Source organism: Salinicoccus jeotgali (assembly GCF_039538805.1).
Taxonomy (GTDB): domain Bacteria; phylum Bacillota; class Bacilli; order Staphylococcales; family Salinicoccaceae; genus Salinicoccus; species Salinicoccus jeotgali.
On the sequence record NZ_BAABCK010000002.1, the window covers coordinates 1 to 97,509 of the forward strand.

At 47.2% G+C, this 97,509-nt stretch carries 104 protein-coding genes, 1 tRNA gene and 1 pseudogene; 69 read left to right on the forward strand and 37 right to left on the reverse strand.

Annotated elements, in window-relative coordinates; translation table 11 throughout:
• Positions 1–442 precede the first annotated feature (442 nt).
• The 9 genes from ABD734_RS00100 to ABD734_RS00140 form a co-directional block, all read right to left on the reverse strand.
• On the reverse strand, positions 443–1,621 hold the full coding sequence (locus tag ABD734_RS00100) for a putative glycoside hydrolase (protein WP_344700584.1): 1,179 nt from the start codon (positions 1,619–1,621) through the stop codon (positions 443–445).
• Positions 1,611–2,480, reverse strand: a complete 870-nt coding sequence (locus ABD734_RS00105) for a polysaccharide deacetylase family protein (protein WP_344700585.1) — start codon at positions 2,478–2,480, stop codon at positions 1,611–1,613. The genes ABD734_RS00100 and ABD734_RS00105 overlap by 11 nt, the downstream gene beginning before the upstream one ends.
• Positions 2,481–3,110, reverse strand: coding sequence for a YkyA family protein (locus ABD734_RS00110; protein ID WP_344700586.1), 630 nt, complete (start codon positions 3,108–3,110; stop codon positions 2,481–2,483).
• A 203-nt stretch (positions 3,111–3,313) separates the two neighbouring features.
• Positions 3,314–3,946: a superoxide dismutase family protein gene (locus tag ABD734_RS00115; RefSeq protein ID WP_344700587.1), complete on the reverse strand. Its 633-nt coding sequence runs from the start codon at positions 3,944–3,946 to the stop codon at positions 3,314–3,316.
• A 156-nt stretch (positions 3,947–4,102) separates the two neighbouring features.
• The gene (locus ABD734_RS00120) at positions 4,103–5,302 is read right to left on the reverse strand and encodes a P-loop NTPase family protein (RefSeq protein WP_344700588.1); all 1,200 of its coding nucleotides are present in this window, start codon (positions 5,300–5,302) and stop codon (positions 4,103–4,105) included.
• A complete protein-coding gene (locus tag ABD734_RS00125; protein WP_344700589.1) occupies positions 5,299–6,501 on the reverse strand; it encodes a DUF58 domain-containing protein in 1,203 nt (400 codons plus the stop codon). Before ABD734_RS00125 ends, ABD734_RS00120 begins: the two co-directional genes overlap by 4 nt.
• On the reverse strand, positions 6,491–7,450 hold the full coding sequence (locus tag ABD734_RS00130) for an AAA family ATPase (RefSeq protein WP_344700590.1): 960 nt from the start codon (positions 7,448–7,450) through the stop codon (positions 6,491–6,493). The genes ABD734_RS00125 and ABD734_RS00130 overlap by 11 nt, the downstream gene beginning before the upstream one ends.
• A gap of 149 nt (positions 7,451–7,599) precedes the next feature.
• Positions 7,600–8,376, reverse strand: a complete 777-nt coding sequence (locus ABD734_RS00135; protein WP_344700591.1) for a cytochrome c oxidase assembly protein — start codon at positions 8,374–8,376, stop codon at positions 7,600–7,602.
• Positions 8,377–8,378: 2 nt separating this feature from the next.
• The gene (locus ABD734_RS00140; RefSeq protein ID WP_344700592.1) at positions 8,379–8,840 is read right to left on the reverse strand and encodes a DUF2243 domain-containing protein; all 462 of its coding nucleotides are present in this window, start codon (positions 8,838–8,840) and stop codon (positions 8,379–8,381) included.
• A 180-nt stretch (positions 8,841–9,020) separates the two neighbouring features.
• Here ABD734_RS00140 and ABD734_RS00145 point away from each other — a divergent pair, with 180 nt between their 5' ends.
• From ABD734_RS00145 to ABD734_RS00160, 4 genes are all read left to right on the forward strand, one after another.
• Positions 9,021–9,620, forward strand: a complete 600-nt coding sequence (locus tag ABD734_RS00145) for a pyroglutamyl-peptidase I (RefSeq protein WP_344700593.1) — start codon at positions 9,021–9,023, stop codon at positions 9,618–9,620.
• Between the two features lie 18 nt (positions 9,621–9,638).
• On the forward strand, positions 9,639–10,364 hold the full coding sequence (nagB, locus tag ABD734_RS00150; protein WP_344700594.1) for a glucosamine-6-phosphate deaminase: 726 nt from the start codon (positions 9,639–9,641) through the stop codon (positions 10,362–10,364).
• The gene (locus ABD734_RS00155; RefSeq protein ID WP_344700595.1) at positions 10,361–11,029 is read left to right on the forward strand and encodes a peptide-methionine (S)-S-oxide reductase MsrA; all 669 of its coding nucleotides are present in this window, start codon (positions 10,361–10,363) and stop codon (positions 11,027–11,029) included. Before nagB ends, ABD734_RS00155 begins: the two co-directional genes overlap by 4 nt.
• A 190-nt stretch (positions 11,030–11,219) precedes the next feature.
• Positions 11,220–12,767, forward strand: a complete 1,548-nt coding sequence (locus ABD734_RS00160) for a glutamate synthase-related protein (protein ID WP_344700596.1) — start codon at positions 11,220–11,222, stop codon at positions 12,765–12,767.
• Between the two features lie 54 nt (positions 12,768–12,821).
• On the opposite strand, the gene ABD734_RS00165 is transcribed toward ABD734_RS00160, so the two are convergent.
• Together ABD734_RS00165 and ABD734_RS00170 are read right to left on the reverse strand one after the other, a co-directional pair.
• Positions 12,822–14,054 (reverse strand): ABC transporter permease, encoded by a 1,233-nt coding sequence (locus tag ABD734_RS00165; protein WP_344700597.1) that lies wholly within the window; start codon positions 14,052–14,054, stop codon positions 12,822–12,824.
• A complete protein-coding gene (locus tag ABD734_RS00170; RefSeq protein WP_344700598.1) occupies positions 14,051–14,947 on the reverse strand; it encodes an ABC transporter ATP-binding protein in 897 nt (298 codons plus the stop codon). The genes ABD734_RS00165 and ABD734_RS00170 overlap by 4 nt, the downstream gene beginning before the upstream one ends.
• Positions 14,948–15,052: 105 nt before the next feature.
• Here ABD734_RS00170 and ABD734_RS00175 point away from each other — a divergent pair, with 105 nt between their 5' ends.
• The 6 genes from ABD734_RS00175 to ABD734_RS00200 all read left to right on the forward strand — a co-directional run bounded on the left by ABD734_RS00175 (position 15,053) and on the right by ABD734_RS00200 (position 20,566).
• A complete protein-coding gene (locus tag ABD734_RS00175; RefSeq protein ID WP_344700599.1) occupies positions 15,053–16,792 on the forward strand; it encodes an ABC transporter ATP-binding protein in 1,740 nt (579 codons plus the stop codon).
• Positions 16,793–16,810: 18 nt separating this feature from the next.
• Positions 16,811–17,359 (forward strand): VanZ family protein, encoded by a 549-nt coding sequence (locus ABD734_RS00180; RefSeq protein WP_344700600.1) that lies wholly within the window; start codon positions 16,811–16,813, stop codon positions 17,357–17,359.
• A gap of 25 nt (positions 17,360–17,384) precedes the next feature.
• The gene (locus tag ABD734_RS00185) at positions 17,385–17,786 is read left to right on the forward strand and encodes a PH domain-containing protein (RefSeq protein WP_344700601.1); all 402 of its coding nucleotides are present in this window, start codon (positions 17,385–17,387) and stop codon (positions 17,784–17,786) included.
• 95 nt (positions 17,787–17,881) lie between these two features.
• Positions 17,882–18,802, forward strand: a complete 921-nt coding sequence (locus ABD734_RS00190) for an ABC transporter substrate-binding protein (protein WP_344700602.1) — start codon at positions 17,882–17,884, stop codon at positions 18,800–18,802.
• Between the two features lie 28 nt (positions 18,803–18,830).
• Positions 18,831–19,697: a peptidoglycan DD-metalloendopeptidase family protein gene (locus ABD734_RS00195; RefSeq protein ID WP_344700603.1), complete on the forward strand. Its 867-nt coding sequence runs from the start codon at positions 18,831–18,833 to the stop codon at positions 19,695–19,697.
• Entirely contained in the window at positions 19,694–20,566 is an 873-nt protein-coding gene (locus tag ABD734_RS00200; RefSeq protein ID WP_344700604.1) for a DNA-3-methyladenine glycosylase family protein, read from the forward strand. Before ABD734_RS00195 ends, ABD734_RS00200 begins: the two co-directional genes overlap by 4 nt.
• Positions 20,567–20,597: 31 nt before the next feature.
• Here the strand turns inward: ABD734_RS00200 and ABD734_RS00205 are convergent, their stop codons facing one another.
• Positions 20,598–20,771 (reverse strand): hypothetical protein, encoded by a 174-nt coding sequence (locus ABD734_RS00205; RefSeq protein WP_344700605.1) that lies wholly within the window; start codon positions 20,769–20,771, stop codon positions 20,598–20,600.
• 97 nt (positions 20,772–20,868) lie between these two features.
• On the opposite strand from ABD734_RS00205, the gene ABD734_RS00210 reads away from it, so the two are divergent.
• Positions 20,869–21,174, forward strand: a complete 306-nt coding sequence (locus ABD734_RS00210) for a thiamine-binding protein (RefSeq protein WP_344700606.1) — start codon at positions 20,869–20,871, stop codon at positions 21,172–21,174.
• A 78-nt stretch (positions 21,175–21,252) separates the two neighbouring features.
• Here ABD734_RS00210 and ABD734_RS00215 read toward each other — a convergent pair whose 3' ends face one another.
• Both ABD734_RS00215 and exaC read right to left on the reverse strand, forming a co-directional pair.
• Positions 21,253–21,603, reverse strand: coding sequence for a DUF779 domain-containing protein (locus tag ABD734_RS00215; protein ID WP_344700607.1), 351 nt, complete (start codon positions 21,601–21,603; stop codon positions 21,253–21,255).
• The gene (gene exaC / locus ABD734_RS00220; RefSeq protein ID WP_344700608.1) at positions 21,604–23,124 is read right to left on the reverse strand and encodes an acetaldehyde dehydrogenase ExaC; all 1,521 of its coding nucleotides are present in this window, start codon (positions 23,122–23,124) and stop codon (positions 21,604–21,606) included.
• A 270-nt stretch (positions 23,125–23,394) separates the two neighbouring features.
• Between exaC and ABD734_RS00225 the strand changes: the two genes are divergently transcribed.
• Positions 23,395–25,011 carry a BCCT family transporter gene (locus ABD734_RS00225; protein ID WP_344700609.1) on the forward strand — a complete coding sequence of 539 codons (1,617 nt, stop codon included), beginning with the start codon at positions 23,395–23,397 and terminating at the stop codon, positions 25,009–25,011.
• Between the two features lie 149 nt (positions 25,012–25,160).
• Here ABD734_RS00225 and nagA read toward each other — a convergent pair whose 3' ends face one another.
• A complete protein-coding gene (gene nagA / locus ABD734_RS00230) occupies positions 25,161–26,297 on the reverse strand; it encodes an N-acetylglucosamine-6-phosphate deacetylase (protein WP_344700610.1) in 1,137 nt (378 codons plus the stop codon).
• Between the two features lie 147 nt (positions 26,298–26,444).
• Here nagA and nagE point away from each other — a divergent pair, with 147 nt between their 5' ends.
• The gene (gene nagE, locus ABD734_RS00235) at positions 26,445–27,926 is read left to right on the forward strand and encodes an N-acetylglucosamine-specific PTS transporter subunit IIBC (protein WP_344700611.1); all 1,482 of its coding nucleotides are present in this window, start codon (positions 26,445–26,447) and stop codon (positions 27,924–27,926) included.
• Between the two features lie 91 nt (positions 27,927–28,017).
• Positions 28,018–29,130, forward strand: coding sequence for an iron-containing alcohol dehydrogenase (locus ABD734_RS00240; protein WP_344700612.1), 1,113 nt, complete (start codon positions 28,018–28,020; stop codon positions 29,128–29,130).
• A gap of 33 nt (positions 29,131–29,163) precedes the next feature.
• Here the strand turns inward: ABD734_RS00240 and ABD734_RS00245 are convergent, their stop codons facing one another.
• Positions 29,164–30,045 (reverse strand): helix-turn-helix domain-containing protein, encoded by an 882-nt coding sequence (locus ABD734_RS00245; RefSeq protein ID WP_344700613.1) that lies wholly within the window; start codon positions 30,043–30,045, stop codon positions 29,164–29,166.
• Positions 30,046–30,152: 107 nt separating this feature from the next.
• On the opposite strand from ABD734_RS00245, the gene ABD734_RS00250 reads away from it, so the two are divergent.
• The 3 genes from ABD734_RS00250 (at position 30,153) to ABD734_RS00260 (ending at position 32,116) form a co-directional block, all read left to right on the forward strand.
• Entirely contained in the window at positions 30,153–30,332 is a 180-nt protein-coding gene (locus ABD734_RS00250) for a hypothetical protein (protein ID WP_344700614.1), read from the forward strand.
• A 222-nt stretch (positions 30,333–30,554) separates the two neighbouring features.
• Positions 30,555–30,956: a (deoxy)nucleoside triphosphate pyrophosphohydrolase gene (locus ABD734_RS00255; protein ID WP_344700615.1), complete on the forward strand. Its 402-nt coding sequence runs from the start codon at positions 30,555–30,557 to the stop codon at positions 30,954–30,956.
• Positions 30,957–31,051: 95 nt separating this feature from the next.
• Positions 31,052–32,116 (forward strand): NAD/NADP-dependent octopine/nopaline dehydrogenase family protein, encoded by a 1,065-nt coding sequence (locus ABD734_RS00260; protein WP_344700616.1) that lies wholly within the window; start codon positions 31,052–31,054, stop codon positions 32,114–32,116.
• A gap of 32 nt (positions 32,117–32,148) precedes the next feature.
• On the opposite strand, the pseudogene ABD734_RS00265 reads toward ABD734_RS00260, so the two are convergent.
• Positions 32,149–32,566: pseudogene (locus ABD734_RS00265) on the reverse strand (DUF2188 domain-containing protein).
• 68 nt (positions 32,567–32,634) lie between these two features.
• Between ABD734_RS00265 and ABD734_RS00270 the strand changes: the two are divergent.
• Complete coding sequence (locus ABD734_RS00270; protein WP_344700617.1) at positions 32,635–33,033, forward strand: secondary thiamine-phosphate synthase enzyme YjbQ; 399 nt, start codon at positions 32,635–32,637, stop codon at positions 33,031–33,033.
• A gap of 130 nt (positions 33,034–33,163) precedes the next feature.
• Positions 33,164–33,340 (forward strand): hypothetical protein, encoded by a 177-nt coding sequence (locus ABD734_RS00275; RefSeq protein WP_344700618.1) that lies wholly within the window; start codon positions 33,164–33,166, stop codon positions 33,338–33,340.
• A 42-nt stretch (positions 33,341–33,382) separates the two neighbouring features.
• On the opposite strand, the gene ABD734_RS00280 is transcribed toward ABD734_RS00275, so the two are convergent.
• Positions 33,383–34,303: a metal ABC transporter solute-binding protein, Zn/Mn family gene (locus ABD734_RS00280; RefSeq protein WP_344700619.1), complete on the reverse strand. Its 921-nt coding sequence runs from the start codon at positions 34,301–34,303 to the stop codon at positions 33,383–33,385.
• Positions 34,304–34,645: 342 nt separating this feature from the next.
• On the opposite strand from ABD734_RS00280, the gene rpmG reads away from it, so the two are divergent.
• Together rpmG and ABD734_RS00290 are read left to right on the forward strand one after the other, a co-directional pair.
• A complete protein-coding gene (rpmG, locus tag ABD734_RS00285) occupies positions 34,646–34,795 on the forward strand; it encodes a 50S ribosomal protein L33 (RefSeq protein WP_344700620.1) in 150 nt (49 codons plus the stop codon).
• A 115-nt stretch (positions 34,796–34,910) separates the two neighbouring features.
• Complete coding sequence (locus ABD734_RS00290; protein ID WP_344700621.1) at positions 34,911–35,783, forward strand: bifunctional 5,10-methylenetetrahydrofolate dehydrogenase/5,10-methenyltetrahydrofolate cyclohydrolase; 873 nt, start codon at positions 34,911–34,913, stop codon at positions 35,781–35,783.
• Positions 35,784–35,807: 24 nt separating this feature from the next.
• On the opposite strand, the gene ABD734_RS00295 is transcribed toward ABD734_RS00290, so the two are convergent.
• Positions 35,808–36,194, reverse strand: a complete 387-nt coding sequence (locus tag ABD734_RS00295; RefSeq protein WP_344700622.1) for a YolD-like family protein — start codon at positions 36,192–36,194, stop codon at positions 35,808–35,810.
• 139 nt (positions 36,195–36,333) lie between these two features.
• On the opposite strand from ABD734_RS00295, the gene ABD734_RS00300 reads away from it, so the two are divergent.
• Together ABD734_RS00300 and ABD734_RS00305 are read left to right on the forward strand one after the other, a co-directional pair.
• Positions 36,334–37,353, forward strand: a complete 1,020-nt coding sequence (locus ABD734_RS00300) for a lactonase family protein (RefSeq protein ID WP_344700623.1) — start codon at positions 36,334–36,336, stop codon at positions 37,351–37,353.
• A complete protein-coding gene (locus tag ABD734_RS00305) occupies positions 37,354–37,641 on the forward strand; it encodes an alpha-amylase (protein WP_344700624.1) in 288 nt (95 codons plus the stop codon). It abuts the gene before it with no gap.
• A gap of 131 nt (positions 37,642–37,772) precedes the next feature.
• On the opposite strand, the gene ABD734_RS00310 is transcribed toward ABD734_RS00305, so the two are convergent.
• The 4 genes from ABD734_RS00310 to ABD734_RS00325 form a co-directional block, all read right to left on the reverse strand.
• Positions 37,773–38,033, reverse strand: a complete 261-nt coding sequence (locus ABD734_RS00310) for a GNAT family N-acetyltransferase (protein ID WP_344700625.1) — start codon at positions 38,031–38,033, stop codon at positions 37,773–37,775.
• Positions 38,034–38,045: 12 nt separating this feature from the next.
• Entirely contained in the window at positions 38,046–38,969 is a 924-nt protein-coding gene (locus tag ABD734_RS00315; RefSeq protein ID WP_344700626.1) for a manganese-dependent inorganic pyrophosphatase, read from the reverse strand.
• Positions 38,970–39,032: 63 nt separating this feature from the next.
• Positions 39,033–39,584, reverse strand: a complete 552-nt coding sequence (locus ABD734_RS00320) for a cysteine hydrolase family protein (RefSeq protein WP_344700627.1) — start codon at positions 39,582–39,584, stop codon at positions 39,033–39,035.
• Positions 39,585–39,624: 40 nt separating this feature from the next.
• A complete protein-coding gene (locus ABD734_RS00325; protein WP_344700628.1) occupies positions 39,625–40,935 on the reverse strand; it encodes an MFS transporter in 1,311 nt (436 codons plus the stop codon).
• Between ABD734_RS00325 and ABD734_RS00330 the strand changes: the two genes are divergently transcribed.
• The 10 genes from ABD734_RS00330 (at position 40,900) to ABD734_RS00375 (ending at position 52,415) form a co-directional block, all read left to right on the forward strand.
• The gene (locus tag ABD734_RS00330) at positions 40,900–42,348 is read left to right on the forward strand and encodes a nicotinate phosphoribosyltransferase (RefSeq protein WP_344700629.1); all 1,449 of its coding nucleotides are present in this window, start codon (positions 40,900–40,902) and stop codon (positions 42,346–42,348) included. The two genes, ABD734_RS00325 and ABD734_RS00330, sit on opposite strands and share 36 nt — an antisense overlap.
• A gap of 7 nt (positions 42,349–42,355) precedes the next feature.
• On the forward strand, positions 42,356–43,198 hold the full coding sequence (gene nadE, locus ABD734_RS00335) for an ammonia-dependent NAD(+) synthetase (protein ID WP_344700686.1): 843 nt from the start codon (positions 42,356–42,358) through the stop codon (positions 43,196–43,198).
• 26 nt (positions 43,199–43,224) lie between these two features.
• The gene (locus ABD734_RS00340; RefSeq protein WP_425568258.1) at positions 43,225–43,869 is read left to right on the forward strand and encodes a DUF2179 domain-containing protein; all 645 of its coding nucleotides are present in this window, start codon (positions 43,225–43,227) and stop codon (positions 43,867–43,869) included.
• Entirely contained in the window at positions 43,847–44,032 is a 186-nt protein-coding gene (locus tag ABD734_RS00345) for an NETI motif-containing protein (protein ID WP_425568259.1), read from the forward strand. Before ABD734_RS00340 ends, ABD734_RS00345 begins: the two co-directional genes overlap by 23 nt.
• Positions 44,033–44,153: 121 nt before the next feature.
• On the forward strand, positions 44,154–45,449 hold the full coding sequence (purB, locus tag ABD734_RS00350; RefSeq protein ID WP_344700631.1) for an adenylosuccinate lyase: 1,296 nt from the start codon (positions 44,154–44,156) through the stop codon (positions 45,447–45,449).
• Positions 45,450–45,511: 62 nt separating this feature from the next.
• Complete coding sequence (locus tag ABD734_RS00355) at positions 45,512–46,198, forward strand: M15 family metallopeptidase (protein ID WP_344700632.1); 687 nt, start codon at positions 45,512–45,514, stop codon at positions 46,196–46,198.
• 120 nt (positions 46,199–46,318) lie between these two features.
• Positions 46,319–46,993 carry a heptaprenylglyceryl phosphate synthase gene (pcrB, locus tag ABD734_RS00360; protein WP_344700633.1) on the forward strand — a complete coding sequence of 225 codons (675 nt, stop codon included), beginning with the start codon at positions 46,319–46,321 and terminating at the stop codon, positions 46,991–46,993.
• A 9-nt stretch (positions 46,994–47,002) separates the two neighbouring features.
• Positions 47,003–49,171 (forward strand): DNA helicase PcrA, encoded by a 2,169-nt coding sequence (gene pcrA, locus ABD734_RS00365; protein WP_464761462.1) that lies wholly within the window; start codon positions 47,003–47,005, stop codon positions 49,169–49,171.
• An 8-nt stretch (positions 49,172–49,179) separates the two neighbouring features.
• Entirely contained in the window at positions 49,180–51,219 is a 2,040-nt protein-coding gene (gene ligA, locus ABD734_RS00370; RefSeq protein WP_344700635.1) for an NAD-dependent DNA ligase LigA, read from the forward strand.
• On the forward strand, positions 51,216–52,415 hold the full coding sequence (locus ABD734_RS00375; protein WP_344700636.1) for a CamS family sex pheromone protein: 1,200 nt from the start codon (positions 51,216–51,218) through the stop codon (positions 52,413–52,415). Before ligA ends, ABD734_RS00375 begins: the two co-directional genes overlap by 4 nt.
• A gap of 51 nt (positions 52,416–52,466) precedes the next feature.
• Here the strand turns inward: ABD734_RS00375 and putP are convergent, their stop codons facing one another.
• Entirely contained in the window at positions 52,467–54,026 is a 1,560-nt protein-coding gene (gene putP / locus ABD734_RS00380; protein WP_344700637.1) for a sodium/proline symporter PutP, read from the reverse strand.
• Between the two features lie 296 nt (positions 54,027–54,322).
• Between putP and gatC the strand changes: the two genes are divergently transcribed.
• From gatC to ABD734_RS00415, 7 genes are all read left to right on the forward strand, one after another.
• Positions 54,323–54,613, forward strand: coding sequence for an Asp-tRNA(Asn)/Glu-tRNA(Gln) amidotransferase subunit GatC (gene gatC, locus ABD734_RS00385; RefSeq protein WP_344700638.1), 291 nt, complete (start codon positions 54,323–54,325; stop codon positions 54,611–54,613).
• 11 nt (positions 54,614–54,624) lie between these two features.
• Positions 54,625–56,097 carry an Asp-tRNA(Asn)/Glu-tRNA(Gln) amidotransferase subunit GatA gene (gene gatA / locus ABD734_RS00390; protein ID WP_344700639.1) on the forward strand — a complete coding sequence of 491 codons (1,473 nt, stop codon included), beginning with the start codon at positions 54,625–54,627 and terminating at the stop codon, positions 56,095–56,097.
• The gene (gene gatB, locus ABD734_RS00395) at positions 56,097–57,527 is read left to right on the forward strand and encodes an Asp-tRNA(Asn)/Glu-tRNA(Gln) amidotransferase subunit GatB (protein WP_344700640.1); all 1,431 of its coding nucleotides are present in this window, start codon (positions 56,097–56,099) and stop codon (positions 57,525–57,527) included. Before gatA ends, gatB begins: the two co-directional genes overlap by 1 nt.
• Positions 57,528–57,721: 194 nt before the next feature.
• Positions 57,722–58,225, forward strand: a complete 504-nt coding sequence (locus tag ABD734_RS00400; protein WP_344700641.1) for a GrpB family protein — start codon at positions 57,722–57,724, stop codon at positions 58,223–58,225.
• Positions 58,218–58,385, forward strand: a complete 168-nt coding sequence (locus ABD734_RS00405; protein WP_344700642.1) for a hypothetical protein — start codon at positions 58,218–58,220, stop codon at positions 58,383–58,385. Before ABD734_RS00400 ends, ABD734_RS00405 begins: the two co-directional genes overlap by 8 nt.
• Positions 58,382–59,299 (forward strand): diacylglycerol kinase, encoded by a 918-nt coding sequence (locus ABD734_RS00410; RefSeq protein ID WP_344700643.1) that lies wholly within the window; start codon positions 58,382–58,384, stop codon positions 59,297–59,299. Before ABD734_RS00405 ends, ABD734_RS00410 begins: the two co-directional genes overlap by 4 nt.
• A gap of 97 nt (positions 59,300–59,396) precedes the next feature.
• Positions 59,397–60,089, forward strand: a complete 693-nt coding sequence (locus ABD734_RS00415; protein ID WP_344700644.1) for a hypothetical protein — start codon at positions 59,397–59,399, stop codon at positions 60,087–60,089.
• On the opposite strand, the gene ABD734_RS00420 is transcribed toward ABD734_RS00415, so the two are convergent.
• Positions 60,053–60,847 carry a glucose 1-dehydrogenase gene (locus ABD734_RS00420; RefSeq protein WP_344700645.1) on the reverse strand — a complete coding sequence of 265 codons (795 nt, stop codon included), beginning with the start codon at positions 60,845–60,847 and terminating at the stop codon, positions 60,053–60,055. The two genes, ABD734_RS00415 and ABD734_RS00420, sit on opposite strands and share 37 nt — an antisense overlap.
• Positions 60,848–60,972: 125 nt before the next feature.
• On the opposite strand from ABD734_RS00420, the gene ABD734_RS00425 reads away from it, so the two are divergent.
• The 5 genes from ABD734_RS00425 to cysK all read left to right on the forward strand — a co-directional run bounded on the left by ABD734_RS00425 (position 60,973) and on the right by cysK (position 67,178).
• Positions 60,973–62,784 (forward strand): 5'-nucleotidase C-terminal domain-containing protein, encoded by a 1,812-nt coding sequence (locus ABD734_RS00425; RefSeq protein ID WP_344700646.1) that lies wholly within the window; start codon positions 60,973–60,975, stop codon positions 62,782–62,784.
• Positions 62,762–64,117, forward strand: a complete 1,356-nt coding sequence (gene rlmD, locus ABD734_RS00430; protein ID WP_344700647.1) for a 23S rRNA (uracil(1939)-C(5))-methyltransferase RlmD — start codon at positions 62,762–62,764, stop codon at positions 64,115–64,117. Before ABD734_RS00425 ends, rlmD (ABD734_RS00430) begins: the two co-directional genes overlap by 23 nt.
• A gap of 79 nt (positions 64,118–64,196) precedes the next feature.
• A complete protein-coding gene (locus ABD734_RS00435) occupies positions 64,197–65,042 on the forward strand; it encodes an MBL fold metallo-hydrolase (RefSeq protein ID WP_344700648.1) in 846 nt (281 codons plus the stop codon).
• 47 nt (positions 65,043–65,089) lie between these two features.
• Positions 65,090–66,073, forward strand: coding sequence for a tRNA dihydrouridine synthase (locus tag ABD734_RS00440; RefSeq protein ID WP_344700649.1), 984 nt, complete (start codon positions 65,090–65,092; stop codon positions 66,071–66,073).
• A gap of 187 nt (positions 66,074–66,260) precedes the next feature.
• Positions 66,261–67,178, forward strand: coding sequence for a cysteine synthase A (gene cysK / locus ABD734_RS00445; RefSeq protein WP_344700650.1), 918 nt, complete (start codon positions 66,261–66,263; stop codon positions 67,176–67,178).
• A gap of 62 nt (positions 67,179–67,240) precedes the next feature.
• Here cysK and ABD734_RS00450 read toward each other — a convergent pair whose 3' ends face one another.
• The gene (locus tag ABD734_RS00450) at positions 67,241–68,140 is read right to left on the reverse strand and encodes a protein-ADP-ribose hydrolase (protein WP_344700651.1); all 900 of its coding nucleotides are present in this window, start codon (positions 68,138–68,140) and stop codon (positions 67,241–67,243) included.
• Positions 68,141–68,291: 151 nt separating this feature from the next.
• On the opposite strand from ABD734_RS00450, the gene ABD734_RS00455 reads away from it, so the two are divergent.
• From ABD734_RS00455 to ABD734_RS00465, 3 genes are all read left to right on the forward strand, one after another.
• On the forward strand, positions 68,292–68,711 hold the full coding sequence (locus tag ABD734_RS00455; RefSeq protein ID WP_344700652.1) for a hypothetical protein: 420 nt from the start codon (positions 68,292–68,294) through the stop codon (positions 68,709–68,711).
• A 108-nt stretch (positions 68,712–68,819) separates the two neighbouring features.
• On the forward strand, positions 68,820–70,205 hold the full coding sequence (gene rlmD, locus ABD734_RS00460) for a 23S rRNA (uracil(1939)-C(5))-methyltransferase RlmD (RefSeq protein ID WP_344700653.1): 1,386 nt from the start codon (positions 68,820–68,822) through the stop codon (positions 70,203–70,205).
• Positions 70,206–70,250: 45 nt separating this feature from the next.
• Positions 70,251–70,778: a hypothetical protein gene (locus ABD734_RS00465; protein WP_344700654.1), complete on the forward strand. Its 528-nt coding sequence runs from the start codon at positions 70,251–70,253 to the stop codon at positions 70,776–70,778.
• 81 nt (positions 70,779–70,859) lie between these two features.
• On the opposite strand, the gene ABD734_RS00470 is transcribed toward ABD734_RS00465, so the two are convergent.
• Positions 70,860–70,931, reverse strand: a tRNA-Val gene (locus ABD734_RS00470).
• Positions 70,932–71,075: 144 nt separating this feature from the next.
• Between ABD734_RS00470 and ABD734_RS00475 the strand changes: the two genes are divergently transcribed.
• The 3 genes from ABD734_RS00475 to ABD734_RS00485 all read left to right on the forward strand — a co-directional run bounded on the left by ABD734_RS00475 (position 71,076) and on the right by ABD734_RS00485 (position 73,053).
• Positions 71,076–72,080: a thermonuclease family protein gene (locus ABD734_RS00475; RefSeq protein ID WP_344700655.1), complete on the forward strand. Its 1,005-nt coding sequence runs from the start codon at positions 71,076–71,078 to the stop codon at positions 72,078–72,080.
• Between the two features lie 76 nt (positions 72,081–72,156).
• Positions 72,157–72,582, forward strand: a complete 426-nt coding sequence (locus ABD734_RS00480; RefSeq protein ID WP_344700656.1) for an Ohr family peroxiredoxin — start codon at positions 72,157–72,159, stop codon at positions 72,580–72,582.
• Positions 72,583–72,735: 153 nt separating this feature from the next.
• On the forward strand, positions 72,736–73,053 hold the full coding sequence (locus ABD734_RS00485; protein ID WP_344700657.1) for a hypothetical protein: 318 nt from the start codon (positions 72,736–72,738) through the stop codon (positions 73,051–73,053).
• A gap of 89 nt (positions 73,054–73,142) precedes the next feature.
• On the opposite strand, the gene ABD734_RS00490 is transcribed toward ABD734_RS00485, so the two are convergent.
• Entirely contained in the window at positions 73,143–74,519 is a 1,377-nt protein-coding gene (locus ABD734_RS00490; RefSeq protein ID WP_344700658.1) for a hypothetical protein, read from the reverse strand.
• Positions 74,520–74,582: 63 nt separating this feature from the next.
• On the reverse strand, positions 74,583–75,623 hold the full coding sequence (locus tag ABD734_RS00495; RefSeq protein ID WP_344700659.1) for an NAD(P)/FAD-dependent oxidoreductase: 1,041 nt from the start codon (positions 75,621–75,623) through the stop codon (positions 74,583–74,585).
• An 87-nt stretch (positions 75,624–75,710) separates the two neighbouring features.
• Between ABD734_RS00495 and ABD734_RS00500 the strand changes: the two genes are divergently transcribed.
• Positions 75,711–76,283, forward strand: a complete 573-nt coding sequence (locus ABD734_RS00500; protein ID WP_344700660.1) for a DUF3267 domain-containing protein — start codon at positions 75,711–75,713, stop codon at positions 76,281–76,283.
• A gap of 57 nt (positions 76,284–76,340) precedes the next feature.
• Entirely contained in the window at positions 76,341–77,408 is a 1,068-nt protein-coding gene (gene dinB / locus ABD734_RS00505) for a DNA polymerase IV (RefSeq protein WP_344700661.1), read from the forward strand.
• Here the strand turns inward: dinB and ABD734_RS00510 are convergent.
• Positions 77,405–78,490, reverse strand: coding sequence for an FUSC family protein (locus tag ABD734_RS00510; RefSeq protein ID WP_425568261.1), 1,086 nt, complete (start codon positions 78,488–78,490; stop codon positions 77,405–77,407). The two genes, dinB and ABD734_RS00510, sit on opposite strands and share 4 nt — an antisense overlap.
• Here ABD734_RS00510 and map point away from each other — a divergent pair.
• A complete protein-coding gene (gene map, locus ABD734_RS00515) occupies positions 78,458–79,213 on the forward strand; it encodes a type I methionyl aminopeptidase (protein ID WP_344700663.1) in 756 nt (251 codons plus the stop codon). The two genes, ABD734_RS00510 and map, sit on opposite strands and share 33 nt — an antisense overlap.
• A 69-nt stretch (positions 79,214–79,282) precedes the next feature.
• On the opposite strand, the gene ABD734_RS00520 is transcribed toward map, so the two are convergent.
• The 3 genes from ABD734_RS00520 to ABD734_RS00530 are packed head-to-tail and all read right to left on the reverse strand — an operon-like array spanning position 79,283 to position 81,248.
• Positions 79,283–79,843: a beta-class carbonic anhydrase gene (locus ABD734_RS00520; protein WP_344700664.1), complete on the reverse strand. Its 561-nt coding sequence runs from the start codon at positions 79,841–79,843 to the stop codon at positions 79,283–79,285.
• A complete protein-coding gene (locus ABD734_RS00525) occupies positions 79,827–80,870 on the reverse strand; it encodes a YihY/virulence factor BrkB family protein (protein WP_344700665.1) in 1,044 nt (347 codons plus the stop codon). Before ABD734_RS00525 ends, ABD734_RS00520 begins: the two co-directional genes overlap by 17 nt.
• A 57-nt stretch (positions 80,871–80,927) precedes the next feature.
• Positions 80,928–81,248: a YtxH domain-containing protein gene (locus ABD734_RS00530; protein WP_344700666.1), complete on the reverse strand. Its 321-nt coding sequence runs from the start codon at positions 81,246–81,248 to the stop codon at positions 80,928–80,930.
• Positions 81,249–81,401: 153 nt separating this feature from the next.
• On the opposite strand from ABD734_RS00530, the gene ABD734_RS00535 reads away from it, so the two are divergent.
• The 8 genes from ABD734_RS00535 to ABD734_RS00570 all read left to right on the forward strand — a co-directional run bounded on the left by ABD734_RS00535 (position 81,402) and on the right by ABD734_RS00570 (position 87,038).
• Positions 81,402–81,599 carry a DUF1128 family protein gene (locus tag ABD734_RS00535; RefSeq protein WP_344700667.1) on the forward strand — a complete coding sequence of 66 codons (198 nt, stop codon included), beginning with the start codon at positions 81,402–81,404 and terminating at the stop codon, positions 81,597–81,599.
• A 13-nt stretch (positions 81,600–81,612) separates the two neighbouring features.
• Entirely contained in the window at positions 81,613–82,845 is a 1,233-nt protein-coding gene (locus ABD734_RS00540; protein ID WP_344700668.1) for an aminopeptidase, read from the forward strand.
• A gap of 71 nt (positions 82,846–82,916) precedes the next feature.
• Entirely contained in the window at positions 82,917–83,072 is a 156-nt protein-coding gene (locus ABD734_RS00545; RefSeq protein ID WP_344700669.1) for a hypothetical protein, read from the forward strand.
• Positions 83,073–83,170: 98 nt separating this feature from the next.
• Complete coding sequence (locus ABD734_RS00550) at positions 83,171–83,680, forward strand: acyl-CoA thioesterase (RefSeq protein WP_344700670.1); 510 nt, start codon at positions 83,171–83,173, stop codon at positions 83,678–83,680.
• Positions 83,681–83,690: 10 nt separating this feature from the next.
• The gene (locus tag ABD734_RS00555) at positions 83,691–84,485 is read left to right on the forward strand and encodes a RecX family transcriptional regulator (protein ID WP_344700671.1); all 795 of its coding nucleotides are present in this window, start codon (positions 83,691–83,693) and stop codon (positions 84,483–84,485) included.
• On the forward strand, positions 84,454–84,774 hold the full coding sequence (locus ABD734_RS00560) for a YfhH family protein (RefSeq protein ID WP_380572190.1): 321 nt from the start codon (positions 84,454–84,456) through the stop codon (positions 84,772–84,774). The genes ABD734_RS00555 and ABD734_RS00560 overlap by 32 nt, the downstream gene beginning before the upstream one ends.
• Before the next feature lie 4 nt (positions 84,775–84,778).
• Complete coding sequence (locus ABD734_RS00565) at positions 84,779–86,269, forward strand: hypothetical protein (protein WP_344700673.1); 1,491 nt, start codon at positions 84,779–84,781, stop codon at positions 86,267–86,269.
• Positions 86,270–86,279: 10 nt separating this feature from the next.
• A complete protein-coding gene (locus tag ABD734_RS00570; protein ID WP_344700674.1) occupies positions 86,280–87,038 on the forward strand; it encodes a hypothetical protein in 759 nt (252 codons plus the stop codon).
• 24 nt (positions 87,039–87,062) lie between these two features.
• Here ABD734_RS00570 and ABD734_RS00575 read toward each other — a convergent pair whose 3' ends face one another.
• The gene (locus tag ABD734_RS00575; protein ID WP_344700675.1) at positions 87,063–88,040 is read right to left on the reverse strand and encodes a metal-dependent hydrolase; all 978 of its coding nucleotides are present in this window, start codon (positions 88,038–88,040) and stop codon (positions 87,063–87,065) included.
• 49 nt (positions 88,041–88,089) lie between these two features.
• Here ABD734_RS00575 and mutY point away from each other — a divergent pair, with 49 nt between their 5' ends.
• From mutY to ABD734_RS00595, 4 genes are all read left to right on the forward strand, one after another.
• On the forward strand, positions 88,090–89,118 hold the full coding sequence (gene mutY, locus ABD734_RS00580; protein WP_344700676.1) for an A/G-specific adenine glycosylase: 1,029 nt from the start codon (positions 88,090–88,092) through the stop codon (positions 89,116–89,118).
• A gap of 62 nt (positions 89,119–89,180) precedes the next feature.
• Positions 89,181–89,726 (forward strand): nucleoside tri-diphosphate phosphatase, encoded by a 546-nt coding sequence (gene ntdP, locus ABD734_RS00585; protein WP_344700677.1) that lies wholly within the window; start codon positions 89,181–89,183, stop codon positions 89,724–89,726.
• 56 nt (positions 89,727–89,782) lie between these two features.
• A complete protein-coding gene (locus ABD734_RS00590; RefSeq protein WP_344700678.1) occupies positions 89,783–91,519 on the forward strand; it encodes an ABC transporter ATP-binding protein in 1,737 nt (578 codons plus the stop codon).
• Between the two features lie 15 nt (positions 91,520–91,534).
• Positions 91,535–92,146 (forward strand): DNA-3-methyladenine glycosylase, encoded by a 612-nt coding sequence (locus tag ABD734_RS00595; RefSeq protein WP_344700679.1) that lies wholly within the window; start codon positions 91,535–91,537, stop codon positions 92,144–92,146.
• 31 nt (positions 92,147–92,177) lie between these two features.
• On the opposite strand, the gene ABD734_RS00600 is transcribed toward ABD734_RS00595, so the two are convergent.
• Both ABD734_RS00600 and ABD734_RS00605 read right to left on the reverse strand, forming a co-directional pair.
• Positions 92,178–93,290 (reverse strand): FUSC family protein, encoded by a 1,113-nt coding sequence (locus ABD734_RS00600; RefSeq protein WP_344700680.1) that lies wholly within the window; start codon positions 93,288–93,290, stop codon positions 92,178–92,180.
• Positions 93,291–93,301: 11 nt separating this feature from the next.
• Complete coding sequence (locus ABD734_RS00605; protein WP_344700681.1) at positions 93,302–94,594, reverse strand: glutamate-1-semialdehyde 2,1-aminomutase; 1,293 nt, start codon at positions 94,592–94,594, stop codon at positions 93,302–93,304.
• A gap of 139 nt (positions 94,595–94,733) precedes the next feature.
• Here ABD734_RS00605 and bcp point away from each other — a divergent pair, with 139 nt between their 5' ends.
• From bcp to perR, 3 genes are all read left to right on the forward strand, one after another.
• Positions 94,734–95,183: a thioredoxin-dependent thiol peroxidase gene (bcp, locus tag ABD734_RS00610; protein ID WP_344700682.1), complete on the forward strand. Its 450-nt coding sequence runs from the start codon at positions 94,734–94,736 to the stop codon at positions 95,181–95,183.
• Positions 95,184–96,128 (forward strand): D-2-hydroxyacid dehydrogenase, encoded by a 945-nt coding sequence (locus tag ABD734_RS00615; RefSeq protein WP_344700683.1) that lies wholly within the window; start codon positions 95,184–95,186, stop codon positions 96,126–96,128.
• Between the two features lie 81 nt (positions 96,129–96,209).
• On the forward strand, positions 96,210–96,650 hold the full coding sequence (gene perR, locus ABD734_RS00620) for a peroxide-responsive transcriptional repressor PerR (RefSeq protein ID WP_344700684.1): 441 nt from the start codon (positions 96,210–96,212) through the stop codon (positions 96,648–96,650).
• Positions 96,651–96,675: 25 nt separating this feature from the next.
• Here the strand turns inward: perR and ABD734_RS00625 are convergent, their stop codons facing one another.
• Complete coding sequence (locus ABD734_RS00625; RefSeq protein WP_344700685.1) at positions 96,676–97,083, reverse strand: DUF2614 family zinc ribbon-containing protein; 408 nt, start codon at positions 97,081–97,083, stop codon at positions 96,676–96,678.
• Between the last annotated feature and the right edge of the window lie 426 nt (positions 97,084–97,509).

Here is a 97,509-nt window from a genome sequence, read left to right on the forward strand (position 1 = left end):
AACGACCGTTAATTGGACGATTTTATGTATGCATGAGATCGTCCTTTATTCATATAAATTGAGTCCAAAAACCAGTGTACTAATCATTGTCTATATTAATTGAAAATACATGAGTTTTTAGAAGAAGATGAAACCTAGAAGGTCTGTTTAGTGAATTGGAAATAGTCAGGTGTTAGCGCAACTTTTCGGAAAAGGTCAGTGGACACAGATATAACAGAACCGAATTGGATATTGGATGAATTAGAAACACTTCTGGGTGCCTAAGAATCTCTTTCGAAGACTAATGAAGTAATCGATGCCCCACAAGCACATAAAAAACAACTTCTGTATCGGGAGGACTTAAATAATAATGAAGGTTGACGATATAAAAATATCTCTCTGATCTAAAAAGACTGGAGAGATATTTTTATTCTTTAACATCTATTCGGACTGAACTCGATCATCATTCAGGGGTGTAATCCACGCCTCTTGTATAGTTATTGGTTGCATCCCACAGGAGGAATTCATCGACACCGTTGTCATGGAGTGCCTGGATCTGGGCTTCCAATTCATCGACGCCATAATTCAGATAGTTGCCGGCACCCAAGTAGGAGGCAGTGAAATCCTGGATCCATGGTCTGGAGAGTGGTGGGGAATCAAGGGAATCCAAGACCTCATTTTCGACTTCCATATAGGAGTCGATGACGCCGTATGGTTCAAGGTCAGGTGTCTGGAAGCCAAAATCTCCCGGGCCCCAGTGGCTGGGATAGATCATGGATGAGATGACATCGACATTATTGGATATCTTCGAAAAGTTCTGTCCGATTCCAGGTGCTTCCGGTACTGTAGCAGCATAGCCGAAAATGTCGACTGAAACATCAACATTGTAGGGTTTAAGCTTTTCGCGGGCATATTCGACGAAGTCGGTGACGGCATTGACGCGCTGCTGGACATCATCATCATTCCCGTCATCGTATTCTGCTGCATCGTAGTTTAAGGAGTCGGCACGGTGTTCAAACCCTTCCGGGAAACGAACATAGTCGAACTGGATGTCTTTGAAACCGAGCTTGGCAGCTTGGATCGCAATATCCACATTATAATCCCACACTTCTTTCAGGAATGGGTTGACGAAACTCTCGCCGCGCCCATTTTTCCAGACGGTGCCATCATCGTGGGTGAATGATAGATCTGGGCGGGCCTTGGCCAGGTTGGAATCCTTGAATGCGACGATGCGTGCAATGGGGTAGATGGATTCGGAGTCCATCGTCTCCATCAACTGATCCGGATCGACGTAATTCTGCATATTTTCCTGGGCCATTTCACTTGCGCCTTCCAGCGGCATCATGATGTTTCCGGCGTCTTCCTTGACATCGACGACCATTGCATTCAAGTCTGTATCGTTGAGGAGCGATACAAGATTCGACATGCGTTCACCTCCGGCGGAATAGCCTGTGACGAAAATACCTTTAACGCCGTCTTCTGGGTAGGGAATATCGACGCCGCTATCGTATGAAAATTTATCAGGTATGGTTTCCGGCATTTTAAGCAGAGGCCCTTCATTCAGGTTCAAGCCTTCCGCTTTAGCCGTAATTGGCATCATCAGACCAAGGATCAAACATAAAAGCATCACTTTACTCTTCATCTGCGTCTTCCTCCCTTGCACTTTGGATATTAGCCGGATCGATCAATTCGTATTCTTTCGCCCTTAATCCGGAGATGATTTCTGAAAGGGCATCCTTTGTCCACGTTCGGTCATGCATCAACAGGTTGGCCCCGTCATCGAGCAGTTCGGTATTGACCATGATATCAGCGAGGGCATCTGCGTCCTGGTACTCGGCTTCCCAGTCATAACCGTATGTCCAGTTCATCAATGTCATATCTTCATCTTCAGTCACCTGGATCGAAGCATCGGTGTTGACGCCAAACGGTGCTCTGAAGAAGCGTGGGCGTTCTCCGGTGATCTCTTCGACCATATCGTTGACCGGGATGATTTCATCAACCGTTGCTTGTGGGTCCAGATTGCTTAAGTTCGCGTGTGTCATCGTATGGTTACCGATTTCGAACCCCATATCATAAATCTTTTGGAGCGTATCTTTGCCTTCCTCCGTATTGAGGTACATGCCATTGACGAAGAATATGGCCGGCGCGTCATGTTTCTTCAATGTTTCGGCCATCTCGAGTGCGTGCTGATCCGGCGCGTCATCTATAGTCAATAGCGCCACACGGGATGCGTCATCATCGAGCGGCAAGATGCGGTAGGAAGCCGGGTCCACATAATAGGCCTGCTTTGCCGTGGATGACGCATCAGCCTGCTCTTCACTCTCTTCTTCGTTGGCATCTTCTGAAGCATTAGACGATGAAGTTGCCTCCTCTTTAGATTCGCTCATCTCCTCTGTATCTTTTGCCTCAGATTGTGCATCATCATTTGAAGTGTCTTCATTGCCGCAGCCGACGAGAAAAACAAGCAGTAAAGTTATGAATGTATATTTTACATGTTCCAATCAATTCTCCCCGCTTTCTTCGAAAGTGGCCAGAGCGGCCTGATGCGCATCTTCCAGATTGATAAGTGCCTCGTCGAGCGCAGAATATTCCTTTTGTACAGGGTCGTAAGCCTCATTGATGTCCTCGATTCCATTTTCCAGTGCCTTGAAGTCTGCATCTTCCGATGCTAATGTCTCGAAGACGGATTTTTGAGTGTCCAGTGCACCTTGATAATTTTCAGTGAAAGATTCCAGGTGGGAACGGAGGGTACCATATGCCTCCTGGACTGTCTTATAATCATCATGGAGTTCCGAATCCTCGGATGGTAATTCAATCGATTCCAGGTTTTCTTGCTTGGAGATGAATGTTTCGGTGTTGTCTTCAAGCGCCTGTAGCTTATCGGAACGTTTGCTGCGGTTGTCCGCGAGCGCTGAATCCTCAGCCTTGAATGGATCCTCTTCAAGGCTATCAGTAAATACGGATTGCATTTTTGCGTCGAGATCATTCAATGACTGAAGGTTTTCGGTGATTTCAGCCTTCACTTCATCAGTCTGCTCGATCGTCGTCTTCAACTGGTCTTCCGGGCTGCTGCAGCCAGCCAGAAGAAAAAACAACAGTGCCCCTGTTGTATAGCGTATGTAACGTGTCATAAGGCAGCTCCTTTCTATTATTATCTCTCAGGATAACACTCTATATTCATTTTTCATATATTACCTATATATATTCCTAGAAAATTTTTTGAAGAAGTAGGGGGAAGGGGGTGATTCAACTGTTCAATAGAAAAACCCCTTCAGCCTAACGCTGAAGGGGATGGCGACATATGGTACCATTGCGTGCTTATTTGAGCTGTGGGCTATTTAGGCTCGGCGATTACACCACATGCGATACGATCTCCTGCATCACCAGAAGGCTGCGTTGAATAATCATCCGCCTTTTCATGGATGACAAGGGCAGTACCGTCTTTAGTCATCACGGTATTAGCTGCCTCTTCATCCAGGCTGATCTGATCTGTCGTAAACTCTGTTTCTTCCAAGTTTCCATTGGAGTCGGTCTTTACGTTATCGAAATCGCCTGCGTGGGGGCCGTCCGGATCTTCTTTACCGTGATTGGCGTCATTAGGGTTGTAATGGCCACTGGCTGATTTGAAATCGGGTGCTTCACATACGCCTTTTTCATGGACGTGGAACCCATGTTCTCCTTCTCCGTCTGCCACTCCGTCACCGGTCAGTGTGACCGTGACACCAGCTTCGGCAGGTGTCAATGTTGCTTCAGCAACTTCCTCACCGTCAGCATCCTTTAGGGGAACGGTCATCTCTTCGCCATTTGAACTGGCGCTCTCTTCGGTGCTTTCTTCAGTACTTTCTGTTGTCGCCTCATCAGTCTCCTGACTGGTGTCATCTGAACTGCCTTCCTCATTTCCGCTGCACGCGCTGATCACCAACAGCAGTCCTGCAATAAGTAGTAGTATCGGCCAGCGCTTCATCATGATACATGCTCCTTTCGATAGTGTTTTTAGACGTTGAAATTGAAGCTCTAAACCAACTGGCGGGGGAACAATGATGATGCATTTTGCATATTACACGTTCACCTTAACATAGTTGGTTGGGTGACATCTATCGAAAGCCTTATGATTTCAGAATGATCAATCAACTTTGCGGCCCTTCACATGGCTGTTTATGGCTTTTTTCATGACTCGTATATTATCTTTATATGCCATATAGTCCTTATGGGTTGCATCCTGGCTCCTGTAGCGCGTTTCCATATAGGTGTCGAGCCGATCCTGGTCGATGAGCGTGTAGAGCTCTAGGCGATCGATCCATTCTTCTATCGTTTCATTGCGGTATCGTCCCATGCCCTTTGAAGCCAACCATTTCTCGAAATTGAAGTATACCTTTCTGACGCGGTCATCCGGTGCTTTCACCTTTTTATGTTCCGGCAATGAAGAATGTGAAACCGATGCATTGGCGGAAGTGTGTGCAGATGACTCCTCAGCAGTAGGCTGTTCCCTTTTCCTGTAGTAGATATAGAGCCCGACAATGATGGCCACCGCAAGTAGAATCATCATAATTGTGTCGAATGGCACATGGTTGAATGTGGTGCCCTGCTCAAGCTGTTCCTGTACCGATTCTCCTTCTTCAGCAGATTGTTCTTCAGACTCCATCTTCGGCATTTCCAATTCGACATCTTCAAGTGCGTTAAAGAGGGGGCGGAGGAGGAATATCATACCGTTTAAAAGCAGTACCACCAAATATTTCATGGCGAAGGCTGCATAATTGTAGATGAGGCTGAAGATACCTCCGAGCACTATAAATGTGCCTGCTGCCATAAGGAGTATCGAGATGTTCCTTGTGGCGGCATACCCATTGCCGATAAGGTGGACCATCAGCCTGCCGATGAAGAAGAACAGCAGCAGACCAAGGAATATGCCATGGAAGAGCTGGGTGTGGGCGATTGCTTCTGAGGTACCGATAAGGTTTGTGCCGATCAGCAGAAGGAAGGTCGTGATGAGTGCAGCAGGCGACGGTGTCCCTTTAGAATCATCGTGTAGATATTCGAGCCGGAGTATCGGGATGTAGGCGGTGAGGAGTGCGGCCAACCAGTTGAAACCAAATAGGAATGCGGCCGCAAGCAACACAGGCAACATGAAATACAGGCGGTTCATATCCACTCGCCCGACAATAAGGAAGCTTACGATTAAAGCGGCTGCGACTAAAGCCACAAACGGCAGCACAAGGGGCGCCTTGTTGTTGTGGACATTGATCAGCACTATAACGAACAGCAGCGGGAACATATCGGTGAAGTAGGTGTGGGCGAGTCCAAGATTATATTTCATCCGGCTCATACCGACACCCCCCTGACGCCGTGGGCTTCAAAAGGGGCGACGCCGTGGGTATCCAATTGGAATATGTGTGCGCCCTTTGCTCTGAACATCGATAATTCAGCCTCGATGGCTGCATCTGCCTTTCCTGTAAAAATGACATGGGCAGGAATCTCTTCATGCAGGCGCACATGCTTCAAAAACCGCTCGAAAGGCACGGTATAGGTGACTGTATTGATGCGTGATAGCGCTTCTAGAGTTCTTTTATAGTGGCGGGCGCCGCTGCCCTCTTCAAGACTGAAGAAAGAGCGGTTGTCGAAAGTGACCATGTTCGAGATGATCTTATAGGGGATGCCGTTTTCGGCAGCCTGACTGGTGATGAACGCAATCTTCTCGAAGATGGTTTCAATGTTCTCGGGCGGCATATATGAGACATCGGATTGCAGATTGATCAGAATCATCCAAGTGACTTTCGTCGTCTTTTCATAGCGCTTCGTCTGCAGCCCTCCTGTTCGGGCAGACGCTTTCCAATGGATATCCCGCATACTGTCCTGCGGCAAGTATTCCCGCGTCCCCGTCGTCAGCATTGGGTCATTGAACAGCGCGTTTTTTTGCTGGAAACTGCCCTGGATGGGCGGGGTCGCCATCTGGTCGTTGTGGGTGGCATATCGATCCGGATAGACGATGATTTCATGATTTACGGTGCCGCTCTGCTTGAGTTCGAAGGTGCTGAAGCCAAAGATCCTGGGGATCTCCATTCTGGCGCCTATAATCTTACTGACGCCTCTGGCATGCCCGACAAACGGGATTTCAATGACGGTTGAACTTCTCGGCATCACCGTGAAGCGGACTGAAGTCATGGTATGATGCCGGGTACCGTTATTGTGTTCTTCATCGAACCGGATATTGTCGCGGGCTGTAATGCTTAGCTGGCCGTCAAGTATCGGAAGCATCCCCTCTTGCACAATCTTGATGCGCATTTTTCCCCCTTGACTTTTATACATGCGCATTTCTTTATCGATTATTTCAACTTTGAGCTTTTTTGGCATGTGCGTTTCATATAGATGATTCAGCAATGCAAATGAGATGAAGAGGCCGAGTGAGGCGATGAGCATGGCGTTCAAGTTGATGGTATAAAATACGTTCAGCAGGAACAGGATGATGGCGGCTCCAATAAAAAAACTCATTGCCCGGGAATCCTTGAAATCTGCTTTAAACTTCATTTCTTACCACTCCATATTCGACCGGGACTTCCAGGGTGGCGATAACCTCCTGCGCGATGATTGCCGGGGTGGTGAGAGTGCTGCCTTCGATGTTCAAAACGAGACGATGGCTGATGACGAACGGTGCTATATACTTGATGTCCTCAGGGATGACATAATCTCGTCCCCTTACGAGTGCAACCCCTTTGGCGGCTTGGACCAACGCAAGTGTGCCGCGCGGTGAGACGCCGATTTCGACATGCTCATGTTCCCGTGTCATATGTATCAAGTCAAGAATGTAATCCTGTATAGTATCATTCACTTCAACTTCCGATAATTCATCCTGCAGCGCGACGATTTCATCTTTTGTAAATATGGGTGTAACGGCATCCAACGGATGGGTGTGGCCATGGAGACCGAGCATCATCTTCTCTTCTTCCCGGGAGGGGTAGCCGAGGTCTATCTTCATCAGGAAACGGTCGAGCTGGGCTTCAGGCAGATCGAAGTTCCCTTGGCTGGATTCAATCGGGTTTTGGGTGGCCAGGACGATGAATGGCTCCTCGATATTGATGCGCTCGCCGTCGATTGTGACTTGTTTTTCGCCCATTACTTCAAGTAGGGCGGACTGGGTCCTTGGTGTTGCCCGGTTGATTTCATCAGCGAGCAGTATGTTGGTGTCGACCGGTCCGATGCGCAATTCGAATTCCTGCGTTTTCGGATTATAGATGTTAAGTCCTGTAATGTCGGACGGCAGTATATCGGGTGTGAACTGTATGCGCTTGAATGTGCCGCCGACCGCTTGGGCCACTGTCTTCGACAACATGGTCTTACCTGTTCCGGGCACGCTCTCGAATAGGATGTGCCCTCTCTGCAGCAGACTTACAAATATGAGTTCCGCTACTTTTTCCTGTCCGACCATCACTTTACCGACTTCATTCTTAAATGCATCAAGCTTTTCCTTTATATTCATAATATTCCCCCTTGTCTCATTACTGTCATTTTAAAGGTTGCCTTCAAAATATACAATATTTTGAAATTAATTATGATAGGGAATGTTTTAAACCTTAAAAGTCAGTAATAGGAGGTGGCTCCTTGAGGTGGGTGATTCTTTTTAAAGTTTTATCGTACTGCCGGTTTCGGTGACCGTGACTGATACCGCTGGCTGCACAGTATGATGATCAGGGCCAGGTCTATGACATCACCGCCGTAATACATCAGCATGGCACCGGTCTCACCCTCAGCTTGTGGCACGCCTTCAGGTGGTGCGGCATAGATCAGTTTTGACAGTATTTTATGGAAGCCAAGCGCAATGATGAGCACGGCTGCCCGGTATATGAAACTGTAGCGGCGTGTGGTGATGTCGATGTAGACTATCGACATCGTGAATAGGTAGCCGGCAAGGAAGACATGCAGATGAATCAGTGCAAACAGCCAGGCGGATGTATGCATTGCTGTAAACAACCCGGTCTTGTAGATGAGGAAGAGGCCGCCGATATTAAGTAACGAAGCCACTGCAGGATTACTGATGAAGTGCACATACTTGGAGTTTAAGATTCTGCTCAACCTGCGTGCATGCCGGACATCGAGTGCACGCATCAGCAGAGTCATCGGCTTGGCCATCAGCATAAGGAGCGGGGCGAGCATGCCAAGCAGAAGGTGCCCGAGCATATGGACGGTGAAGTCGCTATGGGAAAGCTGGGCAAGGGGACCCACCAGTGCCGCTGCTGCAGCCAAAACACCCAGTGCCCAGAAGACGGGGCGATGTAAGGGCCATCTGCGGTGTGTTTTATTGGCACGATGCATCAGCGCCGGGTAAATGATGAGTGCCCCCAACATCAAGCAAGCCGCTGCGGCTTCAAACACGAGGAACGACGACATATTATCCATGGCATGCATACTTAATTAGACCTCCCACCGCGTTTTTCTGTATAAAGCAGCAGGAGACCGATAGTCAGCAGAATGACGCCGAAAATGTTCCAGGCAAGATCATACGGCAGGATGTCGACATTATAGCGGACTTGATGAATCTGCAGAAGCTTATGGTTGATGATGCCATCGAACAGCTGGAAACCAGCGAGCCCGATGAAGACGGGGCTCGCCCATCGCCTGAGGGAGATGGCTTGTTTGCGTTTTAGATCCGCGAACATGAATAGCCCTGCGACCAGCGCAAAAAGTCCGAATGCGTTGAGTAATCCATCCGACATGATTCCAATGAATGGGGTATCCCAATCATAGAAATGATGCCATTGCAGCAACTGGTGAAAAATGATTTCATCGACAAGCGCCATCAGACCGATGCCAAATAACAGGCCGGACCATGCAGTTTGGCCCTTGAAACTGGATTGCTTTTTGTAGTTCATTATCCGTCCTCCGTTATCTGAAAAGAGTTTCAATTAAAATACCCGCATTCTTCATGAGATAACCTTGGAGTAAACAATAAAAGATAAGCTGTGTCATGTAGGGGGATACTTATTTTGTAGGCGTTTACTTTCATCTTTGGTATAGTAGAAGCGAAAAAGGAAATTGAAAGGATGGTATGAATGCAGACACTGCTCCTTACCGGTTTTGAACCATTTTTGAAATTCAAGGAAAATCCAACAGGCTCAGCCGTCGAATATTTTGATGGGAAGGAGATCGGAGGGTTCCATATAGTGGGACGTGTCTATCCGGTGGAATTTAAAACGCTTAGTGCGAAGGCTGCAGAAGATATCGAAGAATATGCACCGGATGCGATAATTAACCTCGGGCTTGCCGGCGGGCGGCATACCATCGACATTGAACGCATCGCCGTCAACTGCATGGATGGCCGTCCGGACAACACGGGATTCGAGCCTGACGGAGAGAAGATAGAGGAGAGTGGTCCTGACGGTCTTTTTTCAACATTGCCGATCAAGAAGCTTGAATCAGCCCTGAAATCCGCCATGGTATCGGCACGCATTTCAAACTCAGCAGGCACCTATCTGTGCAATATGCTCATGTATACGACGCTTTATATATTGAAGCGCCAGCAAAAGGACGTCAAAGCAGGTTTCATCCATGTGCCGGCCCACCATGAGATTGGCAGTGAGCTCAACATACCAAGCTGGTCACAGCAGGATATCAACGATGCGGTTGAACATATCATTAAAAATATTAAATGAAAATCAGGAGGATCAACAATGAAACTGGAACGCGTAGAAAATTATAATGAGATGAGTCAAAAAACAGCAGAGGCTATATATGATAAGATCGTCAATTCCGATCGTGTGGTGCTGGGCCTGGCGACTGGCTCCACTCCAGAAAAGATGTATGAAATTTTAGCAGAGATGCTGAACGAGAATAGTGTAGACCTATCCCATGTCTATACCGTCAATCTCGATGAATATGTCGGTCTGGCAAGTGACCATCCACAAAGCTATCACCATTATATGAAGAACATCTTCTTTGACCATGTCTCGATTCCACCGGAAAATACATTCATCCCGGATGGCGCAGCAACAGATCTTGATGCGGAAGTGAAGCGCTACGACCGTATGCTCGAAGAAATTGGCGGGGTCGATCTTCAGCTGCTCGGCATTGGACGCAATGGGCATATCGCATTCAATGAGCCTGGCACTGCGTTCGATTCCAGAACCCATGTGGTCGACCTGGCAGAAACGACAATCAAGGACAACGCCCGCTTCTTCAATACGATTGAAGAGGTGCCGACGCGTGCCATCAGTATGGGGCTCGATACCATTATGGATGCAAAATCAATTCTGCTGATCGCGTCTGGAGAAGGTAAAGCGGCAGCGATCGATGGCATGATCAATGGAGAGGAATCCGAGGATATGCCTGCAACCGTGCTGCAGCGCCATGATGATGTCACTGTGCTGGCAGATGAAGCGGCCATTGGTAAATTGTGACGCCACTTACATTGCATGAACTTGAAAGTGGGTGGTCCGGATCCGGATCCGATACTGTAACCCTTGGCATGGGATGCTTCTGGGGGCCGGATGCCCGGTTCGGGGCGCTTCACGGTGTGTTGAGGACGCGTACAGGATATGCCGGCGGCACAACGCCGAATCCAACCTACCGTAATATGGGTGACCATACAGAAATGGTTGAAGTGGATTATGATCCAAACATCATTTCCTATGCAGACATTCTGCGCCACTTCTGGCGCAACCATAAAAGTGATCTCCCCGCCTACAAAGGACGGCAATATATTTCCCTGTTATGTGTCCGGGGAGATGGCCAGGCAGCTTCTGCTAGGGAAGTAAAAGATGAAATGGAAGCGGCAACCGGTGCGTCCATCAAAACGGAAATCATTCAGTTCACGAATTTCACTCCTGCCGAAACACGGCATCAGAAATATTACTTGAAGCGTCATCCAGGAGCATTGTCGCAGATTGATTTTTTGATTGAGGATGAATCCGAACTGATGGATTCCACATTCGCAACGAGGTTGAATGGACTGGTTGGCGGGCATGTCGGACGGGTGGAGCTCCTCGCCGAAATCAGCCGTTGGCCCCTTCCGCTCCATGCACGAAATGAGCTGAAATCAATATTGTCCGGCCTTAGATGGTAAGTGGCTGGCGACTTATGTGCATCACTGCTTTATCGAACCCTTCATCATGATTTCATGGTGAAAGGGTTTTTTGTACATATCCACTTAAGAGAGCTTTACAGACATCTATCCACTGAGGGTGAGCCACACTATAAATCATATTGAATTCTAAGTATTATAATGGAAGAATATAGAGTAGGGGGGGATAACCATGAACACATTACTTATTATAATCGTTCTGTTACTGGCCATCGTCTTTTTTACGCCGCTGGTGATTTTTGGCTATTTGTATTTTGTGGATAAGCGTCAGACCCAACACTCCATACTCAGGAATTATCCGGTGCTCGGGAAAATGCGGTACATACTTGAGATGATAGGACCAGAGATGCGTCAATATTTCTATAACAACGACAGTGAAGACAGGCCATTCAACCGGAATGAGTTCGTCTTCGTCAATAAAGCGGCAAAATATAAAGACAGGATGATAGGATTCGGCTCAGATAGGGATTTCGAGAAACCTGGCCTATATCTTGTCAATAAGATGTTTCCGCTGCAGCATAGTGAACTTAAGATCGATCAGAGCAGAAAAGTGGAGACGAAATTATATCAGATCACCCAAGAAGGACTGATCAGCCGTGATGAACATCGCCATGACGAGAAGATTGATCCGTATCTATTGAGTGATGAGGATGCCATCGTGATCGGCCGTAACACAGTTGCGGAACCATTTCGGGTCAAAGGACTCATTGGACAGTCCGCAATGAGTTTTGGGTCGCTCGGCAGTCATGCCATAACAGCACTGTCGAAAGGGCTCGGCATGGCCGGCGGTACATGGATGAACACCGGTGAAGGCAGCGTGTCGCCCTACCATGAAAAAGGGGATGTCGATCTGATCATGCAGATCAGTTCAGGGCTTTTTGGGGTCCGCACCAAAAACGGAGAGTTTTCCTGGGAAGAGTTCAGGAATAAAGCGGGCAAGGAGAAGGTGAAGGCATTCGAACTGAAGCTTGCGCAAGGTGCGAAGCCCCGGGGAGGCCACGTAGCGGCGAATAAGGTCACTGAAGAAATAGCAGAAATCCGCAACCTTCATCCTTGGCAAACCGTTGACAGCCCCAACCGTTTCGAAAACATCAGAAACACTGGTGAACTACTCGATTTTCTGAGCGAGATGCGGGAAGTCGGTGGAAAACCAGTAGGTATAAAACTGAGTGTCGGTAATGAAGCGGAAGTGGAAGACATGGTGAAGGTCATGAAGGAAAAAGATATCATCCCTGACTTTATAACCATCGACGGCGGTAATGGTGGTTCAGGAGCAACGTATTATGAACTGGCTGCTTCTGTGGGTTTGCCGACATTTGCAGCCTTGCCCTATATGGACCAGCTGCTTGAAAAATATGGCCTCCGGGAGCGCACGCTGATCATTGCCTCCGGTCAACTTGTGACGCCGGATAAGGTTGCGATGGCCCTTGCCATGGGTGCCGACCTGGTGAATATCGCACGTGGCTTCATGATGAGTACAGGGTGCATCAGAACGCATAAATGTCATACGAATACATGCCCGGTCGGAGTAGCGACCACCGATCCGAAATTAGAGCAGGCGCTCGATATCGAAGAGAAGAAGTACCGTGTATGTAATTACCTGATTTCACTGAGGGAAGGGTTATTTGATCTGGCAGCGATAGCCGGTATTGATTCGCCAACAAAATTCACTAAAGAACACCTCATCTATAAGGACCAATTTAAGGTGCACGGTAGGTGAACAGTGTGCCTCGCTTAAAACATATGAAAAGACAGCTCAAAATTGAGCTGTCTTTTATTCTTTCCGTATGCGTTTCAAGTTCTTGAATATCCCGCCGGAAGTCGACAGGACACTGTTGCGGTAGATGCTTGCAGCCAGTATGATTGCGAGCGCAATCGAAACAATCAGGATAACGACGCCGATGAGCAGTGTCATCTGACTTGTCTCAGCATTCATTGCACGGAGCGGCATGACAAATGGCGTGAACAGTGGGAAGAAACTCGAAACTTTGACGAGCATGTTGTCCGCTTCACCCCAGATGTTGAAGATGGCGATATAGAAGCCACCGAGGGCAAGCATCGTCACCGGCAGCAGCGCCTGCTGCAAGTCTTCCATGCGGCTGATGAATGAACCAAGCATCGCAGAGAGTGATAGATAGAGCACAAGGCCAAGCACAAGATAGATGCCGGAATATACAATCAGCGTCACCGTCTGCTCATTCGCTTCCAATCCAAGGTCACCTATGATGTTGCCGAAGTCGAAAATCCAGACTGCAGCAACGATGGCCAAGAGGAATATGAACAGTTGGGTCAGGCTGACCAGAATCATTGCGCTGATCTTCGCCAAAAGATGGGTGACCGGTGGTACGCTTGATACAATCATCTCGATGACGCGCGAAGTCTTCTCCATCGCAACCTCAGTGCCGATCTGACTGGCATAGTTGATGATGATGAAAAACATGACGATTACTGTGACGTAGAAGACTACAGCGTTCAATGGATTGATGTCGGGCACGTCGTCTGATGCTGGGCTTCCTTCATCCGCTGAACCGCTTTCTGAAGCGATATCATAACTGATGTCAGGGGTTGCGTTCAGACGCTCTGCTTCTTCCTCGGACAAGTTGAGTGCCATGATGGTATTGCTGCGCTGAACCTGACCGAGTGCGGTTTCGATTTTATTGACCTGTTCGGATGGAATTTCATTATCACTGTGGAGGGTGACCGCTAAAGGTGCTGTATCTTCGATTGAAAGGTGCACTTCCGCACTACCCACATCGCCTTCATAAGGTTCCACAGGTATACCTGAATCGAGCGCGTCCATCGTGCCTTTGAATTGGCTATAGATTGCTTCATCACCTTCTACTTTGACGGCCGTTACTTCTTCAGATGAATCGAAGAAGTCGATTATCTTATCGAAGTTCGCCCCGATGAAGATCACAAGCACTATGATCAACGTGCTGATGATGAAGGATTTTGCACGTATTTTGGAGGAATAGGTCTGCAGGAAAGTCGCCAGAAATTTACTCATATCCCATAACCCACCTTTGAAATGAAAATGTCGTTGATCGATGGTTCGTTGACCTGAAAACGCTTGAAGTAGCCAAGTTTGACGATTTCATTGAAAATCGGCTCCGCATAGCTCTCATCTTCAATCTTCAATATGTATCTGTTGCGTATCTGTTTCATGTCGATGACTCCAGACATGTCCTTTAGGAAAGAGATGTCATGTTCACCTTCGATGATGATTTCCTTTTGGCCGAAGTCTTTGCGTATTTCGTCGATCCTGCCGCTGACGACCTGACGCCCCTTGTTCAGGATGCACATGGATTCACACAGCTCTTCAACATGTTCCATGCGGTGTGTGCTGAAGATGATGGTGGCACCGCGGCTGTTGAGTTCTTTGACTGCATTCTTCAATATTTCAACGTTGACTGGATCGAGGCCGCTGAAAGGTTCATCGAGTATGATGAGTTTCGGGTCATGGATAATCGAGGCGATGAGCTGGATTTTCTGCTGGTTGCCTTTTGACAGCTTTTCAATGCGCTTCGTCCGGTTCTCCGGCACTTCGAAGCGTTCAAGCCATTCATCGAGCCGTTTATCGACATCCTGCTTCGACATCCCCTTGAGCTGTCCAAGGTAGCGGATCTGTTCATCCACCTTCAATTTTGGATGCAGGCCACGTTCCTCAGGCAGGTAGCCGATCTGATTGGTTACATTGTAGTCGATCTTTTCACCGTTGTAGGTGATATGCCCTTCACTTGGCTGGAGCAGGCCGAGGATCATGCGGAAAGTAGTTGTTTTACCGGCCCCGTTCCCCCCTAAAAATCCATACATGCTGCCTGTCGGTACATTGAGATCGATATGATCGACTGCTGGTTCCCCATTGAAGTTTTTGGATAACCCTGAAAGTTCCAAAGTCATTGACGTTCCCCCTTTGTATGATATAAAAATAGTTTATCATAGAGCAAAATGATTTAGTAATATATACTGTAACAGTTGGAAACAATTTGGAAGGATGATTAAAGGATGGCAAAGAAAAATCAGGAAGACCGGGCCACATTCCGTGATTTCACGGCACTCCTCAGGCAGACGGATCTGAACAGGCGGCTTTTCATCATTGGCATGGTGCTGACTTTGTTCGGCACAATCGGGTCGCTGATCGTGCCTCTATTGACGCAGCAATTCATCGATGGCTACAGTCCAGAGATGATTTCAGGGATGCTGATCGGCATAATCATCGGTGTCTTCCTCATAAGTGCCGTACTCGACGGAGTGTCCTACTACATATTGGCGCATATCGGCCAGACGATCATCATGGGACTCAGGGAACGTGTGTGGCATAAGTTCCTTAAACTGCCGATCCCGTATTTCGACCGGACGAAGAGCGGTGAGTCAGTCAGCAGAGTCGTCAACGACACTGCAATCATAAAAGACTTGATCACCCGCCATTTCCCCCAGCTGATCAGCGGCATCATTTCAATCATCGGGGCAGTGGTCATCCTTTTCATACTGGATTGGCGCATGTCGCTCATAATGTTCATCGCAGTCCCGATATCCATCGTGATCATACTGCCCCTTGGCCGGCGGATGGGCCGCATATCACGGGCACTTCAGGATGAGACGGCATCGTTTACAGGTCTGATCCAGGAGACTTTGGGTGAGATGCGCCTTGTGAAGGCATTCAACGGGGAGCGCTATGAACGTGAAAAAGGAAAGGCGGGCATCGGCAGATTATTCGAATTTGGCATGAAGGAAGCGAAGATAAACGCTTTCTTGTCGCCGATCATGAGCACTGTCATGATGTTCGTCATCATCCTGATCATCGCTTACGGCGGATTGAGGGTATCGGAGGGGACACTTTCGATCGGTACGCTTGTTGCGTTCCTGCTGTACTTGTTCCAGATCATCATGCCGATGACGATGTTCGCCATGTTCTTCACCGAATACAATAAGGCGCTTGGGGCGACGGACCGCATCATCACGATACTTGGCATGGAAGAAGAGAAAAATGAATCCGCCGGCGAGACGCCTGAATTCGGAACGCTGACATTTGACAATGTCGGATTTGGATATGACGCGTCGACGCCGGTGCTTGTAGATGTCAGCCTGAAGGCTGAACCCAACCAGAAGGTCGCATTTGTGGGGCCGAGCGGCAGCGGCAAATCGACCATATTTTCACTGATCGAGCGGTATTATGATATCGATAGCGGCAGCATCAGTATAGATGGGGTGGATATCCGCAATATCCCGCTCCCTGTACTGAGGCGCAATATCGGCTACGTGGCACAGGAAAGTGCGATCATATCCGGAACAATCCGGGACAATATCACCTATGGCCTTGAGGCAGCGGAGTATACTGAGGAAGAAGTCGCACTTGCGGTAAGCCGTTCCTACTCGGATGAGTTCATCGACCAGCTTGAAGACGGACTCGATACCGAGGTCGGGGAACGGGGCATCCGCCTCTCAGGTGGTCAGCGTCAGCGCATCGGCATCGCGCGGGCATTTTTGAAGGATCCTGAATTATTGATGCTGGATGAGGCGACAGCCAGCCTGGATTCCCGTTCCGAGAAATATGTGCAGGAAGCACTTGATGACTTGATGGCAGGACGGACTGTGCTGGTCATTGCACACAGGTTGTCGACCGTCGTCAATTCGGATCGGATCTTTTTCCTCGAAGCAGGCCGCATCACCGGCAGCGGTACCCATCAGGAATTGATGGCATCGCATGATATGTATAAAACATTTACAGAACAACAATTTGGATGAAGAGGCAGGGGGTAATATATGTCAAAGCTGTTTGAAGCGTTCCAATCAATCATTCCGATATTTATACTGCTCTCGTTCCTGATCATCTTCATGACGCTCTCCATCAATAGAAGAACTGGACGCAAACTTGATACTCTAAACAAGAAAGTGCACTACTTGATCTTCATCGGTCTGATGTTGTCGATAATCGGTACCCTGCTGTTGACCCTGCTGCCAAGTTCGAATCCTGAAAAGGTCACTCAGCTGGTACCGTTCTACAGTATTCTGGATACATTCGAATATGCAGCTGACTATGCGATCATCAACTCGATCGGCATGAACATCCTGTTATTCGTGCCGTTTGGCTTCTTTCTGTTTTTGATTATCCGCCAGGAGATCATCACTGTATTCTTTGCCTTCTTGTTCTCAGCCGCTATAGAATTTCTGCAGTATGCATTACCGATCGGTCGCATCTCCAACGTGGATGATGTCATATTGAATACATTGGGCGGCATCATAGGAATGTTGGCCGGGGTCATTGTCTTAAAATTCGGAATAGTTTATAATAGAGTCAGGAAGGGTAAATGATTATAAACAATCTGGGGGTATGTTTATGCATAACAGATTAAAAGATCTCGATGATATGACACTTTACGAAGATGAAGTCGTCGGCCCGGAACTGATCGGTACTGTAGAATACGAGAAGGACGGTCACCACTCCTTCCACGGCGGCATCATACCTACGACGCACAGGCTGTTCATCAAACTGAAGCGGACAGAGGAAATTGAGACCCACGCTGTCGAGTACAAGGATATCACCGGCATCACGACCGAAAATCTGCTGCTGGTCGGCAACATCATCCATATATGGATTGGCAACGAGATCGTCATCAGCATGAAAAGTGTATCAGACGGTAAGCTGGATAAATTTCTCGACTTCATCTACAGATATAGGGCGAAAAGGCTGAAACTGGATGAAGAAATTTCCGTGAGTCATGAAGAAAACGCAGTGTGACAGGCAGAAGGGCTTATCCCTTATGCCTGTCCTTTTTGGTTTCCCCTGTAAAATCCATTCATGTATAATGAAAGGGATCAGAGGAAGGATGGAAGATGCATAAGATGAAAATCAGACTATTGCTCATCGTTACGATGCTCTTGGTCTCGGCATGCAGCGGCTTCAGGGAGACGGGCGTCTCAGAAGATGGAGCGACGAGACAGATCGTGACCGAACACACGGAAGAGATTGAAGTACCAGCAAATCCAGAGCGCGTCGTGCTGCTGCGCGGTGTAGATGTCGGCAACGCGGAACTGTTGGATGCCGATGTTGCAGGTGTGGGTGACGTGGTTGCAGATACGTGGCTTGCTGAAGAGAAGATAGATCCTGAAATCACTCTGTTGGAACACGGTGATATCGAAGGAATCAAAGCCGTGGAACCGGACCTGATCATCACCTATGCGCCCGACGCGTACATAGAAGACTACCAATCGATTGCCCCAACAGTGCAGATCAGCTACAGCACTTCAATCTTCAGTCCCTTCAGGGAGCGCCTTTATCTGACGCAATTGTATAACCTCGGCGTCATCCTGGATAAACAGGAAAAAGCACAAAACATCGGTGATGGGTGGCTTGAAGAGATGACACGCATCCAGCGGAGCGCAGGCGATATGGCAAACGGTAAAAAGGCGATCGTCCTGACTAAAGAGGCGGAAGGGTATATCATCCGTGGCGAGTTTTCCGCCTTCGGTACTGAAGCGGTGTACGACGTGCTCGATTTCAGCATGGACGAAGCACTTAAAGAGGCATTGGAGGAGGGACCGTTGCCGATCGAATTGGACGCGATTGGGGCATATGATACCGACTATCTATTCGTCAACGTCAAAGATAAGGATGACGAAATGCGCGCAGACATCGCAGAACAGGCGGGCATCAGCGAAGCACAAGTCATCATGCAGGATTACGACAGCTACAGGCTTAACGATCTTTCCTCAGTCAAGCATCAGGCTGAAGAGATCATCAACAAAGTCAAATGAGCACTGCAGTATTGAAAGGAGATGCATCATGTCAAACCTATCACCCGAAGCATTTGGCGGTCATTTTTCAGAAGGTAATTTTGAAGCCATATACAGCCAGACCGCGGCAACATTCCAAAATCAGATGGATCTGGACACTTTCGTCGCTGCAGCCAATGATTTCCAGGATGGCAGGCAATTCACACTGAACCTACAAAACTCCCTTGAAGCCGGCATACACAGATATCAATGGCTGGATGAAGCAAAAGAGCGCATGATTACAGTCGCTTTTGACGAGGATGAAACAATCATCGGCATCCAATTCGATGTGTACGAGAAATATGAGACAGACCGCGAACTGTCGATCAATGCCTATCATCTGCCGTTCGAAGCGGAGTGGTTCGTGCTATGGGGTGGGAATGATCTGTTCCTGAACTATCATTATCCGTATGCCCACCAACGCTATGCCTACGATTTCATCAGAAAAAAAGATGGGCAATCCCACAGCGATGATGAAGGGAAGAACGAGGCATACCACGCATTCGGTTCAGCAGTGACAGCGCCGCGCAGTGGCACGGTGATACATGTGACTGATGGCGTAGCAGACAATCTGCCCGGTCGCCCAGATATGTCGAAGCCTGAGGGAAACTATATCATCCTATCCCACGAGTATGACGAATACACCATGCTTGCTCACCTCAGAAAACACTCCATCACAGTAAAAGAAGGCGACCATGTAGAAGTCGGTGAGCCCCTTGCCCAATGCGGCAACAGCGGGGCTTCGGATACCCCGCATCTCCATTTCCATGTGATGGATCATGCTGATCCTGATAGGGCAAATGCCATTAGAATCCAATTCGCTGATGGTCAGGAACCAAGGCAGGGAGATACGGTGAAAGGACGGGTCAGACGATGAGGATAGAAGCGAATGGACCATTCAACTATGCGATGACCTATGATTTCATGGCCAAGCAGGATGATTGCCTCTATGAAGCGCATGAAGGCAAGTTGAGGCGAGCAGTCCATATTGATAAAAAAGCAGTGCTGTTTGAGGTCACGGAGCAGAGCAGGGATGCGGTCTCCGTCGTTATACTCTACAATGAAGGCGTCAAGGAAGAACATATCAGGGAGTATGTAGTTGACTGGCTCGATCTTGATTACGACTTGGAGGCATTTTATCGATTTGCAGAAGCAGATCCGCGATTGTCACAGATTATAGAGGCACGTACAGGCTATCGCATGACCTGTAAACCGGACATCATGGAAGCACTCATGTGGGCAGTTCTTGGCCAGCAGATCAACATGGCATTTGCATATATACTAAAGCGTCGGATAGTGGAACATTTTGGGCATCATGTCGAATATGAGGGACAGAAGTATTGGCTGATGCCGACTTCGGAGGAATTGTCGTCGCTTGATCCGGAGACGTTACGTGGCATGCAGGTCTCCTATAGGAAGGCCGAGTACCTGGGATTATGCGCGGCAGGGGTTAAGAATGGGGAGCTGTCAAAAGGGAAGCTCCTTGATATGGGTGATTATGATACAGTATTGAAATATATGACCAGCTTCAAAGGGATCGGGCCGTGGAGCGCCAACACTGTTCTGATGCGTACCCTTAAGTACAGGAACGCTGTGCCGATTGGGGATGCAGGATTACGCAACGCAATTAGACTGACCGATGGATTAGAAGAGCGGCCCGATAAAGCGTATATCGCATCGGTCATTGAAGACTGGGGCGATTATGGTGCCTATGCGACGCTCTACATGTGGCATATACTATTCTAGACAAAATCCCGCCATAAAAAGGCGGGATTTTTCAGGATTCATTGCGCAGTACAAGCACAAGCGAAACCAGACCAGCTATTATCAGGCCGATCAACATAAAGCCATGCATTGATGGATCGATGATACCATCGAGGAACACATAGATGGCAAATAGGGCGATGATAGTCAAAGTGAAGTTCAACCATTTGAATGTGTTTTTGCTCATATGAAAGCTCCTTCGATATAAACGCGGGTTTCTTTGAAACCCTTTTTTATAATGGTATCATAAAATCGGAACTAAATATTGAAAAGGAGGTGACAGGATGAATTATATCATGAGCATACAGTTGCTTCCCCATCATCCAAATACAAGCGATGCATTCTCTCATGTTAAGGGTGCAATCGAGTTGATCGAAAATAGTGAGTTGACGCATTTCATCGGGCCGATGGAAACGACAGTTGAAGGTGACATCGATGAACTGCTGAAACTGGTCAAGAAACTTAATGGCCATCTGGCTCAAGAAGGCTGCGATACAGTCGTATCAAACATTAAATTGGTCCAGTCGGAAGAGAAGATTGAAATCAAGAACGTTCTTTCCGATTACTATGAATTTGATGATGAAGAGTAATATTCGATGATAAAGAAGGACGAAGGCTTATAAGCCTTCGTCCTTCTTTATTGGATCGACAGATTTGCTTCGTGTCGATCAGGATGATTCTGTACTGTCAATTGGTTCACTCCGGATGTGGAAGCGCACACCGCGCGGTCCTTCGACGCTGAACATGCCGCCGATGCCTTCTACGACATCAAGCGTTAGACTGGTATGTTTCCAATACTCATACTGCCTACGATGCATATAAAAAGGAACGCCTTCTATCTCACCGAGCTTGACATCCGCATCACCAATGATCATGGTGCCTTCCTTCAAGCACATGGGACTGGAACCGTCACAGCATCCACCGGATTGGTGAAATATGAGATCTCCGTGCTCTTTCTTCAGATCCCTGATCAGTTCTTTTGCCGCTTCGGTGGCATCTATTGCTTTTAGTTCAGGCATTTAGAAAAATCCTTTTGGTGATTCATCGTAGCTGACGAGCAGATTTTTCGTCTGCTGATAATGACTGAGCATCATAAGGTGGTTTTCGCGGCCGATACCGCTCATCTTATATCCACCGAATGCAGCATGCGCAGGATAATCATGGTACGTATTCACCCATACGCGTCCCGCCTGGATACCGCGACCGAATCTGTAGGCCTTGTTTTGTGAGCGTGTCCATACACCTGCACCTAGGCCGTAGAGCGTGTCGTTCGCGATTTCGAGTGCTTCAGCATCATCTTTATAAGTCGTTACGGCGAGCACGGGACCGAATATTTCTTCTTGGAAAATGCGCATCTTATTATTGCCTTTGAATATGGTAGGTTCGAAATAATAACCGCCAGCGATATCCCCGTCAACTTCTTTGATGTTGCCACCGGTCAATAGTTCTGCCCCTTCTTTCCTACCAATATCGAGGTAGGAACTGATTTTTTCTTTCTGCTCCTTGGAAGTCTGTGCACCCATCATCGTATTCTCGTCAAGCGGGTTGCCGACCTTTATCTGTTCAACACGGCTGATGACCCGTTCCATGAAGGCATCGTATATATCTTCGTGGACGATTGCGCGAGAAGGACAAGTACAGACTTCACCCTGATTCAGGGCGAACATGACGAGGCCTTCAATCGCCTTGTCCAGGAAGTCATCATCTTCATCCATAAGGTCTTTGGCGAATATGTTAGGTGATTTACCACCGAGTTCCAGTGTAACCGGAATGATGTTCTGACTGGCATTCTGCATGATGATACGGCCAGTTGTTGTCTCTCCTGTAAACGCAAGCTTGTTGACCTTATCGTGTGTCGCAAGTGCCTGGCCAGCTTCTGAACCAAAGCCGTTAACTACGTTGATGACACCTTTTGGTACGATATCACTGATCAGTTCCATCAGATGAAGAATGGTGGAAGGCGTCTGTTCTGCCGGCTTCAGCACGACACAGTTACCAGCGGCAAGGGCCGGTGCAAGTTTCCAGGATGCCATCAGAAGCGGGAAGTTCCACGGGATGATCTGACCGACCACGCCAAGTGGCTCATGGAAATGATAGGCTACCGTATCGTTGTCGATTTGCGATATGCCGCCTTCTTGTGCGCGTATTGCGCCTGCAAAATATCTGAAATGATCGACCACGAGGGGCAGGTCGGCATTCAATGTTTCACGCACAGCCTTACCATTCTCGAATGTTTCAAGTACCGCCAGTTCCTCCAGGTTCTGTTCCACGCGGTCTGCTATCCGGAGCAGGACATTGCTCCGTTCCGTAGGTGAGGTCAATCCCCATTCTGCATGTGCTTTATGTGCAGCTTCTACAGCTTTATCTATATCTTCTTTCGTCGAGCGGGGTACTTTGGATACCTTCTCACCGATGACCGGTGATTCATTTTCGAAATAATCCCCTTTTACAGGCGGTACCCATTCACCGCCGATGAAGTTTTCATACTGCGTATTGATCTTGTATTGAGCATCTTTTTTATGTGGAAAATCGAATGCCATTGCCATACCTCCTAGTTTGTTATACTGCTATTATATTTTAATATTCAGTATATTGCAATCGCTTACATTTTTAAAAAGTATTGTGATTATTTATATCTGGATTATAATGGGAATGACAGAAAAAGGTGTGGCACTGCCTACAGCAGTGCCATTCAACGCTATGGTGAAGTCCATGCAAGCGCTTGCTTCTCTCTGTACTTATGTTACTATAAGAAAGTTGGCGGAAAGTACTTATAAAGAGTAATTCAAAAAATTACACGAGGTGAGGAAATGAAAAAAATTCGATTGATGGATTGGCCAACGTTTATAGCTTCAATCATTATTCTCTTATCTGTCATAATTCCGCTCATCGCTTTTCCAAAAGCGAGTGAAGCGATCATCCTGCAGCTTAACGATTTAGTGACTGGCGGGTTGGGTGCAGTTTACCTTGGAATTGGAGTCGCGGCACTTCTGTTCGTGCTTTACATAGCATTCGGCAAGTACGGACAGGTTACACTTGGCGAAGCTGATGAAAAACCTGAATTTGGAACATTCAGCTGGGCGGCTATGCTTTTCTCAGCAGGTATCGGCTCCAGCATCCTCTATTGGGGTGCGATTGAATGGGTATACTATTACCAGGCTCCACCGTTTCATATCGCCCCGGAAAGTGAAGAAGCGATCAACTATGCAGCTGCATATGGCATCTTCCACTGGGGACCGATTGCTTGGGCAATCTATGTGCTGCCAGCGCTCCCGATTGCCTATAGTCTCTATGTTAAAAAGAATCCCATACTTAAAATAAGTCTTACTTGTGAGCCAATTCTTGGGAAGTATACAACAAGATGGCCCGGTAAACTGATTGATGTGCTCTTCATATTCGGTCTGCTCGGCGGGGCAGGGACGACATTGGGTCTTGGTACGCCGATGATTGCAGCCGGCGTAGAATCCTTATTTGGTATAGACGGCGGTGGGCTGGTGCTGAGACTCAGCATACTTATCATCGCAACTATAATCTTTGCGATCAGTTCCTATTCCGGTCTGAAAAGAGGAATCAGGGTACTGAGTGACATGAACTTATGGTTGACGTTTATCCTGCTTGCTTTCATTTTCGTCGTCGGACCGACAATCTTCATCATGGAAACAACCGTTTCAAGTATCGGTCTGATGATGAAAGACTTCTTCCGGATGGCAACTTGGCTTGAACCATTTGGTGGCCTAAAAGGCATAGAAAAGACCGATTTCCCTCAAAGCTGGACGGTATTCTATTGGGCATGGTGGCTAGTCTATGGGCCATTCATTGGACTCTTCATCGCAAGGATCTCCAAAGGCCGTCGATTGAAGGAAGTTGTGCTCGGTACAATCCTTTACGGAACACTTGGGTGTGTACTATTCTTCGGAATACTCGGGAACTTCGGGCTATGGCTTGAGATTTCCGGTACATTCTCGGTGACGGATGTCCTGAACAACCAAAGTGGGGAAGCGGCGATCATGGCAATCATCGGCCAACTGCCTTTTGGCAAGTTGATGACTTTGATCTTCATCATCACGGCGCTTCTCTACTTGGCGACGACATTCGACTCAGGCTCTTACATTCTTGCATCATCCACCCAGACCAAGGTTGATGGTGAACCGTATAGATGGAACCGCCTGTTCTGGGCATTTGCGTTATCCTTCCTGCCATTCACATTATTGCTGATAGGTGGGGACGACTCATTGAGCTTGCTGCAGACCGCATCCATCGTTGCAGGTGCGCCACTCATCATAATCTTCATCATGCTGATGGTCTCCTTCCTCAAGACGTTGGGCGAAGATCGCATCAAGCTGGAAGCAAGACAGAGCGCACATAAAGAAAAAGAGAGAAAAACATTGTCCATCACATACGCAAAACGCGACAATTGGTGGGAATAGGAAAAAGCTCCGGAAATTTCCGGAGCTTTTTTGTGTGGAGAAGTGTAGGTTGAGATGAACATCTCGTCTAACTCCCGTTGGTTTGGGCGATGAATGCGAATTGGGTGCCTAACTCCCGTTGGTTTTGGCGACGAACGCGAATTGAGGCTCTAATAGTATATTTCGCCGTCTATAATGGTGTGCTTCAGATTTGACGCGTCATCGTAGATCACCAGATCGGCGTCGGCGCCTTCTCTTATGACGCCTTTTGATTTAGTCAAGCCGAGTTCAACAGCCGGATTATAGGCGGTCATCTTAACGATATCCTGCCATGTGCATCCGGTGACTTCCCTCATATTCCTGATGGCCTGTTTCATCGTTAATACGCTGCCGGCGAGCGTTCCATCGGCGAGGCGCGCTTCACTATTTTTGACATGGACGTTTTGGCCGCCGAGGTCATATTCCCCGTCCGGCAATCCTTGGGCACGCATGGCATCTGTAATTATGACGAGTCTGTCTGGTGTGATGATGTCATAGGTCAGTTTCATCATTTCTTTCCTGCAGTGGATGCCATCTGCAATCAGTTCTGTAAAAGCATTCCCCATATAGGCGAAGCCGACGGTGCCGGGTTCCCTGTGATGAAGGCCGCGCATACCATTATACAGATGGGTGATGTGGCTGAGGCCTTTTGTTTCAGCATCTTTCAATGTGTCGAACAAACCGTCTGTATGACCGGCTGAAGGGATGATCGACAAATCCTTCAGTGTCTCTATGAAGTCGCCGGGATCCTCTTCAGGAGCGTATGTCATCAGGCGGATCTGATTCCCTGAGAGGGACTGGAGCCGACGTGCCAACGCGTGGTCAGGTTGCATGATGTGGGCTGGATCTTGTGCGCCCGGGTGGGCTTTTGAGATGAACGGCCCTTCCAGGTGGATGCCGAGCATTTTTGCCCCTCCCGCGTACGTGTAGCCGGACAGGTTCTCAAGAGCCCGTTCAATGTCTTTGATCGGGGAGGTCATGGTAGTAGCCAGGAATGATGTGGAACCTGTACTCGGGAGATGGGCTGAAATTTTCTCTAAGTAAGTTTCGTCCGCATCCATCGCATCCACGCCATCGGCACCATGTATATGCATCTCGATGCCACCGGGCAGGACATTGTCTCCTTGCGCATCAAAAACTGTTTCTACATCCGGGCAAGTCTCCATCGGACCGAACGATTTTATTTTATCATTTTCGATAAGCAGCCAATGATCACCGTACGTGTCTTCATGAGTGATGAGGCGTGCATTTTTTATAAGGCGCTGCATTGTATCATCCTTTCAAAAGATATTTTATAATACTATTATAATGTATTGAAAATAAATTTCTATATATCAACTGCTCGGCATGTGCTATATTTAAGATAAACCGAGTTACAGTCATTATATCTTATTTTATTAAAGGGGGATTTAGCTATGTTGCGTTATATTCAAAATATGGGTCGTGCATTCATGCTACCGGTTGCAGTACTGCCGGCAGCGGCATTGCTCCTAGGTCTGGGGTATGCAATCGACCCTGATGGATGGGGTGGCGGCAACGCAATCGCCGGCATGCTGATCAATGCAGGTGGCGCCATTCTCGACCACTTGGCAATCCTGTTTGCAGTAGGGCTTGCCTTTGGCATGTCGAAAGATAAAAATGGGGCGGCGGCACTTGTCGGTCTCGTATCTTTCCTTGTCGTGACCAACTTGCTGAAGGCAGATTCGATTGCCTTATTGCGCGGTATTGAACTGGAAGAAGTGGGGGCCGCTTTCGGAGTCATTGAAAACAACGTATTTTTAGGTATCATTACAGGCTTGATCAGTGCGGCTCTATACAACCGCTTCAGCGGCACGAAACTGCCTGACTATCTTGCATTCTTCAGTGGGCGCCGTGCGGTGCCGATCATTGCTGTATTCGTCATGATAGTGCTCAGTGGTGTGCTGTACTATGTATGGCCACTGCTCTATAATGGTCTCTTCTCATTCGGAGAATGGATCAGTGGACTGGGTGCCGTCGGCGCCGGCCTCTACGGTTTCTTCAACAGATTGCTGATTCCGACCGGCCTGCACCACGCATTGAACTCGGTGTTCTGGTTCGATACAGTCGGCATCAACGATATCGGCAACTTCTGGGATAATGAAGGTGAGCGGGGCATCACAGGCCGTTACCAGGCCGGCTACTTCCCGATCATGATGTTCGGGCTACCAGGTGCTGCACTTGCGATGTACCATACGGCTAAGACACAGTTCAAAAAAGCCGCTGGCTCCATTTTGCTTGCGTCTGCATTGACGGCATTCCTTACAGGCGTAACGGAACCGCTTGAATTTTCCTTCATGTTCCTGGCGCCGTTGCTATATGTCGTGCATGCAGCTCTTACAGGGCTGTCCCTGTTCATTGCAGCATCGTTTGAATGGACAGCAGGATTTGGTTTTAGTGCCGGGTTGATCGACTTTGTGCTCAGCACCCAAGTACCTATCGCCAACCAGCCTTACATGCTGATCCTGCAGGGACTCGTATTCTTTGTCCTGTACTATGTCATCTTCAGGGTGATCATCAAAGCGCTCGATCTTAAGACACCAGGCCGCGATGATTCGGTATTGGCGGCAGAAGCGCCGACTGGAGAAGGAGTGGAAGGAGTTGAGGGAGTAGATGAGAAGTCATCCTCCTTCGACGATAAGTACTCTAAAAAAGCAGACCAGATCCTCATCGGACTCGGCGGCAAAGAGAACATCGATACAATTGACTACTGTACGACGCGTCTGCGCATCAATGTTATGGATGAAGCTAAAATAGATGATGCAGTCATCAAATCAGCAGGTGCCCATGGCGTCATCAGACCGGGACGCAACAACGTCCATGTCGTCGTCGGTACGGAAGTCGAACATGTTGCAGAAGAAATGAAGCGTCTCGTATAGAATGCAGGACACCATATGGTGTCCTGTTTTTCGTTTTTTCAGTCTATTGAGGTACAATGGAAGCAGTCAGATAACATAAAGGAGGATATTCATGTTCACTTTCAAACATCCGGTTGACATCCGTTTCGGCGAAGGCATCATCTCACAGCTTGGTGAAATCATCTCGGATCTCGAGTACAGCAGGCTCGTTGTGGTGGCGACGCGTTCCCAAGTGAAGAATGGGTTAGCGGAGTTCATCGAGACCGAACTCGGTGAGAAAATAAAAACGGTCATTTCCGATATTGAGGCCAATCCGACCATTGAAAATGTTTCGGAGATTGCAGCAGCACTCCATGCGCATGATGCCCATGCTGTCATCGCCGTCGGCGGCGGTTCAGCAATGGATGCCTCGAAAGCTGCAGCAGCTGCATATATGCAAGGTGTGGAACCTGAGTCCATCATCGAACATACCGATTTCACACGGGCATTACCAGTCATCGCAATCCCTTCGACAAGCGGTTCAGCCTCTGAAGTCACAGCTTCAAGCATCATCAGTGATAAGTCACAAGGACTGAAGGTACCGCTTATCGGACCTGGACTTTATCCGAAAGTCGCGCTGGTCGATCCGGAACTGACGTTGACGTGCCCGCCGAAGGTGACGGCAATTTCAGGGATTGATGTCATCTGTCATGCGCTGGATTGCCTTGGATCCACCAAACATAACCCGGTCTCCGACACTTTGGCGATACGTGCAGCGAATCTGGCATTTAAAAATCTGCTTGCAGCCTATAGCGAGCCTTCGGACAGGGAGGCGCGGACCAACATGTCCCTTGCGAGCATGATGGCAGGGATGGCATTCAGCCAGACGGGGACTTCCGGGTCCCATGCCATGAGCTACTACTTGACCTCCCACTACGACGTTCCCCACGGAGAAGCATGTGCCTTTTCCCTGGATGAATGGTTCAAAGTCAACGCTCAAGCCAACCCACAGCTTCACGACCATGCAAAGGACATCGGTTTTGAGGATGCAGAAGACCTCGCACGTGCCTTCAATGGACTGAAGCAGAATCTGGGGCTTGGCATGACACTCTCGGACCTTGGCATCGATCATGCGGATATCCCTGTAATTGCTGACGAAAGTATGCGGCAGGCGAATATGAAGAATAATATTGCGCAGCTCTCGCGGGGTGAAATCATCGAAATGCTTGAACAAAAGCAGGCATAGCTTTTTGATGTATATAAAGAAGCACTGGAATGATCATTCCAGTGCTTCTATTGCGTTCTTTGCGATTTCGATGTGTTCAGCCATCTTATTCTGCAGATTTTCAAGGAAGAAAGCAGCTTCTGCCTTCGCCAGATAATGCCGTGCAGATTTTGGCTCGTTTAATGCCACATGGATGAGTGTCATCAGATGGTTTGCCTTGCCTTGATAGTAGAGTGAATTGTTTTCTTCTATCCGGATCAGCAGTTTATAGCAGATGTCGACTGCTTCTGCGTAGAAGAAATTGTTGTAGAGGCTGATGGCATAGCCGTAGTAGAGCTGAATGATCATATAGCGGTCCATTTCATTCATATGCCTTGATTCGAGGATGCGGTTGCGGTGCTTATGGTAGAGCATAAGGGCATCTTCGGAGCGATCCGTGATGATGTACAGATCACCGAGCGTATTGATGATTTCAAGCTCCAACATATTGGTGGCCTTCGTTTCATCGATCAAGGTCGTGAGAATGTGCTCGGACTCTTCAAGACGCCCTTCATTCCTCAGCATGATTGCTGTATATGTACGGAAGAGACGCTTGTAATTGCGGTATTGAAGGTCGAATTCCGACCTTATATTGATCGTTTCTTGTGCATCTTCAAGCGTCACCTTGAGCAGATCGGCATGTCTGAAATAGACATATTCGCGCATCATATCAAGATAGTGGTCGATTAGGGCGTATTCAGAAGCTTCATCGATGAAAAGATCCTGCATGCTTATGCCAAGGCGCCGGCACAATCTGTGGAGTATGGGAGCGGAGAGTGCTGCGTCCCCCCGTTCAAAACGGTAGATCGTAGTCTTGCCGCATATGCCTTCGGCTGCTTCCAGATGAGTGAGCCCTTTCTGCTGACGCATTTCCTTAAAGCGGGTGTAGTATTCCATGTCGAGCCCCTTCCTGATGAATTGTTCACAGTTTTCCCGGATGTGGATATTGATTGAATATTTGCAATCATCCATAATGTAGTTATAAACAGATAGGTGGTGAGGGCATGAAAAAGATACTCAGTGCTTTAATATTGAGCACTATGCTATTAGGCTCAACAGCAGTGGTCGATGAACCAACGGCGGAAGCGAGCGTCGTCAAGCACGACCGTGAAGTGATCAGTACTTTGGGAAGAGGATCTGGTTACCTTCCTGATGGACGGCCAGCCCCTATCGATGTTTATTAGGTACTCCCAGTAAGTTCATTTTTCCTTACCCTTAATTGGATACTTCTGCCCTCAAATGCACCCGACCTCTTAACCTTTTCAGGGCAGAAGGTCTTTTTTTGTTTTTGCCCTGTGTATATGGTGATGATAGGCATAAGAATACCATAAACCTTTCTATAAATCTTGATTCCCCATGCGATGGATCTGTTATAATGATCGCAGAACATATCTTGGAGGATACAGATGAAAAAATATATCAGGGTAGTCGGTGCAGTAATAGTCAATGACAAGGATGAGATATTGTGCGCACAGCGTCCAGAAAGTAAGAACCTGGCGTTGAAGTGGGAGTTCCCAGGAGGCAAAATCGAAGAGGGCGAAACACCCAGTGCGGCATTAAAGCGTGAACTGATGGAAGAGATGCAGTGTGATATCCTCGTTCGGGATAAAATTGTGACGACGGTACATGAATATGATTTCGGCGTTGTGGAATTGACTACATATTATGCAGAGCAGCTCTCGGGCGATATCCGACTTCTTGAACACATTGATATGAAATGGCTGCCGAGGACGGCAATCGACTCACTCGATTGGGCACCTGCCGATATACCAGCTATAGAAAAAATAAAGAATGATCAGCCGAAATGACGCCTGGATACACATCCGGGCTTTTTTTGGTGGCTAAATGATGGAATATTCAGTATAATATGAACTATAATTTTCTAAGGAGTGTTTCATCTGCAATGAAAGTTTCCATAATCGGTGCAGGAAATGGTGGCATCGTAGCCGCGGCTGACTTGACATCACGTGGGCATGCGGTCACCCTGTACCATTCACCATCGGCCATAAAAGATCCGCACACCGACATTACAGAAGGCAAAGTACATTTTAAGGGGGAACCAATCAGGATCAATACATTCACAAGGGACCCGAAGCAAGCGGTGGCAGGCGCCGAGGTCATCATGACTTGTCTGCCGACCCATATACTCTCACGTATGTTTGAAGAAATCATGCCATACCTTGAAGATGGCCAGATGATTTTCGTCAACGGTGCAAGCGCAATGAGCAGCATGAAGTTATCCAGACAGCTTGCGCGAGCATTTCCGGGGGTGTCTGTCATGATAGGGGAATCGATGTCATTGACCTATGCTGCGCGGTACGACTACGCGGCGAACGACGCAGACATCATATTAAGGAGCCGTCATAATCTGTTCAGTGCCTACCCTGCGAGCGATACGGAAGCAATGCTCTCGAAACTGCATGTGCTTTACGAGACGCTCGTACCGGCTGAGAACATACTTGAGACAACGCTCAACAATGGCAATCCGGAAAGTCATCCAGCCCCTTCCATCCTGAATGCCGGCGTCATCGACAATGATGGTGAAAATTTCTACTTGTACCGAGACGGAGTGACGGAACACACAGTGAAAGCTATAGAAGCGATTGATGAAGAACGCCAGGAAATATGCGAAAAACTCGGTTTTGAAGTGCTGGATAAAGCAGGGAGATCCGAGAGAAGCACATATTTTGAACCTGGGAAAACGCTGAAGACGCAATATAATGAAAGTCCGGTGCTTAAGGATCTTGTAGGTCCCACCGCGCTTGACAACCGGTATATCGTCGAGGACGTCGGGCATGGGCTCGTGCTTTGGAAAAGCATTGCGGAAGCACTTGATGTCCACACGCCGACGATTGATGCAGTTATTCATCTGACTTCACTTATGTTGGAAGTCGATTTCATGAGTGAGGGGACAACACTTGAAAAGATAGGTCTTGATGCCTCGCGTAACCTGAATCATCAAGTATAACTAGGGCTCCGGTCAGTTGACCGGAGCTCTAGTTACTCATCTTTATTGTGGATATGTGTGCGGGCCCCACGGTTTTTGGCAACTTCTTTAGCGCGCCTAACGGCGTCATCCTTATTATCATAAGTGTTGCTGGGTTGTTTTGCCCCTTGGGTCTGCACTTTCCACTCATCGTCTTCATAAAAGACCGAAACATCATTATCTGCAATTTTGCCGCCTTGTGAGTTGGGGGTCGGGTTTGTGTTGCGTAATTTTTTTATTCTTTAGTTCATCAAGCTCTTTTTGGGAAGCGTCTTTATACCATTGTTCCGCCTGCTCGGTTCCGATCGGGATGGCACGTTCCTCATCGTATCCATCCTTCATCATGGCGTTGATGATGTCGATCGCTTTTTTTCTTTCAAGTTCTTTCAAATTCTTTAAGGAATCCGGGTAGTCATTCATGGTATAAGGCATTTGAATATCCCCTTTCATCGTTTTCTAGTAACATTATACCCGGAAAAAGGAAGGATAAAGGTGATAATATGCTTTTTACATTTGAAGTCGATACACATGAACGTACGACATTTGTTAATATTGACAGCTATGCCCTTGAGGCTTTGGAAAAAAGTGGTGTGCGCTCAGGAATCATGACGATCTTCACTCCCCATACGACCGCAGGAATCACAATCAATGAAAATGCGGATCCGGATGTTGTGCAAGACCTTGTATACGGGATGGATCTTACCTTCGACAACAAGCCGGCATATCAGCACTTTGAGGGGAATTCGGACTCCCACATGAAATCATCCCTTACGGGTGCGAGTGAAACACTCATAATCGAAAAGGGCGAAGTTATTTTCGGAACATGGCAGAGTCTGTATTTTGCAGAGTTCGATGGACCGAGGACACGACGGGTCCATATTAAAGTAATTGGTGACTGAAGGATGAAGCGCTCTGGCGAAAAGGCGACAATGCGAAGTTTTCAAGTATTTGGTTGATGTCTTTGATATGTATTGCTTAAAATATAGTGGAACGGGTACAGTCCAGTAAATCATTTTATGGAGGTTCATCATGGAAGCGATTAAATCATTATTCTCATTCCTCTTCAAGCTCATTGCTGTATTGATCGTAGTAGGAGTGATTGGTGTAGCAGTATTGGCATTTTTCCTGAAGCAGGATGTCAAAGAGATAAGGGAGTTCACTGAAAGGCTGAAGAAAGAAATTGAAGCAGAACCGAATCAAGTATAAAAGCTGGCCTACCAGGCCAGCTTTTTCATTTGGGACAAGTCATCAATCATTCAACGCCTTATCGATGACTTCTATATTCTGCTGCATGACGGATTGATAGGTGGCGTCTTTTTCATCGCTATCATACAGGACTGAAAGATTGTGGAACTCTAATGGTTCTATACCCGTCTCATTTTTGACAGTATCGGCAACCTTGGATGTGATATTCTGTTCATAGAGGATATAAGGCACATCATGCGCTTTGATCTCTTCGACGATCTGCGTCAATTCCTGTTGGGAAAGTTCCTCGTTATTCAAGCCGGAGATGCCCACCTGATTGAAGTGGTACCTGTTGGCGAGATAGCCGAGGGAGGCGTGGGAAATGTATACTGTATCGCGTTCGGTCTGTTCTGTAACCTCAGTGAACGCATCATGGATCGATTCAAGATCGTCTTCCAACGCTTTATAGTTGTCTTGATACAACTCTTTTTGATCCGGATTCATCTCGATCAGCTGATCCTGGATTGATTTCGCCATCTCGATTGAAAGCTTCGGATCGAGCCAGATATGCGGGTCGCCCGCTTCCTCATGTGCATGCTCATCATGATCATGCTCTGTATGGAGATAAGCGGACTCCGGAATGCTGTCTGCGGCAGAGAAGAATTCGGTGTGGTCACCGATGGAACCTTCAATCTTCTTTGAAACAGGATCGAGCGCTTTAGAAGTATAGATGAAGAGATCCCCTTCAGCATAGCTCAAAATGTCCTTTTGCGTGGGTTCATAAGTATGGACATCGGCGCCAGTGGGATAGATGGATTCCACCTGTACTGTATCGCCACCTATCGATTCGGTGAAGCTTTTAAGGGGGAAAACTGTTGTATAGACGGTTAACTTCTCTGATTTTTCTTCACCTGCCGTGCCCGTCCCACACGCACTGAGCAGGAGAATAAGAATGGATAAAGCTGTCATTGTATAAATTTTCATGGCATAGCCCCTCAATATAACGGAATGATTACGATTTATAATTATAGCGTATGATGTGGGGACGGGCAAGCGCATTTGCCCATTTTTTTATGTTCGTCCATAAAAGTGTTGAAAAAAATTGAATAAACCTTTAAAATGGTTAAGGCGGTTCAAAAAAGGGCAATACTGTCCGAATACCATCGTTTCATCCCGAATGGATGATCAACTGGCCAGTTGAAATGGAGTCCGTGATGTCTTTCAAAAAGGAACCGGGCATGGTATGACTGCAATATCAATGAAATTCGGATGTTCCTCACCATGAGTGTGAAATGGAACAGGCAATGAGTAAAGGAGGCGTAACGAATGAGAGTAAATGTAACTTTGGCTTGTACAGACTGCGGAGACCGCAACTACATTACGACAAAGAACAAGAAAAACAATCCTGAGCGTATTGAAATGAAAAAATTCTGTCCAAGAACAAACAACTATACACTGCACCGTGAAACGAAGTAATATTAAGCCGCCCTGTTGGGCGGTTTTTTTATTTTCACTGATCGACAGTGTCCGTTACGTGGAGCGGGGTGAAGTATGGTATATTTGATAAAAAGGCTGCAAAGGAGCATTTTCTATGACAACGATTATGGATGGCAAGGCAGTTGCTGCACATCTTTCCGAAAAGATAAAGAAGGCGCTTAGTGAGTCTGATAAGCATGGCATCAGTCCAAAAGTGGCTTTCGTCAGGGTAGGGGAAAGGTCTGATTCGATTTCCTATGAACGGGCGGCGATTAAAAGGTTCGAGAAATTTTCTATTGAGACAGAACAATACCACTTTCCAGATGATGTCTCGGCCCGTTCCTTCCTCAGCAAGTTCAGGGAGATAAATGAAGATTATTCCATCAACGGCATATTGCTGCTCCAACCTCTGCCGAAGCATATAGATATGAAGCGGGTCGAGGAATTGATGAATCCAATAAAGGATATCGACGGCATGACTCCATTTAATCTGGGGCAAGTAGTGACGGATGAAGAGAATCGTCTGGAACCTTGTACCCCTGCTGGGGTAATGGAGATGCTTGAGTTCTACAACATTTCTCTGAAAGGAAAAGATGTAGTCGTGGTAGGGGCAAGTGAAGTGGTTGGAAAACCATTATCATTGCTGTTTATGAACCATGATGCGACAGTGACGACATGCAACGCCTATACCAATGACCTGGCTAGAAAGTGCCGCCAGGCGGATATCATCGTCAGTGCTGCCGGTGTCATCAACCTGATCGGAGCAGATCACGTGAAAGAAGGGGCTGTTGTGGTGGATGTCGGCATCAACTTCAATGATGCGGGTAAAATGGTTGGGGACGTGGATTATGACGCAGTGCGTGATAAGACGTCCTATATCACTCCGGTACCAGGCGGAGTAGGCGCCATTACGACAACTGTACTCGCCTATCACCTGATGATGGCGACCGATTACCAAAAAGAGCCAGTTCTATTTTTGGAACGTTAAAAAGCCGCACCTATGTGCGGCTTTTTAATATTCGAGCATGGTGATGTCGAGGATGTCGATGAAAGAGATGAAGACCATTTCGTCTTCAGGTGCCAGACGTTGGCCGATCAGCATCATACTCCATCTATCCACCCTGAGAATCTGCAGATCGACATGAAAGCGCAACCCATCATAATAATATTCGACGCGAACATTGCGCTTTTCATGGATTGCCTTTTTCATGGCGCGGTCCATCTCCGCCAGGCGGTCGTCAGATAGTTCCGGGCGGCTTATCTTTGATTGCGCCTCGATCATGGCTTCTACCCGTTCAAATTGTTCCGGCATGGTGGCGAACGGTGCCCACTTGATCATACCGCGCCCTTTTGGAATATTGCTGTCTAGCTGGTCGATGGGCATTTGCCGGTAATCCATAGCGATCCCCTCTTTCCAGTAGAGTTATACATTTATTATACGAACATATGTTCTGTTTTGCAACCGCGGATATTTTCGTTTAGCTAAAATCAGCAGGTATGCTAATATAAAGGCAAACTGAACCTTAGGGGGAATATGCATGATTGGATACATCGGAACGTATACAAAGGAGCATGGCAAGGGCATCTATCAATTTGACCTTGACCTGAAAAAAGGTGTGTTCGGGAATATTAGGGTAGCGGCGGAAACACCGAATGCAACGTACCTTGATATTCATAAAGACCGTCTGTATGCGATTAAAAAGGGCAAAACGAAATCAGGCATCGCAACTTACGATATCAGCGACCCGAACACCGGTGCACTCAACCTGATAGAAGATTGTCTCGAGGAAGGCGCTTCCGGGTGTCATCTGACATTGACATCAGACCAGAATTATCTTGTCGATGCGGTATATTTGTCAGGAGAAATCCGTCTGTATCGCGTCGATGAGCGTGGTGTGGTGACAGAACGGCTGGATGTTTTCCAGGCTGAGGGTGAAGGCCCCCATGAACGTCAGGACAATCCGCACTCGCACTTTGTCGCCGAGACTCCCGACCGAAAATATATTGTAGCGGTCGACCTTGGCACAGATAAGATTGTAACGCTTGAGATCAAGGATGACCGATTTGTTAAAGTGGCGGAATCAAATGTGGCCCCAGGCAGTGGACCAAGACATTTGGTGTTCGACAACAATGGCCGTTATGCCTATATCTTTACCGAACTATCGAATGAAGTGATCGTCGCTTCCTATGAAGACGGGAAATTTTCCCCACTAAAGACATATTCGGCACTTCCGGAATCCTTCAACGGACATTCGCAAGGGGCGGCAATACGGAAACACCCAAACGGAAAGTTCATTTATGTTTCAAACAGAGGGCATGACAGCATCGCAGTGTTTGAAATCATATCTGATGGTAAGGAACTGAAACGCATCCAGATCGAATCGACCAATGGAGACTGGCCGCGGGACTTCAATATTACTCCTGATGGTAATTTTCTTGTGTGCGCCCATGAACGCTCTCATAATGTAGTACTATTCAAGATCGATGAAGCAGGGATGATTGCCCGTCAAGAGGGCGAACTAGAAGCCCCGGAAGGCGTTTTCGTAGGGTTTTTATAGATGAATAAAAAGTTTTTATGGCTTTTTCTGCTTCTGTTTTTGATTCTGCTGCTGTTCTTGCCGCTTGCTGATCGAACCAGTGGCTCAGAACGCGTCATCATCGATCATAATAAAAGACAACTGGTCCATCCCGCCTGTTTCGACCAGGCGGGTCTGACGAATTACATCGACGAAGTTTCCTATGCAAGAGCTACAGAGGAACTGGGTTATAAGATTAAAGATGAATGCTCAGCAAAACGGCTCGAGAAGGGCAGAGAGAGTGTAATAAGTAAGATATTAAAGGAATAATCATATTTACTATTCAGAATATTTGTGATATTATTTGTTCATACCATTTTTCATTCTTTTCAACTATTTGATTTTGAAATTGCCTTTCAAAACAAAGGACCCACCACTTTTGTGGCGGGTCCTTTGTTGATTTACATCCTTATATCATCGTACTCTGAACCGCGTATGGCGTGCGGTACATAGGGACATGTCGGTTTGATCTTCTTATTGTTCTCACGGGCCATTGCGACAATTTCATCGACGAGGTCTTTTGCAAGGCCTCTGTTGCGCTGTTCTGGTGCTGTATAGGTGCCGGTTACATCATAGTAATCTTCTTCATCTGTATAGATCAGTTCTGCGATGGACTGGCCGTCTTCTTCAATATAGAGTTTGCCCGGTTCTTTCTTCATCATATTATCATCCTCCTAGGATAATGCTTTTGTGATCTGCGGCACCACTTGCTTCTTGCGTGATACTACGCCTTCCAAAACTGCCGAGTTTTCATCCAATGCAACATCGAATGCTTTTTCGATGGAACTTGAATTTTCCCCAAGGGCAAGTATCTTTGAGTTGGAATTGATGATGTCAGTGACGACGAGGACGAACAGACCATAGCCCTCTGACTCGATCTGAGCCCTTATCGCCTCTTCAAGTTCCGCTTTCCTCTCAAATACCTCATCGACATCGACGACGTTCACTTGAGCGATACGCGTCGTGCTACCTCCCATATCGAAGGATTTTGCATCTCCTGTAATCAATTCCTCGGCTGACTTATCACTTGTTGAAGCGCCGGCTTTCAACATTGCCAGGCCGAAGGATTCGATATCAACATCGGCAATCTTCTGGAGTGCTTCTGCCGCCGCTTCATCTTCTTTCGTCGTTGTAGGGGATTTGAATAGCAACGTATCGGAAATGATGGCCGACAACATGAGCCCGGCCATTTCCCTGGAAATCTCCAGACTGTTTTCCTCATACACTTTCTTCAATATCGTTGCAGTGCATCCAACCGGTTCTGCGCGGTAGTAGAGCGGCCCTTCCGTGTGGAAGTTCGAAATTCTGTGGTGATCGAAAACCTTCACTATTTCAGCTGATTCGATGTTTTCTGCAGATTGCTGGAATTCATTGTGGTCGACCAATATAACGGGGGTGCCCGCTTCAAGCGTCTCCAGATACTCTGGAGACGATACGCCGAATTCATCGAGTGCGTATTGTGTTTCAGGGTTCACTTCGCCAAGGCGGTAACTTTTCACATCATTGCCGAGCTTGGATTCAATATCCGCTGCGACGATGGCGGAAGTGATCGTATCTGTGTCTGGATTTTGATGACCGAATATCTTCGTTTGAGTCATGGTTACATTCTCCTTTAGGTTATGTTCTACTATTCCCATTTTATCACCGGACCATGCATTCAGCTAGGGTTCTATTGTGGCACCAAGTGTATTTTTGAAGTGGTCGAGTGCGTAACGGTGCCCTTCCGGATTGAAGGAGGCCACACATGATTCCGGCACGACGATGCCATAACCATGGTTGTAGGCGTCAACCGCCGTGTGCATGATGCAGATGTCTGTGACCAGTCCGGTCAGCGTTACGGTGTTGATGCCCCTTTCCTGAAGCAGCTGATCCAGAGGTGTGCCGGCAAATGCGCTGTAGCGTCGCTTGTCGAGGAAGAATACATCGGGGTCTCCCTTGATGGTCTCATATGCCTCGAGAACGGTGCCGTAGAGTTCGCGTCCCGGCATGCCCTCTATATTGTGCGGCGGGAACAGCCGGGATTCTGGATGGTGCATGTCTTCTTCGTAGTGAAGGTCCATCATAAAGAAGATGGGCGTGCCTTTTTTGTGGGCTTCCCTGATTTTTTCGGCGATGTCCCCTTGGATGGCGCGCCCTGCTTCTCCCGCTGTCAATTTGCCGTCGGGTGCAGCGAAATCATAAGAGTAGTCGATGACCAATAATGCATTTTTCAATTTCATTTCCTCCTTTATGTTGTCGGGTGTAGTGCTGCCTTTATTGTGCCACATTTGGGCGCTTGTATCTAAATAATATATCCATCATCAGAACCAGGGTGATTGCTGCGGCAAAGAAGATGAAGTAGAGGGACCCTTTGCTGGCACTGATGACCGCACCTCCAATGACCGGCCCGACGATACTGCCGAGACTGAACATGATGCCAGCCATCAGATTGCCAGCCGGCAAGTTATATTTGGGTGTGATGTCGGTCATGTAGCTGATGCCAAGCGAATACATGGAACCCACGGCGACACCTGCCAGGATGAACAATATAAGCAGCATGACAAAGGAAGTATTGAACGCTTCCATGGCCAAAAAGAGCAGGATGCCTGTGGCGAGCAGAATGGGCATCAGGCGCCGGCGGCCGATGCGGTCGCCAAGTATGCCGATCGGTACCTGAAGCAGTATGGCACCGAGGCTGAAGGCCGGGAGTATCCAGGTGATGGCCGACAGGCTGAAGCCATTGCGGATGGCGAATACCGGAAAGTTGCTGTTCAAGGATGCCTCGAACACACCAAACAGCATCGGGAACAAAAAGGCGATCCAACTTGTGGCGAGCACATTTTTGAAATTGCGGAATGTATTGAAGACGGTGATCGGGACCCCGGAATCGATTGGTTTTGCGCCTGATGCGTCCTTCAGCAGGAAGATGAGCGGCCAACCAATCATGGTCAACAAACCTGAGACGATGAACGGGAGTGGCTCCCATACCGTAACAAGCTCACTGATCTTAGGTCCGATCATGAAACCGAAAGAAAAGAATAGACCGTAGAATGCAACGATGCGGCCGAGTTTATGCTGCGGCGTCGTCTGGGTGAGCCACGTCTGGGTGCTGAAGTGCAGTACGTTATCCCCGATTCCAACAAGGAGACGAAGCAGGAACCACAGCCAGATGGTTTCAAGCACCGGGAACAATAGAAGGGAGAGTCCGACTATGATGCCCCCGGTGATGATCATCGGTTTGAACCCATATTTCCTAAGTGGCGCCTCGATGAAAAGAGATGAGATCAGGACACCTATGTAAAGCCCTGAAGCATGGAGGCCGTTGAGCGTGGCATTTACTTCCTGCTGCTCAAATATGAAAGAAATAAGCGGCAGCAGCATACCTTGCGAAAACCCCGATATCGCGACGATGAATGAAAGTACGATGAAGCGCATCTTGAAACTATCCAATTTCATGTGATCCCTCCAGTCATTTCTGTTTGTATGGAAGTCAGATGTGCTAAAATGAGTATAACTGATTTTCAGCACTTCATGGAGGGACGAGACAAAATGTATCAACACGAAGATGACAGTTTTATGCTGCATACCGATCTATATCAAATCAATATGGGCAAGACCTATTTAGAGCAAGGGCTTGAGGACCGTACAGCGGTGTTCGACCTGTACTTCCGGAACATGCCATTTGACAATGGTTATGCGGTCTTTGCCGGCTTGCAGCGCATCATCAGTTTTCTAAGCAACCTGAAATTTACAGAAAGTGATATCGATTATCTGCGCTCCATCGGCTATGAGGAGAATTTCCTGGACTACCTCAAAGATTTGAGGTTCACTGGCAAGGTGCGCGCTGTTGAGGAAGGGGAAGTCGTCTTTAACAACATGCCACTCGTGCAAGTTGAAGCACCAATCATAGAGGCACAGCTTATCGAGACTGCGTTACTCAATATCGTCAATTTCCAGACGCTCATTGCCACAAAGGCGAGCAGAATGCGCCAAGTTGTGCCGAACGACATGCTGATGGAATTCGGTACACGCCGAGCCCATGAATTCGACGCGGCTCTATGGGGCGCGCGAGCGGCTGTAATCGGCGGCTTTGACGCCACAAGTAATGTCCGTGCAGCGAAGCTGTTTGGGCTGGAGGCGAGTGGCACGCATGCACATTCCATGGTGCAGGCTTATGGCGATGATTATGAAGCGTTTAAGGCCTATGCAGAAACACATAAAAACTGCGTCTTCCTCGTGGATACGTTTGATACATTGAAGTCCGGCGTGCCAAACGCCATCCGTGTGGCGAAGGAGTACGGGGATAAGATCAATTTCATCGGTATCCGGCTGGACTCCGGGGACATTGCCTATTTATCCAAAGAGGCCCGTAAAATGCTGGATGAAGCAGGTTTGACAGATGCTAAGATCATCGTCTCGAACGACTTGGATGAAATGACGATCCTGTCACTGTTATCCCAAGGCGCAAAAGTAGATGGTTGGGGCATCGGGACAAAACTGATAACAGCCTTCGACCAGCCTGCGCTCGGAGCAGTCTATAAGCTTGTGGCGATTGAAAATGAGGCAGGCGAACTTGAAAACAGGATAAAAATTTCGGGGAACCCCGAAAAGGTGACGACGCCCGGCAAGAAGAACGTCTACAGGATCATCAACCGCAATACCGGCATGTCAGAAGGTGAATACATCACTCACTTCGGGGAAGAGATGAAGGAAGATCCCCTACTGATGTTCCACCCGCTCCATACGATGAAGCGTAAGCTTATCCGTTCGTATGAAGCCGTGGAACTGATGAAGGATATATTTGTCGACGGCGAATGTGTGTACGAACAGGAGACAATCGATGATATTAAAGCCCGGCACGCCGCAAGCCTCAAAGTGTTGTGGGAAGAATATCAACGCTTCTTGAACCCGGAGGAGTACCCGGTCGACTTGTCGAAGGAACTGTGGCAGATAAAACAGGATCTTATAGAAGAAGCAAGCAATAAAAAATTGGAGTAAGGAAGTGATGCAAATGTTGCAGCAGGAAATAGTGGAGAAACTTCATGCCAAACCCCAAATAGAACCTGAAAGTGAAGCGCGTGAGATCATTGATTTCATTAAGGAGTATGCGCTGAAGCACCCGTTCATCAAGTCGTTCGTGCTCGGCATCTCAGGCGGCCAGGACTCGACCCTGCTCGGCAGATTGGCGCAAATGGCCACAGATGAGCTGAATGAGGAACACGAGGGGGAATATGCATTTCATGCATTGCGCCTGCCCTATGGGAAACAGAATGATGAACAGGATGCCATCGATGCACTGGATTTCATCCAGCCGACCCACAGGGCGACAATTGATATAAAACCTGCCGTTGATGCAAGCATCGCCTCCCTGCATGAGGCAGATTACGAATTGAGTGATTTCGTCGAAGGCAATGAAAAGGCGAGGGAGCGCATGAAGGCCCAGTACGCTGTCGCCGCTGCAACAGGCGGTGTGGTACTCGGTGCCGATCATGCAGCTGAAGCCATAACGGGCTTCTATACAAAGTATGGTGACGGTGCAGCGGACCTCATGCCGCTCTATGGCTTGAACAAACGCCAGGGCAAGCAGATCATGGAATATCTGGGCGCCCCGGACCACCTCGTCAATAAAGTGCCGACAGCAGACTTAGAAGACGACCGGCCGATGATCGGGGATGAAGAGGCACTTGGCGTCACATATGATGCGATTGATGATTTCCTGGAAGGACGCGAAGTGTCACCGGCGGACTACAGGACCATCACCGGGTGGTATAAGCGGACGCAGCACAAACGCGACCTCCCGTATCATAGGTATAACCGACCTGCTTATGACCCGGCGGATACCAATTAAAACTCAGATTAGAAAGGTAGAATGGAATGATTGCAACTATATCTGAAAACCCCTGGCTGATGGTGCTGGTCATATTCGTCATCAATATCATTTATGTCAGCTTTCTGACGATGCGGACAATCGCGACCCTGAAAGGCTACCGTTATACGGCAGCAAGCTTCAGCATCATGGAGACGTTGGTCTATGTCATCGGCCTTGGTCTCGTACTTGAGAACCTGGACCAATTCCAGAACGTCATCGCCTATGCCCTTGGTTTCGGGGCAGGGATCCTTGTTGGACTGAAGATTGAAGAGAAGCTGGCGCTCGGCTATTTGGTCGTAAATGTCATTACAGCTGAAAAGGATAAGGACTTGCCGACCAACATACGGGATTTGGGTTATGGGGTGACCCATGGCTATCAATATGGCCGCGACGGTCAGCGCACGACGATGCAGATATTGACACCGCGCAAATATGAACGGAAACTGATTGCGACCATCAAGGAACTCGATGAGAAGGCGTTCATCATCGCCTATGAACCGAAGAACATCAACGGTGGTTTCTGGACTAAAGGAGTCAGGCGCAAACGCCTGAAGAACTACGAACCTGAAAATGTAGAAGAAGTATTGGAAGAAATCTACGAAGAAAAGGAACTGGAAGATGACAGACATGCCAAAAAAGAAGAAGTTTAGAGTAGCGCGCGATGAATCACCGGCTGATTGCCTCGCGCGCATGCGGGAGGCGGGCTATACCCCCGTCCGCCGCATGGAGCAGCCAGTCTTCATCGAGCGGGTAGGCCGACGTGTGGTCGACCACCAGGAAATTGTATTTGAAGGAAAAAGGATTGAAGAATAGACGGATAAATCATTTTATCCGTCTATTTTTTCGAACGTTTTTAAAATATTAATATAAAACGTTCGTTTTCTGATATATTTTGTTATAATAAGATAGAAATAAATCTAAGGAGTGTTTATGTATGATCTCCCGTTATTCACGTGAAGAGATGTCAAATATCTGGACAGAAGAAAACCGTTTTGAGGCATGGCTCGAAGTTGAGATACTCGCTTCAGAAGCATGGGCGGAGCTCGGTTACATACCAAAGTCGGAAGTGCAGGAAATCAGAAAGAATGCAAAGATCGATGTGGAGCGCATCAAAGAAATAGAGATGGAAACACGCCATGATGTCGTCGCATTTACGCGGCAAGTATCTGAAACGCTTGGAGAGGAGCGCAAGTGGGTCCATTATGGCCTGACCTCGACGGATGTCGTCGACACAGCACAAAGCTACCTCATCAAGCAGGCGAATGAGATTATAGAAAAAGACCTTGAAGCCTTCATCGAAGTACTCGGGGAAAAGGCAAAAGCGCATAAGAAGACATTGATGATGGGACGTACCCACGGCGTCCATGCAGAACCGACGACATTCGGCATCAAAATGGCATTATGGTATATGGAAATGAAACGCAATCTCGAACGGTTCAAAAACGTCCGTAAAGAAGTGGAAGTCGGCAAAATGAGCGGGGCGGTGGGTACTTTCGCCAATATACCACCTGAAGTAGAAAGTTATGTATGTGAACACCTCGGACTCGGGGCAGCTGAAGTCTCCACACAGACACTGCAGCGCGACCGTCATGCCTACTATATTGCGACGCTTGGATTGATTGCGACATCCATCGAAAAGTTTGCAGTAGAGATACGTGGCTTGCAGAAGACGGAAACACGTGAAGTCGAAGAGGCATTCGCCAAAGGCCAAAAAGGTTCAAGCGCCATGCCGCACAAACGCAATCCGATCGGCAGCGAGAATGTGACTGGATTGTCCCGGGTGATCCGCGGCTACATCACGACCGCCTATGAGAACGTGCCGCTCTGGCATGAACGTGACATCTCCCACTCCTCTGCGGAACGCATCATGATGCCGGACGTCACCATCGCACTCGACTACATGCTCGGGCGTTTCACGAACATCGTCCGCAACTTGACTGTGTTTGAAGATAACATGAAAGCGAACATCGACAAGACCTTCGGCCTGGTCTACTCCCAGCGCGTCATGCTTACGCTGATCGATAAAGGGCTTGTGCGTGAAGAAGCGTATGATCTCGTGCAGCCGAAGGCGATGGAATCATGGGAGACGAAAGTGCCTTTCCGTGAACTTGTGGAAGGGGATGAACGCATCCAGGAATTGTTGTCACCAGAAGAAATCGAGGACTGCTTCGATGAAACGCATCACTTAAAACGCGTTGACATCATCTTCAAGAGGGCAGGTTTGGAATAAGTGTGCATTGGATGCCTGAAATATGATAATCTGAAACCAAAAGGGAACAAGGGAGCTTTTTGATGGGTAGATTATTGAAGTTCATGGTGCTGTTTCTGTTGGTTCTCCAAGCAGCCGCCTGCAGCAGAGGATTGGAAGAGGCTGAGACTCGACCGCACGAGACATTCGATCGGACCTATGAACCGGCTGAAATCGGTAGGCTTCAAGCAGTGCCGGATATAGAAGTGGTTGACGGCCTGACCTATGTCGACGGCATACTTATAGCCAACAAAGAATATGCCTTGCCAAAAGACTACAATCCTGGACTGCAGCCGGAAGTGGTCGAATCCTATAAGCAGATGTTCCGTGATGGGGCTGAGGAAGGACTTGATTTCATCCTGGTCAGCGGGTTCAGGTCCTACGATTATCAAGTCGGCCTGTACAATAGATATGTGGCAAGGGAAGGCAAGGAAGCGGCCGACCGCTACAGTGCCCGGCCGGGGCACTCGGAACATCAGACCGGCCTGACGATAGATGTGGGATCGGCGGAGAGCACTGCAAATCTGAAGACGGAATTCGGGGAGACGCCCGAATACGAATGGATGAAAGATGTGGCCCATGAGTACGGCTTCATCGTCCGCTACCCTGAAGGCAAAGAAGACATTACAGGGTATATGTACGAACCATGGCACCTGCGCTATGTCGGAGATGAAGCGGAAGCGATATACGAAAGCGGGCTGTCCCTTGAAGAATATCTTGGCATCGACTAGAATGACCTGGGCCCTTAGGCCCAGGCCTTTTTTTTATTCGCAGCTTCTGAAATCGTCCATATAGCAGGCCAGGAGGCCCGTAAAAATGCTATAATATGTATATGAATTTTGATGGGGGTTTTGTATATGATGGAAGAGTGCAGGCATGTATTTAAACTGGATCCGGCTGAAGAAATCGGGGATGAGGCACTGGCCCGCATCTGTGAATCCAATACAGACGCGATAATCATCGGCGGGACAGATAACATCACTGAAGACAACGTACTCAATCTTATGGCACGTGTCAGGCGGTTTGCAGTGCCACTGGCGCTTGAAGTCACCTCACCTGAGGCAGTCATACCGGGATTTGACCACTATTTCATTCCAGCGGTATTCAATACTTGGGACATCAAGTGGCAGCATGGCATCATGCTGGATGCATTGGCGGACTATGGGCATCTGCTCGATTATGATGAAGTCTCCCTGCTGCCGTACCTCATCATGAACCCCGACAGCAAAGCGTTCAAGAAAGCACAGGGCAGGGAAATTACGGATGAGATGTTGCCCCATTACATCAACATGCTGGATAAACTATATCAAGTACCCTACATATATATCGAGTACAGCGGCATGTACGGAGACCCTGAACTGATGAAGCGCGTGCGTGAACATACAACCCGTTCCCACATAATATATGGCGGCGGGATATCGACTAGGGGACAGGCAGAGGAAATGGCGGAGCATGCCGATACAATCGTCGTCGGCAACGTCATATACGATAGTGTGAAGAAAGCATTAAAGACAATCATAAAATAAATTGGAGTTTTGGATATGGATCTCAGCTTGATGAACAAGGAACAGAAAAAAGCAATAAAGACTACAGAGGGCCCGCTTCTGATCATGGCCGGGGCAGGAAGCGGCAAGACGCGCGTCCTGACGCACCGCATCACCTATCTGCTCGGCGAGAAGGAAGTGCCGTCACGCAACATCCTTGCGATCACTTTTACGAATAAGGCAGCGCGCGAAATGAAGGAGCGGGTGGCAGCCCTTGTCGGCGGTGGGGCGGCGAGCATGTGGATATCAACCTTCCACTCCATGTGTGTCCGCATACTAAGGAGCAACATCAACTACATCGGATATGAAAACAGCTTCTCGATCCTGGATCCGACAGATCAGAAATCGGTGATTAAAGATATCCTGAAGCGGCGCAATCTGGATGTCAAGCAGCACAACCCGAGAAACATCATCGGCTACATATCAGACAAGAAGAACCAACTCATCAAACCGGACCAGGCAATCAGTGAAGCGGCATCCTATCCGGATACCCTCTACAGTGAAATGTACAGCGACTATCAGCGCATCCTCTACCGCAACAGTGCACTTGATTTTGATGACCTGATAATGCTGACGATAGAACTATTCGATAAGGAACCGAAAGTGCTTGAACATTACCAGAATCGTTTCCAATATATACACGTGGATGAGTATCAGGATACAAACCACGCACAATACCGGCTCATCAGCCAACTGGCGGAAAAATACCGCAATATATGCGTCGTCGGCGATTCCGATCAGTCGATCTATAAATTCCGCGGGGCAGATATTTCAAACATCCTCAACTTTGAGGATGATTACCCGGAAGCGACCGTCATAACGCTCGAGCAGAACTACCGCTCAAGCAAGAACATACTGGATGCCGCGAACGCGGTCATAGAAAACAATACAGAACGAAAACCAAAGGCACTGCGTACCGCCAGGGACGGCGGGCCGAAACTGCAGCTCATGGTGTCGGATTCGGAGCGTGGTGAGGCGGAAACGATCATCGGCAACATCCAATCACTCTCCGGGGAGCATTCCTACAGCGATATGGCCGTGCTGTACCGGACCAACGCACAATCACGCGCCATAGAGGATGCCTTGGTCAAATCGAACATCCCCTACAAGATGGTGGGCGGGATGAAGTTCTACGATCGTAAGGAAATCAAAGATCTTATGAGTTATCTGAAGGTAATATTGAATCCGAATGATGATATCAGCTTCGAGCGTATCGTCAATACGCCAAAGCGTGGTCTTGGTCCGAAGACGATCGATAAGTTGAAGGCCCATGGCCAGAACACGGGCATCAGTATATTTGAAGCGATCAAGGAATCCGATTTCATCGGCATACCGAAGACAGCGGTCGTCAAACTCATGGGTCTTGTCGATCTGCTGGAAAGCCTGAAGCACAAATCACGGTTCCTGACGATTACGGAGCTTGTGGACGAAGTCTTAAAGCATAGTGGCTACAGGAAGATGCTCGAAGGGGAGAAGTCAATTGAGGCGACAAGCCGGCTTGAGAATCTTGAAGAGTTCAAGACGGTCACCATGGAGTTCGATCGGGACAATGAAATATCCGACGAATTGCTCTTTACTTTCCTGAGTGATATGGCGCTTGTATCGGATCAGGACAGCGTGGAGGATGACTCGGGTGTGACGCTTATGACGATGCACGCCTCAAAAGGTCTGGAATTCAAAGTCGTCTTCGTAGTCGGGCTGGAAGAAGGCATATTCCCATCAAGGCGGGTGGCCTATGATGATAGGGAACTCGAAGAGGAGCGGAGGCTTATGTATGTGGCATTGACCCGGGCCGAAGACCGGCTGTTCCTCTCACGCGCCAACAGCCGGATGATCTTCGGCAAGACGGAGTCGAATATCCAGAGCCGTTTCCTCTCTGAAATACCGGAGAGGCTTGTGGAGGGAAATGAAGCTGTTGGGGGTTCTGCTTCTGGTGGCATGAAGAAAAGAAGCGGGAAGCCTAAAAGGAGCCGCGTGCTCACAAACAACAGCGGCGTCACTTTTTCGATTGGGGATAAAGTGGAACATAAAAAATTCGGTGACGGCATCATCTCCGGCATCAAAGGTGAAGGGGATAGCCAGGAGCTTGACATCGTGTTTACGAAAGCGGGAGTCAAACGTCTGCTCGCCAACTTTGCACCGATAGAGAAGAAGGAGTAGGTTGATTCATGGAAGAAAAAATTAAAGCACTGCAGGATAAGCTCAACCGCTATAACTATGAATACCACGTTCTGGATGCCCCTTCTGTTCCGGACAGTGAATATGACAAACTGCTGCATGAGCTCATTGAACTTGAGACGGCGCATCCTGAATTCAAAACGGATACCTCACCGACGGTAAGGGTCGGCGGCGCCGTACTCGACCGTTTCAGGAAAGTCCAGCATGATACGCCAATGCTAAGCTTGGGCAATGCTTTCGATGAAGATAGCCTGCGCGCTTTCGATAAAAGGGTCAAGGAGGCTGTAGGGGGAGTCGAATATATGTGCGAACTGAAGATCGACGGCCTGGCCGTCTCCCTGAAGTATGAAAATGGCAGGTTCGTCCAGGGCGCAACGCGCGGAGACGGGACGGTCGGTGAGGATATCACGGCCAACCTCAAAACGATTCGTGCGATCCCCCTGGAACTGACGTCACCGTTATCCTTTGAAGTGCGCGGCGAAGCCTATATGCCCAAGCCAGCTTTTGAAAAATTGAATGAAGCACGTGAAGCGAAAGGAGAAGCCCTTTTCCAGAATCCAAGGAATGCGGCGGCCGGTTCATTGCGGCAGCTCGACCCGAAACTTGCAGGCAAACGGAATTTGTCGATTTTCCTCTATAGTGTAAATGATTTGAGTGGGCTTTCGGCAAAGACCCAGGATGAGGCGCTGAAGCGGCTCGATGAGGAAGGGTTCAAAACAAACCGCGAACGTCGCCTTGTCGATGATATCGAAGGGGTCCTCGATTATGTGGCGTACTGGTCGAACCGGCGCAATGATCTTGACTATGATATCGAAGGGGTCCTCGATTATGTGGCGTACTGGTCGAACCGGCGCAATGATCTTGACTATGATATAGACGGCATAGTGATTAAGGTCAACGCACTAAATGCACAGGAACAGCTTGGGTTCACCGCGAAATCACCGCGCTGGGCAATCGCCTATAAATTTCCTGCTGAAGAGGTCGTGACAGATCTACTCGACATCGAGCTGACCGTCGGCCGTACCGGTGCGATCACACCGACTGCGATCTTGAAGCCGGTGAAAGTGGCGGGGACGACCGTCGCCCGTGCCTCACTCCATAACCATGAACTCATCGAAGAGAAGGACATCCGGATCAACGATAAAGTGATCATAAGAAAGGCAGGGGACATCATCCCGGAAGTCGTGCGGCCGATACTGGAGGAACGTACAGACCAGGAAGTCTATAAAGCACCGACAGAATGTCCGGGGTGTGGCCATGAAACAGTCAAGCTGGAAGATGAGGTGGCGATCCGCTGCATCAACCCTGGGTGTCCGGCACAGCTTGTTGAAGGAATGATCCATTTTGTCTCCCGTACTGCCATGAATATCGACGGACTTGGAGAGAAGGTCGTCAAACAGCTGTTTGATGCCGGTTTGATCAATGATGTTGGAGATATCTATGCCCTCACCCGTGAAGACCTGCTTCCTCTAGAGCGCATGGGAGAGAAAAAGACTACGAATTTACTTGAAGCAATCGAAGCATCCAAATCCAATCCGCTCAGAAAGCTGCTCGTCGGACTTGGCATACGGTTTGTCGGGGCAAAGGCTTCAGAACTCATCGCACAGGAATTCGGTACGATGGATGAAATCATGGCACAGCCGAAAGAACGACTTGTCGAGGTTCCGGAAATCGGTGAAAAGATTGCAGATTCGATAGTGACCTATACCCATCATCCAGATTTTCAGGCGCTGGTCGATAAATTGAAGCACTACTCCGTGAATATGACGGAAGAAGTGCAGGAAGCAGCGGGCAATGCATTTGAAGGCATGACCTTCGTCCTGACCGGTAAACTCGAGCAGTTGACCCGGAACGAAGCCAAAGCACTCATTGAGGACGCTGGAGGCAAGGTGACAGGCAGCGTTTCCCAAAAAACGGATGTGGTTGTCGCCGGAGAAGAGGCGGGAAGCAAACTTGAAACAGCGCAATCGCTTGGTGTAAGCGTATGGGACGAAGCGGAATTTTTAGAGAAAACGGGGCGACAGTCATGAAGAAGAATCTTTTTGTCATTTTGGCCTTGTCGCTTATACTCACGGCATGTGGGAGTGAGGAAGAGGTTTCAGAGAATGAAAAGGAACGTAAATCAGAAGAAGTCAATACCGCCCCTGTCGAAAAACAGGAAGAAACTGTGACTGAAGGGGCTTCGGATACAGCCCATTACCGGACTGTAATTCCCTACGAGATATCTCCGACAAGAGGACTGACGAGTGCCAATATGCCATCTTCCTATGACATCGAAACATTTGAAAAGGGATTGTTCGAACTGAGCAAGGATGTTTTCCCGACAAAAGAATATGCATTCCGGGAAGGCCAGATATTTACAGAAGAAATGGTGAAGGGTTATCTCGGCCGACGCTATACGCAAGATGAGATAGCAGCGATGAGCGAGGAGGAGAAATCCCAGAATAATGCATTCAGCAATCTAGGGTTGAATCCCTCTGCAGAAGGCGAGACAGACCCGGAAGCCGTTGCACAAAACGCACCAATCTATCTATCCCACATATTGGAACAGAATTATATGAGTGGTGAGGGTGATGAACTGGCTCTAAACGGCATGACCATCGGGCTCGCAATGAACAGCGAATACCAATACCAGAAAGAAGAGCATGGGCAGGTCTTCACTGAAGAGTTGGATAAGGCGACCGTCCAGCAGCAGGGCGAAAAGATGGCTGCAGAAATACTTGAGAGGATCCGGGCGAATGAGGACTACAAGGATCTAGAAATCGTCTTTGCGATCTTCATACAATCAAAGGAAGATTCGATCACCCCTGGAAGTTTCGTATCCACAGGCACGGCGGCACCGGAGGAAGATAAAATAGGGGATTTCAAGGACGTCGATGAAAAACATATGCTGTTGCCTTCCAGTGAAGCCAGTGCCATCAGCGAAGAAGTCAACAGTGACTATAAAAACTTCAACCGCAAACTCGAGTCATATTTCGATAGTTTCACAACTTCCATCGGCGAAGGATACTTCAAAGATGGAAAGGTTGAACATATTTCCATCGAAATTCCACTCGACTATAGCAGCCGTGGAGAAGTGATCGGACTGACCCAATATGTAGGTACACTCGTAGAAGAGCATTTCAGGGATATAGAAGTGGAGATTTCGATTAAAGACAAGAATAAGTCATATGCACTGATTACAAAAAATGCAGAAAACACCGTAGAAGTCCATATATATGAATAAAAAAGATCCTCAGTCCAGAAAGGACTGAGGATCTTTAAAGATATATCCTGTTTATCTATTGTTTTTCAGGATGTCGGTCGTTTCGTCGAATTCGGCTTCCATTTCCTTCGTTATACCAGTACCTTTAGTCATTTTACTTACTATGACGGCGACAAGCGTAGATACGATGACGCCAGGTATGATTTCATAAAGACCTGTACCGAAAGTTCCTGCTGCAATCCAGATGATGACGGTTGCAGCCCCTGCAATGATGGAAGATACAGCGCCTGAACGCGTGAGACCTTTCCAATGGAGGGACAGGACGACTAGTGGCCCGAATGCAGCACCGAATCCGGCCCATGCGTTAGCTACGATGTTAAGGATTACGGATTCGTCATCCCATGCGATGATGATCGCTACGATAGCAACGAGGATGACGGATAGACGTCCCAGGAGGACGAAGTGCTGATCCAGCTCTTCTTTCGTCTTAGATTCGTTCGATAGCGTCTTCCTTCTCATTATCTTATAGAAGTCTTGGACAAGCGAGCTCGAAGTGACCAGCAGTTGGGACGAAATGGTGCTCATGATCGCCGCCAATATGGCTGCCAGGAAGAAACCACCGATAAGAGGGTGGAACAGCACTTGGCTCATCAGTATCAGGATGGTTTCGGGATCGGATACAGAGTTTGCGGTAGCGTCGGTGAACGCAATACCGAGCAGACCCGTTATAGTTGCTCCAAGTAGCGAGATGCCCATCCAGATGATGCCGATGCGGCGCGCCTTAGGCACTATTTTATGTGACTTGATGGACATGAAGCGCACAATGATGTGCGGTTGGCCAAAGTATCCAAAGCCCCAAGCGAGGTTGCTCAGGATGGTTATGAGTGAGACGCCACCGACAAATGACAAGTAGTTGATGTCAGCTGCGTTGCCGAGCTCCTCAATCTTGACAAATGGTTCGACACCCTGACCCGTCAAATTCAGCCAAGCGACGATCGGAATCAAAAATATTGCGATAAACATGATCGTCCCCTGGAAGAAGTCAGTCAGACTGACTGCCAGGTAGCCACCGAAGAATGTGTAGATGACTACAACACCGGCTGTAACGAACAATCCCCAGTGGTAGGGAACGTTGAAGGCGCTCTCGAAGAGTTTACCTCCCGATACCATTCCACTTGCGGTATAGACTGCAAAGAATATTACGATGACGACGCCTGAAACAATTTTCAGTATGTGCTGGTCGTCCTTAAAACGGTTCTCAAAAAAGTCCGGAAGTGTAATGGAATCATTGGACACTTCAGAATAGACGCGGAGCCGCGGTGCGACCACCCAATAGTTGATGTAGGCTCCTATAGTCAGACCGATGGCGATCCAGAGACTGGAAAGCCCGACGCTGTACATGCTGCCAGGCAGCCCCATCAGCATCCATCCGCTCATGTCGGATGCCCCTGCCGATAACGCAGTTACCCAAGGGCCGATATTACGGCCACCAAGCATGTAACCGCTAAGATCGGATGTCGATTGCTTGTATGCATAGAATCCGATAATGATGAGGATCAGAAAGTAAAGACCCATCATTATGTACTCCTGCAATCCAGCTGTAAACGTGAATTGTGCTGAATTCAGTATCATATTTTATCTCCTCCCCTTTGATACGATACAAAACCTAAAACGCCATTGCAAACCGTTTTCATGGATTTGCAACTAGAATCGAGGCAAAAACCTTGACGCTATAGGCCTGTAGCAAGTATAAAATTACACAGTTTTATTATACTACAAAGAAGATTCATTAAAAGGAAAATTTAGAAAATAAAGAAAACTAATTTACACTTTTAGGGTCAAATCACCATAAATGTTGATTGAATGGATTTCTATAATGATTTTTGTTAAAATTTAAATGTTGTTTATAAAGAAATGGAGGGAACATAATGTCCGAAATAAATGTGGATACAGTAAAACACGTTGCGAATCTCGCACGTATCGAAATGCAGGATGAAAAAGCTGCAGAAGCCCTCACGGAGGAATTGAGTAAAATTGTCGACTATGCCCATCTTCTTGATGAAGTGGACCTGAGTTCGGCAGAACCGATGTTCCACGCTTTGGACTTGACGAATATATTGCGCGAAGACGTTGCAGGAGAGCCTTTGTCCCAGGAAGAAGCGATGCGCAACGCAAAATCAGTTGAAGATGGCCAATTCAAAGTGCCAAAAATGTTGTAAGGAGGGCTAAAGTGAATATACATGAATTAACGGTTGAAGAACTGTATGAAAAAATCCAGGCCAAGGAAATCAAACCTTCTGAAGTTGTGAAGGCATTGTTTGAGAGGATCGAAGCTTCCGATGACACAATCGGCTCTTTTTTATTTGTAAACAAAGAAGCGGCAATAGAGCAAGCTGAGAAACTGGATCAGCTGCAGCAGGAAGATAAGATGACTGGAGCACTTTTTGGGGTGCCGATGGGCATCAAAGACAATATCTGTACAAAGGATATACTGACCACATGTGCAAGCCGCATGCTTGAAGACTTCAACCCGGTCTATGATGCGACAGTTATGGAAAAGTTGAATGAGGATAATGCCGTACTTATGGGCAAACAGAATATGGATGAGTTCGCGATGGGGGGTTCCACCGAGAATTCCTACTTCAAAATTACGCGCAACCCGTGGGACCAAAAGGCAGTGCCTGGCGGCTCATCAGGCGGTTCGGCCGCTGCTGTGGCAGCAGGTTTCGTACCATTCTCCCTAGGGTCTGATACGGGTGGTTCTGTCAGGCAGCCAGCTGCATTCTGTGGCGTCGTCGGCATGAAGCCAACCTACGGACGGGTGTCTCGTTACGGCCTGGTAGCGTTTGCCTCTTCACTCGATCAGATTGGCCCCATCACAAGAAATGTGCGCGACAATGCAAAGATACTGGAGCATATTTCAGGCTCCCATACAAAAGATGCGACGAGTGTGCCGAATATGGATAATGATTTCCTTGGAGGTATAGACAAGGATATCAGCGGCATGAAGATAGCAGTACCTAAGGAATTCATGGAGAGTGTCGATTCCGAGGTTTCAGATTCTGTGAAGAAAGCGGTGGAGACGTTCAAATCCATGGGTGCGACTGTTGAAGAAGTTTCCATTCCGCATACGAAATATGTAGTCAGTGCATACTACCTTATTGCTTCAAGTGAAGCGAGTTCAAACCTGGCACGTTTTGATGGTATCCGCTATGGCTACAAGGCTGAAGGTGCCGAAACGTTGGAAGAGCACTATAAGAAAACCCGTGCAGAAGGCTTCGGAGATGAAGTCAAAAGACGCATCCTGCTCGGTACATTCGTATTGAGCTCCGGCCATTATGATCAGCACTATATCCGTGCACAAAAACTAAGAAGCATCATAGAAGATGAGATGAAGGGCGTATTCAAAGAATATGATCTGATCATCGGACCTACAACACCGACGGCAGCCTATGACCTCGGGGAGAAGGCAGATAATCAGCTGAAGATGTATAAAGATGACATCTTGACTGTCCCCGCCAACCTTACAGGAATGCCTGCCCTGTCGATTCCATCTGGTCTCGCCAGCTCCGGCCGTCCTCTCGGCCTGCAGCTCATCGGAGATCATTTTGATGAAAAGAAAATATATAATGCAGCATATAAATTCGAGACGCAGTACAATCTCCATGAAGAATTGAAGCAGCTGCAGATGGAGGTGCAATAATGCATTTTGAAACAGTCATCGGACTTGAAGTCCACGTAGAGCTCAAAACGAATACGAAGATGTTCTCAGATGCACCAGCGCATTTTGGCGCTGAACCCAACACCAACTTGAGCGTCATCGACCTGGCCTATCCAGGCACGCTGCCTGTGCCGAACAAGCAGGCTGTTGATTTCGGCATGAAAGCAGCGATGGCACTCAATATGGATATTGCGGACGTCACAAAATTCGACCGGAAGAACTATTTTTATCCGGACAATCCGAAAGCTTATCAGATTTCCCAGTTCGACAAGCCAATTGGCGAAAATGGTTGGATAGATATAGAAGTCGGCGGGGAAACCCGGCGTATCGGCATCACGCGTCTCCACCTGGAGGAAGATGCCGGCAAGTCGACCCATAGAGACGACCATTCCCTGGTAGACCTCAACCGTCAAGGGACGCCGCTCGTCGAAATCGTTTCCGAGCCGGACATCAGGACGCCGGAAGAAGCTTATGCCTATCTTGAAAAACTGAAGGCCATCATCCAATATACAGGAGTTTCCGACTGCAAAATGGAAGAAGGATCGCTCAGATGTGATGCCAACCTCTCGCTTCGGCCATACGGACAGGAAGCGTTCGGCACCAAGACAGAGCTCAAGAACCTGAACTCCTTCAGCTTTGTCAGAAAAGGGCTGGAATTTGAAGAGAAACGCCAAGAAAAGGTTTTGATGAAAGGCGGAGAAATCGCCCAAGAGACGCGTCGTTTTGATGAGAAGACAGGTGAGACCCTGCTTATGCGCGTAAAAGAAGGCTCAGATGACTATAGATACTTCCCTGAACCCGATCTGGTGCAGATCCGCATCGATCAGGAGTGGAAAGATGAAATCAAGGCGCAGATTCCACTTCTGCCGGACGCACTTAAAGAGAAGTACGTTGAAGAATATGGCCTGCCGGCATACGATGCACATGTACTCACTCTGAAAAAAGAGACATCGGACTTCTTTAATGCAATGGTGGAAACCCATGGGTCGGATGTCAAACAGGCATCCAATTGGCTGATGGGAGGCGTCAACGAATACCTCAACAAACAGCAGATGGAATTGTCCGAGACAAAACTGACTCCTGAAAATCTATCGGGTATGATCAAATTGATTGAAGAGGGCACCATTTCAAGTAAACAGGCTAAAAAAGTATTTAATGTGCTTGTCGAAAACGGTGGAGAGGCCAGGAAAGTCGTTAAAGACCTTGGCATGGAACAGATCTCAGACCCTAAAATACTTGGTGATATGGTGACCGCTGTACTCGATCAGAATCCACAATCGATAGAAGATTATAAGAACGGCAAGGACCGGGCAACCGGTTTCCTGATCGGCCAGATCATGAAACAGTCAAAAGGACAGGCGAACCCGCAGAAGGTCAATGAGATACTTCTTGAAGAAATCAATAAGAGATAACAATCGACAGCGCTCGAGTGGCCGATCCACTCGGGCGTTTTTTGACTGTGATCCCCTACAAAATGGATGCCTTTGATTCGTCTATGCATTATAGGGACCATATATGGTATTCTGATATATATATTAAAAATTTAGTCATTAGATTGATGAGTAATGACTGGTATTATGAATGACATATTTGGGAATGATCATAAATGGATAAAAACAATGATTATATTAAAATAACAGAACATTATGTGGAGGCTTCACTCCGGATACTCAACTATTTGAAGTCGAGTGTCAAAGAAATCCATCACATCGGTTCGACGAGCGACGTGTATATGGACATGGCTGGTGACATTGATGTGCTCGTCCTGCTGAAGAATGGGAAAGGATATGCGTTGGCTGAGGCAATTGCAGAAGAAGGCTTCACGCCCGTAAGCGACCTTCCTGAAATTTTTTCTGAAGAAGTCGTACTTGAACATGAACATGGGGATCACAAGGTGAAATTTATCCTGATGCATCACACATCCGATAAGAAAGGTGCGATCCTTCATTGCAAGAAGGCGATTGGGGAGAATGAGAAGCATAGAAGGCGATTCAGGCAATTGAAGACAGCATTGAGCAATCAGGAAATCACTGGCGCAGAATATGAACAGGAGAAAGCGCTGCTTTTTGATGACATACTGAATGAACAAGAGGAATTGGATAATGTATAGGATGGTATTCATCGGCAACTGCATCCTGATCCTACTGATGATCCTCGTATCCACGACCGGTAATATCGGGCTCACACGGGTGCTGCAGGTCATCGTTTTCATACTCAGCGTCTATCTATTTTATGGCTACACTAAAAGCAGCAGTGGGAGGAGAAAATGAAAACAGCCAGAATCATATATAACCCGACCTCAGGCAGGGAAATATTCAAAAAATCATTGTCTGAAGTCCTGGAACGGTTCGAAGTCAATGGCTACATAACAAGTACGCATGCCACAACACAAGCTGGAGATGCGACTCTCGCAGCGCGAAAAGCATGTGAAATGAATTTTGACCTCATTATTGCCGCAGGGGGTGACGGGACTGTCAATGAAGTGGTGAACGGTATGGCTGAATTCGATCAGCGTCCGGCACTTGGTATCATCCCCATGGGTACAGTCAACGACTTCGCCAATGCACTCCATATCCCTGCAGATCTGATGGAAGCTGTGGATACCATCATCCATGGACGGGGGGCACGCATCGATATAGGACTGATGAACAGCAAATACTTCATCAATATCGCAGGCGGCGGTAAAATCACTGAAGTGTCCTACGAGGCGCCAAGTAAATTGAAGGCCATCATCGGACCGCTTGCCTATTATGTAAAGGGGATTGAGATGCTACCTCAGATCAGAAGCAGTAACGTCAGAATCGAATATGATGACAATGTATTCGAAGGCAAAGTCATGCTGTTCCTTTTAGGATTGACGAATTCAATCGGCGGATTCGATAAACTTGTTGCTGATGCCAAGTTGAATGACGGGAAATTCACCCTCATCATAGTCGAGGAGGCAAGCCTGACTGAGATCGGGCACATCATGACGCTTGCGACGAGGGGGGAGCACCTCAAGCATCCTAAAGTACATCTGTTCAAAGCTGAGGAAATCGACATTTCCTCATTTGAGGAAGTGCAGCTCAATCTGGACGGTGAATTTGGAGGGATTTTACCCGCGCATTTCACCAATTTGAAGCAACATCTTGAAATCATGGTGCCTGAAGCATTCTATATGGAAAACATCGCAGAAACTGAATGAGTCTCCTCTCTTGGGGTTTTAAAAGTTGATAAAAGGTAATGGATACCTCAAGTGCATCATTGATATGTGCATCCACTAAAAGAAGGGGGCCCACCCTATGTTCGGCTTAACAGATCTTATAGCCCTCGTAATATCAGGCTTCATCATACTTCCGGTAGTAGTGGCCTTAAGAGAACTGGGGTACGTTTTTGCTGGTTTCCTATTCGGAGCCAAAAACAGCAGGTTAACTCTGGGGTCCGGTCCCCGGCTTTTTAAGGTTGGCATACTGGACGTACGGAAACACTATCATCTCTACAGCTGGTTTTCGTACGATGAATTGAAGAACCAGAGCCGGGTAGCCTATGTGCTGGTCTACGCCAGCCCAATTCTTGTCAATGTCGTGATAGGGCTGACGATCAACGCATTACTTGCAAATGGCTATTTGGCAGAACAGGCGACTTTCTGGAACCGGTTCATCTTTTATATATTCTATTTCATCCTGTTCGATACAGTGCCCATGAAGACAATCAACGGCATGCCAAACAACGGTATGCTGATATATGAGATGCTCAGGTTCGGTAAACGGACGGATCACAATAAAGAACCATTCATCCCTTCGACATCCATAGTCGAAAATGAATACCAGGAAGAGATGCAGCAGTTGGAAGAAGAAGTGGAGAAGGCAGAAGAAATGCAAGAACAGGCAGAAGAGGAAAAACGGAAGGAAGAGAAGAAGAAAGCTGAGTGCTTGGCACTCAGCTTTCTTTATTTGCCTTACTCATCGTATTCGGGATCCCTGTGGGAAGGATAGAGGCTTAGGCCGCCATCTGCCACTATCGTCTGGCCGGTGATATATACAGATTGCTCGGACGCCATGAAGGCGGCGATGTTGGAAATGTGTTCAGGTTCACCGACATAGCCCATCGGCACAAAGTCATCGGCACCCTCCTTTTCTTCAGGCGTCGAGAAGAACTCTTCATTTATGGGCGTGTTGATGCTGCCCGGGGCGATATTATTGATTCTGATGCCGAGCCGTGAATATTCAAGCGCCAACGATTGCGTAAGCAACTTGACACCACCTTTACTCGCTGTATAATGCGCAAAATGGGGCCACGGAATAATTTCGTGTACGCTTGATATATTGATGATCGTTCCTTTTTTTCCTGTGTCGAGGAAATGTTTCAATACCTCACGCGAACCGATGAATGTGCCGCGCAGATTGGTGTTGATGACCTTATCGAATTCATCGACCGACAATTCATGGCTTTTAACATCTTTTTGGATGCCGGCGTTATTGACAAGTACATCAATGCCGCCGAATTTTTTGATGCTTTCATCGATCAGATCGATGATATCCTGTTCTTCTGTGACATCGCATTGCATTGTTGCAACGCGTGCTCCGTCATTGCCGTTCAGTGATTCCACCAACTTTTGGGATGCTTCGCTGCCACTATGGTAGCTGAACATGACATTCATTCCTTCTTCGTGGTACCTTTTTACGATTGATTTGCCGATGCCGCTCGAACCGCCTGTCACCACTGCAGTCTTTCCTGCCAAATCTTTATACATGCATGCATTCCTCCCGATGATTTACTTTATCGTTTACTTAATATGTATACCCAAAATTGCGCCCTCCAAGCCTAAGCGCAGATGATTTGATATAATGACAGCAATAAGATTTGAAGAGGTGTCCGATGAAACTTACAATTTTTGCAACGAGTGATGTGCATGGCGCGATATATCCGCACGATTACTTTAACGACACATATAAGTCGAAGAGTCTGCTGCATCTGAAATCTTTTATGGATGCGCACCGTTTGAAGCATCCGGATGATATCGTAATGACTGTCGATAATGGGGACTTCCTCCAAGGGGATGTATGGAATGATTATGACTACCGACATAGTGATGACCCGCTCCTCGCGATTGAAGTGATGAATGACATATATGATGTAATTGGCCTTGGCAACCATGAATTCAATTTCGGCCTCGATTACCTTCTTAAAGCATATCGCCAGGTCGAAGCTGAGATCGTCAATGCAAATGTCGACTTCCATCAGCACGCACTCGGTGATATTATAAAAAGATATGTCATCGTAGACAAACAGACGCCACAAGGATTGCTTAGGGTCGGCTTTTTGAATGTGGTGCCCACCCAGATCATGAAATGGGACGCATTCCACCTTGAGGGTAGGGTGGAAGTCGAGGATATGAACCGGACGGTAAGGCATACTGCCAGAGAAATGAAGGAAGCGGGCGCCGATATCGTCATTCTGATGTCCCATTCCGGCATGAGCAAGGATCCTGACCATATCAGGCTCTATGGTGAAAACCAGACATTCCTCATGACCATGGTGGAAGATGTGGACGGCATCATTTTCGGGCACACCCACGAATTCTTTCCAGACCGAAACTTCGAAGCGCGGATTGATGCGATTGATTTCAAGCGTGGTGCCGTCAACGGGAAACCGATGGTGCAGCCGGGTGTTTCAGCGAGCCACCTGGGATGCATTGAGTTCGATTTGGGGGTAGATGATGATGGGGCGTGGGAAATCAAGAATTCGAGGGCACATCTGATTGAATCCGAAAGCCTCACTCCAACTAGGGAGACGTTATCAAAATATGAAGATTCCCATAGGAAGGTACTGGATTATCTTTCCGAACCGATTGGCCATATAGATGAAACGTGGCATACCTATTTCTCCCGCATCATTCCTTCCAAAGCAGTCCAAGCCGTAGCGGAAGCCAGCAAGGCATACGCCGAAACGCTCATCAGTCGCAGCGACCTGGAACGATTACCGGTGCTTGGATTCAATGCTGTCACGAAAGCCGGCAGGGATGGACCGCATGACTTCACAGTCTTGGCGGAAGGGGAACTTACCCTCAGTGCAGCGATTGACCTTTATAAACACACAAACTCGATGGTCATCATCAAGATAGATGGGGGAATTCTCAAAGAATGGCTGGAATGGAGCGCCTCCCAGTTCAATCAGGTAGATGAAAATGAAGATCTACTGAAAGCCAATAGTTCCAAAAACGGTTTTCCAAGCTATAACTTCGATACATTCTTCGATCTGGAGTATACATTCGACATCTCGCGCCCGGCGCGCTACAGTGGAACGGCGAAAAAAATCAGTGACAGCGAACGTGTCACTGAAATGAAATACCAAGGCAAGGACATCCAACCGGGGGATTCTTTCATTGTTCCGGCAAACAACTACAGGGTAGCCTATACCCCCTTCCTAAGAGATGCTGAAGTACTCCATGAATCACAAAGGACTGTACGGGATATCGTCATCGAATATATGATGACAAATCCATATTTTGATCATAAGAAACCAATGACCATCATCCCGGGTGGCACATATATGTTCAAGACCGCCACACGTGCAAAAGCATATATAGATGAACAAGCAGTCAGGCATGTCGAAGAACTTGGCAACGGGTTCAGTTGGTATGAAATTGACTTAAAGGAGGATAAGTATGGCACAAGTGACAAAGAATGAACGATTCACCGGAACGGTCGAAGACTATACACACGAAGGCATGGGTGTGGTGAAGGTAGAAGGATATCCAATCTTCATCCCGGATGTGCTGAAAGGTGAGGAGATAGATTTTAAAGTGGTGAAGGCCAACCGTAAATTCGGTTTCGGCAAGACACTTGAGGTCAAAGAGGCGTCAAACAACCGCATCAACCCGCCATGTCCCTATTACTTCCAATGTGGCGGATGCCAGATACAGACACTCGATTATCTCGAGCAGCAGCGTTTTAAGACAAGTACCGTCGACAAGACAATCAACCGCATGGGAAAACTGAACCTCGATATAGAATCCATCATAGGGGCCGAGACCCCATTCAATTACCGCAACAAGTCACAGATACCCGTGCAGTTCAATGACGGCAAAGTTGAAATGGGGTTCTACCGTCCGCGGAGCCATGACATCATTGATATAGATGACTGCCTCATCCAAAAGGGCATCCATAATGAACTGATGGTATCCATCAGGGATGAATTCAACAAAGCAAGGATATCAGTCTATGATGAGGCATTGCACCAAGGCCTGGTCCGGCATGTCATCATCCGCTCAAACCACGACGACAGCGAAGTGCAGGTAGCCTTCGTCACGAACGGCAAGAAAAACCTCTTCGAGCCGGTCATTGAAGCAATCACAAAACAATTCCCGATGGTGACAAGCATCGTCCAGAATATCAATGATGAGAAGACGAACGTCATTTTTGGAGATGAAACCATCACGTTGTACGGCAATGCGTATATCACTGACACCCTGCTTGGTAAACAATTCCGCATCAAAGCGAAATCCTTCTATCAGGTGAACCATGCACAGACGGAGAGGCTTTATCAAAAAGCAATCGAGCTGGCTGACCTGGAAGGTGACGAAACGATCATCGACACATATTGCGGCATAGGAACGATCGGTTTGTGTGCAACAGACAGCGCCAAAAAGATCATCGGCATCGAAAGTGTGGAGTCGGCTGTGCTTGACGCAAGGGAAAACGCAGTATTGAATGGTGTGGATAATGCAGAATACCACTTGGGCAAATCAGAAGAGGTCATGAAGCAGCTTGTCGACCAAGGCGTCGAACCTGACGTCGTCTTCGTCGATCCACCAAGAAAGGGCTGCCATCCAGAATTTCTGGAAGCCTTGATAGAAGTGGCGCCGGAAAAGATTGTATATGTATCATGCAATCCAAGTACCCTCCAGCGGGATTTGAACTATTTGACGGAGCATGGCTATAGAGCCGGGCGGGTTACACCGGTCGATATGTTCCCTCAGACGAATCATGTGGAAGCGGTAGTGCGCCTGGAATTGAAATAGATTTGCCCCCCACCTCCTATGAGACATGAATTTCTGAGCAAAGGGTAAAAGGTAATATGATTTCAAGGAGGTGCCATCTATGGGCAATAAAATGAATTACGGAGAAGATTATAAAACGGTGCCGGCTACATCCATCAAAAGTGGCACAGGCTTTGAAGTATTGCCGGACCTTTACACCTACACGGTACAAATAGTCAATATACATCTTGTCGGCAATCCGAAAACAGGTGACTTTGTGCTGGTGGATGCAGGCATGCCAAACTCGCACGAAAAAATCATTTCAGCCGTTGAAGATCGTTTCGGGGAAGGGCGCCGGCCACAGGCGATCATTTTGACCCACGGCCACTTTGATCATGTAGGGGCCATCATCGAGCTGGTGAAGTATTGGGATGTGCCGGTCTACGCCCACAAGCTGGAAATGCCGTTTCTGACCGGCAAGGCACCCTACCCGAAACCGGACGCTACCGTTGAGGGAGGAATGGTCGCTAAGACATCGCCGATTTTCCCGATAGAACCGATTGATTTGGGAGATAATGTAGAACCGCTTCCCGAGGACGGCAGTGTACCGCATATGCCGGAATTCAAATGGCTCCATACACCAGGGCACACCCCGGGTCACGTAGCCTTATTCAGGGAGCGTGACAGGACATTGATTGCAGGCGACGCATTTGTCGCTGTCAGACAGGAAAATCTATATGAAGTATTGACGCAGGAACTGGTGATCAGCGGGCCGCCGAGATATCTGACCACAGATTGGCAATCCGCCAAAGAATCCGTGGTCACTCTTGAAGCACTGAAACCATCCGTAGCAGTGACCGGGCATGGGAAACCCCTCTCCGGGGAACTGTTGGCTGATGGCCTGAAGGAACTGGCCGAGAACTTTGATGAGATGGCTAAGCCCAAGCATGGCAAGTATGTGGACTAGCCACATTGGCAGATAAAAGATGATTGTTGTAAGAAGGAAGGAAACATATGAAAAAGGATAATTTTTGGCATGAACTGCCGCGTCCGTTCTTCGTGCTGGCACCGATGGAAGAAGTGACGGACGTTGTATTCCGGCATGTCGTTGCAGAAGCGGCTGCTCCGGATGTCTATTTTACGGAATTTACAAATTCAGACAGCTACTGTCATCCAGAAGGCATCGACAGTGTCCGGGGTCGACTGATGTTCACTGAAGATGAACAGCCCATTGTCGCCCACATCTGGGGGGATCGCCCAGAACACTTCCGCCGGATGAGCATCGGTATGGCGGAGGAGGGCTTCAGAGGCATCGACTTGAATATGGGATGCCCTGTTCCGAACGTGGCTGGAGACGGTAAAGGAAGCGGATTGATAAAGCGGCCGGAAATCGCAGCAGAGCTCATACAGGCCGCGAAGGCCGGTGGGTTGCCGGTCAGCGTCAAGACACGCCTTGGGTATGATGAGACCGATGAGTGGAAGGAATGGCTCAAACATCTATTCGAACAAGACATCGCGAACCTTTCCATCCACTTGCGTACGCGTAAAGAGATGAGCAAATATGATGCCCATTGGGAGCTGATTCCAGAAATCCGCGAAATGCGCGATGCAATCGCCCCGGAGACGCTACTGACCATCAACGGCGATATTCCAGACCGCGAAACGGGCATGGAGCTCGCCGAAAAATATGGAGTCGATGGCGTCATGATCGGACGGGGGATCTTCAAAAATCCATTCGCATTCGAGAAGGAACCGAAAATGCATAGCAGTAAAGAACTGCTTGAGCTACTGCGGACACATCTCGACTTGTATGATCAATACAGTAAAGAAGTGCCCCGTAAATATACTGCCCTGCACCGCTTTTTCAAAATTTATGTAAAAGGATTCAGGGGCGCAGGCGCGCTTAGAAACAGTCTGATGGGCACAAAATCGACCGAAGAAGCGCGGGCTCTGCTTAATGCGTTTGAGCTCGAAGAAGCAGAAGAACTGAAGGCATGAAGCCCTCAATTTTAGCATGCACTCCTGATTGAACATCAGGAGTTTTTTTAGATGGGAAGCATTTCAAGAGTCATGGGAGGAGGGGAGCCGCATCCTGACTCCAATAGGCAGGCTGCTTTAACAGCCGGGTGAAGAATGTTATAGTATAGCAATGAAGTAGGGATTAAAAGAAACGAGGGATCATCATATGAATAGAGTCGACAGCATTGTTGATTTGATCGGACATACGCCGATGGTGAAGCTCAACAGAGTCGTGCCGGAAGGCGCTGCTGATGTCTATGTAAAACTTGAAATGTTCAACCCGAGCAAAAGTGTAAAGGACCGTGCAGCATTCAGCATGCTGGACCGTGCTGAAGCAGAGGGGTTGATTGAGCCGGGCGGAACGATCATCGAGCCAACAAGCGGCAATACCGGTATAGGGTTGGCGATGAATGCGGCGGCAAAAGGCTATGACGCAATATTCGTCCTGCCTGACAGCTCAACGAGTGAGCGCATCAACCTTCTGAAGGCGTATGGCGCTGAAGTGGTGCTGACACCGGCTGAAGAGAAGATGCCGGGGTCCATCCGGAAGGCTAAGGAACTGCATGCTGAAAGGCCTAACAGTTTCATCCCCCAACAATTCGAAAACAGTGCCAATCCGGATATCCACCGGACGACGACGGCGATTGAAATCCTGGATGATTTCGATTATAATCTCGATGCATTTGTCGCAACAGCTGGCACAGGCGGTACAATCACAGGTACCGGTGAAACTTTAAGGGAGCACCTTAAAGACTTGCACATTGCTGTGGTGGAGCCTGAAGGTTCGCCTGTATTGTCGGGTGGCAAGCCTGGTAAGCATAAGCTCGTCGGGACGAGCCCCGGCTTCATCCCGAATATATTGAATACCGATATATGGGATGAGATCATTCAAATAAAGGATGATGATGCAGTCGATATGTTCAGGAGGTTGGCTAAGGAAGAAGGCATTTTTGTCGGGCCTTCTGCGGGTGCTTCTGTATTTGCAGCGATTGAGGTCGCGAAGAAACTGGGCCCTGGCAAACGTGTGGCAGCAATTGCACCGGACACAGGGGAACGCTATATGAGCATGGACTTAATAGAATAGAAAGAGCGGCAGAAGTGATTCTGCCGCTTTTTTGTATGAACAAATGTGCCGGAAATCCGGATTCAAGCATTTAATACCGCTTCGTAGATTGCCCTGTCCGCTTCCGTGAATACATTGAAGATGACCTTGGTGAAATGATGCTCATGTGTTTTGAGCCATTCATCGACCGTCCATACAGCAATTTCTGCTGCACGCTCTTCCGGGAAATTGAACTCACCGGTGGAAATGGCCGGGAAGACGAGCGTTTTGACATCTCCCTTTTCTTGTGCAATATCAAGGCATGACCTATAGCTGGATACTAGTGTCGTTTCATGCCTGGCCGATACTTCCTCTCCATCGGAGAGCGCCGGTCCAACGGTGTGGATGACGTACTTTGCAGGGAGGTGGTAGCCTCTCGTGATTTTGGCATTCCCAGCCTCCTCATCCGTTTTCTGTCGATGGATGATTTCGGCTCCGTCATCCCTGAGCATTGGACCTGCTGCTGAGTGAATGACGTTGTCGATGCACCCATGGAGCGGCTGCATGCATCCGAGCAATTTTTCATTGGCGGCGTTGACGATGGCATCCGCTTCTATATTTGTAATGTCGCCCTGCCATAGGGCCATCTTATCCGCTTCCTTGAAGCGCGTTTTAGGAAAATCGGATTGAATGTTTCTGATTGATTCAGGCGACGTCTTTTCTTTCTCCTCTTTTTCAATATGGAGGAGTTTATCAAGCAGCTGCATCATTTCCTTATCGAGGGGGAGTGGTTGCCTGATATTGAGCAGTGCCCGGATAAGTTTACGCTGGGCGGTATAATCTTCGGGTATATCTATATCTTGCGTGCCGGCCTTTTCATTGCGCAGCATAAGAAGGACGCGTTCGGCGAGCACCGTTTTATCATCGATGTCACTCATAGTTGGAGCGAACGGTTCTTCCAACCTGATCGCTTTCTTGTAGTTATCTATATTGATATTTGCCATTTCAATCACCTCACCGTATATTTTGTCATGAATATTTGAATAATGCCATGTATCCGTTTCAGAAGGATTTGTTCGATTACAACGATTTAGGAAGTAAAATTCATAGAGAAAGGGTATAGTGAAATAACACAATTTAACTGGGAGGAATGGGATGATCACATTTTTGAAACTTGTTCTGATCGGCTTCATTTCAGGAGTGTTGCTTGCGGCGATTATGAAGACTGTGAGAAAGGTGACGGGAAATAAAGCGGACATATTACTCTATAATATGGATTATATACCAGTACTTAAACAATGGAGCGATAAGAGTATAACGGGTATCCTGTTCCATTACGCAACGTGCATATCGAGTGCGGTGGTGCTCTACTATATCTTGTTGCCGCTCGGCCTTGAGTCTTTGGTGTGGCCCTATGTGGTAGTCTTCACTGCAGGAGGCGGGGCACTTTATTTTCTGAGTGCATTGACTGAAACGCCCCCTTCAAAGGATGATGCGGCTGCATGGTTCTACTGGACTCTCGGTCACGCGATATTCGGTTTTGCAGTAGGGGGGCTCATCGCAATCTTTATATAAAAATAAGGTCACTTGGCATTTGATCCATATAAAATTCAACATACAATTGTGGTAGTATCGATGGATATTGTAGAATGATGATAAAGAGAACAGATGGAGGGTGCTTGAGTGTCGAACAATAAAGCTGAAACATATGATGTGAAAATAGACATGCTTGATAAGAAGGGCTCCGGTAGGGGGCACGTCTGGCGAGACGGGGGTGGCATCAATCCGAGGAAATTGAAGCTCACCGTACCCCAGACATTGATTGGAGAAGAAGTACAGGTGACAGTAGCGAATCCCGACCGAAAACGCGCCAAGGCACTGCCGGAAGAAATCATCAGGCCAAGTGTGGAACGCACTGCAGCGCCCTGTCCCCACTTCGACAAATGTGGAGGGTGCGTCTGGCAGCATTGGGATTACCAGGGGCAATTGGCCTATAAGGTGGCCGAAGTGCGCCGTTTTCTCGCGGAGAATGGGTTCGACCCGGATGTTGCAGCAGATGCGATCGGTATGGAGACGCCTTGGGAATACCGCAATAAGATGGAATTCACTTTCGGTCCTGAAGGCGGGCTGGGGCTGCATGAGCTCGGCAATTTCCGCAATGTCATCGACCTGGATACATGCCTGATAGCAGGCGGCCCGATGGTGCAGGCGATGCTTGAAGTTTCGCGTTGGGAGAAAGACCATGGCCTCCCAGGTTATGATAAGGACACGCATGCTGGACTGCTGCGCAATCTCATGACCCGATATTCACATAAAACCGGAGAACTCATGCTTGCAATTTTCGCCACCGAATCCCCAAAGGCGCATCAAAAGGCAGTGGATGACCTGATATCGCGGTTGAGCAGTAAATTCAGCGGACTGGTCAGCTTCATGTGGATGGAGAATACAGATTGGGCGGATGTGGCGCAGTCGGAGCATACACACCTCCTTTATGGACGTGATTACATCCATGATGAGATGTATGGCTATAAATATCGGATATGGTTTGATACCTTCTTCCAGACGAATCCTGAACAGGCCGAGAAACTTGTTGAATTGGCGATTGAGATGGCAGAAGTGGAAAGCGAAGATCGCATGATCGATCTTTTCTGCGGCGTCGGCACCTTCTCCTTGCCTTTCGCGAAGCGGGTTAAGGCACTTGCAGGCATAGAGATAGTGGAGACCTCCATTGAATCGGCAAAGAGGAACGCCAAAGACAATGGCATCGATAACACTTATTTCCTGGCAAAAGATGCCCGCCGCGGAATGGATGAGATTTTACAGACATGGGGGATCCCTGATCTTTTGATGCTGGACCCACCACGTTCCGGTGCCGGCGGCAAGGTGATGCGCAGGATTGGACGCCTCGGCACCGACCGCGTCGTCTATGTGTCGTGCAACCCGGAAAGTTTTGCTGAAGATATCACTTGGCTACGCGAGTTTGGCTATGAACTCAAGAGGGTTCAACCGGTTGATCTGTTCCCACATACTGTGCATATAGAACTTGTCGCATTGCTCGAGAAGGCATAATGTCCGTTCCAGAATGTAATTAGCCTAAACTTCAAGGAGGCAGTTATGAAACAATATCGCTATTCACTTTCTCCAGGTTCGAGGAAACATAAGGTTCTTATAGAAGATGAATCCGGGGATGAGATTGCACAGATCGACCGCACGGTGCTGAGGAACTGTGAGAGGCGTAATACTTACTCCTATACTTCTGCGCAAGGCAGAATAGTAAAGCTCGGTCTCAAAAAGCGGAAGTTTCGGGATATGAATATATCCAAGTACATCCTGCAGACAGACCAGGGAGAAATGGTCTTCAAGGAAAGGCCCGGCAGCAATCTGCTCCACTTTCGTGTGGATGGCAAGATTGATGGGCGTTTCCTGAGCATAGAAGAGGATTGGGCGGGTGATATGGAAGTCTACTACCATGGACGCCATGTTGCCACCGTCAAGGAAGATGTAGCCGCCAGGGAGACACTGATTCTTTCTGATCCGCAATTTGATGGGGAGTCTCTGCAATTTCAAATCGTTGTCCTCATGTACTTCATGTTTAAGCTCTATAAAAGGGAACCTTGGCAGATGGCGGATATGCTATCCTGATTATTTGGAGAAGGTTGGATCAAGCGTTGCACATTGAATGGACAAAAAAATCACCCAGTCCGTGGACTGGGTGATTTAATATGACCCCGAGTGGGTTCGAACCACCGACCCCTTGCCTGTCAAGCAAGTGCTCTCCCGCTGAGCTACGGGGTCTTGATATAATTTCTACATGTTCAAATTTACAACGGAGACATGGATTTGTCAATGGCATTATAATGGAATGTGTACATTTTGCACATTCTTTTGCCTTTGGTCATAATTTATAGCGTTGAGAACTGAAAGTACTGGAGGTTTCGCATGGATTTTGTATTTCTTATATTATCGTTTATCGCAGCTCTCATATCATTGGTGATGTTCATTAAAGGTGTGTCCCTATACATATCGGACAAAGGGTATAAAAAAAGTTGGCAGACAGCTTTGATGCTGATTACGGTCGCCGGTGTGCTGGCTATACTGACTGCGCTTATGGACAGCAGTTCGACGCTTGGAACCGGCCTCCTCATCACAGCACTGTACGCCGTTTCTACAGCCATTGCGTTCGGTGTCGTCTATGCAGTGAAGAAGGCTCGTGGAGAGTCATCAAAAGGTTATTTGAGGTATGCTGCCATTGCACTTTTCTGTGCCATTGCAATGCTGGCTGTTTCGATATTCGTAGTTGATGATACGGAAAGCCCTGAGCGGGAAGTGCCTGGGGCATCAGGGTCGGATGGAGAGCGGACTGTTGTAACCGTTGCTTCATTCATAGATGGTGACACCACGCGTTTTAACTTTGAAGGTAATGATGTTTCGTTCCGTTATCTGCTGATAGATACGCCGGAAACGAACCATCCGCGGATTGGGGAGCAACCCTACGGTAAAGAAGCATCCGCACGGACAAAAGAAATTTTGAGTGAAGCAGACACTATAGAGGTTGAATTCGATGTTGGACCGAAGCAGGATCATTACGAACGCTACCTTGCCTATATCTACGCAGATGGCAAGATGGTCAACGAAATTCTTGTCAGAGAAGGGCTTGCACAGGTCCGTTATATAAATCCCCCCAATACTACGCATCTGGACCGATTGGAAAAAGCACAGGAGAAGGCCAAGGAAGAAACGCTTGGCATCTGGTCGCTTGATCAACCTTTCGATTCCGAGGCACACCAAAAAGAGGAGAATCGCGGAAATGGTGATTCAGGTACAGAAGCCCAGTTCAAAAACTGTACAGAATTAAGGCAGGTCCACCCCGATGGGGTGAAGGAGGGACATCCTGCGTATAGCCTCAAAATGGATGGCGATCGAGACGGGTATGCATGCGACTGAAGCAAGCAAATATGTTTGATGGTACCTAGGAACGTGAATATACTAAATATAGACTACAAAAGGAGTTGAGCTTTTAATGGAACCATTGTATCAAGTTAAGATGATCAATACAGGTGGCCGCGATGGAGAGGTTCATAGTGAAGATAAATCATTTTCAATGAATGTCAAGCAGCCGAAGCAGATGTCAGGTGAAGACACGAAAGAAACAAACCCCGAGCAGCTATTTGCAGCAGCATATAGTGCATGTTTCAACAGTGCTCTCGACGGTGTCTTGAAGAAAGCGAAGGCAGATGACGTCAAGCGTGTGGTCAAAGCAACAGCAAAACTCTTGAAGGACGAGACGGATGGAGGCTTCAAACTTGGAGCTGAAGTCGAAGTGGAATTTGAAGGTGTGGAGCAAAGCGACGCAGACAAGTATGTAGAGGATGCGCACAAACTATGCCCATACTCCAAAATGGCTCAAAATGGTATAGACGTTAATATTAATGCCACTACCAAGTAATTATTCAAAAGGGATGGGAGCCCAGGCTTCCATCCCTTTTTCATGTCATGAATGTTATAATACAATGATAAAACCCATCAAATGGAGGAGAATACTCTGGTTTATCTTATTTGTGCATTCTACATAGGAATTATCTTATTGGCGGTCTATCTGATGACCCGAAAAGAGGAAAGGCAGACGATGATCGGCGTCCGGGGATATTTTGCAGTAGTAACTGTATTGTTCCTTATAAGTGTGGTCTTGTTTACCCTTTTTGATATTGGCGGCGGAAACCCGCGCTTCATCCTTATATTCTCGTATCTATTCGTCATTCCGCTCCTGATGCTCATCGGCTATAAAATATTAGGTTACATCAAAAGATATAGTCAGGCACAGCGTCTTGCGCTTGGTTTCGCCGGCCTTTTGAACTTGCTGGTATTCGGATATATACTGCTGTTCATATTCACATGGCTGTTCTACTATATGATCTAGGTGCGAGCCTAATTGAAAAGCCCGGACATCCTCTTATCCCATCAAGAGGTGTCCGGGCTTTCTTTAGTTATGGCATTACTGTGAGGGGGTCAGAAAATGAGTGCGAGCATCGCTATCAAAATGCCGATTGATGCCATCCGAATGGAGAATCCAATGTTCATTCTAGTAATCTTATAGGGGTTGAGTCCCATACTCTGTGCGGTCATGGTGGCATTGATGCCATACGGTGCAGCAGGGGATATACCCATGCCGCAGACAATCATCACCAAAGAAATGCTCAATGCATTTTCAGGCGTCAACACCGGCACTAGTACCTCTGCTAAAATGGCGAGTGTCGCCACTGGGTGAACGCCGACCATCGCAAGACCATAGATGACGACCATGATGAGCACAAGGATCAGAACAAGCAGGTGATCGACATAGCTGAAGACCTGCTGCATCATAGAAGGTGCGGCACTGCTGTTGAAACCGCCTGCGAATATGCCTAGCGACAAAAATAGGATGGCAAAATTTTGAAGATGATTATTATGCTCCTTCCAAGTCAACCACCCCGTTTTCAGGAACAGCTTGAACCGGCGCATGATGAACGCGGCCGTAAAGGAGAACGGCAGTATGATTAGAGCAATGGTCATGATGAAGTCGAGGGCGGCCCAAGTGTTGAGGATCATCACTGCCCCGAGGAAGCTGACGAGCAACAAGAGCATCTTTAAGAGTGTCCTGATAAGTCGCCCGCTGTCGATTTCCGGGGACTGGACGTCAAGTGTCATGCCTTGAAATTCTTTTGTGGCAATGAACATTTCAATCAGGCCTACGAGCAGGGAGACGGTGATGAGCCATGGCAAAAGTGTAAAGTAGGAAGTGCCTGTCGAGTCGACAGTGAGGCCTACAATCACTTCAAGGGGGCTCCAGATTACAGCCAGGGCGAAGGCGCGCAATGTAGACTTGATGATGAATGTATTCCTGAGTGAATCATCTTCATTCTCGAACAGGCGCCATAAGACATTTTGGATGATGTAGAGTGCTGAGATGTTGAGGAAGATGGCCAGGAAGTATGAAGTGAACATACTTTTGCCATAGATCTTTTCAACCCTGTCTGCCTTGTCCTGGATCATGTCCGTGATGCTCGAATCCATACCCCCGACTTTAACGACAGTGCCGATCCATGGCAGGATGCTGAAGAAGAACAATAAGGGCAGGTTGTCCGTGATATGGGAGGCAACAGCTGCAATGCTGTTGCCTGCTGATAACGAAAGCACTATACCGGCAGTGATGAACAGAATGCCGATGATCTTAAACAGCCTGGAACCGAAAACCCATGAGATGAGCAGTACCACAATCGTGTAGACAGTCGTAGTATATGAGAGGAACTCGCTTCCTGTAAAGAATTGAAGCAGGAACAGAAGGAATAAGGACCCATATATGTAAAAGAAACTGTTCAATACACCTGGATTCCGCAGGATATTCAATGCAACACCTTCCTTCGTATTATATATGAGGCGATCTGAGTGACCTATAGGACAGGTGAAGCCCTATAGGTATGAAAAATCGTTCAGATCAAGCACTGTGTCTTGCCCTGTGAGGTGATTCGCCACTTCACGGCCGACAAGGGGGCTTGCGGTAAGACCTGTTGCGCCCATGCCGTTTATCACTATCGTCCTATCATCTACGGCACCGATGAAAGGGAGGAAGTCACGCGCATATGGCTTTAGACCGACCATCATCTTGATGTCTTCTATAGTGGACTCGGGGAAGTATCGCTCAGCGAGATCCCTTAGATATCGATGATTTTCTTCTGATGGTTCCGCAGAAAAACTATCAGTGTCTTCATGGGTGGTACCAATCGCATATTGATTGATTCCCATTTCGACGATATAGATCGGACCGAGTGCCATGACGACAGGACGAGGCTGTTTGTTGCTCGAATCCTTGAGGCGGAAATGCAGTACTTCAGAGCGCTGGTGGCGTATATGGGGTTCGTGCTGCTGTTCAATGCCCCAGGCACCAGTTGCATAGATGAGGGTGCCTGATGCATGGGAGGGGTCAAAATCCGCATTAATCCATTCCCCGCCATATTTAAGGAAGCCGGCTTTCAAGGCTTTCAATAGTTCAGCCCCCTTGACCTGGCCGCCGCCTTCAACCAGGACCCCCGGATAGAGGGCGGTCAAATCTGGATGCATCTGTGCGACTTCTTCCCTTGAGACTTTCCGGACCGTCCCCATTTCAGGCGCATCTGCCTGTTTGGCCGAAATACGCTTGAAGGCAAGTTCCTGTACATGGTCGTCCTTGAATAGGCTGATTGACCCCTCCCGCCTATAACCACTGTCGAGGCCAGTTTCGGCTTTAAGTGCTTCGATGAACTCCGGATAGTATTTTGCGCTCTCTCTTACCAGGGCGTACCATTTTTTGTTCCTTCTCTGGCTGACCCAGGGACAGATGATGCCGGCAGAGGCCTCTGTAGCCTTGCCGGTATCGTTACGGTCGTACAATCTGACGGCATACCCTTTCTTCGCAAGATGGTATGCGGTGGAGGCGCCGGCGATACCGCCGCCTATGATGGTGAAATCTATCACTCTATACACTCCTGTCTCTAATGCTTTATAGTAGTCTAACATTATTTGATTGTATTATGATACAGTGCATCTGAAAGGAGTTCTACAATGGAAGATAAATATGTATTGGATGTGTTTAAAGATCACTCGGTGCTTAAGGTACTGAATATAATGACCATCTCGATTACGATTCTGTCATTTGCGGTATTTTATCTCCTGGAGCTATTCGCAGCCGGTGGAGAGAGTTCCGCTTTAGCCGGCTTTGACCAGCTTGGTGTGTTCGGAGCAGTATTTTTTGTCATGGCACTTCTTTTTGCCATCATCACTTTCCACGAAGCCATCCATGGTCTGTTCTTCAAGATATTTGCACCATCCGGCCGAGTGCGTTTCGGCTATAAGTCCGGGATGTTCTATGCTGCGGCACCAGGGGAGGTCTTCAGCAGGGGACGGTTCATCATAATCATCCTGATGCCCTTCATCATCATTACCACATTGATGCTGATTCTGATGATGACCACTTCACACGGTGCCTTCAAATATCTTCTTGCCCTCCACACCGGAGCATGTGCAGGTGATTTCTACTACGTGTATCTGCTCATGCGCAAAAATCATATGAAGTTTGTTGAAGATACCGAGGTCGGTATGACGATGTATAGAAGTCATCCGGGGGGCAGGAACTAGGAACATCTGTTCGTTTTATGTTATACTGGCTTAAATATTTCTGGATGGGTGGATGTCATGGAGAGAAGAATCATTCACATCGATATGGATGCCTTCTATGCACAGGTGGAGCAAAGGGATAACCCGGCATACCGGGGAAAGCCGATTATTGTCGGTGGTAAATCGGTGAGCCGTGGTGTGGTCGCGACTGCGAGCTATGAGGCGAGGAAGTTCGGTGTGCATTCCGCGATGCCGACTAAACAAGCATATAAACTGTGTCCGGATGGCATCTATGTGCGGCCGAGATTCGATCATTACAAAGCTGTATCTAAAATGATCATGGATATATTCCTCGAATATACCGAAGTTGTGGAGCCACTTTCATTGGATGAGGCTTATCTGGATATTACACACCTCGTAGGCCGGCAACGGCCGGCGCGTGCAATAGCACTTGAAATCCAACGGAAGATATTCGAAAAGACCAGACTGACGTCATCAAGCGGCATATCCTACAACAAGTATCTCGCGAAGATTGCATCAGGTATGAACAAGCCGGCCGGGACGACCGTCATCCATTACGATAATGTACAGGAAGTATTGTTCAATATGGATATCGGCGAATTTCCGGGAGTGGGCCGGGTGACTGAAGCAAAAATGCATGAGCTGGGAATACGAAACGGCAAAGAACTCCATGAATGGAGTGAGGCCGATCTCGTCAATCAGTTCGGGAAAAAAGGCATTAGCCTCCATCAGAAGGCGCGGGGCATCGGTACGTCGGAACTGAAGATCGAGCGGATACGGAAGTCCATCGGTAAGGAGACGACCTTCAACTACGATATAAATGATGATGATGAGATCCTCAAAGTGATCGGTTCATTATGCAGTCAGGTAAGCAGCCGGCTCGAGCTTCAGCAGTATGCCGGAGGGGTGGTCACCGTCAAGATGAAGACGGCGGACTATGCCACCCATACGAGACAGATGATGACGACGAATCCAGTCTTCACTGAAGAAGAACTTTACCATTACGCCTACAATCTCTACCACGAATTGAAATCCCCCGATGAAGCCATAAGGCTCATCGGGGTGACAGTTTCACACTTATCCGACCGTACATACCGCAATCTGACGATATATGATCTCCTCTAGTCTTTTTTCTCCCTGCTCCCGGTCTGGACTTTCCGGGGATTGGGACCAACCTTTTGATGTTGTACAATCATCTGATAGATGACGATGATTTCATATAGTATATGGATCTTAAAAGAATCCTCTTCATCATCCAGTTTTCGGATATCCTTCCTGAGGAAGCGGATTGCAGGATTGGTCATCGATAGGGAGCTGAGGTCCAGATGGAGATAGGCGGTAATTTCCTGTATGGCCCTTTTTTCTTCTGGTGTGAAATCCATGGATAATTTGTCGGGTAGGTAGATCAAGTTGCCGAGATGGGTGAAGTATAGCTTCTTGAACTGGAGTTCACGCTCCAGGCTGTTCAACAGCCGCATCTCTTCACGATTGGATTTATGGTAGCGGTATTCATCTTGCTGATACTTCAGAAGCTTTTCTGAGTTGAGGATGGAGCTTTGGATTTTAGCATAGGCACGCTCACTCTTATCGGATTCATANATCTGCTCACCATATTTTGGAGGAAGTACCAGAAAGTTGATGAGTGTACTTGTTGCCAATCCTATAGTCGTTGTAGCGAGCCTCGAAGTGAAGTTATAAACGTAGGCATCACCAACTGAAGGCACCATCGCCACAGCAGTGATTGCAGCTACAAGCACCCCGGCCTGTAGATTGAGGTGGTATGTGATGAATATGGTGAGTGTGGCTGCTATTGAGTAGGTGAATGCACCATCCCCAAGCACATAGAGTGAAGCTACGGCGATAAAAGCGCCGATGATGGATGCCGGAAATCTGACATATGCTTTTTTTAATGAAGCATACGCCGTCGGTTCTATTGTCACTATGGCAGTGATTACGGCAAATATGGGGGGCAGCCCCACCCAGAGACAGATGAGCGCTGTCAAAAATGTCGACAGGCCAGTCTTGATGATACGGGGACCGATTATTTTTCTTATATCAAATCTCATATTCATGCTTCCTTCTAAAATTTTAAGTCTTTCAATTCTAGTATAGCATGAAGAGTTTGTTATAATAATTGGTGGATACAATATTTTTAAAGTAAGTAGGGTTGATAAATGATCATTAAAACAGAAGAAGAAATGCAGCATCTTGAGGAGATAGGCCGTATTTGCGGCACTGTGCTGAAGCAGCTTGTGGACTATACAGCACCGGGCATGACAACGAAGGAGATTGACGACAAGGGCGGCGAACTCCTTAAGGAAATGGGTGCAGAAAGCGCGCCGATCAGCGAATACGATTTCCCCGGCCATACATGCATCAGCATCAATGAAGAAGTGGCGCACGGCATACCGGGTAAGCGCATCATAAATGAAGGGGACATCGTCAACATCGACGTTTCGGCAAAGAAGAATGGTTATTTTGCAGATACTGGCATCTCTTTTGTAGCAGGCGAGTCGGACGATCCACTTAAACAGAAGGTAGTGGATGTCTGTGAGATGGCTTTTGAAGAAGCTTTGAAGAAAATCAAACCCGGCACGAAAGTCAGTCAGATCGGCAGGGCGGTACACAAAGTAGCAAGACAGAATGGCATGTCAGTCATCAAAAACCTGACTGGGCACGGAGTAGGTAGAAGCCTGCACGATGCACCAAAACACATCATGAACTACTATGAACCGGGCAACAGTGAACTGTTGACGGAAGGTATGGTCATTGCAGTCGAGCCTTTCATATCTTCGAAGGCATCATTCGTCTCGGAAGGTAAGGATGATTGGGCATTTGAAACGAAAGATGGAAGCTATGTGGCCCAAAAGGAACACACTATCGTCGTCACTAAAGAAGGACCAAAACTTCTGACATTGGTCGAAGAATAGACTGCTCGGAATGTTATGTTTATATATTGAAAAGGACTGTATTGGATAATCTCCAATACAGTCCTTTTCTTATTGATAGCCATCATGTACAAGGTCCACCTTGCCGTTGTCCGGGCTGATTACTGTGCCGTGTACCGGCACATCAGCAGGCATAAGAGGATGGCTCTTAATTTTTCCGATGCTTTCAGTGATGCTTTCCTCTACGCTGTCGAATCCTTTAAGCCAATCTTTAATATCTATGCCGGAATGCTCAAGTATATTGAATGTATTATCGGGAATGCCGCGCTCTTTCATGTTTGCAATCATTGGTTCCGGTTCCAATGAGCCGAAGCCGCAATCATGATGGCCCATGACCATCACTTCCTCCGCGCCGAGCATATAGACTGCCACAAGTATGCTCCGCATGGTACTGCCGTAAGAGTGGGAGATGACGGCGCCGGCATTCTGGATATGCTTGATGTCGCCGTTCTTCAATCCCAATGCTTTCGTCGACAATTCTGTCAGCCGGGTATCCATACATGATATGAGTACCAGCTTTTTCTGTGGGGTTTTATCTGTGAGATACTCTTGATATTCTTTATTGTCTATAAATTCTTTGTTGAAGTCGAGTAGATCATACAGTAGACTCATTGTTTGCATTCTCCTCTTGTTGTTTCTTTTTCATTGAACGTTTATGCAGTATGGCGTTGATCTGGGCTCCGAGGATGATGATGACTCCTGTGATGTATAGCCATAATATAAGCACGATTACACCAGCGATACTGCCGTATGTTGCGGAATAGTTGCTGAAGTTAGAGATGTAGAAACTGAATCCCCAAGACGCGACCAGAAATGCGATGGTTGTAAAGATTGAGCCTGGAATGACCGCTTTAATCTGCAACTTGATATTCGGTGCTGTCGTGTAGATGACGACGAACACGATGAATACCAAGAGAACAGGCAGCAGGCTTCTGACAAGGTTCCATATGGTCTGGAACTGATCATCGAGTCCTATGACGCCGAACATCAGATTACCGATCTGTTCGCCGAATACAATCAATACGAAAGTAAGAAGAACAGAAATCGCAAGAATGATTGTAAAGACGATCGACAATGATTTGGCGATAAGGAAGTTTCTGTTGTCCTCAACATCATATGCGACGTTGAAGGCATTCATCAGAGCAGTCATACCATTAGAAGCTGACCATAACGTCACAATCAAACCGACTGAGAGCAAGCCGCCACTGGAGTTCTCCATGACATCAGAAATGATGCCTTCCAACATACTTGAAATGTCTGCCGGGGCGTAATCCCGGATGAACTGGGTGATCATTTCCTGATCTATCTGGAATAATGGAACCAGGGTCAACAGGAAGATCAGTAAAGGGAAGATCGCCAACAGGAAGTAGTAGGCGAGCTGCGCCCCCATACCGGATGTATTGTCTTTTGAAAATTGGAATAGCAAGTTTTGGAAAAAATTTCCTTTTTCCTTGTATTTAGCAGGCTTATTGATTTTAGAAACATAGAAGCGCTCATCAGGCTTCTTGCTTAATTTTGATTTGAATTCGACTTCTTCGACAAAAGTTTCACCTTCGGAATGCTTGTTTTTATCCACTATCTGTTCTTTCTCTTCTTGTTTAGCTTGATTCAGATAATCAGAATTGGATTGTTTTGACACATGCTCAACTCCTTATCTTTTAAAATAAAAGGGCCGACTGACGTCAGCCCAACGATTTTAATTCAACTTCTTCTGATCACGTTTTTTCATGAATGTATCTTTGGCATCCTTTAAGGACTCCTCAAGTTCAGGATTGTTACGACGAATCTCTTCGACTGTTTCTTTCCAGAACATTACTTCGTCCTTGAGTGAATCGATTTTAGAAGATTGGCCGGAGCCGGAGTTCATCTTCTGCTTTGCCTCTTCTGGATTTTGGGCATAATATTTGAGATCTTTTGTGCCACTCATCACCGAATTTCTCGTGTTCCTGTCGATAAGGCTGAGTCCTGCACCTAGGGCAGCACCGATCAGTATTGCTGGCAACATCTTATTCTTCATGTGAATTCTCCTTTTGGTTGATTTATAGTTGCTTATATCCATTTTAAACAACCTTCAAACTTTATTCATCCCTTAGTTGAATAAAAATTTTATTATTAATTCAACTTTGTTATTATTGTAATGAATTTATTCTACAAGATGGGGGAATGTCCAATGGACAAGGAAAAAATGTTGAAGGATATAGAGAGTTCACTGAACGTAGTGAACAAAGGGGTGTTCAATGCTGAGGATTTCAGTGATGATAATGTTGAACAGCTCAATGAGATTCACGAAATGGTCACATCAAGAAATCAGATAACAGCCATCGAACAGACCGCTATAATCGAAGAATTATCAAAACTCAGGAAATAAAGGAGAGACTTCAATGACCGGAAAAAATTCTAAGCTTGAAAAGTATGCCGACCTGCTTGTCGATGTAGGCCTGAATGTCCAAGAAGGCGGGCGCGTGTTCATAAGATCTGCACAAGACGCTTTACCGCTGATTCGCATGGTTACCGAGAAAGCATATGAAAAAGGAGCAAAGGAAGTTAAAGTGAGCCTGGCGGACGATGCGCTTACAAAACTCCATGCCAAACACCAGGAAAAGGAGGAACTTGCCACTATCCACCAGTGGACCATCGATGAACGGATGCACTATTCTGATGAAAAAGCCGGATTCCTGAGCATCACATCTTCTTCCCCGGAACTTTTGAAAGATATAGATCCAGAGAAATTAAAAGCGATGCAGATCGCCTCAGGTAAAGCATTTAAAGACTTTTCAAACCGCATCCAATCCGATTACCACAGCTGGTGCGTTGCTGGCTATCCATCACTGGACTGGGCAAGACTCGTATTTCCGGATGAAAGTGATGATGATGCGGTAGAAGCATTGCTTGATCTGATACTCTATACTGTACGCGCGGATCAGGACGACCCTGTTGAAGCATGGGAGCAGCATGACGCACTCTTGCACGAGAAGGTCGACTACCTCAATGATAAAAAATATAATGCACTCCGTTACGAAGCACCTGGAACCGACTTGACGATCGGACTCCCGAAAGGGCACTTGTGGGCTGGCGCCTCAAGTGAAAATGAAGATGGCGAAACCTTCATGGCTAATATGCCGACCGAGGAAGTATTCAGCGTACCTGAGAAAACGCGTGTAGATGGATATGTATCCAATACACTGCCGCTCAGTTATGGAGGAAATCTGATAGATGACTTCAAGCTGACTTTTAAAGATGGTAAAGTCGTTGATTTCGAAGCAGGTAAAGGATATGAAGTGCTGAAGAATCTGCTTGATACCGACGAAGGTTCAAGGTACCTCGGAGAAGTGGCGCTGGTACCGGACGACTCGCCGATATCAAACACGGGACGTCTGTTCTATAATACGCTCTTCGATGAAAATGCGTCATGCCACATTGCTCTGGGAAGCGCTTATGCCTTCTGCATCGAAGGCGGCAAGAACATGTCCCGGGAGGAGCTTGAGGCTGCTGGGTTGAACGATTCGATCAGCCACGTCGACTTCATGATAGGTTCTGATGAATTGAACATCTACGGCATCACTGAGGACGGTAAGGAAGAAAAAGTATTTGAAAAAGGGAACTGGGCCTTCTAAAATTGTAGATGCAAAGAAGAAAAAATATGGTAGAATATAAATAATAGGATAAGTATTAGAGGAGGATTCACATGAGCTTTGGAATGATGTTTCTAATAACTATGGCTTTTATGTTCGCCATATTCGGATTTGCTGCGACCCTTTATCACTTCCTGTCAAAAGCACTTACCGTTAAAGATGGACTTGTGATTGATACGCCGGAAGAAGCTTTGGAAAGAGATCTTTAGGTTCAGCATTATAAGAACAGGAAGGGATGATTGTATCCCTTCTTTTTTAATGTAGGGGATATGCTGTTGTAGTAGTATGTGGGATGGAGGGAATCATAATGGAAAGAAAAATGTCAGAATCCTATACAGTAATGACTTCGAATGTAATGCCGCCGGACACGAACAATCATCAGACACTCTACGGAGGAAGGCTTATGGAATACATAGATGATGTTGCGGCAATCGCAGCAAGACGACACTCGAGATCGAAAGTGGTGACCGCTTCAATAGATTCGGTCGATTTTCTTGAGCCCATCAACCTGGGAGATGTCGTGATGCTCGAGGCAATGGTTACCCATACCGGAAAATCTTCCATGGAGATACTTGTCAAAGTATCGAAGGACACGCTTGAGAACGGTACAGAGAGGAAGCTCGCTGCATTCAGCTTCCTCACTTTCGTCGCCCTGGACGAGACAGGTTCATCCATCAGCGTGCCGGACCTCATCGCAGATAACGAGCGGTTGAAGTGGCTGGATGAGACAGGGGAAGAACGTGCTGAACATAGACGCAGAAGGCGCGATCGTTCAAAAGCATTACGGGAATTCTTTGCAACAGATCTTCTCGGTTAGGAGGGATTAGATGCAGATAAAAAAAGTGGCCCGTGGCAAGAAGGGCATGTATGACATACAGATGGATGACGGCTCCACCTTTAAGGCACATGAGGAGTCGGTAGTAAAGTACCGGCTCATACCCGAACGGGTGCTTGAAGAGGAAGAGTATAACGAGGTACTGTCCGCCATCCAGTTCGATGCAGCCTATGTCAGGGCACTTGGATACATCAGCTACAAGTTGAGGACAATCCATGAAATGAGAAAGTATCTGGCCGAAGACTATGCATCTGTAATGATCGATGAGACCATCAAACGGCTTGAAGAAGAAGGATACTTAAACGATGCCCATTATGCAGAAGCCTTGAAGAATACAATGCTTGCCACCACTGATAAAGGGCCGCATGCTCTGGAACGGGAATTGAAGAAACATAAAGTCCAACCAGACATCATCCGTGAGAATGTCGAAAAGTTCAGTGAGCAGATCGATCAGGAACGGATGAATAGGCTGAAGGATAAACAGTTGAAGCGGCATAAGGGGTCCTATCAGCAATTTAAGATGAAACTCACTGAAAAACTATATCAGAAGGGCTACACCGGCGAGCATCTGGCCATGATCGATTTCGATGATGACTACGATGAAGATGTGCATTTTAATCGGGATTTTGAAAAATACTTGAGGCGTTATCAAAAGAAAGAAACAGGATACGCCCTGAAGCAGAAGCTTATACAGGCAATGATGAGAAAAGGCTACACATATGATTCAATTCAGGAAAAGTTGGGAGGGCTGGATGATGAAACCTTTGAACACAATGACGAGACGTGAACTGGAGACCTATATCGCAGAAAAACGTGAAGCGATGAGGAAAGCGGAAATGATGGGGATTGAAAATGAATACCGCGTCAACGAGCGGCAAGTCCTGATAGCAGAGAGCTATTTCGTCGATCTATCCTTGATAGAAAACGGGAAGATATACAAAATAATCAGTAATGAGGACCATTACTTTAAAGTGGAGTACATCAAGGGGATCTTCGCATGGGGATTCTTTATCGGAGGCGATGAAAAAGAGACGGGTATTCCGGTAAGCATGCTGCAATTGCCGAAGAAAGGATGATCTGATGGAAAACATCATTCTGTTCAGGGCCCTTGAGCTTACATATGCCAAGGAAGCATCTAAGTTCATAGACCGCATGCTTGGCAGATCTGAAGGCCTCATCTTGAAGGATGTGACCTTCCATCTGTATAAAGGAGAAGTTTTGGGCATACTGTCCGACTACAGGACACTCCATTATCTGAAGGAAGTGGTCAATGGTACACTTGACCTGAAAGAGGGCAAGGTCAAAACCGCAAGCTCAATGCTGAGCCTCGATGTGCTGGATCATGTGGACAATCCGCATCCTTTGGAGATCTTCACGCGGGAGCTGCTTGAGGAGTTCATGGGTGTAGAAGAAGTCCAAAAGGCACAGGAACGTCTTTTGGAACTGCCACTCTTCAGGAAGCATCAATATAATACGGTAAACAATCTCACAAGGCGTGAACTGGCGCTTGTGCTTCTTGAAATCTCAAAACAGGCCAATACCGATATTGTAGTCTACTGCAATATGTACCACCATCTCCATAAGCAAGATAAAGAAGTATTCAAAGAGACGATCAATGCCCTTGAATCGGCTGAAAAAGGTGTGCTGCTACTTGAGAGTGATATTGAACCGATTCAGACGCTTGCGAACTATTTCCTGTGGCTCAGCTATGGCCAGATCAGGTATGACGGCAGTGTGCGGGAAGGTGTCCTTGAATATAACGCTTATGAAAAGAAGAAGAGCCAGATAAAGAATATGGATGAAGAAGCCCAATTTGATATAGAATGGAAACGCAATATTGAGGATTATGGGCGTTATGAACACGGACTCAAGAGGATGAGCCGGAACCAAAGCGGTCTGATCGACCAGTTCAACGTGCAGAAAATCATCATCTCCGTGGTCTTGCTGTTCGTCATGTTCATGTCCAGCATAATCATTTTCATGGACATTTCATTTACAGACAGCCGATCTGCGACTGAGGAGCCCGCGGCATTGCCAGAGGCTGAAGAGTCAGAGCGATTCGCCTACGGCATCAATACCGATCCGGATTTGGAACTTGAAGGAGAGTCCATTCCATACATGTATCTTCTGGAAATATCGAGCGATAGTGAAGGCGATTATAGAATCGTGGAGGATGGATTGGATGTCGAAGTGGATGCCTCATCCATTCTGTACTTCAACCCGGCAAGCCTCTACCCTGAAACAACTTTAGTAGAACTCCTTCCATATACAGCCGACACATTCGGAGGTAGTTATCTTTTTTATAAAAAGTTCCTGAATGGAGGAGTGTCGTTACTTAATGATGAAGTGGATACGATTACCGAGCAGACAGACAGATATGCGCGCCTCGGTGTCCCCATCACTTATCATATAAAGGATGACGTAGTACTCTCGGTATCTTTCCCAGCCGAAAACATCGAAAAGATGTATAAGGAATTCGGTATTACGGAAGAAGATGCGATATTCCACTTGCCGGAAGGTTATATGATCTTGGATGCATCGAACGAAACATGGTTATACATCAACCGCTAGGAGGGCTGCCATGAACCACAAAACAAAATATCTCATCCGTCAGATATACAGACAGACCTCCATTTTTTCGACCCACACACTCACTCCCCTATTCATATATGCCGGCGGGCTCGGATTTCTGCTGATAGCCATGGCGATCATGGATAAAAATACAGTTATAGAATATCTTTATACACTTGTTGGTATAATGAGTGCAGTATGGTTGTTCGGGATGGTGGTCCTTAACGAGAATGCCTTCTATTACAAGGACTCAGTCCTCAAGATGAGCTACATTCCGATGTATATGAGAATAGTGCCATCAATCATATTCCAGACTTTCGTCTTTTTGATGTTTATAGTACTCTATAGTGCCTTTACCGCACTTGTCATAGAAGACTGGCTCATCAACATTTTTACACTCCTGTATTATCTGATTTTGGGCGTGCTATTGACCTTGCCTTTTACAATGCTCTATCTATCGGCTAAAATTAAAAAACGACGTACAGTCGATGTATTCGTCTTCATCGTCCTTGTGATATCAGTTCCCATACTTTACAGGCCTGAACAGCTTGAACCATGGATTTCAAGCCTGTTGAGTTTAAATCCGTTCTACTATGTCATCAACGGATTGCAGACGAACGCAGTGCAGGTCCCCTGGAACATCAATAGGTTGCCGCATGACATATTGCTCATTGTGCAATTGATATTCCTGTACCTGTGGATGTTCGAATACTACAGTAAAATCAAAATCAACATGTATCAATTCAAAATAAAGCGACCAGGTCAATGACCGGTCGCTTTATTAGTTGATGCATCAGTTTTCTGCGAGTTTCTTCTGAAGCTTGCTCTCTGAAAATACCCAACCTGTGTAGCTATGTTCAACCTCGTTCGTATGACGATTGACATGCATGATACAGACGAACGGGTAATGACCCTCTTTCAAGTATCTCAAGTCAATATAGCGTATCTCGACGATGTCTTCCGAAATGTCTGTCACCTCGTAAGTGTAGATGGATGAGAAGAAGGTGAAAGCTTTGAAATTCTTATCCTGTTTGATCCTGTTGAACCGTTCCTCTTCGATAGGTGGACTTTTGGTGAAGCGGTCGTAAAAGAGGATCTGACCGCGGAAACTCCGACCGACATAATAGGAGGATTGTGCTACAGTAACTATACGCCATTCAAAGAAGCGGATGGTCGGCATGCAGAATACACGTTTGATGTATTCATTCGGCAACAGATGCTCCACCTGCCTTTTCAAGTATGATTGTATGAAGAAGCGGGTGACATAATAGATGAACATAACTAGGTAAAGAACAATGAAAAGTGTCACAGGTGACATTCCAAAATACCATAATATGAAAAAGAGCACATGCATGATGATGATCGGGATATCGATTGTATTGATGACGCTCAATTGGATCCAAGTATGAGTGATGGGTCGTAGGGCCTGTGTGCCATAGGAGTTGAATATATCAACGAAAACATGTAGGAACACGGCGAACTGTATCCAGAGGTACATGTTGAGCGCAGGCAGATCGAACAGCAATACGCTTAAGGCCGTCAGGAGGACTGGCCATATGAAAAAAGTGAAGGGGAGGGAGTGGGTAATACCACGATGGTGGGTGATGTATACCGCATTGTTCTTCATCTTCATCACAGTATCTATATCCGGTATCAGGGAAGCACCTACTACTACAGAGGCGAACCCGATCGAGAGAGGTTCTATTGTCGGATCGATTGCGGCGAGCCCGACGATAGTGCCGCCCATCAATGTATGCGTCAAAGTATCCATGTGAAATCTCCCCATTCGAATAATGTAATTAAGTTGGAGGAATGTATCTATGCTAAAAACTTCAGAATTCAGCCATAATCTGCTTGCCTGGTATCACTTGAATCGAAGGCCGCTCCCGTGGAGGAAGACACGGGATCCATATAAGATATGGCTAAGTGAGGTCATGCTGCAACAGACGCAAGTCATTACTGCTATACCCTACTTTGAGAAATTTATAACAAAATATCCTGATATAGACAGCTTGGCTACAGCTGATGAAGAGGCGCTCCTGAAGGACTGGGAAGGTCTGGGCTACTACAATCGGATCAGAAACTTCCAGACAGCAGTCAAGGAAGTGAAAGAACATTACGGTTCGGTTGTACCGGACGATCCTGAAGCGTTCTTTAAGCTGAGGGGCGTAGGCCCCTATATAGGGGGGGCAGTCCAAAGTATTGCGTTCAATCATCTTATAGCAGCAGTGGACGGCAATGTCCTCCGCGTAATGTCACGTCTTGATGCAGATGATCGCGATATGACCAAGCCTTCCGTTCAAAAAGCGGTCAAGGAAAAGGTTGAGAGATTGATTCCTCTGGAAGCCGGTGACTTCAACCAGGCCCTTATGGAACTTGGTGCAACGATATGTACACCGAGGGCCCCGAAATGCATCATGTGCCCTGTCAGGCAACATTGCGAAGCATACCATGAAAATAAGGTTTCCGAACTGCCGGTCAAGAAAAAGGCGAAGAAGAAGAGTGAGTACTATTATAACGTATATTTCATCCTGAATGGTAAAAATGAGATCCTGCTTCAGAAGCAGGATGGCACATTGCTGCAGGGCATGTATGAACTGCCGCGGTTTGATGTGGACACGTCACTTGAAACGATCGAGGAGGAGCTGGGCATCGAAGTCCACCATAAGGGAGAACATATAGGAAGCGTGTCGCATGTCTTCACCCATAAGAAATGGTTCATGGAAGGGTACATTCTGTATACACGCGATTCCCACCAAGATTTCATAAAACTTGAAGATGTCGGTGCCCTGCCGATGAGCAGGGCGATGCAGAAGCTGTACCACTTGTTTGAAGACATGGGCGGATGACTATATACCTGACTCTGCGTATGCTATAATACAATAGTATAATTTTAAAGGTGGTGTGGAATATGAGTCTGGAATCCATACCGGAGGAAGGCAGCAAGGTAAAGATTCAGAGCTATAAGCATGACGGCAACATCCACCGGGTATGGTCTGAGACGACCATCCTAAAGGGAAGCGATCATGTGGTGATCGGCGGCAACAACCGTACGCTCGTCACAGAGAGTGACGGCCGCACCTGGGTGACCCGGGAACCTGCGATCGTCTACTTTCATGCAGAGTATTGGTTCAATGTCATCTGCATGTTCAGAGAAGACGGGGTCTATTATTACTGCAATATTTCATCCCCCTACCTTTATGATGGAGAGGCACTGAAATATATCGATTATGATCTGGATATCAAAGTGTACCCGGACGGCAAGTACCATCTGCTTGATGAAGACGAATATCGTCTACACAAAAACAGGATGAATTATCCAGAAGATATTGATAGGATACTAAGGCACAATGTCGATGTGCTCCAACACTGGATCGAAAAGAAGAAAGGCCCGTTTGCACCAGATTTCATAAAGGTGTGGCAGGGCAGGTTCAACAATGATTTTAAATCATACTAAAAATCAATCAACTTAAAAAGTTGGTTGTTTTTTATGTAGGAAAAGGAAGTTTTTCTGTGATAAGACGCTATATGCAATTTGTCAAACCGTATAAATGGCTGATCATATTGACGATACTCATCGGCGTGCTCAAATTCGGGATTCCGCTTCTCCTGCCATTGCTGATCAGATACACCATCGATGATATCATCATGCCAGAGGGTCTGGGCACAGATGAGAGAATCGATATGCTGATCCAGGTGCTCTTGATCTTTGCATTCATATTCATCATCATCAGGCCACCTGTTGAATATTTCAGGCAATACCTCGCCCAATGGACAAGCAATAAGGTCCTCTACGACATCAGAAAGAAAATGTATGGCCACCTCCAGATGTTGAGCGCCAAATTCTACTCCAACAGTAAAGTTGGTGAAATCATCTCCCGGGTCATCAATGATGTGGAGCAGACTAAAAGCTTCATCATGACAGGTTTGATGAACATCTGGCTCGATCTGGTGACGATTTTGATTGCCCTTGCGATCATGTTTTCCATGAACGGCGAACTGACGCTGGTGTCGATAATCATCTTCCCGCTCTATATATTCGGGGTGTGGTATTTCTTCGGTAAACTGAGGAATCTTACGCGAGAGCGTTCCCAGGCGCTAGCTGAAGTACAGGGTTTTCTTCACGAGCGCATACAGGGAATCAATGTAATAAAGAGTTTTGCAGTTGAAAAAAATGAAGCCGGACATTTCAATAAGCACAATAACAACTTTCTGAGCAAGGCGACAAACCACGCAAAATGGACGGCGAGAAGCTTCTCCGTCGTCAACACGGTCACAGATATCGGACCGCTTCTTGTCGTAGGATATGGGGCTTATCAGGTCATCCAGGGTAATCTCACTGTCGGGACACTTGCTGCATTCATTGCATATCTGGATCGTTTGTACGGTCCGCTCAGAAGACTCGTTTCTTCATCTACAACATTGACGCAGAGCATCGCCTCGATGGATCGTGTCTTCCATCTCTTTGATGAAGAATATGATGTCAAAGATCGTCCAGGTGCCAGACAGCTTGAACATACTGATGGCAACATCGAATTCAAAGATGTTGGTTTTGACTATAACGGAGAAGATACGGACACGTTGAAACATATCAATTTCCGTGTTGGAAGCGGGGAAACTGTTGCATTTGTAGGTATGAGTGGAGGAGGTAAATCCACCCTGGTTACACTGATTCCGAGGTTCTACGATGTGACTGCCGGTAAAGTGACGATCGACAATACCGATATAAGGGACTACACGATTGAATCCCTGCGTAATAATGTGGGGCTCGTCATGCAGGACAACATTCTGTTCTCCGACAGCATAAGGGAAAATATAATGTTGGCAAAGCCTGATGCAACTGAAGAAGAGATGCTTGAAGCGACAGCAAGGGCAAACGCCCATGAGTTCATTATGGAACTCCCGGAAGGCTATGACACGGAAGTCGGAGAACGGGGCGTCAAATTATCCGGCGGACAGAAGCAACGCATTGCCATTGCTCGGGTTTTCCTTAAAAATCCACCTATTCTGATTCTTGATGAAGCTACCAGTGCCCTGGACCTCGAAAGTGAAAGTATTATCCAGGATACATTGCTGGAACTGTCACAAAATCGGACGACGATCATCGTGGCACATAGGCTTTCAACGATTACGCATGCTGACCGCATATTCGTGATGGCGGATGGCCAGATCAGGGAATCCGGATCACATGCGGAACTGATGAAAAAGCAAGGGGACTATTACAATCTCTACAGCATCCAAAACCTATAAAAGGGGTGAAGTCTAATGGCTGTAATTGATATCAGCTTTCTTGGAGAAGATACATTAAATGCAGCAAAGCAGCTCCTTGGTGTAGAAGTGATCACTCATATAGATGGGGTGGAGACAAGCGGTTTCATCACTGAAACCGAAGCCTACCTCGGGCTCAACGATCGCGCGGCGCATACATTCGGGGGCAAGATGACTAAAAAGAATGAAATGATGTTCAATGATTTCGGTCATATCTATGTCTATACCATGCATGGGCACCACTGCATGAATATCCTGACGAAGGAGCGCGAACACCCAGAAGGTGTCCTGATCCGGGGGATAGAACCGAATCACGGCATCGAGACGATGATTGACAGGCGGGGGCGCGAGAAAGGATTGACTGATGGTCCGGGTAAATTGACGAAATCCCTCGGCATCAGACGGGAACTCCATAACGGCATGGAACTGAACAACGGTATATTGACTTTGAGGGAAGGCAGGACGCCGAGAGAGATAGAGGCGACCAAACGCATTGGTATTGATAATAAGGCTGAAGCGACGGATTATCTGTACCGCTTCATAGTTAAAGGGAATCCTCATGTCAGCAGATTCCGCGGTAAACCTCTGGACAACAACGGATGGAAATGAAAAAGCTCAGGTGCTTAAGCACCTGAGCTTTTTATATATCCAAAGTTTCATCTTGGATGTTTATTTTATTTTTATCAGAATGGAATTTGAAGAAGCTGGATGTGAGTCGGTCAAGGCGATCAAGAGAGTTGGAATACTCATGCAGTGATGAGATGAATTCCAGAATATTCTCATACTGGATTTTGTCGTCTTCTGTTTCAGCTTCCTGATAGAGCTTGACGAAATCATCCATCATGGTTTTTTGGGAGCGTTCCTCCGTATCGTATATCTCAAACTCAGCTTCCGGACGGATCTTTTCAGTGAATTTCATGAATATCTGTTCGTGGTAGGCCATCAGCTGATCCATCTCGTACTTGATACGCAATCTGAAATCATCATCCAGATGATTGTAGTCATTTTCATATCGGTTGAGTTTTCGCAGTAGTTCAAAGGCTCTCCGGGTCGATGAAATGAGGTGCCTGAACAGGATTTTACGCCTGGCGGATGCGAAACGATTACGCTTGAGATAACTTTTTTCCTCGCGGTACCACAAATACATCGTTTCGAGTGTAACGACTCTTGTACGTAAAGATTCAATGTCTTTTTTGACGATCTGGTATTCACTTACCGCATTGAGTTCGAGACGGAGCCATTTGAAGATGTCGCTCGTTATATTGAAACAGTTGTGGTACATTTTCGTCTCGTATCTTGGAGGTATGAACAGCAGGTTGACTAGAAGTGATGATAGGACACCAATCATCACTAAGGAGAATCGGGTTCCTGCCGCTTCAAGAAAGTCGAGTGAAGTGGAGGACTCGATTACGGTCGGGGCATCCATGATGGCAATCATCGTGACCACGGCGAGCGCAGACACACTCTGCAGATTGAAAAACAGCAACACTGCGAGAACGAGAATCACAGTCAGTCCGATCACGATGATGTTGTTGCCGAACAGGAGCACCATGATGATTGCAGCGATTGCGCCGAGTAAGTTGCCCTGGAACTGGTCCCACGTCCGCATCACGGATCTGTGGACGTTCGGTTGCAGTGCGAAGACAGCAGCAATTGCAGCAATCAATGAAGGCTGGAAGTCGAGGAAATTCGTAATCATCAGTGTTAGGACAACAGTAATGCCCGTCTTGAAAACTCTAGCGCCAAATCGCATGGCAGCATCTCCTAAAAGTCATTTTTGAAAACGTCCTCTACAATTGCAAGGGTCTCTTCAATATCTGCTTCAGTATGCTCAGTAGTCAGGAACCACGCTTCATATTTGGAAGGTGCAATATTGATTCCGCGATTTATCAGGCCATTGAAGAACTTGGCGAATTCTTCGCCGTCACTGGCCTCAGCCATAGTGTAATCAGTTACCGACTCTTCTGTAAAGTAAATGGTCAATGCACCTTTGAGTCGATTGATCGTCGCTGTGATGTCATACTTATCTATCAGGTCAACCAAGCCATCTTCAAGCTTCTCTCCAAGGTTGTCGAGTGTCTCGTATACCCCAGGCTGCTCAAGGATTTCAAGACAGGCTAAACCGGCTGCCATACTTAGTGGATTTCCAGCCATGGTACCAGCCTGGTAGGCAGGCCCAAGAGGTGCCACGCTTTCCATTATATCCTTGCGGCCACCGTAGGCTCCGATTGGAGTGCCACCGCCGATGATTTTGCCTAAAGCAGTAAGGTCAGGCTCGACATCAAGCAGATTTTGGGCCCCACCGAACATGAATCTGAAAGCCGTGATGACTTCGTCATATATGACGAGTGAACCATTATCATGGGAGATCTCATTTATCGCCTCAAGGAAACCATCCTCGGGTTCGACGATGCCGAAGTTGCCTACGATAGGTTCAACCAGTACGGCTGCGATTTCATCCTTGAAATGGGAGATGGCCGTCTTGAAGTCATCGAGATTGTTGAATGGTACGGTGATGACATCTTCTGCAACCCCTTTAGGCACCCCGGCAGAGTCTGGTGTGCCGAGCTGCGCTGGTCCGCTTCCGGCAGCGACGAGGACGAGGTCTGAGTGGCCGTGGTAGCAGCCTTCGAATTTAAGTATTTTATTGCGTCCTGTATATGCCCGCGCAATACGGATCGTCGTCATGACAGCTTCTGTACCTGAGTTCACGAAACGTACACGCTCTAATGAAGGAATGGCTTCTTTAATCTTTTTACCGAAGTCTATTTCAAGGGTCGTCGGGGCACCATATAATATTCCTTTGCTGCTCTGTTCGGCTATCGCCTCATGAATCCTCGGGTGTGCATGCCCAGTGATGATCGGGCCGTAGGCGCCGAGATAGTCGATATAACGGTTGCCGTCAACATCATAGAAGTAGGCACCTTCGCCTCGATCCATGACGACAGGCGCTCTGTCTCCAACCGCTTTATATGAGCGGGAGGGCGAGTTGACGCCACCTAGGATCACATTTTCCGCTTCGGCACGGAGTGCTTCTGATTTCTTATGAGAGTACATATTACTTCATCCTTTAGCATCTTTTTTTACAATCAGTATTCTACCACATACCGGAGGCTTATTTAAGAAGTAACATCTATTGAGCGTAAAGGGAAATTTAGGTATCATCAGGAGTAAGAAACCTTTAGGAGGACTACAGATGGAAAAATTTCCTCAGTTCGAACTTGAGAATCAAGATGGCGAACGCATCACCAATGAACACCTCAGGGAGAGGACAGTCATTTATTTCTACCCAAAAGACAATACGCCGGGATGTACGACACAGGCGTGTGACCTCAGGGACAATATGGAGCGCCTGAATGAACTCGGAGTCAAAGTATATGGTGTAAGCGGCGATTCAAAAAGGAAGCATCAGAATTTCATCGAGAAAAACAATTTGAATTTCGATCTGCTGGTCGATGAAGGGTTCGCCTTGTCTGAGGCTCTTGGAGTGTATAGGAAGAAGAAGGCCTTCGGCAGGGAATTCATGGGTATCGCACGTACGACATTCATTGTTGATGGAGAAGGCAACATCCTGAAGCGGTGGGATGACGTCAACGCGAAGTCGCATATGGATGAACTTAAAGCATACATGGAAGGGGTGCATTAGATGAAACATATCCTATCCACAGTGCACCTGAAACCGGACATGGTCGAAGCCATAGAGGAAGCGCATCCCGATATGACATACATCTACCGGAAATCTAAAGAAGTGACCGATGATGATAAAGCGTGGTGTGACATCTTCGTCACCTACGGCTCTGACTTCACTTCTGATGATGTTGAAGCCTTCAAAAATTTGAAATGGATGATGGTTATGAGCGCAGGGCTCGATGACCTCCCGCTTGGGGAACTGGAACATGTCCATATAACGAATGCAAGAGGCATCCACAAAATTCAAATGACTGAATATACGATTGGTCTGCTGCTTGATTTCCACAAAGGTTTCCATCAATTGAAAGAAGACCAGGCGCAACGCCATTGGAGAAAGAATGCCAAAACAGAGGAGATATACGGTAAATCTGTGCATATCCTCGGCACCGGCAGCATTGGGAGCCACCTCGCTTCTGTACTTGGAGCCTTCGGTCTGGAGACGACAGGGTACAATACTACAGGCCACGAGGCAGAAGGGTTTCAGACCGTCCATGCCATTAAAGATTTGACTGCGGAAATAGGTGCTGCTGATATAGTGATCAATATACTGCCAAGCACACCCGATACAAAGTATATGCTCGATTTGGATTTCTTCAAAGAAATGAAAGGATCCGCGGTATTCGTCAATATCGGGCGTGGTGACATCATGACTGACGAAACGATAACGGCAGTCCTTGAAAATGGCATGATCAGGCATATGATACTTGATGTCTTCAATGAAGAACCGCTGCCGGAAAACCATGAATTCTATACGTTCGACAATCTTACGATCACCCCCCATGCCTCTTCCAAGACATCAGGGTATTTGGAGCGCGGCTTTGAAATATTCATGCATAACCTTCAATATATGGATGATTTCGATTCCATGAAAAACATAATAGATCCGGATAGAGGGTATTGATCCACGTGATTTGACAAACAATTTCCAAACCAAGTACAATAATCTTATTATAGTAGTCAGTTATAGAAGGAAGGTATCAATATGAAAATGATGGATGCCCAGGATCGGTTTACCGAGTCGATCAATGCGCTGAAAGAGACTGGCGTCAGGATAACGCCTCAAAGGAAATCAGTGCTCAAGTATATGATCGAAACCGAAGATCACCCGACTGCTGATGATATTTTCAAAGCACTGTCGAATGAATATCCCAATATGAGCGTTGCAACCATATATAACAACTTGAAACTGTTCAAGGAAACAGGGCTTGTCAAAGAACTTACCTATGGGGACTCGTCAAGCAGATTTGATTTCATTACGGATACGCATTACCACATCATCTGCAGTGAATGCGGGAAGATCACTGATTTCCATTATCCGGGCCTTGAAGAGGTCGAACATCTGGCAGGGTCGGTCACATCTTATGATGTGAGCCACCATAGGCTCGAAATATACGGCACTTGCCCGGAATGCAGGGAAGCATAGATGAAATGCAAAAAGACGAGCTGGCTTACGCCTGCTCGTCTTTTTGCATGTTTCCGTCCTGCTTCTTCTCTTCAATTGCCTTTTCCCTACGGTGGGGGACGTTATAGTCGAGGCTGAAATCTTCGCCTTCAAGTTCCTTATCTACTGTCAGCGGTTCTTTGCAGTGCTGGCAGAAGTCCACATGCCCAAGTATCTTCGTATGCTTTTCGCAATTCGGACATTGAACTGTGAGCGCGCGTGTACTTATCATACCAACCCAGAAGTAGATCGCAAAACTTAAGAGAATCGGCAGCAGTCCTACAAAGAGGAATATGCTAAAGAGCCAAGGTATGGTTCTGAAGAACACCCCAGCATACATGATAATCATACCTATGAATATCAAGGCCAAAGCATAGCCTCTTATCCTTAAGATTTTATTGCCCTGTTTCTTCATATACTTATTCACCTCTGAAATTCATTATATACAACTTGAGCCTTTTATGATAATCTAATATTTAGCATTTGGTGAACAAGTTGTGAGTAAAAAAAGATTTAAAAAAGTTTTTGAAAAGCGTTGACACCAATTGCGTAAATTGCTATGATATAAAAGTCGCTGATTTGAAAGGCGTCGAACAAAGCGCTGAAGCAATAAAACATTAATTTCAAAAAAATAATCGAAAGTGTAAAACTTACCGTTGATTATTTCAAAGTTATGATGTAACATTGTAAAAGTCAGTTCGAAACAACTAACGAAGAGAACATTGAAAACTGAATGACAATATGTCAACGTTAATTCCAATAAAACTGGATGGTTTTACCATTCAACTTGGGCGACAAGTAAAACCGCAACGAGTCAGAGCACTCCAATTATGGAGAGTTT

What these genes read in the sequence shown, in the direction of transcription:
- ABD734_RS00400 (WP_344700641.1), top strand. Translation starts at nt 57,722, where the DNA reads ATGGATAAAAACAATGATTATATTAAAATAACAGAACATTATGTGGAG.
- ABD734_RS00135 (WP_344700591.1), bottom strand. Translation starts at nt 8,376, where the DNA reads ATGCATGCCATGGATAATATGTCGTCGTTCCTCGTGTTTGAAGCCGCA.
- ABD734_RS00450 (WP_344700651.1), bottom strand. Translation starts at nt 68,140, where the DNA reads ATGGCAAATATCAATATAGATAACTACAAGAAAGCGATCAGGTTGGAA.
- ABD734_RS00410 (WP_344700643.1), top strand. Translation starts at nt 58,382, where the DNA reads ATGAAAACAGCCAGAATCATATATAACCCGACCTCAGGCAGGGAAATA.
- ABD734_RS00175 (WP_344700599.1), top strand. Translation starts at nt 15,053, where the DNA reads ATGGCAAAGAAAAATCAGGAAGACCGGGCCACATTCCGTGATTTCACG.
- ABD734_RS00125 (WP_344700589.1), bottom strand. Translation starts at nt 6,501, where the DNA reads ATGAAGTTTAAAGCAGATTTCAAGGATTCCCGGGCAATGAGTTTTTTT.
- ABD734_RS00195 (WP_344700603.1), top strand. Translation starts at nt 18,831, where the DNA reads ATGTCAAACCTATCACCCGAAGCATTTGGCGGTCATTTTTCAGAAGGT.
- ABD734_RS00565 (WP_344700673.1), top strand. Translation starts at nt 84,779, where the DNA reads ATGGAAAACATCATTCTGTTCAGGGCCCTTGAGCTTACATATGCCAAG.
- ABD734_RS00275 (WP_344700618.1), top strand. Translation starts at nt 33,164, where the DNA reads ATGGAAGCGATTAAATCATTATTCTCATTCCTCTTCAAGCTCATTGCT.
- mutY (WP_344700676.1), top strand. Translation starts at nt 88,090, where the DNA reads ATGCTAAAAACTTCAGAATTCAGCCATAATCTGCTTGCCTGGTATCAC.
- ABD734_RS00455 (WP_344700652.1), top strand. Translation starts at nt 68,292, where the DNA reads ATGATCACATTTTTGAAACTTGTTCTGATCGGCTTCATTTCAGGAGTG.
- ABD734_RS00480 (WP_344700656.1), top strand. Translation starts at nt 72,157, where the DNA reads ATGGAACCATTGTATCAAGTTAAGATGATCAATACAGGTGGCCGCGAT.
- ABD734_RS00530 (WP_344700666.1), bottom strand. Translation starts at nt 81,248, where the DNA reads ATGAAGAATAAGATGTTGCCAGCAATACTGATCGGTGCTGCCCTAGGT.
- ABD734_RS00160 (WP_344700596.1), top strand. Translation starts at nt 11,220, where the DNA reads ATGAACACATTACTTATTATAATCGTTCTGTTACTGGCCATCGTCTTT.
- ABD734_RS00625 (WP_344700685.1), bottom strand. Translation starts at nt 97,083, where the DNA reads ATGAAGAAACAGGGCAATAAAATCTTAAGGATAAGAGGCTATGCTTTG.
- ligA (WP_344700635.1), top strand. Translation starts at nt 49,180, where the DNA reads ATGGAAGAAAAAATTAAAGCACTGCAGGATAAGCTCAACCGCTATAAC.
- ABD734_RS00605 (WP_344700681.1), bottom strand. Translation starts at nt 94,594, where the DNA reads ATGTACTCTCATAAGAAATCAGAAGCACTCCGTGCCGAAGCGGAAAAT.
- ABD734_RS00520 (WP_344700664.1), bottom strand. Translation starts at nt 79,843, where the DNA reads ATGAGTCTACTGTATGATCTACTCGACTTCAACAAAGAATTTATAGAC.
- dinB (WP_344700661.1), top strand. Translation starts at nt 76,341, where the DNA reads ATGGAGAGAAGAATCATTCACATCGATATGGATGCCTTCTATGCACAG.
- map (WP_344700663.1), top strand. Translation starts at nt 78,458, where the DNA reads ATGATCATTAAAACAGAAGAAGAAATGCAGCATCTTGAGGAGATAGGC.
- nagB (WP_344700594.1), top strand. Translation starts at nt 9,639, where the DNA reads ATGAAACTGGAACGCGTAGAAAATTATAATGAGATGAGTCAAAAAACA.
- ABD734_RS00420 (WP_344700645.1), bottom strand. Translation starts at nt 60,847, where the DNA reads ATGTATAAAGATTTGGCAGGAAAGACTGCAGTGGTGACAGGCGGTTCG.
- ABD734_RS00545 (WP_344700669.1), top strand. Translation starts at nt 82,917, where the DNA reads ATGAGCTTTGGAATGATGTTTCTAATAACTATGGCTTTTATGTTCGCC.
- ABD734_RS00280 (WP_344700619.1), bottom strand. Translation starts at nt 34,303, where the DNA reads ATGAAAATTTATACAATGACAGCTTTATCCATTCTTATTCTCCTGCTC.
- ABD734_RS00200 (WP_344700604.1), top strand. Translation starts at nt 19,694, where the DNA reads ATGAGGATAGAAGCGAATGGACCATTCAACTATGCGATGACCTATGAT.
- ABD734_RS00555 (WP_344700671.1), top strand. Translation starts at nt 83,691, where the DNA reads ATGCAGATAAAAAAAGTGGCCCGTGGCAAGAAGGGCATGTATGACATA.
- ABD734_RS00440 (WP_344700649.1), top strand. Translation starts at nt 65,090, where the DNA reads ATGAAAAAGGATAATTTTTGGCATGAACTGCCGCGTCCGTTCTTCGTG.
- ABD734_RS00425 (WP_344700646.1), top strand. Translation starts at nt 60,973, where the DNA reads ATGAAACTTACAATTTTTGCAACGAGTGATGTGCATGGCGCGATATAT.
- gatB (WP_344700640.1), top strand. Translation starts at nt 56,097, where the DNA reads ATGCATTTTGAAACAGTCATCGGACTTGAAGTCCACGTAGAGCTCAAA.
- ABD734_RS00540 (WP_344700668.1), top strand. Translation starts at nt 81,613, where the DNA reads ATGACCGGAAAAAATTCTAAGCTTGAAAAGTATGCCGACCTGCTTGTC.
- ABD734_RS00465 (WP_344700654.1), top strand. Translation starts at nt 70,251, where the DNA reads ATGAAACAATATCGCTATTCACTTTCTCCAGGTTCGAGGAAACATAAG.
- ABD734_RS00260 (WP_344700616.1), top strand. Translation starts at nt 31,052, where the DNA reads ATGAAAGTTTCCATAATCGGTGCAGGAAATGGTGGCATCGTAGCCGCG.
- ABD734_RS00500 (WP_344700660.1), top strand. Translation starts at nt 75,711, where the DNA reads ATGGAAGATAAATATGTATTGGATGTGTTTAAAGATCACTCGGTGCTT.
- ABD734_RS00315 (WP_344700626.1), bottom strand. Translation starts at nt 38,969, where the DNA reads ATGACTCAAACGAAGATATTCGGTCATCAAAATCCAGACACAGATACG.
- rpmG (WP_344700620.1), top strand. Translation starts at nt 34,646, where the DNA reads ATGAGAGTAAATGTAACTTTGGCTTGTACAGACTGCGGAGACCGCAAC.
- gatC (WP_344700638.1), top strand. Translation starts at nt 54,323, where the DNA reads ATGTCCGAAATAAATGTGGATACAGTAAAACACGTTGCGAATCTCGCA.
- ABD734_RS00295 (WP_344700622.1), bottom strand. Translation starts at nt 36,194, where the DNA reads ATGGATTACCGGCAAATGCCCATCGACCAGCTAGACAGCAATATTCCA.
- ABD734_RS00250 (WP_344700614.1), top strand. Translation starts at nt 30,153, where the DNA reads ATGAAAAAGATACTCAGTGCTTTAATATTGAGCACTATGCTATTAGGC.
- ABD734_RS00100 (WP_344700584.1), bottom strand. Translation starts at nt 1,621, where the DNA reads ATGAAGAGTAAAGTGATGCTTTTATGTTTGATCCTTGGTCTGATGATG.
- nagA (WP_344700610.1), bottom strand. Translation starts at nt 26,297, where the DNA reads ATGCAGCGCCTTATAAAAAATGCACGCCTCATCACTCATGAAGACACG.
- ABD734_RS00215 (WP_344700607.1), bottom strand. Translation starts at nt 21,603, where the DNA reads ATGCCTGAACTAAAAGCAATAGATGCCACCGAAGCGGCAAAAGAACTG.
- ABD734_RS00180 (WP_344700600.1), top strand. Translation starts at nt 16,811, where the DNA reads ATGTCAAAGCTGTTTGAAGCGTTCCAATCAATCATTCCGATATTTATA.
- ABD734_RS00225 (WP_344700609.1), top strand. Translation starts at nt 23,395, where the DNA reads ATGAAAAAAATTCGATTGATGGATTGGCCAACGTTTATAGCTTCAATC.
- ABD734_RS00165 (WP_344700597.1), bottom strand. Translation starts at nt 14,054, where the DNA reads ATGAGTAAATTTCTGGCGACTTTCCTGCAGACCTATTCCTCCAAAATA.
- ABD734_RS00145 (WP_344700593.1), top strand. Translation starts at nt 9,021, where the DNA reads ATGCAGACACTGCTCCTTACCGGTTTTGAACCATTTTTGAAATTCAAG.
- ABD734_RS00185 (WP_344700601.1), top strand. Translation starts at nt 17,385, where the DNA reads ATGCATAACAGATTAAAAGATCTCGATGATATGACACTTTACGAAGAT.
- ABD734_RS00570 (WP_344700674.1), top strand. Translation starts at nt 86,280, where the DNA reads ATGAACCACAAAACAAAATATCTCATCCGTCAGATATACAGACAGACC.
- ABD734_RS00305 (WP_344700624.1), top strand. Translation starts at nt 37,354, where the DNA reads ATGAATAAAAAGTTTTTATGGCTTTTTCTGCTTCTGTTTTTGATTCTG.
- ABD734_RS00120 (WP_344700588.1), bottom strand. Translation starts at nt 5,302, where the DNA reads ATGAGCCGGATGAAATATAATCTTGGACTCGCCCACACCTACTTCACC.
- nadE (WP_344700686.1), top strand. Translation starts at nt 42,356, where the DNA reads ATGCAAATGTTGCAGCAGGAAATAGTGGAGAAACTTCATGCCAAACCC.
- ABD734_RS00535 (WP_344700667.1), top strand. Translation starts at nt 81,402, where the DNA reads ATGGACAAGGAAAAAATGTTGAAGGATATAGAGAGTTCACTGAACGTA.
- ABD734_RS00240 (WP_344700612.1), top strand. Translation starts at nt 28,018, where the DNA reads ATGTTCACTTTCAAACATCCGGTTGACATCCGTTTCGGCGAAGGCATC.
- ABD734_RS00595 (WP_344700679.1), top strand. Translation starts at nt 91,535, where the DNA reads ATGGCTGTAATTGATATCAGCTTTCTTGGAGAAGATACATTAAATGCA.
- ABD734_RS00415 (WP_344700644.1), top strand. Translation starts at nt 59,397, where the DNA reads ATGTTCGGCTTAACAGATCTTATAGCCCTCGTAATATCAGGCTTCATC.
- bcp (WP_344700682.1), top strand. Translation starts at nt 94,734, where the DNA reads ATGGAAAAATTTCCTCAGTTCGAACTTGAGAATCAAGATGGCGAACGC.
- ABD734_RS00290 (WP_344700621.1), top strand. Translation starts at nt 34,911, where the DNA reads ATGACAACGATTATGGATGGCAAGGCAGTTGCTGCACATCTTTCCGAA.
- ABD734_RS00340 (WP_425568258.1), top strand. Translation starts at nt 43,225, where the DNA reads ATGATTGCAACTATATCTGAAAACCCCTGGCTGATGGTGCTGGTCATA.
- ABD734_RS00345 (WP_425568259.1), top strand. Translation starts at nt 43,847, where the DNA reads ATGCCAAAAAAGAAGAAGTTTAGAGTAGCGCGCGATGAATCACCGGCT.
- ABD734_RS00550 (WP_344700670.1), top strand. Translation starts at nt 83,171, where the DNA reads ATGGAAAGAAAAATGTCAGAATCCTATACAGTAATGACTTCGAATGTA.
- ABD734_RS00325 (WP_344700628.1), bottom strand. Translation starts at nt 40,935, where the DNA reads ATGCAGCATAAAACTGTCATCTTCGTGTTGATACATTTTGTCTCGTCC.
- purB (WP_344700631.1), top strand. Translation starts at nt 44,154, where the DNA reads ATGATCTCCCGTTATTCACGTGAAGAGATGTCAAATATCTGGACAGAA.
- ABD734_RS00115 (WP_344700587.1), bottom strand. Translation starts at nt 3,946, where the DNA reads ATGATGAAGCGCTGGCCGATACTACTACTTATTGCAGGACTGCTGTTG.
- exaC (WP_344700608.1), bottom strand. Translation starts at nt 23,124, where the DNA reads ATGGCATTCGATTTTCCACATAAAAAAGATGCTCAATACAAGATCAAT.
- ABD734_RS00110 (WP_344700586.1), bottom strand. Translation starts at nt 3,110, where the DNA reads ATGACACGTTACATACGCTATACAACAGGGGCACTGTTGTTTTTTCTT.
- ABD734_RS00310 (WP_344700625.1), bottom strand. Translation starts at nt 38,033, where the DNA reads ATGATGAAGAAAGAACCGGGCAAACTCTATATTGAAGAAGACGGCCAG.
- ABD734_RS00615 (WP_344700683.1), top strand. Translation starts at nt 95,184, where the DNA reads ATGAAACATATCCTATCCACAGTGCACCTGAAACCGGACATGGTCGAA.
- ABD734_RS00485 (WP_344700657.1), top strand. Translation starts at nt 72,736, where the DNA reads ATGACCCGAAAAGAGGAAAGGCAGACGATGATCGGCGTCCGGGGATAT.
- ABD734_RS00575 (WP_344700675.1), bottom strand. Translation starts at nt 88,040, where the DNA reads ATGGATACTTTGACGCATACATTGATGGGCGGCACTATCGTCGGGCTC.
- ABD734_RS00170 (WP_344700598.1), bottom strand. Translation starts at nt 14,947, where the DNA reads ATGACTTTGGAACTTTCAGGGTTATCCAAAAACTTCAATGGGGAACCA.
- ABD734_RS00255 (WP_344700615.1), top strand. Translation starts at nt 30,555, where the DNA reads ATGAAAAAATATATCAGGGTAGTCGGTGCAGTAATAGTCAATGACAAG.
- perR (WP_344700684.1), top strand. Translation starts at nt 96,210, where the DNA reads ATGAAAATGATGGATGCCCAGGATCGGTTTACCGAGTCGATCAATGCG.
- ntdP (WP_344700677.1), top strand. Translation starts at nt 89,181, where the DNA reads ATGAGTCTGGAATCCATACCGGAGGAAGGCAGCAAGGTAAAGATTCAG.
- ABD734_RS00245 (WP_344700613.1), bottom strand. Translation starts at nt 30,045, where the DNA reads ATGGAATACTACACCCGCTTTAAGGAAATGCGTCAGCAGAAAGGGCTC.
- ABD734_RS00330 (WP_344700629.1), top strand. Translation starts at nt 40,900, where the DNA reads ATGTATCAACACGAAGATGACAGTTTTATGCTGCATACCGATCTATAT.
- ABD734_RS00130 (WP_344700590.1), bottom strand. Translation starts at nt 7,450, where the DNA reads ATGAATATAAAGGAAAAGCTTGATGCATTTAAGAATGAAGTCGGTAAA.
- ABD734_RS00560 (WP_380572190.1), top strand. Translation starts at nt 84,454, where the DNA reads ATGAAACCTTTGAACACAATGACGAGACGTGAACTGGAGACCTATATC.
- ABD734_RS00600 (WP_344700680.1), bottom strand. Translation starts at nt 93,290, where the DNA reads ATGCGATTTGGCGCTAGAGTTTTCAAGACGGGCATTACTGTTGTCCTA.
- ABD734_RS00300 (WP_344700623.1), top strand. Translation starts at nt 36,334, where the DNA reads ATGATTGGATACATCGGAACGTATACAAAGGAGCATGGCAAGGGCATC.
- ABD734_RS00210 (WP_344700606.1), top strand. Translation starts at nt 20,869, where the DNA reads ATGAATTATATCATGAGCATACAGTTGCTTCCCCATCATCCAAATACA.
- ABD734_RS00205 (WP_344700605.1), bottom strand. Translation starts at nt 20,771, where the DNA reads ATGAGCAAAAACACATTCAAATGGTTGAACTTCACTTTGACTATCATC.
- ABD734_RS00190 (WP_344700602.1), top strand. Translation starts at nt 17,882, where the DNA reads ATGCATAAGATGAAAATCAGACTATTGCTCATCGTTACGATGCTCTTG.
- ABD734_RS00375 (WP_344700636.1), top strand. Translation starts at nt 51,216, where the DNA reads ATGAAGAAGAATCTTTTTGTCATTTTGGCCTTGTCGCTTATACTCACG.
- ABD734_RS00475 (WP_344700655.1), top strand. Translation starts at nt 71,076, where the DNA reads ATGGATTTTGTATTTCTTATATTATCGTTTATCGCAGCTCTCATATCA.
- ABD734_RS00405 (WP_344700642.1), top strand. Translation starts at nt 58,218, where the DNA reads ATGTATAGGATGGTATTCATCGGCAACTGCATCCTGATCCTACTGATG.
- ABD734_RS00270 (WP_344700617.1), top strand. Translation starts at nt 32,635, where the DNA reads ATGCTTTTTACATTTGAAGTCGATACACATGAACGTACGACATTTGTT.
- ABD734_RS00435 (WP_344700648.1), top strand. Translation starts at nt 64,197, where the DNA reads ATGGGCAATAAAATGAATTACGGAGAAGATTATAAAACGGTGCCGGCT.
- ABD734_RS00140 (WP_344700592.1), bottom strand. Translation starts at nt 8,840, where the DNA reads ATGAACTACAAAAAGCAATCCAGTTTCAAGGGCCAAACTGCATGGTCC.
- nagE (WP_344700611.1), top strand. Translation starts at nt 26,445, where the DNA reads ATGTTGCGTTATATTCAAAATATGGGTCGTGCATTCATGCTACCGGTT.
- cysK (WP_344700650.1), top strand. Translation starts at nt 66,261, where the DNA reads ATGAATAGAGTCGACAGCATTGTTGATTTGATCGGACATACGCCGATG.
- rlmD (WP_344700647.1), top strand. Translation starts at nt 62,762, where the DNA reads ATGGCACAAGTGACAAAGAATGAACGATTCACCGGAACGGTCGAAGAC.
- ABD734_RS00355 (WP_344700632.1), top strand. Translation starts at nt 45,512, where the DNA reads ATGGGTAGATTATTGAAGTTCATGGTGCTGTTTCTGTTGGTTCTCCAA.
- putP (WP_344700637.1), bottom strand. Translation starts at nt 54,026, where the DNA reads ATGATACTGAATTCAGCACAATTCACGTTTACAGCTGGATTGCAGGAG.